Below are 115,343 nucleotides of genomic sequence, written 5' to 3'. Positions count from 1 at the left end.
TGGCGACGATACGCCTCAGTATTGACCTTGATTTTGCGTGTTTGCAGGATAGCGTCGTACAAAAACTCATCCAGCTCGATTTTATCTAGCTGAGTCTTGCTCAGTGAAACAAGCTCCATACCGACTTTTTGCACGGCTTCGCTATCACGCTTGTCCGATGTTTTGCTGCTGACATAATCTTCATCAATGTCGTAGGGCTGTTTAAAATGCTCTGAATCACCAACTATCTTCATATAGATAAAACCTCAAGTAAAAATCTTGCTAATAATAACATCTCCAGCCAAAAATCGCCTAGGTGAATGTGCTTATAGTGCGGGTCATCAGTCTCATTTTGCTACTGATATGACGTTAATAATTAATGTGAATGGGTTTTGTGTTTGTTATGCTAGCGCCATTGCCGACAACGAAAGAGTAGCTTTGTGTCTTTGAACAGAATTGATAGTGAATTGGGCGCGCTGAAAGATGCGGTTGCCGTGGCACTCGAATATGCCAACAAACTAGGAACGAACGCGGCCGAAGTGGCGATCAGCAAACAACAGGGATTGTCGGTTTCTACCCGTTTAAAAGAAGTTGAAACCGTTGAATTTAATAAAGATGGTGCCTTAGGAATTACGGTTTACCGCGATGGTTGCAAGGGCAGTTCATCAACGTCGGATTTAAGCCCTGAGGCCATTGCCTTAGCGGTGAAAGCGGCCGACGATATCGCCCGTTATACTTCTCCCGATCCCTTCAGTGGCCTTGCCGATAAAGCCTTGATGGCAAATCAGATCCGCGATCTTAAGCTCTATTATCCTGAAGATATTTCCCCCGAGGAATTAGCGAAGCTTGCCATCCGCGCCGAAACTGCGGCACTCGATGCCGATCCTCGTATCAATAATTCTGATGGCGCTAGTGCCAATGCGCACACCGCGGTTAAAGTGTATGGCAACAGCCATGGCTTTTTAAACGGTTATTGCAGCTCACGGTATAGTTTGAGTTGCAGCGTGATCGGTGAAGATAGCGAAGGCAATATGCAACGGGATTACGATTACACTATCGCCCGTAAATTCAGTGAGATGCTTGCGCCAGAAACCGTAGGGTTAAAGACCGCCGAGAAGACGGTGAGCCGTTTAGGTGCGCGCAAGATTGCCACGACACGTTTACCTATTTTATTGGCTCCTGAGATAGCAACTGGCTTAATTGGTCACTTAATTGGTGCCATCAGTGGCGGCAGTTTATACCGTAAATCCAGCTTCTTATTGGATGCAATCCACACACAAATCTTCCCCGATTGGTTCAGTATCGAAGAGCAGCCGCATTTACTGGGCGCATTGGCGAGTGCGAACTACGATAGCGAAGGTGTGGCGACCCAAGACAGACGCATTATCGACCGCGGCATGTTAGAAACCTATTTGTTGACTAGCTACTCGGCGCGAAAATTAGGTTTGCCGAACACGGGTCATGCGGGCGGTATCTACAATTGGACGCTCGGCCACACGGGCCAAACTTTCGACCAACTAGTTAAAGACATGGGCACAGGTTTGATTGTGACCGAAGTCATGGGCCAAGGCGTGAACATGGTCACGGGGGATTATTCCCGTGGTGCGGCGGGCTTCTATGTTGAAAACGGCGAGATCCAATATCCAGTGGAAGAGATCACTATCGCGGGCAACTTGAAAGAGATGTTCCGTGGCGTACAAGCCGTGAGTAAGGATTTTGATTTGCGCTCATCGATTCGTACCGGCGGTATCTTGTTATCTGAAATGAAGATTGCAGGTAACTAATGCGCACAGATGCGCATCTGTGCGCAGTGAGTTGGGCACTGAGTGCTTTAGGTTTTAATATCCATATTTAAGTTACTGAATTAAAATAACAAAGGGCAAGCGATTAACTATTTAATCTGCTTGCCCTTTTTGTATAACGCGCTGATTACGGCTATTCGTCTAATGAACCGCTAAGGTTAAAACGCATAGCTTGCGCTGAGTTCAAATGAGCGTCCCGCGCCAGCCACCTGATTAAAGCCATTGGTATTATCGGCCTTAAATTCAGCCACACTCACGCCGCCCAGTGGCAGCTCATAGTAGCTGTCGAACAGATTATTCACGGCGAAGGTAACAGTCAGATCCTGCCATTTCATGCTGCTGTTCAAATTGAGCAAGGAGTAGCTGTCAGTTTCATTTTCAAGGCGGCGGTCATCGACGTGATCTTTGGTCGCAACCCATTGCCATGAAAGACTGTTTTCCCAGTCACCTAACTGATGTTGCAGTGCCAGTTCCGTTTGTAGCGGCTTGATTTGATATAAAGGCTCATTGCCGTTATCTCGCTCGCCACGGGTGACATTCACTTTGCCTAACACTTGCCACTTACCTGTGCTGGTTTCGGCAAACTGATAGAGCGCATTAAAACGTGCGCCATAGAGATTGGCATCGAGGTTAGTAAATTGGAGAATATTGCGTTTGCCATCAGGTGAGCTAGTGCGATTGAAGCTACCAATGACTTCGGCATCGACATAGTCAGTCACAGCTGTGTACCAAGCCGTGGTCGAGACTTGCCAGCTATCACCGTTATATTTGTAGGCAGCGCTTAAGGTATGGGCGGTTTCTGGTTTAAGATCCGGATTACCCACATAACCATTACCATCACCATACCAACCTATCATAGTGGTCGCCATAGTGCCGCGGCCCCAGCTATAACGCTCATAAAGGTTTGGAGCACGATTTTTACGGGCGAGTCCAAATTCCAGTTGTTGATTGGTCGATAATTGATAGCGCGCCAGTAAGGTGGCATCGATCAGATTATCATCACGTTTTCTGTCCATCGCATTAAAGGCTTTTGCCGCTTCGGCGTCGACATTGGGCATGCCCATCATAGGCATGTTGCTATAGGCTTGGACTTCACCTGTATTGGTGGTGACATACTCAAAGCGAACGCCCGCCGATAACCACCAGCTTTGACTTAAATCTTGCTGCCATTCGCCATAAACGGCGGCGCGGCGGCGTTCACCATCGTTGATGTTGATGTAGTCATTGGGCGCCATCATAGTGCCAGGCACCGCAGGCCAAACATCGTCGAGCTGGTAGCTATAGTATTCTTGGCCGACCAGTAAGGTGCTGTCATCACCCATTGGCAAGCGCCAGTGTAGTTGATAGCTGTAGTCATCACCTTCAGTGTTCATTGGCATCTTGCCGGTTTTTTCTGGGGTGAAAAAGCCCATCTCGTGTTTCACGCCGTGCCAGTTTACTTGGGCACTGAATTCACCGTCATCGTCGAGTTTAAGTTGATAACGGGCGAGGGCACCGTAACTCTTGTTATCCGTCATATCCATGTATTGGTTAGCAAAACCTTGGAATGGAATATTTTGGTGGGTCAATTTGATGGCAACTTCTTGAGTCTCATCGCGCCATGCGGCGGTCAGTGCATGGTTTTGTGCGCGGTACAGGGTATCGATGACTTTATCGCCATTGCCATCTTTATAGCTGTTGGCATCTTCATAGGCGCCTTCATAGCTAAGACTGACATTTTTGCTGGCGACTGTGGCGTTGGTGCCGAGTAATAAAGTGTCACTTACACTACGGTATCCAGTTGAAATATCGCCACTATTCCACTTGATAGCCTCGCTTTCACCAAATTTAGGGTTAAGGCTGCTAACCTTGATCACACCCGCAATATTGTCGCCACCGGCACTGACTGGCGATACGCCCGCAATGACTTCGGCCGTGGTGATTTGATTGGCGGAGATATAGGACAGCGGTGGATTCATTTGGTTAGCGCAGGAGGCGGTAATGTCTGCGCCATCGACCAGCACTTTGATGCGATCGCCCATCATGCCATTGAGGATAGGTAGGGCCGATACGCCGCCCGCTTCAGAAAAATCAACACCTTGTTCTTTAAGTCTATTTTCTGCTGAGCCTAGGATGTTTCGGGGCTCACTTTGCTGACCATGGACTTGGATATGTTCAATATTAGCGACTTCGCTATCATCTGCCATTGCCTGTGTTATAGGGGCAATTCCTAGCGCAATCGCAAGGGATGAATAGAGTATTGAGGTGTTAAAGGCGTGAGATAAATACGCAGAATTTGCAGCCATTTTATTGTCTTCCATTCACTTGGATAATTGCGCTGCATTATAAAGATTATCTCATTGTGGTAGGTGCGGCATATTGTCGCATACCTTATAAAATAAAGACTTAAGTAAAGTAGGCCCCACTTATCATTTTACCTAGATATGCAAATAGCTTGTTTGGGTATAGAGGTCTGTCTTGAACTATTAGCCAAAGTAGTGGAAGTAAATTTGCTCTATTTCTCCACCCGAGTCCATAGCTGCCAGTGCTTTGGCAAATTCATAGGCTTTAGACTGAGGTGATAACAATATGGGGCTGTTATCAGGGCTTAGCGGTTTATCGCTGCGATAGTGGGGATTGGGTTCGCTGCGAAAATATTGACTGTTTTTTGAGAAACCTAAATACATTTCTTGTGGGATTTCACAGCAGGTATAGTGCAGTTTAAACCGAGTTTTATCACGATTTCGCAAGTAGTAGCTGATAGTGGCTTGATCATAGATAAATATATCCCCATGATTTGATAATAAATAATCCAGTGCTCTCGATACATCTAGCTCTGGAGGCTTACGTACCTGCATATTGTTTGCTAAACCACCAAAATCATAACTGCCTGGAGCAATTAAGAGGGTTAGGCCGCTTTGGGATAACTGCTCTTTAGAGCGAATATCTGCGGCTCCCGCACGACTAATGCCTATGGCACGTTCCGACAGACCATTAGGGATAAAAAGCGCATATTCTGCACGTTCTTCAGTAAAATTAAGGCCGGGGTAAAAGTCGATATTGCCAAGTTTTATATCCCGTAAAATACGTAATTTAGGCGCACGAACAATATTAAGCTTGCAACCTATTTTTTCTGCGGCAGCTTGGTAGATATCCTGATATAGCCCGTTATTACTGGGTTCTCCTTCAATAAAGGGAAGGCGTTCGCTGGTGCGATATCCCATAGTGAGTACGCAGGATTCGGCGCTGGAAAAGGCATAGCTTAATATCGGTTGTAGGGCAATAAATAAGCAAAAAGCGGTAAGTCCTATTTTGTATATGGATCCGGATTTCAAATTGATCTCCTTATCTAGCGATTACATTAGTAATCTATTTGCCAAAACATGGTGGCTAAATTCAACGGTGACTGTTTATGCTTTGTTGGGCTAATGTGTTATTTTTGTTGAGGTAATCTATCATACTTTCAGGTGGGTAAAAGCCATTTTTTAGGGTAGATAGCACAAACTCTGTACATCTGATTAGATTGCGCTATAGTTTGCGCCGTTAGGCCATGGGCTTAACTTTCATTAAGCAGTGAGGAATAAAATGACTAAGCAAAAACCGCAAAATATAACTTTAGAACACGAAAGTGGTCGAGGCACCATTACCGATAATGCACTCAAAGCCTTAGTGACGAGTCCCTTGTTTAGGACCCGCACCGAGAAAGCGAAAAAGGGCAAAGGGTCATATGACCGTAAAGCAGCAAACCGAAAGGGGCATCAGCATAAGGGCGATGCCCCTTTCGACTTTTTAGGTCTGCGCTTTTGTTAATCTGCTTTTTTACGGCCTCAGTTCGCTGTTTTAGTTTGTTGTTTTAGTGCTCGTTAATCCAGTCTATTCATGCTCTTCCATCTGTCCTTACGCCAATCTTTACGCTTAAATCATCCTTCTTGTTGATACTCCTTGTTGGAGGTTAATTGTACTTTCGCCCTGAGCGAGTATGGTGAACGCTTAGAGGGTTTTAGCGAAGGAGATGCACATGGCACAGCAATATCGAGTTGAACACGACACTATGGGTGAGGTGAAAGTCCCCGCCGATTGTTATTGGGGCGCACAAACCGAGCGTTCGCAGCAGCACTTTCGTATTGGTGCTGAGGCATCTATGCCTGTCGAAGTGATCCACGCTTTTGGCTATTTAAAGAAAGCTGCCGCCATTACCAATCAACAGCTTGGCATCTTGCACCAAGATAAAGCTCAACTGATTGCCCAAGTGTGCGATGAGCTGATTGCAGGTGAACTCGATGCGCAATTTCCTTTAGTGATTTGGCAAACGGGTTCGGGCACGCAAACCAATATGAACGTCAATGAGGTGATTGCCTATCGCGGCCATGTGCTCTCGGGTGGGCAACTAAGTGATGCAGTCAAGTGTTTGCATCCCAATGACGATGTTAATCGCTCGCAATCCTCTAACGATACTTTTCCCACCGCCATGCATATCGCTGCCTATCGCCAAGCAGTGGAACTCGTTTTACCTAACATGAAATGCTTGCAGCAGAGCTTACAGAAGAAGGCCGAGGAGTTTGCGCACCTAGTCAAAATCGGTCGCACACATTTTATGGATGCAACACCGTTAACTTTAGGCCAAGAGTTTTCGGGTTACGCCGCGCAGTTAAGTCATGCCATCGAAGGCATTGAGCACAGTCTCAAGCGGGTGGCCGAGTTAGCTTTAGGTGCGACCGCCGTCGGCACAGGGCTGAATACACACAAAGATTATGCCGTTAAGGTGGCGGGCAATATCGCAAAACTCACGGGTTTGCCCTTTGTGACGGCGCCGAATAAGTTTGCATCTCTTGCTGCCCACGATGAGTTAGTCGCCCTGTCGGCGGCCTATAAAGTGGCGGCGGTCAGTTTAATGAAGATCGCAAATGATATTAGGATGTTAGGTTCGGGCCCGCGTTGCGGTATTGGTGAGTTATTACTGCCTGAAAATGAACCGGGTTCGTCCATTATGCCGGGAAAAGTGAACCCGACTCAGGTCGAGGCCATGACCATGGTGTGCGCGCAAATCATGGGTAATGATGTCGCCGTTGGGATTGGCGGCAGCAATGGTCAGTTTGAGCTCAATGTGTTTAAGCCGATGATTATCGCCAATGTGCTGCAATCGGGGCGCTTATTGGGGGACACTTGTCAGTCGTTTAATGACCATTGCGTAGTCGGCATAGTGGCGAATGAGCCACAAATCGCGCTGCATGTGGAAAATTCACTTATGTTAGTCACGGCGCTAAATCAACATATCGGTTATGAAAAGGCCGCTAAGATAGCCAAAAAAGCCCATAGCGAGCATAAGACACTGCGCCAAGCGGCATTAGAACTTGAGTTTGTGACAGCAGAAGAGTTCGAGCTGTGGGTCGATGCCAATAAGATGTTGGGGCCAGATGTCTAGTGAAGGTAGAAAGCAGGGCGGGCTTCGCCCTGCTAGGACGCTGCAAAGAGCGCAGCTGCTAGAATCTAGAATCTAGAATCTAGAATCTAGAATCTAGAATCTAGAATCTAGCTTAATCTTGGGTGTCAGCATCTACCACTTCAGCCCATAGATCATGCTCATCTGAATGGGTGATGCGGGCACGAACTAACATACCTGGCTCAAGCTCAGTTTCACCATTGATAAACACCATGCCGTCGATTTCAGGTGCATCGGCGAAGCTGCGGCCAATGGCGCCTTCTTCGTCTACATCGTCAATCAGAATATCTAAAGTACGGCCAACGAAACGGGCTAAACGCTCGGCGCTGATCTCGGCTTGGAGTTCCATAAATCTGTGGTATCTGTCTTCTTTCACTTCTTCGCTGATAAGCTCAGCTATGGTGTTGGCGACAGCGCCATCCACTTCAGAATACTTAAAGCAACCTACGCGGTCGAGACGAGCTTCTTTTAAGAAATCGAGCAGGATTTGGAAATCCTCTTCGGTTTCACCAGGGAAGCCGACGATGAAGGTCGAGCGGATCACTAGATCTGGGCAGATTTCACGCCAGCGTTGAATCGCTTCTAACTGACGGTCAACACGGCCTGGACGCTTCATCATCTTCAGGATACGTGGGCTTGCATGCTGCATTGGAATATCCAAATACGGCAGGATTAAACCTTCGGCCATTAGCGGGATCAAATCGTCAACCCATGGGTAGGGATAGATGTAATGCAGACGCACCCAAGCGCCCATTTTACCCAGTTGGCGCGCTAGGCTAGTAATGTCTTGCTTGACTGGCATGCCGTCCCAAAAATCGGTACGACCGCCTTTGTCTTTGCCGTATGCCGAGGTGTCTTGGCTGACGACTAAAATTTCTTGTACGCCTGATTCCACTAAACGCTTAGCTTCATCTAGGATGCTGCCCGCTGGGCGGCTGTCGAGATCGCCACGTAGTGAAGGAATAATGCAGAAAGTACAACGGTTGTCGCAACCTTCTGAAATCTTTAAATAAGCGTAATGCTTAGGCGTTAACTTAACCCCAGTTTGTGGGATTAACGAGGTGAAAGGGTTGTGCTCTGGCTTAGGCACGTATTTGTGAACGTGCTTTAACACTGCTTCATAGCTGTGTGGGCCAGTGATTTCTAATACATCTGGATGTACTTCGCGGATTTGGTTCTCTTTGGCGCCAAGGCAGCCAGTGACGATCACTTTGCCGTTTTCTTCTAAGGCTTCACGCACAGCGTCCAGAGATTCTTCCACCGCAGCATCGATAAAGCCGCAGGTATTGACGATAACTAAGTCGGCATTGTCGTAGCTGTTAGTCACTTCGTAGCCGTCGATGCGTAACTGAGTCAGAATACGCTCTGAATCCACGAGGTTTTTTGGGCAGCCCAAAGACACGAAACCGATGCGATTCCCAGTGGTCACAGCATTAGTGCTTGCTGCTTCTAATGTTTTTGCTGGGGTATCAAGCGTGGTTGTTTGCTTGGGTTTAAACGTTTCAACTGTCATGGTTTCTCGCTGAGATATAAGCTGCCTTAAAAAAGTTGGCGGATTATACCTGAAGTGATTAAAAGGTACAGTAGCTTTGGCTGAAAAATGTACAACCAAGGCGTTGAATATGCCAGTTAACCCAAAGGCCTATTCTGGGTGTGGACATAGGAAGATAAGCCAAAGATCTGTGGTAAAACTCATCGGGATAAAAAGATCTAAACATTTTTCAGAAAAATTAACCCTTTTTAAATTTCAGCGCGTTTATCAGTGCAAGGTTCTAGCTTCTAGCAGGGTTACATATTGACACAGGTATTTGTCTCTTTAAGTGATAGCTTAGATAGTCAGTTTAGATAGTCGAGAATATTCAGTTTTATTTATCTTAAATTTTTGGAGTAAGTTATGAAAAATTCTCTTTTAGCGGTATTAGTGGCGGGTGGTCTTTTTTCTAGCGCGTTTATGGCGCCAGCAGTGCTCGCCGCTGAGGTCGATTTTCCGCATATTGAAACCATGGGAGTGAGCCAAATTCAAGTCGAACCCGATATGGCGGATGTGAATGTGGAAGTGGCCGTGACAGAAAAAAACGCTAAAGCCGCTAAAGATAATTCCGATGCGGCAGTGGCTAAGTTTATTGCTCGCTTAACGGCTGCGGGTGTAGCTAAAGATCAAATCCAGAGCGCGAATTTAAATCTGCAGCCGCAATATGTGTATGTGCAGGATAAAGCGCCAGAATTGACGGGTTATACTGCCAGTCGTCAAATTACGGTGACGGTAACAGACTTAAGCCGCTTAAATGCTATCTTAGATTCAGCCTTAGAAGAGGGCATGAATCGGGTGAATAACATTGCCCTTAAGTCGAGCAAAGAAGCTGAATATGTTGCAAAAGCACGTCAAGAGGCGATAGCGGATGCTAAGCAAAAAGCCGAATCTTTGGCTAAAGGCTTTGGTGAAAACCTAGGTAAGATCTGGCAGATCCGTTATTACGATCAACGTCCAGTGCAACCCGTGATGTTACGCATGAGCGCCAAAGCCGATGCCATAGGCGCCGCCGAGAGCTATCAATACGGCCAAGTAAGCATCGAAGATAGAGTCGAAGTGATTTATAAACTGAAGTAAATCAGTCAGAGGCATATGGTGATGGATGAAGCTCCTATTGGGATTCATCCATTTTTTATGCCGTTTACAATCGTTTTATATTTTTGGAAATAGCATTCTTCACTCTATATGTGATGGATTTTATTAGGATGATGAACAGTAAAAACTGGCAAATTTAAGCATTTATCCTCACACTAGTAAGGTTAATGTTTAGGAGGCCGTTTATGGATTTTCCCGCTCGAATAAAGCAACAAACTTGCATGGATTGCTTAAGTGGTAAGTCATTAGGCTTTGAAATCCGAATGGCATTTCAACCTATTATCCATTGGCCTAGTCGTGAAATTAGCGGTTATGAAGCCCTTGTTCGAGGCCCAAATGGAGAAGGTGCTGCGTGGGTGTTTGAGCGGATTAATGAAGATAATAAATACTATTTTGATCAGGCTTGCCGTGTTAAAGCGATAGAAACCGCTTCAAAGCTGGGACTCGATAAAATGCTCAGCATCAACTTTTTACCTAATGCCGTATATAACCCTGAGACCTGTATCCGCGCGACGATTGAAGCTGCAGATCTTTATGGTTTTGATATTCATAAAATCATGTTTGAAATGACTGAGGGCGAGCAAATTGTCGATCGGGCAAAATTAATGCGTATTTTCGAGAGCTATGCTAAGCGTGGCTTTATCACGGCAATCGATGATTTTGGCAGTGGCTTTGCCGATTTAAGCTGGCTCGAAGCTCTTCTTCCAAAAGTATTAAAACTCGATATGACCTTGATCCGAGATATCGATCTAGACAAAGAAAAGCAGTTAGCCGTGGATGAAATACTGCGTATTTGTTTAGAGCTTAATACAAGAGTTTTGGCTGAAGGCATTGAGACTGAAGCCGAACTTAATTATCTCGCTGGAATAGGGATTGAGTATTTTCAAGGTTATTATTTTGCCAAACCACAACTCGAATATTTGAGTTCCTATGAAGAGCTGAGCTTTCACGCCCCAAAGTAAATGGTTAGGTGGATTGATATCGTTGCACGATTAGAGTGATAACACGTGCTGAGACTCGATGGATAATTCTTTGTTTCTGATATCGGCTAACTGATATATCATGCGCCACCTAAAATTGCCCTTGTTACCTATTCGCTACTATGTCTTCCAACGCGCTCTATACCGATTTATCCGGTTATTACGATTTAATGTGTTCCGATATCAACTACCAGCAACAGAGCGCGAGTATCCATCGTCTGCATCAGTTCCTCGGCAATAATGGTAAGCAACATCTTGATTTAGCCTGTGGTACTGGTCCACATGTGCGGCATTTTATCGACCTTGGTTATCAGTGCAGTGGCCTTGATATTAATCAGCCTATGCTAGACATGGCCATGCGTCGTTGCCCTGAAGCTCAGTTTAACCTCCAAGATATGACGGCTTTTTACTTAGAAGAGCGCGTCGATTTGATTACCTGTTTTTTATATTCCATTCATTACAGTGCTTGTATCGAACGCCTTAAGAGCTGTATCGCCAGTGTGCATAGCGCACTTAATGATGGTGGGCTGTTTTGTTTTAATACGGTTGATAAGCACAGAATCGATAACACAAGCTCGATTAAGCATTTTGCCGAGTTTGAGGGCAACCACTTCGCCTTTGAATCAGGTTGGCATTACAGCGGACAAGGTGAGAAGCAGTCGCTAACGCTCAGTATTGAGAAGAGTAATCAACCTTTCAGTCGGTTCACTGATGTAGAGTTTAATGCCGAGGAGAGCCCGCGCCAAACAGAATTATGGCAGGATCAACATGCCATGGTTGCCACCAGTTTTGCTGAGCTACAGGAACTGTTAGCCCCCTATTTTGAAGTGCATATTTTTGAACATGACTATGAAAAAATTATTCCATGGGATTTAAATTCGGGTAATGCCTTATTTGTCTGTGTGAAGATTTGACCTTGGGCTGCTTGATATGAGCAGCCCACTTTGATGACATGTATTACAGCTTCCAGCTTAAGGTTGCGCTGTAGTTGGCTGGTGCGCCGTAAAACCCTTGCGCCCAGTACAAACTGTTAATGTATTTCTCATCGGTCACGTTATTGGCATTGAAGGTGAGGCTGATGTTTTCGCTAAAGGCATAGCGCGCCATCAGGTCGACGATGGCATAAGCGTCTTGACGGGTGATAATGGTGTCGCCCGCATTAGCAAAACCTGCACCGACCGTGCCTTGCTCGCGAGAAATATCATCCTGCCAGCGCATATTGACCCCCAAGCTTAAGCCCTCTAGTTGGGCAACATCGTAGGTTGCCGCTAATTTGAATAGCTTGCTTGGGGTGTAGTTGGCCACTAACTCATCGCCCTTAATATTGAAGTCAGTAAATCCAACACTCACTTGCAAACCATCATAGATTTCGCCTGCAATATCTATTTCATAGCCATCACTGCTGATACCGTCAGCCGCAATGTATTTTTGCTGGTTAGGCGGTAAGTTGATGGTGGCAGGATCTAACTTCGCGAGGTTGACCTGATCGATTTGGAAATAAGCTAAGCTGGCAATCAACTTACCCTCAAATAACTCGCTTTTGAGGCCGATTTCTTTGCTTTCACCCGTCACTGGATCGAGTGGTTGCTCATTGATATCGACTTCAGTTTGCGCCAAGAAGGTTTCGGTATAGCTGGCATAGGCGACCAATTCTGGCATAAAGCGGTAAACGGCGCCGATGTAGGGAATAAACTCCTCGGCTTCGGCGTCACGAGACTTACCATAGGATTCACCTTTGGTATCCCAACGGTTAAAACGGCCCCCAGCGATAAGGTGCATATCCTCAAACAGATTAAAGCGTCCGGTAAAGTAGGCGGCTTTTTGAGTCGATTCGATATCGCTCCCCGATGGTCTGTCAGCAAAGGTGGGGTACGGGGTATTACCATCCCAAGTGTTGAGATCGGGCATTTTCGGGAAACCATTGCCCGTGGTGTCATCGTAGAGGGAGTGTTCTTGTTTATCGGCGGTGGAATAGTTAGCACCAAAGACTAACTGATGATCACGGCCAAACAGACTAAAATCACCTTTTACATAAATATCCGCAAGATCGGTGGTTTCTTTCGCATCATAGGCGCTGCCGTAACCCGTTAACCCTAAGCCAGTGGTTTTATCAGGTGTACCGAAAACATAAAAGAGTTCAGTGTCTTCATCGGCGGATTTATGGGAATAAGTCGCCCGTAAGTGCCAATCATCATTAAAGTAATGACTCAGTTCAACTACGGTATTGTTTTTCTCTACCACCCAAGCCGACCAATTGGCCGATGTGCTGGTGGAGCGGTCGTAGTTTGTGGCGCTGCCATCGGTAAAATACAGTGGCAATGCGCCCCACAGGCCGCCGTTGGCGTCGTTATTGATATAACTGTGGCTGATGGAAAAGCTGGTGCTATCGGATAAATTGGCCTCAATAAAGGCATAGAGCACGGTTTTGTCTTGCTCATAACGGTCAAGGTACGAGTCTTGAGTTTGTTTTACCGCCACGGCGCGGGCGGCAATATTCTCACTCAGCTTGGTGGAACCGTCGAGTTCGAGTCGGGTGTTATTAAAGCTGCCATAACTGCCATTGATATTCAGTTGAGTGTCGGCCGTTGGGCGTTTACGGATAAAGTTAATGGTCGCCGAAGGATTACCCACGCCCGTCATCAAACCGTTAGCACCACGGATCACTTCGATACGATCATAAATCGCGGTATCTTCATCGGCATGATTACTACCCGAGCTTAAGGGTAAACCAATGCCATCCACTTGGAAGTTGGTAATATCGAAACCACGGGCGGTGTAATAGGTACGGTCGGTTTCAATGCGCTCAACATTCACACCCGTTGCCGAGTCGAGGGCGGTATTAATGTTAGTGAGTTGGAAATCACTCATCTGGGCATTGGTGATCACCGATACCGATTGGGGAATATCGCTTATTGCTAAATCAAGGCGAGAGGCTCCGCTGGCAGTGCTGGCATTGTAGCCAGCGATATAACTGCCTTTCACTTCAATTTTTTCAATATTATCAGTGGTTTTATTGTTGGTGGCACTGTCATCCGCATGGCTTAGGCCCGCGGTGCCTAGCGCCAGCAACATAGCTGAATAGAGTAGGGATAAGCGTGGTGAGTTCATCAATAGGCCCAATGTTGTGAAGAATCAAATGCAAAAGTGGGCATAATATAGCGCAATAGCACTTTAGTGTTAATGATAGTTATTGTTATTTACATTTGTTAATTGTTGCGCAAAGCAGCACATTTACTCCGCATTTTGCCTATGGTGTACTGGAGCATCAAAACTATCTGGTCGCCCATGTGATGTATATCCGCCAGCATTTATAGCAAATTCAGGCTATTTGATCCCGTTATCCCGATAAGACATCGCTGTATTTTACATTGGCGCGGCACTATATAAGATAAGCTCATATTTTATGGAATGGCTTATGAAATAGTTACAAATGCATCGGAAATAAATACATTAAAATAGAATGAGTGTGAATTTTGTCATCATTACATAAGCATCTTGAACACTTTTAAAAAGCTGTATTATTTAGAATTAATTATATTAAATATGGCATAGCATTGATAATCAAGGTAAGTTTTGATTTATTTAAGTTGTCCAATGCTACTTATTAAAAGCTGGCATCAAATTTGTAATGTACTTTAGTGTATTTAAATTAATTAACTAGGAGTACTTTATGAAAAATAACATTATTACTTTGGCAGCCATTATTTCCTTAGTGTCTTTTAGTACATATTCTCATGCCAATAGTTCTAACAACATCGATGTTGCACAAAATGGCATCTATGTAGGCGCTAACTATGGGTATTTAAAGGTCGATGGAGCCGACGATTTTGATGATAACAGCGATGTTTTTCAAGGTCTTGTTGGTTATCGTTTCAACCAGTACTTAGCCCTTGAAGGTGGATACATTAACTTTGGCAAGTATGGCAACAACTTAGCTAAGGCCGAAACGGATGGTTATACTGCAGGCCTTAAAGTCATGTTTCCAATTGTAGACAGAGTCGAGTTATACGCTAAAGCTGGGCAGCTATGGTATTCCACCGATTATAAAGTCGTAGGCTTTTCTGGAAATAAAGATGATGAAGGTGTATTTGCGGGTGCAGGTGTCGCGTTTAAAGTCACAGACCGATTTTTAATTAATGCTGAGTACACTTGGTATGATGCAGAGATTAATGCAGATAATGTAGCTAATGGTGCAAATACAGAAACGGACTTTAAACAAGCAAGTTTAGGTGTTGAATATCGATTCTAGATATTTTTAATTCCTTAAAATTAAAGTACTAATCATCGAGGTGTAACACGCTAAGTGTTATACCTTTTTTACTTTAATATTATCTTGATGGTAGATGTTATTAGATTTAATAAGAAATGTTGAGAGCTATTTACAAACAACAATATAATGCACTTTCCATTTTTGCCTACAATCTGTTATGACGAAAATTGCTTGAACGAGTACCATTAGAAATGATGGGACGATATAGGGGACAAAAATCAAACTAATTCATTAAAAAAGGCGTTTTTAAACATGCAAACCCCCACCGATTTTAGGCATGGGAGGATTGCCTATCGTCACTAGGACGATGACAATCAGTACATTTATATCGAAAGCCTTGTTCTAAAAGAACAGAAATCTGGTATCGTCTTACTATGGTCAAATACAGATAATTCATGGTGATAGTCTCTTATATCTATGGTTAACATAAGTATGCTTTTGAGTAAACTATGGTTGAAAATAGAACTGATAGATTGAGATTGGCACTCTTGGGCGTTAATCTTGCTTCGATTAGAGTATCGCACTTCGGAGTTGAATTTGGGTTATCTTAATTATGGTATAGCAAAATGAGTAAAAAAATATTTACAGGAAAAGTAACAGGTCATTATAAAAATGGTCAACTAAGGATTGAGGAAAATTATGAAGATGGAAAGTTAGATGGTATTCGTAATAGTTATTATGAAAACGGTCAGCTAGAAAAAGAAGAGAATTATAAAGATGGAGTGTTAGATGGTATTTGTAATAGTTATTATAAAGACGGTCAGTTAGAAAAAGAGGGAACTTATAGAAAAGGCAATAGAGAAGGCATTTATAAGCATTATTGGTCTAATGGAAAACTAATGGAGGAAAAGTTTTATGTAAATGGGAAAGAAGAGGGTATTTGTAAAAGCTATTATAGAAACGGTCAGTTAGAGTCGGAATTGACTTATGAAAATGGGACTTTAGAAGGTGTTTGGAAATATTATAATGAAAATGGTCAAGTAACAGTGCAAATTTTTAAAAATGGGAAAGAAGACGGTTTTTATCGAACTTATCATTGTAATGGTGAACTAGAGAATGAAGCGTTGTATATAAATGGAAAATTAGAAGGTGTTTGGAGGTGTTATAATGAAAATGGTAGGTTAACAGTGGAGAAAACCTATGTTAATGGTATTAGAAATGGTCTGTTTAAATATTATAATGAATACGGTAAATTAGAGGCGGAAGGCGTTTATAAAAATGATCAATTAGATGGTCTTTATAAAGCCTATGATGAGGAAGGAATATTGCAAGCTGAGGAATATTATAAAAATGGAGAGCGAGAGGGGATTTTTAAGAGTTATCATAAAAATGGTATAATAGAAGCAGAAGGAACTTATAAAAATGGTAAGAAAGAAGGTATTTGGAAAAGCTATAATGAAGATGGTCATTTAATTCAAGAAACGACTTATAATAATGATTAGTTAGATGGAATCTTTAAAAAAATTGCAGCAATTGACAATTAGTGTTGGAAGAAATAAATCTTGTCCTCCATTTGTAGCGGGCTTAGAAAACCATATCGACCTATTTAGCTAAGCAATGTCCATTCGAATAGTGCTTTCTAGTGCTTTTAGCGCGGAAGTCGCCTATGGCGGCTTGCCGTTACTCTACCCCATATCAAAAATGCATTATATTATTGTTTTACAATGGGTGGTAGGATTTATTGGCTCTCTGAATGATACATAATTTGATAATACGAAGAACTGCAACCATTGTTAATCTTAATTTTTTTTGAAACGATATTATCACCTTTTATTATCATTGAGTCATATTTTTGACACATTGGTCTCTTTGGCAATATTTCTTGCTAGTTATTTGTTGGTAGTTTAATAATTTACTACAAATATAGAAATATTATGGAGAGAATTGATGTTTAGGTTGCTGAAAGATACTCTTTGCAAACGTTGTGTTTTTTTTGGATTAAATTGTGAAAAAAAGGTTGTGAGCACTATTATATTTTTCAGCATATTATTGATAGATATGGAAAGTTATATGCGGTAGAAATATTATCAAGGCCACATTATAACCCGAGTAACAATATTGAAGAGTATTTTGATACCATGAGTGTTGATAAGGGTAAAAGGTTAATAAAACATCAACTTCTTAATCTGACTAAAAACTGGGGAATACTTAATCTTAGTGGCTATAAATACTTTTTAAATATAGACCGTTATTTACTTGTTGACCCTAAAGTAGTTGATATACTAACTATTGCAAATAAAGAACTAAAGATGAAGGGAGTAAAGCTTGTTTACGAAGTTACAGAAAGGCAGTATGAAACAGATGTAAATATAAAAAATGTATTCTACAAAATGTTGGTTGACGATATTGATTTTGCGGCAGATGATTATTCTTTTGAAAAGAAAACACACATTTTTGTAGATGACTATCAATATATAAAAATCGATATGGATATTGTTTATAAAAGTATAAAGAATGATATCAATGGATTTACTGATCACTTATATAGATTAAAGTATAATAATGCCAAGCTTATCGCAGAAAAGGTTCAATCAAAGCAGGATTTTTTGACTGTTTATTATTTGCCATTCGACTATTTTCAGGGTTTTTATTTTGATACACATAACGAGTTAAATAAAGATATATAGATTTTTAATTAATTTTTAGATAGGAGTTGTGTTTTTATGAAAGGAGAGGAGCTTGCCGTGATCTGGATGTTAATTGCTTTTCAACTGTTTTTGAGCTTTCCCATTAAAACATATAAACATGATTCTTATTAAACCTTAGTTTACAATGAAGTTGTTAATGACAGATATGAGTTGAAATATGTGGGGTTAATAGTAGAATAATTATTGACGGAATTGAAATCATAATATAAAAGATGAGCATGTTTTAAATAGTATTATAGGAGTGAAGCACTTTAGTGGTTTTTTTAGGTTTAAATACAGGTATATAATTATATTTTCTTTCAAAAATTAAGATCTAGAAATTTACTGCATTAAAAATAGATACTTTAATACTAAACTATTAATTTACAGAATAACATTTTAAAATGTAGCCAGCTTACTCTCAGTAAAGAACTCGCCTTTTTAGAAGGCGGCTTTGACTTTTCCCTGGAAGGAGCTATTCCAAGAGCCTACATCGTCTGCCACGATAATTTAGCCTCGTGTTCCAGATCTTATTTACCTTGATGGCGCACATATCGTCTAATGATTTCTTCATTAACCCCTGCTATATCGACAAAATAACCTCTGTCCCAAAACTATTACCCCATGGCTTTTTAAGACAAAGATAGGGCAGGCTGCACTCTTTTGAGATTAACAGCTAACAATTTAACGAGCCACCCATTGTTAAATTTGCAAAGTGTATGCTTGTAAAAAGGCATGCAGATTACTGGGGAGTTGGTTGAATTAAGCATTGGCATGTAAGTGACCGTTGACGGCATGGATGCCGTCGTCGAGCCCTCATGGATGAGTTTATGGCGTGTCACTGGAATGACAGTGCTTAATCATCAGCGATGTATTGGTTTAGTTTATGAATAACTTAAAGAAAAAGGCGCCATGTGCCTGTCTCTTATACACAAATCCCCCGATAAATTCGGGGATTTTTTTGAACTCGCGCTGATGTTGTTGATCTGATCTACAAAACAACTTTAGGCGCACGCTATGAATTTTATTTCCAACCCAGCACAATGGGCCCAACATCTCTTCCAACATGCCAGTTTAGGTGATGCTCGGCGCGTCAAACGCTTGATAGCATTATCGGCAACGCTGGCTGCTCATATGGGAAAATCTGTGCCGCAAGCCAGTCAAACTACCGCTGATATTGAAGCCGCTTACCGTTTTATCCGCAATGAGGCCATTTCGGCCGATGCCATCGCCGAAGCAGGCTTTATGGCAACGAAGCAAGAAGCCTTAGCATTTGACACCTTACTGGCACTGGAAGACACCAGCTCGCTAAATTTTTCTCACAAAGGGGTCCGTGATGAACTGGGACATATTACATCTCATCTATCGAGCCGCGGATTTCAAGCACATTCAGTATTGCTGTACGCACCATCACATAACCAAGTGATTGGTTTAATTGAACAACATTTATGGACCCGCGACATAGCTACGATGGGAAAGCACAAAAACGCAACCAAAAGACCTTACTGGGAAAAAGAGAGTTTTAAATGGCAGCAGGCCTCACAAAATGTCGCTAACCGTTTGGGTCAACACATGGCACATGCGGTCAGCGTCTGTGACCGCGAAGCGGATTTAATTGAGTACCTGCAATATAAACTCGAACATCAGCAACGGTTTGTGGTGCGTTCGATGATAAGTCGGCATATAGAAGAAGCCGAAGGTAAGTTACATCTGTACGGCCATTCGTTGCAAAGTGCTGGGGAGCGAATGGTAGAGGTGGTACAAAAAGGTGGCCGCAAAGCCAGAGTCGCGACCTGTGAAGTCCGTTTTGCACCGGTAACCCTGAAAATGCCCAGCAATAAAGTTGGCGAAAGTACGCCGTTGTTTTATGTCAGTTGTATTGAAAAAGGCAATGACGATGGATTGTGCTGGCACCTGCTGACGTCGGAGCCCGTCACCAGGACGGAACAAGCACTGACGATCTTGTGCTGGTATGAAAAGCGCTGGCTGATAGAGGACTTTCATAAATCCTGGAAAAGCGGTGGGACTCAGGTTGAAGATTTGCGCTTACAAAGCAAAGGTAATTTGGAGCGTATGATTACGATCCTAGCGTTTATAGCGGTGCGAGTTCAGCAGTTGCGCCATCTTGGGTTACAAGAAGAACAGGCAAAGCAACAAAGTTGTGAGACATTGTTGGGTTGCAAAGCGTGGAAATTACTGTGGCTGAAAGTTGAACAATGCAAACCACCCAAGCAAGCACCCAGTGTGCATTGGGCTTACCTAAGTTTAGGAAAATTAGCGGGTTGGCACGATAGTAAAGGAACGGGTGTAGTAGGTTGGGAGCGGTTATGGGAAGGATGGTTCAAACTGCAAACCATCCTTGAAGGCTACGAATTGGCTCTATCTCTTGAACACGAGATGTGATCAAGAGATAGGCCTAGGCGCCTTTTTTACTATTCAGCTATGGGTAAACCACCCAAAACCTCAGATTTGCTTACAACTCTCTACTAGAGAATCAGATCATACTCTTCCCGTAGGATCTTAATAATATCTGCCTTTGGATTCGCTGGAAGCGGAATCGCCGCGCCAGTCACTTTCTCGGCAACGCCGGTGTAAGTGCGTGACACTTGCATCATGGCCTCAAGTGGGAGGTCATTGTCGCGGGCGAGGGCTTCACGCTCTGGCATTCTGTCTTTGTTGAGCAGCACATCAGGATCAGGGAAATGATTTAGCAGGAACTGGCGGAAACCCTCTTTGGAGTTTTCCAAAATCTTACCATCGCGGTAGGCGGCGCCGTCCCAAATACGTGATGAGTCTGGGGTGCCGACTTCATCCATATAAATCAGCTTTGAGTTGCCATCTTTGTCGGTCACATAGCCAAACTCGAACTTGGTATCGACAAACACTTGGTCAATGTCGGCCAGTGCTTTTGAAATCACCTTAAAGCCATCTTTTAATAGTTTTTCGTACAGGTCGATATCTTCTAATTTTTCAAAACCAAAGGCTTGGTAATTAGCTTCGATATCGCTGCGGCTGATGTTAATGTCATCTTGTGCTGGCACGCCTGGGATGCCGGTTAAAATGCCCTTAGTTGAAGGGGTGATCAGTAAGTCAGGCAGCTTTTGATCTTTCTCTAAGCCTTCTGGCAGTGTGATGCCACAGAATACGCGCTCGCCTTTTGAGTAAGCGCGCCACATGGAGCCTGTGATATATTGGCGGCAAATGGCTTCGACTTTAATGGGACGGGCTTTTTGGACTATCCATACGAAGGGATGCGGGATATCCAAAATATGGCTGTCGGCTAGGCCGTTTTCGGCGAACAGCTTAAACCAATGATTAGAAATGGCATTTAATGCAGCGCCTTTACCTGGGATGCCTTTTAAACCGCCTTCACCGTGGAAGATACAGTCGAAGGCGGAGATACGGTCGCTTATCACCATGATGGCGAGCGGGGTATCTTCGGGGACGTTATAACCTTTGGTTTTGATTAAACGGCGGCTGTCGGCGTCGGTTAGCCAGTAAACGCTACGTACCTTGCCGCTGTGGACTGGGCTGTCGGTACGGATGGGTAAATCGTTGTTCACGGCTAATACGGAATCAGCAAGACTCATGACGAGTATTCCTTTGGATTAAGAGTGTAGGGATAAGGTTTTTATAGGTGTCGGTTTGCACTAGGGCCATGCTTCGAGCGAGCGCCTTGTTTAGTACAATATTTTTATTATTTACCAAAGGATTATAATTTAATTGGAGAAGTCCATTGGTGGGATTTGATGTTAAATCTTGAACAGCAAAAATGTTGTTTTCGGGCGGTGTTTGAATTGTGTTTGTTGGAGATAAGGCAAGGAATGGAACAAACGCAGGGCAAGGTTGGCACCACAGTGAAAGTGGTCTGCTAAAGCGGGCTGGGCCCGTGTCATTTTGCTCGAAAATGCTAACCATTAATCCGAGAGAACCTTGTTCTAGACTGCCGCGAAAAAGTGCCGACATTCTACCGTTTTTGACAAAATTTACCATGGCTATTTGTGCGACGCAGTGGACAAAATCCTAAGGTTTATTGATGATGGCGCAATTGGCCGTTGAACAATGTCTGTGGAATTATGGCATTGGAATCATTTTATAAAGGGGTAGGTGATGGCATTTAAGATTGGCCAAAGGGCGGCACCACAGGGTAGCCATTTTTTATCTGAGCAGTTTAGTGGCTTATCCGAGAATGTGCAGGAGTGGCAGGAGGTTGAATTTGAGGATTGCGAGTTTTTGGATTGCCATTTTAGCGAGAGTACCTTCCGTAAATGTAAGTTTATCGAGTGCCGCTTTGTGCGCTGTAACTTGAGTTTAGTCAAAGTGCCCCAATGCCAGTTCAATGCCGTTGTATTTGAAGAATGTAAGCTCGTCGGTATAGATTGGACCCGCGCTGCATGGCCACGTTTATCCTTTGCTGCGCCATTTTCCTTTAAACAATGCATCCTCAACGATAGTTCTTTTCTTGGTTTATCCCTCGACGAAATAGTGATTGAGGAGTGTAAAGCCCACGATGTGGATTTTCGAGAAGGCAGCTTCAATCGAGCCAATTTCACCTACACGGATTTTAGCCATAGCCTGTTTGGCCGCACCCAATTAGCTGATGCGGATTTCTCTGAAGCGACAAATTACGATATTGATATTTTTAATAATAAAATCAAAGGGGCTAAATTTAGTTGTGATGAGGCGATTCGTTTGCTCAATTGTCTCGATATCGAACTTGTCGATTAAAATGCGGTTTAATCAGTATTAACTAATTATTTTTAAAGTATTTTCATAAATTTTTATGTTTATCGAAGATGATTTTTTTATAAAAAAACATCATCTTTTTCCTCTAAAAGTCCTCAGCAAGTCTATTGATCTTATTCACGATTTTTTAGATTGATTTTAGCTTTTCGTTGCCTTAGATCACACCGCTCTCCCCTATGTGGTTTACCACAATATCCGCTTACCTCTTTAGGGTTAACAATTGCCTTGGATTAGAAGAAGTGCATTAAACGAACTTTAATGCGCTGATAACGATAAAAGCAAAACAAAATCAGTGAGCACACTTTAACTCGATATGGCCAAAAGGCATTAAACGGGTTGGATGAGCGTGATGGAGGTAACCATGATAGAGCTTAATAGGCGAACCTTTTTAAAGGGTGCTGGGGCGAGCGGTGCAACCTGTGCCTTAGCCAGTCTGCTGCCGGGCAGCTTAGCGGCATTAGAGAATAAACAGCTAAAGGGTATGGGCAAGGATATTGCCAGTATTTGTGAAATGTGCTCAACCCGTTGCCCTATTTCTGCGCGGGTGATTGAGGGCAAAAATGTCTTCATTAGCGGCAATAAAGCGGCTAAATCCTTTGGTGGTAAAGTCTGTGCCCGTGGTGGTGCAGGTCACAGCTTGCTGTACGATCCACAACGTATTGTTAAACCACTTAAACGTGTGGGTGAGCGTGGCGAAGGCAAATGGGCTGAGATCAGTTGGGACGAAGCTTATAAACTGATTGCGGATAATCTGAATAAAATTAAAAAGGAACATGGTCCTGAAGCCGTAGCATTCTCGTCAAAATCTGGATCACTCGAACAGCATTTGTTCCATTTAGCCACGGCTTATGGCAGTCCAAATACCTTTACCCACGCATCAACTTGCCCCGGTGGTTATGAAATTGCCGCCAAAGCCATCTTTGGGACTAAGTTAAAACGTGATTTAGGCAATTCAAAATACATTATCAACTTCGGCCATAACCTGTACGAAGGCATTAACATGTCCGAAACCCGCGGCATGATGGCAGCACAGATGGATAAAGGCGCCAAGTTGGTGGTGTTCGAGCCAAGATTCTCGATTGTGGCCGACAAGGCCGATGAATGGTATGCCATTCGCCCCGGCACCGATGTCGCGGTCGCCTTAGCGTTATGCCATGTATTAATTGAAGATAATCTATACGATAAAGCTTTTGTTGAGCGTTATGTTGAAGGCTTCGAAGCCTTTGCCGACGAAGTGAAAGCCTATACCCCTGAATGGGCAGAAACGGTTTCCGATGTGCCCGCCAAGGACATTCGCCGTATCGCCCATGAATATGCCGCTAAAGCCCCCATGCTGTAGTCGATTTTGGTCATAGAGCGACATTCACTACGGAAGAGTTTGATATGCGCCGCGCCCTTTATGCTGCCAACGTCTTGATTGGTAACATTGAGCGTAAGGGGGGGATTTATATCGGCCAAAAGCCGGGTGATTACAACAAGCTCGCCGGTGAAGCGGTTGCGCCAGTGTTGGCCAAACCCGGCATAAAAGATATGCCAAAACCAGCCGCAAAACGCATTGACCAAGTGGAAGAACAATACGCCATGATGTGGTCATCGGGGGGGATTTACCAAACCATTCTCGATGCGACCTTAAGTGCAGTGCCATATCAGTTACACGGCTGGGTGATGTCCCGCACTAACCCAATGCAAACCATGACAGACAGAGCGCGCGTTGTTGAAGCCATGAAAAAGCTCGACTTTATCGCCGTGTGTGATGTGTATATCAGTGAAACTGCGGCCTATGCTGATGTGATTTTACCTGAATCAACCTACCTTGAGCGCGATGAAGAAATTGCCGATAGGTCGGGGAAAAATCCTGCTTACTATGTGCGTCAACGAGTGGTTGAAACACTCGGTGATACAAGACCCTCTTGGCAAATCTTTAAAGACATTGGCAATGAACTGGGCCTCGGTGAGTTTTATCCATGGGACAACATTGAAACCCTGCAATTAATGCAAGTGAACCGCGATACCGCGCTGTTACGCCGAATTAAGGATGAAGGTTTTGTCAGCTTTGGTAAGCCTATTATGTTGCGCGAACCTAAGATGGTTGCCGAGTTTATTAAGGCATACCCCAATGCGCGACCCGCCGATGAAGACGGCACTTACGCCAGTGCACTGACCTTTAAAACCCCAAGCGGCAAAATTGAACTCACCTCCGCTAAAGTTGAAGCGATGGCTCCGGGGCGTGGAGTGATTAAGTTCCGCGAAGTGGCTCTGAAAAAACCAGACGAGCTCTACTTTATCCAAGGCAAAGTGGCTGTACACACCAATGGCGCCACCCACAATATTCCTATGTTGGCGAACCTGATGCCTGATAACGCTATCTGGGTTCACCCAGTGACAGCGGGCAAGTTAGGGATCAGTAATGGCGATCCAATTCGTCTCACCAGTAGCGTAGGTACCGAAGAAGGTCATGCCTTAGTCACACTAGGTATTCGCCCAGATACTGTATTTGCTTATATGGGTTTCGGCTCTAAAAACAAAGAGTTGGTCAGAGCAACGGGCAAAGGTATCCACTGCGGAAACTTACTTCCCCACGTGACAGCACCTGTGTGCGGCATGAATGTGCACACTACGGGTGTCACGCTGGCAAAGCGCTAATCGGAGGCTTAAATGAATAAACGATATGTAATGGTGCACGACGAGAATAAGTGCATCGGCTGCCAAGCTTGTAACGTGGCGTGTCGCAGTGAAAATGGTGTACCTGAAGGTGTTACCCGCCTACAGGTACGTGTCGAAGGCCCCTATGGTGAAATGCCCAATCTGCATTTCAAATACCACAGGGTATCCTGCCAACAGTGTGAAGATGCACCCTGCGTTAAGGTGTGCCCAACGGGGGCTGCCTATGTGGGTGAAGACGGCATTGTTTCTATTCATGCAGATAAGTGTGTGGGTTGTATGTACTGTGTGGCGGCGTGCCCCTACAAAGTACGTTTTATGAACCCAGAAACTAAAGTCGCGGATAAGTGCAACTTCTGTAAAGACACGCGTTTAGCGCGGGGTGAAGAGCCTGCTTGTGTGACTGTGTGTCCAACCGATGCGCTTGTGTTTGGTGATGCCAATGATCCTAAGAGTGAAGTGGCCATCATGCTCAATACCAAAATCACTTACCAAGATAAAACCCATTTGGGCACTAAGCCTAGGGTGTATCGCGTTCCTACCAAAAGAGGGGGGATTTGATTATGAACAATACTTGGGGCGATATGACGCAATATGATCCAGTGACTTGGCATTGGGTTATCGCCGTCTACCTATTTATGGCGGGGTTATCCGCGGGCAGTTTACTGATTGGTATCGGTCTACGTTGGGCGAATAAGGAGCTTAACACAGGGGTTGAAAGCAGTATTCTTAAGGCGGCGGCCATTATTGGGCCTGTAGCGATCAGTTTAGGTTTGGCGTGCTTAGTGTTTGATTTAACCAAGCCATTCCATTTCTGGTTAATCTTGATTAACTACAACTTCCAGTCAGTGATGGCTATTGGGGTGTTGGCGCTGCTGGCTTATTCACCCTTGGCATTTGCCTATGCGATTCTCGTATTGCGTGACGATTTGCCAAAGTGGGGCTTAGGTTTCTTAGTGCCTATTGCTAAGTTACTTATGCCCTTTAGAAAGGTGATTGAAGTATTGCTGTTTGTCCTCGCTATTGGCGTAGGGGCTTACACTGGCTTCTTAATTTCGGCCATGAATGCCTATCCTATGCTCAATACTGCGGTACTGCCTGCACTGTTTTTAGTGTCAGGCTTATCGGCGGGCGCTGCGGCTAACGCGGTACTGGCGTTGCTGATGTTTAAGACAGACAGTCACGATAAAACGCTTGTCAAAATGCACGGTTTAGAATTGCCTGTGATGGCGATTGAAGTCATGTTCCTGTTTATGTTGTTCTGCGCCTTGTACTTTAAAGGTGGTGCTGCGGCTGCAGCACTGGCTTCATTGACAACAGGTGTTTGGGCAAGCGTATTCTGGATTGGCGTAGTGGGTATCGGCTTTGGTATTCCATTGCTGTTTATGCTGCTACCCGCTGCGACTCGCCATACTAAGGGCGCAATGATCATGGTTGCCTGCGCTAGCTTAACGGGCGTGCTCGCACTGAGACACTTTATTGTGTACGCAGGACAAAGCTACTTAAGCTGAGTGTAGATAGGCTTTACATATTGAGAGATAAAGAAAAAGCACTGGCAATGTCAGTGCTTTTTATTGTTTGAATCTTGAGAAGGTTTGCCTGTACAAGCAGGGCACTTATTGGGGTAATAGCTCGATAACCGACTTTACCGTTAACACTAAGGCGCTGATGGCACAGAGGGCTAATGTCGCCATTTTGGTTTTATGTTTATCGATGCGTCCCACGAGTTTACCTGCGACTAAATAACCCAAAATGACTGAGGGTAATAGCATTAAGGAGAGCCATAGGTGTTTGATCTCTAGCAAGCCTGTTACAGCTAAAATACACAGCGCAATCATAGAGCTAAAAATAAAGAAGGCCGATAAAGCTGCGCGGAACTGCGAGGCATCTTTGCCCGCCAATAAAATCGCCATTGGCGGGCCACCAATTGCGGCAATATTGCCGAAAATCCCTGAAACCACACCCGCACTGAAGAGGGTTGCTTTATTAACGGGGAGACTGAATTTATACAGGCTGAGAATAACCGCGATTGTCACAATGGCGGCGATGGATAAACCGAGTATGGGTTGAGGCGCAAACAGCAACAGGCTGGCACCGATAAAACCGCCGGGTACGCGACCGATAAGAGCATATTGCAAGCCATTGAATTCTAAATGACCGCGCTCACGCACTAAGGTAAGTAGCGCGATAGAGAATCCCATCGCAATAACGGGTGCAGGGACAAGCTGCGGATCGACGATATACAACAAGGGGCTAGCAACAACCGCAAGCCCAAATCCAATCAGGCTTTGGGTTAAGGCGCCCATAAACACGATTAGCGAGGCTAAGGCAAGTGTCTGGGGATCTATCATAGAAAACATAGGGTTCCTACATACCCAAAAATCTCAAGATAAACTCATCGCTTGAGATTATGTAGGCATAAACAAAAAGGGATCGTTAACGATCCCTATTGATGAGCAATGTGATCTTGAAAATAACAGCAATCTTGGAAGCGACGAGTCGCTATTCCATGTCTTCCCACTCGATCCCCATTTCGTCCATCAACAACTTGGCTTCGGCGGGAATACTATCTGGGTTGTCTTTTGACAGATCGTCATCGTTAGGCAATGGCTGGCCAGTGTAGGCGTGCAAAAATGCCTCACACAACAGCTCGCTGTTGGTGGCGTGACGTAAATTATTGACCTGACGACGAGTACGTTCGTCCGTAAGGATCTTAAGCACTTTGAGCGGAATCGACACAGTAATTTTCTTTACTTGCTCATTCTTCTTGCCATGTTCAGCATAGGGGCTGATATATTCCCCATTCCATTCAGTCATTGACTCACCTGTTATAACGCTAAATTCGGGGCAGATTTTAAACCCTTACAAACAACAGTCAAATTATTGCTACTATTTCTTAGGGATTGCAAACAGATTTCTTTATGTTTAGACGTCTAAACGTCTTAACGCCTATTGACGATGTGGTTGGGCTTAGGTACATTTAGACGTCCAGACATCTCTATCAGTCTACCGAATTTAGGAGTCCACCCATGGCAGAGCGTCAATTAGCCACACTGGCAGTGCGTCAGGGTATCGAAAGCGATACTCAATATGGTGCCGTTGTGCCACCGATTTATTTGTCGACTAATTACGCCTTCGATGGTCATAACAATCCCCGCGAATTCGATTACAGTCGTTCAGGCAACCCAACGCGCTGCATTTTAGGCGAAGCATTAGCCCAATTAGAAAAGGGCGCCACTGGCATAGTGACGTGCACTGGCATGGCAGCCATCACCTTAGTGACCACCTTACTCGGCCCAGATGATCTCTTGGTTGTGCCCCACGATTGTTACGGCGGTTCCTACCGTTTATTTACCAACTTGGCGAAGAAAGGCCAGTTTAAGCTGATTGTGGTGGACCAAACTGACAGTCAAGCGTTAGCCGCAGCCATAGCGCAGAATCCTAAGATGGTGTGGCTCGAAACCCCATCGAACCCGTTATTGCGTGTGGTGGATATCGAAGCCATTGCTAAGGCGAGCCATGATGTCGGCGCGCTGGTGGTGGTCGATAACACCTTTTTATCGCCGATATTGCAACAACCCCTATTGTTAGGTGCGGATATCGTTATCCATTCCACCACTAAATATATCAATGGTCACAGCGATGTGGTCGGCGGCGCTGTGGTCGCCAAAGATGCGCAAATCGGCGAAAGCTTACATTGGTGGTCGAACACTCTAGGCTTAACGGGGTCAGCCTTCGACAGTTATCTGACCCTGCGCGGCCTACGTACTCTAGCGGTACGCATTCGCGAACATCAAGCCAATGCCCTGCGCATTGTTGAGGTATTAACCCAAAGCCCTGTGGTGAGCAAAGTCTATTACCCTGGTCTTGCGGATCACCCTGGTCACGCCATTGCAGCCAAGCAGCAAAAAGGCTTTGGCGCTATGCTGAGTTTTGAGCTTAAGGGCGACGAGGCCGAAGTGGTGGCCTTTTTAGGTGCATTAAGTTTATTTAGCGTGGCAGAAAGTTTAGGTGGCGTCGAAAGTTTGGTGGCAGTGCCCGCTACTATGACCCACAGAGCCATGGAGCCGCAGGCGCGCTTCGAGGCTGGTATTAAAGACACCCTATTGCGTCTATCGGTGGGTATTGAAGATGCCGCCGATTTAGTTGCAGATATTCAAGCAGGATTAGCCGCCGTTGCGGCTTGTCAGTAGAGGAATAATAGATGGCACGTTGTCACTTACATAAATTTGGTGGCTCCAGTTTAGCGGATGCCGATTGTTATCGTCGAGTCGCCCATATCCTGTTAACCCACGGTCATAGTGATGATCTCGTGGTGGTCTCTGCGGCGGGTAAAAGCACGAATTTCCTGTATAAATTATTAGCGCTGCGTGATGCGGCTCAGCTATGGCAAGAAGAATTACAAGTGCTGATCAGTTACCAACAGGGGTTGATTGAGCAGTTGTTGTCGAATGAACAAGCCCGCGATCTGCGTGAGCGTTTGGCTACTGATAAAGCGCAACTTATCAGCTTGTTATCCTTGGATGCGCGCAATGATTACCAAATCAACCATGTGGTGAGCTTTGGCGAACGTTGGTCGGCACGTTTAATGGCGGCGCTACTGCGCGAATCTGGCGTGGCGGCAAGCCATGTGGATGCCTGTTCAATTTTAGTGGCCGATGAAGCCGCTGTGCCACAAATTCGGGTACAGGAATCCCGCGCTAAAGTACAAGCCCTATTAGCCGCGCATCCCAATGAACGCTTGGTGATCACAGGCTTTATCTGCGCTAACGAGCGTGGCGATACCTTATTACTTGGTCGTAATGGTTCAGATTTTAGCGCTAGCCTGATTGCTAGTCTTGCCGATATCGAGCGCGTGACGATTTGGACCGATGTGGAAGGGGTGTTCAACGCCGATCCTAATAAAATCAACGATGCCAAGTTACTAAAAAGTATGTCACTTGCCGAAGCCGATCGCCTAGCGCGTTTAGGCTCGCCAGTATTGCATTCGCGCACTTTGCAGCCGTTATTCAATACCGAAGTGAGCTTAGCGGTGCGTTCAAGTTATGCGTCCCACACCGACTTTACCTTAATCGCGCCCCACAGTTCGTCAGCGAGTGCGCCTGTGGTGACGAACCTCAATGCTGTTGTCCTGTTCGGCTTTAAACTCACAGGGGAGTTAACTCGTTTATTAGATTTATTGATTGCCGCGGGTTTAACGCCATTGGCCCATTGGACATCTGCCCATCAAAGGGTTGAACTTGCCTATACCGCTGAGAATCAAAAACAAGTTCAAAGATTACTCGATGCTGAGGCAGAAGCATTAGGGATCAGCGATCAGCAGATCAACACAGATTATGGTTTAGTCGCATTAGTGAGTGCCGACGCCGAACATTATCGCCGCAGCTTCGCCCGTTTACTGAGCCGTGATGCTAAACCTTTGTTCAGTGGCGATTTAAGTTTAGTGACGTTAGTGCCCCAGTCACAGGTGAATCTGTTAACCCAAAAAGTCCACCGCCGCTGCGCTGGCCCGCGTAAACGCATTGGCGTCTTACTGCTCGGTGTGGGCAATATTGGTGAGGCTTGGGTCAATCTCTTTAAGTCGGTTTCGCCATCACTGGACCATGAACTTGAGGCTAAGGTTGAGTTAGTGGGATTAGTTAGCTCCAGTAAGGCGTTGATCAAATCCGCTGGCATTAACTTAGCCAATTGGCAGACCGAATTCGAGGCAGATGCTACGCCTTGGCAATATGAGCATTTATTTGAGCAGTTAGAGCAAGTTAACTGCGATGAGCTGGTGGCCTTAGATATCAGTGCCAGCGCCAGTTTGACGCTGCAATATCCAGAACTGTTCGAGCGCGGTATCCATGTGGTGAGCGCGAACAAACTCGCTGGCTCGGGTCCACTACCTTTCTACCGTGAGTTAAAGCAGCAACTAGGTAATCGTCGCTTATTTTGGCGCTACAATGCTAGTTGCGGCGCCGGCTTGCCTATCCAGCATGCGCTGAATGATCTGCGTAACAGCGGTGATAGCGTTGAGGCCGTGGGGGGGATTTTCTCCGGCACCCTGTGTTGGTTATTTGAGAAATACGATACCAGCAAGCCATTTTCAGAATTAGTGATTGAAGCCAGAGGCTTAGGTATTACTGAACCCGATCCCCGCGACGATCTATCCGGCCGTGATATGCAGCGTAAGTTGCTTATTTTAGCTCGTGAAATTGGCCTTGAAATAGAGCTTGAAGATATTGAGCTGCGTTCATTAGTGCCCGCACATTTAGCGGATATTCCCTTAGAGCAGTTTCTTGCTCGCATTGCCGAGTTAGATGCCGATTTGCTGCAACAATATGGTGCGGCGGCTGAGCAAAATAAGGTGCTCAGATACGTGGCATCCTTAGACAACAGCGGCCCAGAGCTTAAGGCTGAAGTGGGCTTGCAGTGGATTGATACCGATCATCCCTATGCCAATTTAACCCCGGGGGATAACGTGTTTGTGATCCGCAGCGCCTTCTATCAAGGTAATCCGCTGATCATCCGTGGACCGGGCGCAGGCCGCGAAGTGACAGCGGCAGCAGTGCAGTCAGACTTGACCCAGATTTGTCGCGATCTATTGCAGGAATAGATTTAAATTCAAAAGCTTAAAGGACTCATTCGAGTCCTTTTTTATTGACTAAAATTAAGCTGGTCTACAAGCGATAAGAAAATGCAACAAATGGAGATTTTTTGGCTTGACTTGCATCTCAGTTTCTCTAGTATATGGACATGTAGACGTCCAAACGTCCATTTGATTTGAACCACTGAACTATAGAGTCGTGCCATGGGCGGTTAGTCGTGCCAAGGGCGGTTGAGGAAATACACATGGCTTTTCATCACGCACAACATTCACATTCGCTAAACCAGAGCTTGTCTGAGCTTAATGGCGATATTAATGTTTCTTTTGAGTTTTTTCCGCCATCTACCCCCGAAATGGAACAGATCCTGTGGAATTCTATCCGTCGTTTAGAGCCACTGAATCCTAAGTTTGTGTCTGTGACTTATGGTGCTAACTCTGGCGTACGTGACCGTACCCATGGCGTGATTGAGCGTATCCAACAGGAAACTGACCTTGTTGCCGCGCCGCACTTAACCTTAGTGGACGCCAGCGATGAAGAGTTATTAGAACTGGCTAAGCATTACTGGAAATCGGGCATTCGTGACATAGTGGCCCTACGGGGTGATTTACCCGCAGGCAGCCCAAAGCCAACCCGTTTTGCGGCCGATTTAGTGCGTTTGCTGCGCTCTGTGGCTGACTTTGATATTTCCGTTGCGGCCTATCCAGAAGTGCACCCCGATGCGAGCAATGCACAGGCGGATTTGATCAACCTTAAGCGTAAGATTGATGCGGGTGCCAGCCGTGCCATTACCCAGTTTTTCTTCGATGTGGAATCTTATCTGCGTTTTCGTGATCGCTGCGTTGCCGCTGGTATCGATGTTGAAATCGTGCCTGGCATCTTACCTGTGACTAACTTTACCCAGCTAAAACGTTTCGCGGGCATGACCAATGTGTCGTTACCGAATTGGTTACATAAGCAATTTGATGGCCTAGAAAACGATGCGGGTACACGCCAATTGGTGGGGGCAAACGTGGCAATCGATATGGTAAAAGTATTGTCCCGCGAAGGCGTGAAGGATTTCCATTTCTACACCTTAAATCGCGCCGAATTGACCTACGCGATTTGCCACACTTTAGGCGTGCGTCCTAAATAACATCTTATAAAATAAGCTAATAAAAACGCCGCAGAGAATGCGGCGTTTTGTTTTTCTGTGCTTTAAATTTTGAATTGAGCCAATAACGTTGTTAAACGGGCTGCGAGTTGGGCAAGTTCATCGCCAGCGCGTGCAGTTTGTACCGCACTATCTGTGGCATTGGTCGCAATATCATTGATGTTATTGACATTTTTATTAATTTCTGCCGAAACTGCGCATTGCTCATTTGCGGCGCTGGCAATTTGAATGTTCATTTGGCTAATAGTGGATACTGCTTGGGTAATGGCTTCGAGTGCTTCACCCGCTTGGTGGACTTGGGATACGCAGCTTTGGGTGGTACGGGTGCTGGTTTCCATCGCATTAACCGTGGATTTGGCTTTATGTTGAAGCGCTTCGATCATCTGCTGAATTTCTGTGGTAGATGCTTGGGTGCGGCTAGCAAGGGTGCGCACTTCATCGGCAACCACCGCAAATCCTCGACCTTGTTCACCCGCCCTTGCGGCCTCAATTGCCGCATTGAGTGCGAGTAAGTTAGTCTGGTCGGCAATATTACGGATAACCACAAGCACAGAATCAATTTCAGCGGTATTACGCTCTAATTCATTGATTGCGCTCGCTGCTGTGGCTATCTCCTCAGCTAGAATCGCTATCGTTGATACCACTTTTTGTACGACCAATTTGCCTTGTTCGGTTGAGTCATTGGCGTGATTGGCGGCATCGGCCGCATCGGTGGCGTTATGGGCAACTTCTTGTACCGTTGCGGCCATTTCATTCATTGCGGTAGCAACTTGCTCGGTTTCGAGGTGTTGGCGATTCGCCATTTGCTGGGTTTCTCGCGTAATGCTCGACATTTCCTCTGCGGAGGTGGCGAGCAGGCTGGTAGAGTCGGCAACTTGGGAAACTGTGTTGTGAATTTTTTCAACAAAGCGGTTGAATGCCATGGATAATTCTGCGATCTCATCCTTACCATTTACCGCGATTCGGCGGGTTAAGTCACCTTCACCTTCGGCGATATCATTCATGGCTTGGGTGGTTTCTGCGATAGGACGCGTAATGCCCTTGGCAATAAACCAAGCAATGGCGGTTCCAATGAATAGCGCTGCTAAACCGATAAGGATCAGCTTAAGACGAATATCTGCCATCGTCTGCTCTGAATGGGTTCTATCCATCGCGATATCGAGTACCCCAAATACATTCCCTGAATAATCTTTTATGGCGTGGCGATACAGGGCGTAGGTTGTGTTATTTAAGGTGAGAGTGCGGATCACTTCATGGCCTTGCATAACCGTATTTAGCTCATTTATTGCTTGGGTATCAGGCGTGAAGGTGGCACCAAATAACTTATATTTTGGACCATCAGGTAATATGAGGGCGATTTCCGCTTGATAGGCTTGTTTAAAATTATCAAAAAAAGGTTGACCGAAGGACATGCCAAATTCCACCGAACCTGTGTGTTGTCCGTTGTAACTCATTGGTACTAAGCCGCGAATACCCAATCCTTCCACTCCATATTCTAAGCCATAGAGGGGGCGTTTTTGGCTATTTGTCTCAACGATGGTTTTACGTATGCTGGTGAGATCATCGCCAAATTTTTCAGGGCGATGTAAACGCAGGAAAGATGTGGCGGGTGGTGTGTGAAATTGGAATTGCTGAACGGCAAAATCACGCTTGAGTTGGGTAAAGATAGGCAAGGTGCGTGTGGTGAGTTCATCACGATCACCCATTGCAAAGGTGCTTTGCACTTCAGGTGTGAGCGAGATAATGGTAGCCATTGCTTCGGCTAATTTGCCCGAAGAGGCGATTTCGGCCACTGCGGTTTCATAGAGCTTATGGAGTTCTCTTTGTTCGGATTCAGCAACTTGGCGACTGAATTCGGAGAGCACGAGCGGCATGATAAAGCTCATTGCTGTTAACAGTAATAGACAGATCCCGATAACGATCCTCGTACTAATTTTTAGATTTATCAAAGCAGCCTCCAGTTCATGTGCGCATCCATCTAAATTATCTGTTTAATATTATAGAGATACAACATGACAATATTTGAGAGGGGACGAACCTTTTTAGGTTATTTTTCCTTCTTTACGTTGGTTTCGTGGTCTTGAACACAGATCTTTTTTATCCTCAATTATTTACTTAGCCTGCTAACTAAGTATAATGCTTAGCAGGCTAAGTAAACTGGTAAGCATGATGCAAACAGAATTAGAGCGTTTAAAGGAATTATCCCTCGCGGAACATTTAGGCCGTCTACATCGGTTGTGGCGCACTGTCGCCGATGTTGAATTGGCACCTTTAGGATTAACTCATCCACGCTGGACTGCCCTATGGAAACTGCTGCGTTTAGGCGACAACCTGAGTCAAAAAGTATTGGCCGATGCGCTAGAGATTGAATTGGCTTCGCTTATGCGTACTTTAGGGCAATTAGAGGAGCAGGGCTTAGTCGAGCGTCATTGCTGTGACAAAGATAAGCGGGCAAGGATTGTGAGTTTGACGCCTGCGGGATTAGAGGTTTTAAAGCAAATGGAAGCGCGGATTATTCAAGTTCGCCGTGAGTTACTCGATGGGATCAGTGCCAGCGAGCTCAGCGAATTTGAACGCATTATTAGCCTGATCAGTGACAACGCCAGCGCCAAATTAGCCAAGGTAACAGACACCATTTTGTGAGAAAAAAGATGACACCAGATCAACAATTTGCCCGTTTAGTAAAATTTGCCATGTTTGGCTTTGTGATGATTTTTGGCTATTTCATGCTTGCCGATACAGTGATGCCATTGACACCTCAAGCCATGGCTACCCGTGTGGTGACTAAAGTGACACCACAGATCAGCGGTAAAATTCAGACGATAGCGGTGACGAACAATCAAGCCGTCACTAAAGGTGATTTATTGTTTCAAGTCGATCCCGCGCCCTATGAGCTCGCAGTATCACAAGCTAAATTGGCACTAGAACAAGCTCGCCAAGACAATGCCGAATTAGATGCTTCACTTATCGCAGCTAAAGCGGATGTGAATGCGAGTAAAGCAACTGCATTACAAAAACGCAGCGAAGCTAAACGTCTGGATGCCCTATATGCCACCCACGGCGTATCGCAGCAACAGCGCGATCAGGCCGATAGTGATGCTGACGCCGCGGAAGCTAATTTACTCGCCGCCAATGCGCGCTTAGATAAACTTAAAGTGAGCCGTGGTGCTTATGGTGAGGCAAATCTTAAAGTTCGCCAAGCACTTAATAGCCTTGAACAGGCAGAACTGAATCTATCTTACACGCAGATTCGAGCCGATCAGGATGGTGTCGTCACTAACTTGCAACTTGAGGTCGGCAGTTTTGCCACTGTTGGTCAGCCACTGTTGGCCTTGGTCTCGGATAAAGTGGATATTATTGCCGATTTTCGCGAGAAAAGTCTGCGTGGGGTTAATGCCTCTTCAACTGCTTTGATTGCGTTTGATGGCGAACCCGGTCGTTTATATCGCGCTCAAGTCAGCAGCGTCGATGCGGGAGTGAGCGCAGGGCAATTCGATGCCAATGGGCGTTTAGCCGCGCCGCAGGAGTCTGACCGCTGGGTGCGTGATGCTCAAAGGCTCAGATTGCACTTAATTTTGGATGGCGATGGAATGAAAGACCTACCCTCAGGTGCGCGCGCTACGGTGCAGTTACTTCCGGATAATAGCCTGTTTGGTTTACTCGCTAAAGTGCAAATTAAAGTGATAAGCCTGTTGCACTATATTTACTAGCCATTTACTAGCCTATCTACTCGCGCTTCTCGCTGTTGAGGTCTAAGTGACTCGTGGTTGATTTGTATTTACCGCGAGTCGTAAAAGAGTTCACAACATAAGCATGAACGCAGCATAAGTCAGCTAAACATCCTCATTTAATGTATCGATAGAACAAGGCGACGAGCATGTTACTACGCCATAGCCCATTGACGGCCAACGATTTACGCCAGTGTTTACGGATTGCGACTGGCGCGACCTTAGGTTTTACCCTGTGTAAAATTTTTGGTTGGAGCAACGGGGTATTTTTCACTGTGACACCTATGCTACTCCTCGGATTAGTGCCCGTAATGAATGGTCATGCGATGCGCCAATTATTGGCCTCATCTGCCATAGCTGGGTTAGAGGTTGGGTTGCTCGGTGGTTTCTTTGGTAGCCATCCCGGCATGATGACTCCTATCGTGTTTTTGCTGTTTTTATACCGCTTTGCAGCCATGTCCCGTGGCAGTTTGTTTCTCTTTGGTGCTAACGGTGTGTTGAGTCTGAGTATCATGCTGCACTTTGCTAGTTATCCCGGCGTTGATTTAAACGATTTAATTTTCAGTAACTTTTGGGCAACAGCCCTTTCAGTTGTTATCGCCTACGCTATGATGGCACTCTGGCCCGATGTTGAACCAAGAGCGGCTTACAAGCCTGGGCCTAAGGCGCCGCATCGAATGCGCCACGAAGCCTTGCTTGGTGCGACCATAGCGACGGCATCGTTTCTGGTGTTCCAAATATTTGATCTGCGGGATTCGATGTCGGCTCAAGCAACCACTCTTTTACTGCTGTTTCCTATGCATTGGAATGGCGCACTCGACTATGCCCGTAAGCGCGCCATCGGTACTTTGTTGGGGGTGTCGTTTGGGATACTCGTGCAGTTACTGCTCTATGATTGGTCTGGGTTATTGGTGTTAGTTGTTCCTTTATTGTGGATTGGACTGATGATTTTTAGCCAAGCTCATGTGCGCGAGGCGAGTGGCTCTGGTGTCGGTTTTGGGGCTATGACCACCTTAGGGATTTTGTTTGGCCAGTATCTGACCCCAGGTAACGATTTAATCTTCAGTGCCTTATACCGAGTGAGCAGTATTTTAATCGCTATCGTTGGTACGCTACTTTTATGTTACCTGATACATAAGTTATTGAATCGTTTCGAATCGACGCGATTTGGTTATTGATTGTAATTAGATATATTAGATTTTTTTTATGCTTGTCGTTTTTAGGTTTGCGGAGTAAGGTAACAAGCATTATGTGTGAGCAAACCCACATAAATAACCTTATCCCTATGCTTTAGAGCTTACCTCTCTTTCAGGATAGAAAATGAATATTAGAACATTCGTCATAGGTCTAACCCTATGCAGCGGTTATGCAGCCGCCTCTGATGCGCCTTCTGGCAAACAATCGATGGACATTATCCCACCTGCAGCGCAACTCTGTGTGTCTTGTCATGGGGCAAAGGGTGAGGGTATTGACCCACTCGGCCCTCGATTAGCGGGATTATCTAAAGAATATATCTCGACACAATTGCAGCATTTCCAAGCGGGCGTTCGCCAAAACGCGACCATGATGCCGATGGCAATGACGCTCCAAGGTGACGGTATTGAGCAAGTCGCCCGTTATTTCGCCGCTAAGCCAGCCAATCACGTCAAGCCCGTTATCCGCGGTGAACAAGTTGTTTTTAATGACGACACCGCCCGTTTAGCCTATCAAGGTGATTGGTCCCGTGGTTTACCCGCCTGCGTGACCTGCCATGGTCCTTCTGCATTAGGTGGCGGCTTATTTCCCCGCTTAGCAGGCCAACAGGCGAGTTATATCAAAACGCAATTATTGGCATGGCAGTCGGGAACACGTAAAGGTGACGTCGATGGCATGATGGGGAGCGTCGCGAATAAGCTCACCGTCGCCGAGATTGATGCGTTAGCCAACTACTTTGCGAATTTAAAATAAGGAGCCGGCCATGAAATATTCCGCAATGTTATTACTGGCCGCGATGGGGTCGTTAACTGTGCAGGCACAAGCTGAAACTGAGCCAGTGCAAGAGCGCCCAGATAAGCAAGCTCCGCTGCCTTCTTTCCCTAAGGTAGCGGATCAAACCTATCTTACCCCTAGACCTTTGAGTGCGATTCCCGAAGGCGCTTTTGGTGACAAAGTGCGTTTAGGTTATCAACTGTTTGTGAATACCCAACAGCTGCGTGATAAGTATGTAGGTAATGAGCTTAACTGCACCAATTGCCATATGGATGCAGGCCGTAAAGCCAATGCATCCCCCCTCTGGGGCGCGTATTTTGCTTATCCGGCGTATCGTAAAAAAGATGATAAAGTCAGTAGCTTTGAAGAACGCATTCAAGGTTGTTTTAACTATTCGATGAATGGTAAAGCCCCGGCATCAGGTAGCCCTGAGTTAGTGGCGCTTTCTGCCTACGCTTATTGGTTAGGCATGGGCGGCTTGATGGATGAGGCTAATATCAGTGGCCCTGTTCCTGAGATCAGTGATGCTGAGTTAGTCAAAGGTGCTAAGCGGGATGACTTCCCATTACCAGAGGCATTAGCTAAGACGATGACAGTTGAGCAACGTGCTAACTTGCCGGGTCGAGCTTATCCTGAGATCCCAAAACCCGAAAAAGCCTATTCACCTGAACGAGGTAAAGCCGTGTATGTCGCCCATTGCCAAGCGTGCCATGGCGCCGATGGGCAAGGTCAAGCTATTGCGGGCGTGTATGCACTGCCGCCGCTGTGGGGACCTCAAAGTTATAACTGGGGAGCGGGAATGCACAGGGTCAATACTGCCGCATTTTTCATTTATGAAAACATGCCCTTTGGTAAGAGTATGCAGTTGACGAACCAACAAGCTTGGGATGTTGCCGCTTACATCAACTCCCACGAGCGTCCGCAGGACCCACGTAACAAGGGTGATGTGAAGCAAGCGCAGGAGAAATACCATAATGACAGTGATTACTATGGTCTCACAGTCGATGGCAAAGTGTTAGGCACTGAGGCCTATCCGATTTTTCCTAAGAAGTCGTAGTTGAGCCGCTGAGATTAAGTGCTCGTGATGAAGTAAAGTGAGTTAATGGATTAGACAAAAAAGCCAGTAAGCATTTAGCTTTGCTGGCTTTTTTATTGGTCAAATATGTGTTGGTCAATTCTACTGAGCGCTCTGTGATTTCAGGGTATTAATACTTAGTGGTTTAGCCCGCTAGTATCGGCTTGTCATGGTATTCGCTCACCGACACGCAGCCAGTCCATCTGTGGATGCTCGACCGCCCCGTCCATGGGGCGGACGGTCGTCTCGCAAATCACCATGACTCACCTTTCGAGCATTAGTGTTATCTGTCGCTTTAAAAGCATACGAAGATTTTCGCTATAAGTGGCTTATTCACTATCTCGAATGTGCAAAACGTATTGAGGGAGTCGAACCCTCTCTATGTTTTCTAAGAAGCTGATTTACTTTGGTTTTTGGTCAAAGGAAACAAACTCTTGTTACACCTTACTGTATTTCTTCAAGAATTGGAAAGACCACGTGATGTTTACATCATCTACAAAAGAGCTCTAGACATACAGTTATAATCGGGAATTAATCAAACAGCTTCAAAAGCGAGCCTAAAAGCTATCGATTCTGGCATGAACATTTATGCTTTTAAGAGAAAAGATTAATCTTTACCTCCACTGTACTGGTCAACCAAAACTGGACACCTTACTTGTTTAGTACGTTAAATACTTCTCGTTAAACAAAGTCTCTATTTTTTAAATAGAAATATTGATGGAATGCCGAAAATTATGCTAACCCATTGGTATTATTTACTATTTACCAGTACCATATCACTCGCATCCTCAATGCAGCTTAGCTTTTATTCGAAGTGTAGGTAATAAACTGTTAGGTTAAAGGAAATATATGATCACAGGAAAAGATGTTGTTTTAGCGTCTCAAAAAGACTTAGAGAGCCTCTTTATTCCTGAGGCTAATTTTGAGTTAAAAATTGAGTTAGATTCAAGTTCTCGTCATCATGCTAGTGTTGTAGGTACAGGGAAGAATTTACGAATCAGATTTTCTAAGGACTTCTGTTCAGCTGAAGTAGCAGATATTGATGCATTTCACTTTTTTGCCCTAATAATTGGTCATGAAATTGCACACTATATGCATGCGCATAATGAGCACAATGATCAAACTGAGTTCGATAGTAAAAGTATCGAAGCTTTTACCGATTTCTTTGGTACGCGAGTGATGATGACTCTCATTACTTATGGTCAGAACTATATCGGGCTTTATGAAAAACTTGGCTTCAAGTTTCACAGTGGAAAAGTGTTAGATAGTATTGGTACTGCTATAGCAAAGCTTTCAGACTCATTGTTCAAGACTGATTCTAAAAATTATCCAAATTGTATTTCTAGAGTAGGTTTTTGTGCTGCTGGAGTTACTTCATTTTTAGATAAAAAATTTGGAAACATCAATATTCAGCGCTCAATGGATGCATTAACACGCATTTACACTGCGGGAAACCTTCCTCAACTTTTTAAACTTCAATCTGACGAGTTTGATATGGATCCTGACTTGATTGTACGTTCAGATGAGGTACATAAAGTGATTCAAGGTATAAAACTAAGTATTTCTCAAGGGGTAAAACCACAGTATTTTAAGTATATTGGTACATCCTATCACTCTACTGAGCAGTCTAGAGAAGTGTATATTGAGACTTTAATAAGCCTTGCCAAAGGACAAGGTTTTGACCTTCCTAAATTAACCAAAAAAACAATTTAGGAGCGACTCACCATTCTTGGAATTTGTACTTTTGATCTAATTTAGTGAATGCAGCATTCACATAAAATTGTGTGGTAGTGTGCAGCACACCTTAATTGAGTGTCATGTTTAACGAGGTAAGCTTGAGCGGAATTAAAATTACTTTTGCATATGATCGCAATGGCGTCAGGGTAAATGCTGATACCTACGGTGTATTCCCTATTGCATATCCTTTAACCTGTCCAGACAAAAATTGTGATGCTTTTGTGGAACACGTAAATGGCTATAAGCGTGAAAGTTATGGCAAACAACAATTTGTTCCCGCATTTTTCCGTCTTGAAAAAGGTTTCGACCATAGTAAACATTGTACTTATAAAGCATCGGGAAGGGATACGATTGTTGCTGGTGAGTCAGATCATGAAGTAACTGATGCTTTAGCAAAAGGAGAATTTTTGTTTCGTATTCATGTTATGGATGCGGAAGAATTCAGAAGGCTCAAAGATAAATCTGACTCTTTTATTCAATTCCCTCCAAACAACACTACAGAACGAAAATATCGCACAAAAGGTCGAAAATCTACCTATGTCCGTACAATGAATAGCTTATTAGATATATACAATCATGGTCGCCTTAACCCAGATGACCGAGAAAAAATAAAGTTAATCATTGGTGGCAAGCTTGTAAAATGGGTAGATTTTTTTTATTCAACAAATCATTTAGGTAGCCTAAAAACAAGGCTGCATAGTGAGGGGATCGTTCAAGCAGCGGTTATTGTAAAAGTCAGTGTTATAGGTTTGCCTAATAAGAGAAAAGGCGGCTTTTGCTTCATTGAATGCAGGCCTAAAACAACAGGAAAAGGTAAGCCAATATATACAACACTTAAGCTAGCAAAACGGTTACCCAGTGAAGTTTTTAGGCTTAATAAAAGCATAATGGTTTTAGGGAAGTTTACTATTCCTAGTCCGTCTGACCGCGTAACTCCTTCATACTTGGGTAACGAAATTCGCACACTGGTTTCTCATGAACAACAAGTTGTCGTAATATAAACATAATTAAGCATTTAAGAATGATTGCTAACGATTAGCATTTTTGGTTCAAGGTGGGGTTTCGTTTTCATGGCGCAAAGCTTTAAGTGAGGTCGAATAGTTGCTTACCTTTGTATGGCGTTATATCTGTTGACGCTTCATTCCAAAGACTTCATTGGTAACATATAAGTCTTATACAGACTTAATATTAGCACCATAAAAACAGGTCACCATGTATGCATCTGTGAACACACTTGCTATAACACAGGAATGCGGTTCACTGAGCCAAATGAATACATCAAAATATCATTTAAGTTAGATAACTTGATGAATACAACCAATTGAACTTTATTGAAACATCCATTGTTAAATTTAGTGACAGGTATACTCGGGAATTAACGAGATTAAGTACTTGCATGGAAGTGACCGTTGGCGGCATGGCCGCTCATTCACATCCATGTGATCGCGGCATTCGCACATCCATATGCAGCAGATGTCGCCGTCGAGCCCTCAGGGATGACCCATTTCTAAATCAAAGTTGGCGTGTCACTGGAGTGCAAGTGCTTAATCTTTTGGCAAATCAGGAAAGGACGCTTTACAGTATCTGACCGATAGGGGCATAGAGAATATCACTATAATGCCTAGGACATTATTAACACTTCTTTTTAAATCATAAGCAGGCGTGTCACTGGGAAAACAATGGCAATTAATACTGCATAACTCAGCAGCTTTGCCTTGGTGGGAAACAACTCAGCCTGAGTTGCAAAAATCTATTATGATCTCCGCGCTATAAAAACTTATCTTGCTATAAGGATTACCGTGTCTCAGCCATCGGAACAACCTAAGTTCGAAACTGCGAAAATTTGCCCTTTGTGCCAAGGCGCGAATCAATGTGCTGTGATTTTAGGTAAGGGCATTAAGGACTGTTGGTGCGCTCAGCAAACATTTCCATCTTTGGCCGTCTTGCAAGCACAAGCATCTGATTCGCTGCAAGGGGCATTAAGCCCTATTTTACCGCCTAGCGATGCGTGTATTTGCCAAGCTTGTTTAGTCCAACTCAAGCTGGGTTTAAGTCTGGACCAGCTTAAAGCGCAGGATGAAAAAAGCCCATCGAGTGTGAGCGATGGGCTAGGTTATGAGGCGAAGTAACGGCTATTTCTTTATTACAGGCTATTCATAGGTATTGGGTTACTTATCTATGGTGTAATCCAGTTGCACGCTAGTTTGTGCCTCAACGGCTTTACCATTTTCAAACTTAGGTGCGTAACGCCATTTATCTAGGGTTTTAATACTTTCTTTTTCAAATAAAGCGCCGCCCTTAGAGGCAATAATTTCAGGATTTTTCACAAAACCATGTTCATCGACGGTAAATTTAAGCTGAACCCAGCCACTTTTCCTTTGTTGTACGTAGGACATTGGGTAGTTTGGTACGATACGGAAAATCGGTTGTTGCTCTTGTTCGTCGGTCCATGGGCGCATTTTGCCGATAGCAATACAATGGGCGGTGGATTCGTCACGCTTTCCTTGGCGCTCATAGAGTTCAACTAAATAAGCGTGGGCACTTAAGGCATAGGGATGACTGTAATTAAGTACATCGAACTGTTTAACCACTTCTTTTAGTAAAGGTTCGGCTTTTTTATCATGTTTTTCCGCAAATTCAACGGCGCCCACAATATAGGTTGCCTTGACTCTATCTAATGCATTTTCGGGAAGAATTTCTTTATAAATATCATAGGCATCGAAGGCATAGTTTCTTATGCTTTTGGTGTATAGCTCAGTATTGGATAAGCGATTGAAGGCGGCCATTTTTACATCGGCTATGAGTTTTTTATTATCCGATTTTTCTGCGATATCAATTGCTGCTTGCAGGTAATCTTTTGCAACCTTAGCTTTGCTCTCGGTTATAGCAGATCCTAGCAAGGGATCGATAAGCTCCAGTGCCTCTTTGCCGTAATGGACTTTATAGTTTGCTAATGCGATTTGATATAGCTCATTCGCCTTGGCAGTTTGTGCTAGGTTTTTTTCTGCAAATGGGTAGGGTGCAACTTGCTTTTCTATTGCGCTGGCCCAGTTTATGGCGAGATTCGCTAAGTCGATACTGTCCTTGGCATATTGAGCTTCGCCGAGTTGATAAGCGGTTTTAGCACTCGCTTCAATATTCGCGGCATCGCCCTTTTCAACGGCGGCTTGATAGTCACTATAGGCTTTGGCAAAGCTATTTTCTGAGGCATGCACGCTAAGAGAAGTGCCTAAAGTGAGGGCAAGAAGACAGGCGATTGGCAGCATTTTTCCGTGTGACATTCTATATATCCTTATTATTAATGAAGTTGGATGATACATAGATGTGGATTATGGGACAAGTCAGTTTGGTTTTTGTTAATTTGCGGTAGAGGTGCTGAGCACTTAGATTGAAAATAGGCGAGCCCAGTTGTCACTGGGTCGCTTACTTTATTTGTTGTTATGACTAAATGACTACCGGATTATTTGGCAATAAAAGTCACGGCGAACTGCCCAAGCGCGCCGTATTCAAATTTGCAGACCTGTGCCAATGGCAGATCGAGCACGCCAGCGTAGGAGCCTGTGATCACATATTGCCCTTGCGTTAAGCCAATGCCTTTGGCGGATAAAAAGTTAACTAACCAGTAGAGTCCCGCCTTAGGGAAACCGTTAGGGTGAATGGCGGATTTTTGCAGAGTATCGCCATCCTGAATATCAACACGGAGTTCAAAACGGCTCGTCTCTAAACCTTCTTGCGGATTAAGTACTGGCCCTAACCACAGCCCTTGATTGACTAAGCCATCGGCGAGGGCATCAAAATGTGTCGCTTCACTGGGTGTGTGGTAGCGGCTTTTGATCAATTCCAAGGCTAAGCGTGTATGGCCTAAGGCCGCATCGATTTCAGCCTCAGTGTAAGGAGTGCTTCTTGGCGGTAAATCAACGCCAATCTCGAAGGCGAGTTCAGGTTCGACTCGGGCAAGCCCTTTAGTCGATGGATAGAGTGGGCAAGTGGTCGATTGTTGGTACACATCAACTTGATAAATAGGCGCCACCACGGTTTTTTCCGCTGTGGGTAAGAGGCATTTCCACGCCGCGATAGGATTGTTATCGCTTGCCTTATATAGTTCTGCTACGGCTTGTTGAATAGCGAAGGCCTGTTCGAAGCTGGTTGGCCTTAGTTCTGGGATCAGTAAATCGCCGCTCGTGCCTGCGGCGCGGCGCTCGGCTAATTCTTTGGCTGCAGTATTAATATGCGTTTTAACTTGTTCGAGTGTGGCGGTAGATAACATTAACTTTCCTATTTAAAGCGTTAGCTTAAAAAGACGTGGCCTAGGGAGTGTGTGGCAGAAGCCATTTTTATGGGCCAAATATACTCGGTTATTGGCAACGCGGGAAATGCCAATGTTGGCTTTCGGGGTAAATCTGCTGTCGTTGATTCAAACGTAGGGCCAATATTTCAGCCATCGTAAGATGCTGATACTTGCCTCACATAAGTGTCAGCTAAAGTATCCAATCTAACGCGAATGTTTCCATGATGATCCGCTAGATATTGTGTTAGCTCAGTGCCAGAATGGCTGTCCATTTTGCGGTTTCTACTGGACTCCTTCGTGAATCTTAGCCATAACGCCCCTCAGGCAAATAATCATGCTCAACTCGGGCTCCTATTCATCTCAGTTGCGGTTTTATTTTGGGGTATTTTACCCATAGCATTGAAACTGTCGGGTGCGTTTATCGATCCCATTACCTTGACTTGGTTTCGTTTTTTAGTCGCATGGCTAGTGAGCTTAGTCATCCAGTGGAGTGCGGGCAGTTTAAAACAATTTGCGGGACTGACGGGAACGGCCTGGTTAAGGTTGGTGCTTGCTGGCATCTTTTTGATGCTTAACTACGTTTCATTTGTGTATTCCCTCGATTTTCTTGCACCGGGTGCCGCCCAGCTTAACTTCCAAACCTCACCCTTTTTCCTCGCCTTTGGTGGTGTGTTGTTTTTTAAGGAACGGCTTAATGCGGTGCAGCTCAGCTGTTTTGCGACTTTAGCATTAGGTATGTTGATGTTTTTCCATCCGTATTTAGATTTTTCTGCATCGGATAATCATCAGGTTTGGCTTGGGGTGATGATTATTCAGTTCTCTGCCTTATCGTGGACGACCTATGCGTTATTACAAAAATCCTTATTGAACCGTTTATCGCCCGCGAACGTACTATTAGTGCTCTATGGTTTAGGCATTGTGGTTATGGCACCCTTTAGTGACTTTAGTCAGTTCGCCAACATGGACAGTTTCGATTGGCAGGTTGCCCTGTTTTGCGCTGCCAATACACTGATCGCCTATGGTTGTTTTGGTCAGTCGATAAAATATTGGCCGACGGCACAGGTGAGCGCCATGTTGGCCCTAACACCCGTATTTAGCTTTAGTGCCACGGCGTTAGTGGTGAGCCTTGGCTGGTGGCCAGAAGTATTCCGTGCTGATGAATTAGATGGTCTATCTCTGCTGGGGATTGGCGTGATTATTGTGTCTGTGATGGTGGTGCAATTGCTGCCTATGTACCGTAATCGTCAGGCGAAGCGTTTACAGGCTGCCTAACGCATACATTTTATTTATGGGAAAGGCCAGTGATCACTAGACTCAGCGAATTAAAACTTCAGGATATCCGTGGCGTCATCTTCGATCTCGACGGTACGCTTGCGCATTCTAATCCCGATTTTGCTGGGCTGCGGCGTGAATTGGGGAGTCATTCTGGCACGGATATCTTGGCCCATGTTGAGAGTCTGAGTGCGGGTGAAGCACGGGCTAAGGCGTTAGACATTGTCCATGAGTACGAAAGGCAAAGTTCACTCAATGCTCGTTGGATTGATGGCGCGAGGGAGCTTATCGAATGCCTACGGGCCAAGTCACTGCCCTTGGCTATTTTGACTCGCAATATGCCAGAAGCGGCGCAAATTACTATCGAAAAACTGGGTATTGATATCCCTTTAGTGCTGACCCGTTACGATGCAGAGCCTAAGCCGCATCCCGAAGGTATTCACCTTATTTGCCAGCAGTGGCAACTCGCGCCCGCTGATATTTTATATATAGGCGATTATCTGTTTGATCTGCAAACTGCGCGTAATGCAGGTAGCCGCTGCGCCCTCTATTGTCCTGAAACCATTCCCGATTATGCCAAGGGCGCCGATATGCTCGTTACTTGCTACCATAGCTTTATTGAAGCATGGACAGTTGGCGACTAGGCATTGTTTTGGGCCGTGACTGCATCTTGCTTATCTTGTTTCAGTCCCAAGCGCACACTATCTAGTAAGGCAATTAGCCAGCAGAGGATAAAGCCATACATTAACTTGTCTGCACCATCCCGAATAGTTGCGGTGGTTTGTTTGGTCACTTCGGCCGCAATCACGCCTATATCCAACGGCAAAACGCCAGTTTGAATATCAAGCGAGATAAGCTGTGCGACTTGCATGACTTGTTGCAGCATCAGGCCGAGACTCAGTATTGCCAGTACAAAAAACACTAGGCCAGTGCGTTTATGCTTAAGATAGAAATGGCCGCTGCCGGGGGCGACGAAGGCGGATAATAGTCCAGCGGTAAGGGCTTTTTTCATGGGAGTCGATTACTTATGCCATTAAACTCTTTGGATATTAGACACTAAGCTTTATCTTTGCTAAAGGCAAACTAAGACAAAATCAAGCCAACAAAAAAGGAGCCTAAGCTCCTTTTTTAGTCTCTAGCTTAAGCTAGATTAGTCTTCACGTGGTTTACGTGGCTTACGCTCACCGGCAGGTTTGTCTGCACGTGGTTTGCGATCAGCAAATGGTTTGTCACCCGTAGACGCAGCGCGAGGCTTACGATCACCCGCTGGGCGGTCACCCGTTGGACGATCGCCACGTGGTTTACGGTCACCAGCAGGACGGTCTGAACGAGCACTGCGGCCTGAATCAACAAATACTTGATCGCCAGCTTCGCGGATGTTCAATGGCTTGCCACAAACACGTACTTTACGTAGGTGCTGTAACACGTCTTTTGGCATGCCGTCTGGCAGGTCAACGGTAGTCACTGCATCGTAAAGTTGGATTGCGCCAATGTAACGGCTGTCAATGTTGGCTTCGTTCGCGATAGCGCCAACGATGTTACCCACACCCACACCATTCTCACGACCTACGTCGATAACGTAACGACACATTTTTAAATCTGGGTTGTCTTTCAACGCTTCAGCTGAGCCTAAGCTGGCTGGCATTGGACGCGGTTCGCGACTTCTGCGTTCACCACGCTCACCACCACGGTCATTACGATCACTTCCGCGGTCGCTACGTTCACTGCGCTCATTACGTTCATCACGAACGCGTTCTTGAATGGCTGGCAATTGCAGAGGACGTTCTTGTTGAACTTGCTGTAACAAGGCTGCGGCTAGCAGATCGGTATCGACTTCTAACTGTTGGCATAATTGAGCAACAGCTTCTTTCATAAAATCTAAATCGCCGTTGATGGTTTCAGCCAATTGCTCACCTAAGCGAGACAGACGACGTTCTGCAACTGTCTCTGGACTTGGGATTTTCATTGGTGAAATACGACTGTTAGTTGAACGCTCGATAGTGCGCAGCATGCGCATTTCACGGCTTGTCACAAACAGGATCGCCATACCAGTACGGCCAGCACGGCCTGTACGGCCAATACGGTGCACATAAGCTTCGGCATCATACGGAATATCGTAGTTCACAACGTGACCAATACGCTCAACGTCAAGACCACGGGCCGCAACGTCAGTCGCAATTAGAATGTCTAACTTGCCACGTTTCAGTTGGTCAACTGCACGCTCACGGGCTTGCTGGTTCATGTCACCGTGTAGTGGTGATGAAGCATAACCGCGGGCTTCTAACTTTTCAGCTAACTCAACACATGAGTTACGAGTACGCACGAATATGATCACACCTTCAGTGTTTTCAACTTCTAATACACGTACTAAAGCTTCAAGTTTGTTGTGTTGTGACACTTGCACAAAACGCTGTTCGATTGATTCAACCGTCGTTTGGCTTGATTCGATACGAACATGCACAGGGCTGCGTAAATGTTGGTTAGCAACACGCTTAATTTGCTCTGGCATAGTGGCAGAGAATAACGCCAATTGGCGCTCGCTTGGCGTGTGCTCAAGGATCCATTCGATATCGTCGATGAAGCCCATTTTTAACATTTCATCGGCTTCATCAAGCACGAGTGCTTTTAATGAATCAAGTTTCAAGGTACCGCGACGCATATGGTCCATAACACGACCTGGCGTACCCACGATAACCTGTGGACCACGTTTCAGGGCATTCAACTGTTGTTGCATGCTTTGACCGCCGTAAATTGGCAGAACGTGGAAATTCTTCATAAATTTGGCATAGCTACTAAATGCTTCAGCAACCTGAACCGCTAATTCACGCGTTGGCGCTAATACTAAAATTTGCGGTGTAGTTTGGCTGGTGACTTTGTTAAGTAGCGGCAGCGCGAAGGCGCCAGTTTTACCTGTACCTGTTTGAGCTTGACCTAAAATATCTTTGCCAGCCATAAGTGGATCAATACTGGCTGATTGGATTGGCGTGGGTTTTTCATAACCTAGCTCGTCAAGAGCACGCAACAAATTCTCGGACAGGCCGAGTTCACGGAAAGTTCTTTCATCGGATGACATTGGGTTGTAGCCTTGTGGATGCGCGCGCGAAATGGCGCTAATAGTTTCACAGACAGAAAATCAACCCCGTGTCGATTTCCCGCGAACGACGGATTATAGCAGCATAGCAGCCACTTTACCAATCAGAGTCACACTATTTAACCTGTTTTCTGCATTTTTTTCGCTAAAACTGAGCAAGAAACGCGCCACTTCCCATTAATTCTTTAAATATTCAACATTTAATTGAAGTAATTCAAATGCAGACTCAGTTAAAGAAGCGCAGTCCCTAAACGACTGCGCTTCTAAATATAATCGCGGTTGGTTTTTACGCCTTGGCTTTTTTAGCCTTTGCCAGTTCAACATCCCGTTTTAACAGTGGCTTTAAGAAGCGTGCCGTATGGGAGGTTGGATGTTCGGCGACGTCTTCTGGCGTGCCTGTGGCTAAGATCATGCCGCCACCACCGCCGCCTTCTGGGCCTAAGTCGATAATCCAGTCCGCGGTTTTGATCACGTCCAGATTATGCTCAATCACCACAATGGTATTGCCGTGGGATTTAAGGCGATGCAGTACATCGAGCAGTAGTTGGATATCGGCAAAGTGTAAGCCTGTGGTCGGTTCGTCCAAGATATACAAGGTTTTACCTGTGTCACGTTTGGACAGCTCCTTGGCGAGTTTCACCCTTTGGGCTTCACCGCCCGAAAGCGTGGTCGCGCTCTGGCCGAGGCGCACATAGGACAAACCCACATCCATCAAGGTTTGCAGTTTACGGGCAATGGCAGGTACGGCATCGAAGAACTGACGCGCATCTTCCACTGTCATCTGCAGTACTTCGTGAATATTCTTGCCTTTATAGCGTACTTCTAAGGTTTCGCGGTTATAGCGCTTACCTTTACAGGAATCGCAGGGCACATACACATCGGGTAGGAAGTGCATTTCGACCTTGATCAAGCCGTCGCCTTGGCAAGCCTCACAGCGTCCACCTTTGACGTTAAAGGAGAAACGGCCGACTTGATAACCTCGAGTACGTGACTCTTGGGTGCCGGCAAAAATCTCGCGGATCGGGGTGAAGATGCCCGTATAAGTGGCAGGATTCGAGCGCGGTGTACGGCCAATCGGACTTTGGTCGATATCGACCACTTTGTCGCACAGTTCCATCCCTTCGATACGATCATAGGGTGATGGCTCATCCACAGTCGCTCCGTTGAGCATCCTATGGGCGATTTTGAAGAAGGTATCGTTGATTAAGGTCGACTTACCTGATCCAGACACACCTGTCACACAAGTGAACAATCCCACAGGAATGGTTAAATCGACATTGCGCAGGTTGTTACCGCGAGCGCCAAATAATTGGATGACTTGGTTTTTGTCAAACGGAATGCGCGGCGTATCGATATGAATGCTGCGCTTACCGGAAATATATTGGCCGGTGACCGATTCTTCACAGGCGATGATCTTCTCTATCGGACCGTCGCAAATCACTTCGCCGCCGTGCACTCCTGCGCCTGGACCGATATCGATCACATGATCCGCCATACGGATTGCATCTTCGTCATGCTCAACCACAATCACAGTGTTACCCAAATCCCGCAGATGGATCAGGGTTTGCAACAGGCGTTCGTTATCCCTTTGATGCAGACCAATTGAGGGTTCGTCGAGCACATACATCACGCCAACAAGCCCTGCACCGATTTGGCTGGCGAGTCGAATACGCTGGGCTTCACCGCCGGAAAGGGTTTCAGCCGAGCGTGACAGGCTCAAATAATTGAGACCTACGTTGACAAGAAAGCCTAAGCGATCGCGGATTTCCTTTAAAATCTTCTCGGCAATCTGCGCCTTTTGGCCGCTAAATTCGACTTTCTCGAAGTAGTCCAAGGCTTCACCAATTGACCAAGTGGTGAGTTTGGGTAGGTTGAGATCGCCAATAAACACATGACGGGCCTCTTCACGTAGACGCGAGCCACCACAGCTTTGACAGGCTTGAGTATTGATAAACTTGGCTAATTCATCACGTACCGAGTTACTTTCGGTTTCGCGATAGCGCCTGTCCATATTGTTTAGAATGCCTTCGAAGGGGTGATTACGCACCACTACATCGCCACGGTCATTAATGTATTTAAAGGCAATGCTTTCTTTGCCTGAACCATAGAGTACGATTTTGCGGACTTTTTCACTCAGTTGTTCGAAGGGGGCTTCCACATCAAACTTATAATGCTCGGCAAGTGAACTGAGCATTTGGAAATAATAGAAGTTGCGTCTATCCCAGCCACGAATCGCACCGCCTGCCAGTGAAAGCTCGGTATTAGTGATCACGCGCTCTGGGTCGAAAAATTGCTGCACGCCTAAACCGTCACAGGTTGGGCACGCCCCCGCAGGATTATTAAAGGAGAAAATCCGTGGCTCTAATTCTGCCATTGAATAACCGCAATGCGGGCAGGCAAAGTTAGCGGAAAAGATGAGCTCGTCACTCTTGGTCTTACCGTCACCTTCATTCATGCTGGCAACGATGGCAATGCCGCCGGAGAGTTCTAGCGCAGTTTCAAAGGACTCAGCTAAGCGTTGCTGGATATCGTCACGTACTTTAAAACGGTCAACGACCACTTCAATGGTGTGTTTTACGTGTAAATCCAGTGTTGGTGGATCGGTTAAATCGCATACTTCACCGTCGATACGGGCACGGATATATCCCTGAGCGGCTAAGCCTTCCAGCAGTTTAACGTGTTCACCCTTACGGGCGTTGACCACAGGGGCTAATAGCATTAAGCGGCTATCTTGGGGCATTTCCAAGACTTTATCGACCATCTGACTGACGGTTTGCGCTGCCAAAGGTTGATTATGCGTTGGACAGCGTGGCTCGCCTACACGAGCAAATAGTAGACGTAGGTAATCGTAAATCTCGGTAATGGTCCCCACCGTAGAGCGCGGGTTATGGGATGTCGATTTTTGCTCGATAGAGATGGCTGGGCTTAAACCTTCAATATGGTCTACATCGGGTTTTTCCATCAAACTTAAGAACTGACGAGCGTAGGCTGATAGGGACTCAACGTAACGTCGTTGGCCTTCGGCATATAAAGTATCAAATGCAAGGGAGGATTTGCCGGACCCAGATAAACCTGTGATGACAATCAGTTTATCCCTTGGGATAGTCAGGTTGATATTTTTGAGATTGTGGGTGCGGGCGCCGCGTATTTCAATCTTATCCATCTATCACTCAAGTCATATGCGTTTAAAAAAATGAGCATAAGTATCGCACAGTTCTGCCGCTGAGTTTAGTTGATTCTGTGATCTAAACCTATTCCATACCTTGTCGCTTTTAAGCCTTTATAGAGGAGTGTTGTACTTCCTTTGGGATATAAGTCTATGAGGATTAACTAAGATTAATGCGATATGTTATATGGCCTTCATTATATTCGTGACCGCTTGGTTAGCATATTGTAATGGTAGCGTAATGGCATTATTGACCTATGAAGGTGTAATGCTCGTTTTTCAAGGACAAATAGGGCGTGCAAACACTGTGGACTAGGCCACGATTTCCTTTTGAGCAAACCCTTTTGGGTGTGATAACATGCGCCCCCTAAAAGACTTCATATTAGGGCATAATCATGGGTAACAACGGGCTTTCAGGTACTGAGAAAAAAGTCGCGTTTTCTTTAGCCAGTGTATTTGGTTTACGCATGATGGGCTTATTTATGATCATGCCCGTCTTTGCGCTTTATGGTCAGCACCTCGAAGGTTTTTCGCCTCTGTGGGTGGGTATTGCTATCGGCGCCTATGGTCTGACTCAAGCCGTGCTGCAAATCCCTATGGGGATTTTATCTGACAAGTATGGTCGCAAGCCGATTATTCTTGGTGGCTTAGTGTTGTTTGCTGTCGGTAGTGTTATCGCAGCTAATGCAGATACAATTTATGGCGTTGTGTTTGGCCGAGCAGTGCAGGGGATGGGCGCGATTGCAGCCGCAGTACTGGCGCTTGCAGCAGATTTAACCCGTGATGAACAACGTACAAAGGTGATGGCGATCATCGGCATGTGCATCGGGCTATCCTTTGCCCTGTCTTTGCTAATGGGGCCGATAGTCGCGCAGCATCTTGGGTTGACAGGATTATTTTGGTTAACGGCTGTATTGGCGATTGTGGGTATGTTGTTGATCCAATTTTTAGTGCCTAATCCCATCACTCAGGCGCCGAAAGGTGACACGTTAGCCACTCCCGCTAAGCTCAAACGTATGTTCCTTGAGCCGCAATTATTTAGGCTTAACGCTGGGATTTTTATCCTGCATTTAGTGCTTACCGCTGTATTTGTGGCCTTACCGCTAGATCTGGTTGATGCGGGGCTGGTTAAAGAAAAACATTGGATGCTGTATTTTCCCGCTTTCGTGGGCGCATTTATTTTAATGGTGCCGTTAATCATCATTGGGGTTAAGCGTAAGAATACTAAAGCCATGTTCCAAATTGCGCTGGTGATCATGATATGTTCATTGGCTGGTATGGCAATATTTGCCAGTAATCTATGGGCTTTGAGTGCGGCGGTATTATTGTTTTTTACTGGTTTTAACTATCTCGAGGCATCATTACCGAGCTTAATTGCTAAATTCTGTCCCGTAGGGGAGAAAGGTTCTGCCATGGGGGTATATTCCACAAGCCAATTCTTAGGGGCATTTTGTGGTGGTATGCTCGGTGGCGGTGCTTTTCAGCTCGTGGGCGCCGTCGGGGTCTTTATTGTTGCTGTGATCTTAATGTCTATATGGTTATTCCTGACATTAGGTATGCAAAATCCTGTACTGTTAAAGAGTTACACCTTAGAAGCCGAAGTAAAAGATAAGGCGCAAGCGCGCGATATGGCAACCCAGTTATCGCAATTAATGGGTGTTGTTGAAGCTATAGTTGTACTGGACGAGAAGGTGGCTTATCTCAAGGTAGACGAGCATTTCGATTTAAGAGAAGCCCGAGCTGTGTTAGGCTCTGCTCAATAATATGTGTGATAGCCAAAGTATTTTGGGACCTAGATTTCCCCTTATGGCAACACTGATAAACAACATACTGAATTAATAGATTATTTAAAGAATCGCAGGAGATTTCAATGGCCAGTCGTGGTGTTAACAAGGTAATTTTGGTTGGCAATTTGGGACAAGATCCAGAAGTGCGTTATATGCCAAACGGTAATGCAGTCGCAAACATTACAGTAGCGACTAGCGAATCGTGGAAAGACCAACAGGGTCAACAGCAAGAGCGCACCGAATGGCACCGTGTGGTTCTGTTCGGCAAATTAGCTGAAATTACAGGTGAATATTTACGTAAAGGTTCACAGGTTTATCTTGAAGGTAAACTGCAAACCCGTAAGTGGAAAGACCAAAGCGGTCAAGATCGCTACAGCACTGAAGTGGTTATCGATCAAAGCGGTAGCATGCAAATGCTAGGTAGCCGTGGTCAAGGTGGTCAAGCACAAGGTGCGCCAATGGGCGGCGGCATGCCACAAAATGCAGGCTATCAATCAGCGCCTCAGCAAGCCGCTCCTGCACAAAATCAGTATGCGCCAGCGCCTCAAGCTGCACCTGCTTACCAAGCCCCTGCGCAGCAACAATATGCTCCGCCAGCACCTGCTCAGCAGCAAGGTTATGGTCAGCCACAGGCTCAACAACCACAACAAGGTGGTTATGCGCCTAAGCCACAAGCCGCTCCTGCGCCAGCTTATCAAGCGCCAGCAGCACCTGCACAGCGTCCTGCACCACAACCACAGCAAAACTTCACTCCAGATTTGGATGATGGCTGGGATGACGATATTCCGTTCTAGAGCGGTACTGATTGAAGCGATAAGAATAAATGCTTTTAATCGCTAATATTAAAACTAACCCAGCTAATAGCTGGGTTATTCTTTAATTGCCTTTTAAAATTAACCTATTGGTATTTTAATGCTGTTAATGATCGATAATTACGACTCTTTTACCTTTAACTTAGTGCAGTATTTTCAGCAACTAGGGCAAAAGATTGTGGTAAAACGTAATGATGAAATTAGCTTAGATGAGATTGAAGCCCTTGCACCCTCTCATCTGGTGATCTCTCCTGGCCCATGCTCTCCAAATGAAGCGGGAATTTCCCTCGCGGCGATTAAGCATTTTTCGACACACTTACCTATTTTAGGTGTGTGTTTAGGCCATCAAGCCATGGCTCAGGTTTTTGGGGCGAATGTCGTTCGTGCCGAGCGAGTGATGCATGGCAAAGTAAGTGAAATTGAGCACAGTGGTGAGCGATTATTTACAGGGCTAAATCACCCTTTGACGGTGACAAGATATCATTCATTACTTGTGGACGCCGTGCCAGAGGGGTTTGTGCTCGACGCTTGGTTTGATGATCCTATCTATGGACGTGAGATTATGGCAATGAGTCATCAACATTTACCGCTTTATGGGGTGCAATTCCACCCGGAATCAATTTTAACTGAGCAAGGGCTTGATCTTTTAGCAAACTTTTTATCTTTATCCCCAAGTTAAAGTCGTTTTTATTCACTCTTTTATCATTCTCTGTTACAAGATTTATCCCTCCTTTTGCGTCAATTTAGTCGCTAAATATGATATAAGTGCCGCAAAACTACGCTAAACAGACAAGATAGACAGATCATACTTTGGCTGTTGCGATAACAATAAAAAGGAAGGATAAATGAAAAGCGTAATCCGAAGTTTGGGATTTAGTGCACTTACCGTTGCGGTGTTAGCGGGTTGTGCCGCAACATCGACAGAAACGTCAATCCCTACATCATTGCCGCAGGTGTTCCAAGTCCCATTGGCGCAACCTCCGCAGGTTTCAGAGGCCCTTACGCTTAATCAAATTATGGCGAATCCCGATTGGATGGGGATTTTCGCTAAAGAAGCTTATTGGAGTGATGATAGTCAAAGTGTATTTTTTGCCCGTCAAGCCAGTGGTGCACCTTTGCGGAGTTATTATCAGCAAGGTATTGATGATACTGGTGCGCTTGAGTTAGCTATCGATAAGCTGCATACCGCTGATCAGCAATTTGGGGTCATAGATCCCACGCAGTCTTATAAAGCCTACCTCTATCAAGGCAATATTTTTGTTAAGCAGTTAAGTACAGGGAAGATCACCCAATTGACTCGCCAACGTACTGCGATTGATGGTGTACGTTATTTGAATAATGGCGACATTGCATACTGGCAGGGGGATAATGTTTTCCAAATTCATCAAGAGACAGGGTTAATTGAGCAGCTTGCCGAAATCAAAATGGCAAAAGCGCCAGAAGGGGTAAAAGAGCCTAATACTTATTTGGCTAAACAGCAGCACAGATTAATTCAATATGTGGCACTGCAACAGGAAAACGCCAAAGCTAAGGCGAAGTTCAATGATGATTTGCAGAAAAACGATCCGACGCTTGCGGCCAGTACTTGGTATTTAGGCGATAGTGAGGTGGTTTCTGAGCTTAGCCTGTCTCCTGATGGCCGTTATATTTTAGTGGCGTTAACCGATAAAAATCATAACGGCCGTAATGAGCATGACATCATGCCTAATTATCTTGGTGCCAAAGGATATATCGATCCTGTGCCTGTGCGCGCTCGTGTAGCTGAAGACGCTCCACCTGGGCAACGCTTTGTATTACTTGACCTAACCCTGCACAAACAAATGAATATCACCATTGAAGGCCTAACAGGATTCGATGAGGATGTACTGGCAAAGGTTAAAACTGAGAATGCCAAGGCTAAAGGCGAAACTTATCAAAGCACTCTCGCACCACGTAAAATTCAGTTAATGCAGGATTGGGGTTGGACACAAAGTGCGATTCAGTGGCATGAGTCCGGCGCTAAAGTCGCCCTCATGTTGGAAGCCACAGATAATAAAGATCGCTGGATAGCCAGTGTTGACCTCTCAAAGGGGAAGTTTATTACTGAACATCGCCTCCATGATGATGCTTGGGTGAACTATGACTATAACCAGTTCGGTTGGGTGCCAGGGACAGATACGCTTTACTATCTGTCGGAAGAAACAGGTTATTCGCAACTTTACATTAAATCATTAGGCGAAAAGCCACGTGCGTTAACCCAAGGTAAGTTTGTGGTAAGCGATATCACGCTATCACCGGATGCAAGTTTTATTTATTACAAAGCAAATCAAAATCATCCAGGTATTTATAATGTTCACCGCGTGAATATATCCACGGGTAAAAATGAGCAATTAACTCAGTGGGATGGTAATTTAGATTACAGCTTAAGCCCTGATGGAACTAAGCTGTTGCTCAATGCCTCACGCCGTACACAACCGAATGAGCTCTATATTCAATCTATTGGCGGCGAGTTAAAGCAACTAACTTCTTATACGAGTGATGCCTTTAAAAACTACCCATGGCAAGCGCCTGAAGTGGTGGCGGTGCCGTCAAATTACGGTGCAGGTGATATTTATGCTCGAGTCTATTTACCCCAAGGCTATGATAAATCCCGCGCTGAAAAGTACCCAGCGGTGATTTTTAACCATGGTGCAGGTTATTTGCAAAATGCTGACTATGGCTTTAGCGGTTATTTCCGCGAGTTTATGTTCCATAACCTATTAACTCAACAAGGTTATGTGGTGATGGATATGGATTACCGCGGCTCTAAGGGTTACGGCCGTGATTGGCGTACTGCGATTTATCGCAATATGGGGCATCCCGAAGTAGAGGACTTAAAGGATGGTGTGACTTGGATGGGGAACCATGCCAATGTCGATACTCAACGTGTCGGTACTTACGGTGGCTCCTACGGTGGATTCTTAACCTTTATGTCGCTGTTTACCGCGCCAGATCTATTCCAAGCGGGCGCCGCACTGCGCCCTGTGGCAGATTGGGCACACTATAATGCCCCTTATACCTCGAACATTTTAAACACGCCTGATGTGGATCCTATTGCCTATGAGCGCAGTTCACCGATTGAACATGCCCAAGGATTAACTAAGCCATTGTTAATTATGAGTGGTGTGATGGACGATAACGTCTTCTTCCAAGACAGTGTTCGCATGGTGCAGCGCCTGATTGAACTGGAAAAGCCGATGTTTGAAATGGCAATTTATCCTGTTGAGCCACACGGTTTTCGTCAGCCATCGAGTTGGTTAGATGAATATCGTCGTATCTATAAGTTATTTGAAAAAGAACTCAAATAAGCGCGTTTAGCGTTTTGCCAAGGCCTCTTTAAGAGGCCTTTTTTATGTTTAAGTTAGTAAATTTGAGAGGTACTAAGCAGCAGGGTTTGTTTATTGCTAAGATTGATTGTATGTGCTGAAATTATAATGTTTTTTAGGATTTTAGAATATTGACGTCACAGGCATGGCTTAATAGGACAGATGAATAGTGGCGATTTCGGTAGCGGGTGGCGTAAGGCCTGGCAAAATTATAGAGATAGAACATAGGCTCTATCAGCAATTAATCCTCGGCAAACAAAAGGCGAGTCCAACACTATTGGATGAACTTGATAGGGAGCTTGAGGCCGATGCGAATAAGTTGGATATTGAACGCGAAGCCATTTTGGCGCGTATGATGAAACAGCTCCAAGCCCGAGAAGTTTTTGAAGCGGTGTCGAAACAATTAACCGCAACCGTTAATAACGCCATTGAGCATCAATTGGCCTCCCCTGAATTGGTTTTGGTGCAGGCTGATATCAATGAGTCCCAAATTTTATTGTTAGAACTCCTACTTGCAAAAAACCTTGATGCCACTCGATTACGACCACTTATCAGTAATCTAAGTTGGTTATGTCGCGATTTAACCAATATGGTCAACAGTCCCGCCTTTCGTGCCCATCGACCTCAGGGGGCTGATGTGCATGTCACTGATATCAAATTAGTGATGAGTTACATTGGAATAGAGAACCTTCGCACCATAATTCCCTATTTTTGTTTACGTAACTGGTTACCTAGCGGCAATGCTAAATTGCTGTGGACTACCCGTAAACTTTGGCGCTACAGCATTATCAGCGGTATTGCAGCCAATGCACTGGCTAAGCTTCACAATACTGACTCAGCACTGGTTTATAGTAGTGCTCTGTTAAACCAGTTAGGTACGTCGGTTGTATTGAGTTTAAGTGCTCGCTTATTCGATAAAACATGGGGAACTTGGATACGGGAAGCCAGTAGTAGCCGCGATAAAGAAGTATATGATGCTGTGATAGCAACAGAATTCCCAGCTAAAGTGGTTTTTGAACAAGTGTTAAATCATGGGCTGAAACTTAATTGGCAATTATTAACACTACTTGAGTTTGAACATAGTCCATTAACTTTGTTATTAAAGGAGCTTGATCAAACCTTAAGCTATCGTGAGCTCTCATCTCAAGCCGCGATTGTCGCACGGGCTAATTGTTATGCTAAGGTGGTGTTACTTGAAGAGATGCGCCATATTGAGCCGCAAGAAAAGCGTTTAATGTTTGATTATTACGAGTTAACAGAGCAAGAAGTGCTGCGTTTAAAAGCACAAAATTATCGAAAGTTAGATTTGCTATAATCGATGCCCTTTTATCAGTGTCGATATGGCGCTGATGTGGAGGGAAGATGTCAAGCTGGCAATCATCTGTATTAAACACTATTTTATCCTACGTTGCCCGCCCATCCATCAGCCGAGGCAAGGCAAAAGTCCCCTTAGCACAAGTGCGTGAAAAGCTTATTGAGCTGGATAAGCGCTGGATCCCCTGGCCCGATAAATTAGTCAGTGCCACCATTCCGCTTAGGCATTCAAATCTATTGCACTATGTGCATCTGACTAAATCACCTCTATTAGGAAATCTCTTTTATGTTCGTGGTGGCGGTTTTTGCTTTAAAACCCCCCATGCCCATGCAAGGCTTGTTGCAGATATCGGTCGGCGTTGTCAGTTAGATATCTATATTCCCGATTATCGTCTTGCTCCCGAATATCCTTTTCCCGCGCCCTGTGATGATGTGATGGAGGCGTATTTACGCTTAATCGACTTGAAAGGTGCAAATAATTTGGTACTGATGGGGGATTCTGCGGGAGGTAATTTAGCCTTAAGTTTATTGCTCGAACTTAAGCGTCTTCATTTACCGCTTCCCCAAGCCTGCGTACTCTTATCGCCAGCATTAGATTTGGCGATAACGGGGGACACTGAGCTTATTCTTGGTGCAGATGATCCTTTTTTTACCATAGAGTCATTGCTGCGTTTACGGGGAGCTTATCTTGCAGGCGCAGATCCTATGTCTGCAAGAGTTTCTCCTTTACAAGGGAACTTGGTAGGCCTGCCGCCGCTCTTAGTGATCGCGGGTACTCGGGAGTTGCTATTACAGGATTCAGAACGGTTAGTGACTCAAATTAAAGCGAGTGGTGGGGAGATCCAAGGCATATTCTATCCCAATATGCCTCACGTATTTCCTATGTTTGACTTGTTACCTGAGGCCCTCGAGGCGAGGGAGAAAATCAGTCACTTTGTGCTTTCACATTTGATTCGTTAAAATTGTGTAGTTATTCATATTCAGTGAATAGCTAGCAAAAATAGAGGTAAATAACTTTTTTTCTGACTAAATATGCTACAAGCCTTAGGGATAAACGCTTGTATAGCTCTTAAACTGCAATCTTTATGCACTTTGTGTCAAAGCATAGCGATTGATGTTTGTGAAAAACTGGTATTTTGATCACATTTTCGCTAATAATGGCTATTAACAGACACAAGCATTCCCTGTATCACTAACTCTAGATAAAGATACACAGGGTATTCTGACGGCGCCCTATGCCGCTAAACAAAAACAAAGGATGAAGAAGAATGAGCGTTGATATGAAGTTAAACCGTGCCCAATTTGACGCAGTGATGGTGCCTAATTATGCGCCAGCGGCAGTGATCCCCGTTCGTGGCGAAGGAAGCCGAGTATGGGATCAAGAAGGTAACGAGTTTATCGATTTTGCTGGCGGTATTGCGGTAAATTGCTTAGGTCACTGTCATCCTGCTCTTGTGAATGCACTAAAAACTCAAGGCGAAAAACTGTGGCATTTATCCAATGTGATGACAAACGAACCTGCCTTAGCCTTAGCGACTAAATTAGTGAACAGCACCTTTGCCGACAAAGTGTATTTTGCTAATTCAGGTGCTGAGGCAAACGAAGCCGCATTAAAATTAGCCCGTCGTTATGCCTTAGAAAAATACGGTGTTGAAAAAGACGAAATCATCGCATTCGATAAAGCCTTCCATGGTCGTACTTTCTTTACTGTAAGTGTTGGTGGGCAAGCCGCCTATTCCGATGGTTTTGGTCCTAAACCACAGAGCATTACACATTTACCTTATAACGATATCGCAGCATTAGAAGCCGCAGTATCGGATAAAACCTGTGCCATTATGCTTGAGCCACTACAAGGTGAGGGCGGTATTATCAGTGGCGAGCCCGCCTTCCTCAAAGCGGTACGTGAACTTGCGAATAAGCACAATGCCCTCGTAATTTTTGATGAAGTCCAAACCGGTGTTGGCCGTACTGGCGAGCTTTACGCTTATATGGGAACGGACATAGTGCCAGATATTCTCACCACGGCTAAGGCTTTGGGTGGTGGTTTTCCGATTGCTGCTATGCTGACTACGGCTGAAATTGCTGAGCATTTAAAAGTGGGCACCCATGGTTCTACCTATGGTGGCAACCCATTGGCCTGTGCTATCGGTAATGCAGTATTAGATGTTGTGAACACGCAAGAAGTGCTAGATGGCGTGAAACATCGCGAGCAATTACTGCGTGATGGTTTGAATAAAATCAATGAAAAATATCATGTTTTTTCAGAAGTTCGCGGTAAAGGTTTACTCTTAGGGGCCGTTCTTAATGAACAGTACCAAGGTCGTTCACGCGACTTTTTGGTCGCCTCTGTCGCCGAAGGCTTAATGAGTCTGATGGCGGGTGCTAACGTGGTGCGTTTTGCTCCTTCTCTGGTGATCCCCGAGGCAGATATTGCTGAAGGTCTAGCTCGTTTTGAACGTGCTGTGGCGAGCATAGCTGCCGCCTAAATGACCTAAGGAGTGCTGAATTTATTCGCACTCCTTTTTTGTCAGGGAATGCTTGTGTGCATCACTACCTGTCTTATTTAGATAGGAGCCTTGGTGCGCTGCAAGCCAAAGTGAGGAGACACTAAGATGTTAATCATACGTCCTATTCAGGCTGGTGATTTTGAGGCTTTATATCAAATTGCCGAAGAGTCTGGCCATGGTTTTACGTCATTACCTGTGAATGCCGATTTGCTCAAACATAAAATTGCGAGAGCAGAAGCCTCATTCGTCAAACCTGTAGAGACTCCCTTCGATGAAGGCTATCTGATGGTATTGGAAGATACCGATACCCGCGCAGTGGTCGGCACTTGTGCCATTGAGGCTGCTGTCGGAATGGAAGACGCCTTTTACCATTATCGCCTCGGCACCGAAGTTTATCATTCTGAACAAATCGACGTGCGTAATGAGGTTGAAACCTTAACCCTTTGCCACGATTACACTGGCGCCGCCGAATTATGTACATTGTTTTTACGTGAAGCCTATCGTAAAGGCAATAATGGCCGCATGTTATCCCGTAGTCGCTTTTTGTTTTTGGCCCAACATGCGAAACGTTTTGGTGAAACAGTGATCGCCGAAATGCGTGGTGTGAGCGATGCTAATGGTCATTCTCCCTTTTATGGTTGGCTACAAAAGCATTTCTTAGGCATTGATTTTGTTCAGGCAGATTATCTTTCTGGTTTGGGTAAAAAGGCATTTATGGCCGAAATGATGCCACGAAATCCGGTTTATGTGTGTTTACTACCGGAAGAAGCACAAAAGGTGATAGGCGAAGTGCATACCAACACCCGTCCCGCATTGAGTCTGCTACAAGCAGAAGGTTTTAGATGCCGCGGTTATGTGGATATTTTCGATGGTGGTCCAACGGTTGAGTGTCGCTTATCCGATATTCGCGCAGTCCGAGAAAGTCGGCTATTGACCATAGATATAGGTGATATGGTCGAGGCGAGTAGCCAATTCATTATCTCCAATACCCAATTAGCCAACTACCGTGCAACAGCGGCATATTTAGCGGTGGATGATAAATCCGAACACATAGTAATTAGCCCTGAACTCGCAGCGGGTTTGTTGCTCGCTAAAGGCGATCAAATCCGTATTTTGGCAATGTAGGAATAAACACATGACACATTATATTCAAGGCCAATGGCATACTGGTAACGGTCATGACGTGACCTCAATCAATCCTGCCAATGGTGAAACTATTTGGTGCGGAAAAACAGCTACCGCAGAGCAGGTTAATGCCGCGGTTGAGGCTGCTCGCGCAGCACAATTTGATTGGTTTATGTTAGGTTTTGACGCGCGTTTAGCCATAGTTGAAGCGTATCGCAGCCAACTCGAAGCCAATAAAGCTGAACTGGCTGAAACCATAGCCCAAGAAACCGGTAAACCTCAGTGGGAAACGGCAACCGAAGTCGGCGCCATGATAGGTAAAATTGCGCTATCGGCCGCGGCTTACCATAAGCGCACGGGCACAGAAGCCAATGATACGCCAGCCGGACGCGCTGTTATTCGCCATAAACCCCACGGTGTTGTAGCTGTCTTCGGTCCTTACAACTTCCCCGGTCATTTGCCTAATGGTCATATAGTGCCTGCTTTACTCGCGGGTAATACTGTGATTTTTAAACCCTCTGAATTGACGCCTAAAGTGGCCGAGTTGATGGTCACGCTTTGGGATAAAGCGGGTTTACCTGCGGGGGTTATCAACTTGGTTCAAGGCGAGGTGGATACAGGTAAAGCGTTAGCCTCACATCCTCAGATCGATGGTTTGTTTTTTACGGGCAGTTCACGTACAGGACACCTATTACACCAACAATATGCGGGTCATCCTGGCAAAATTTTAGCACTTGAGATGGGTGGCAATAATCCACTGATCATCAAAGGGGTACAGGATATTAAGGCTGCAGTGCACGATATTCTGCAGTCGGCTTATATCTCATCTGGCCAACGCTGCACTTGTGCACGCCGTTTATACGTTGAGCAAGGCGAGCAGGGTGATGCCCTGATTGCCCTGTTAGTCGATGCGGTTAAACAGATTAAAGTCGGCCCTTGGAATGCGCAGCCACAGCCATTTATGGGCTCAATGATTTCAGAAACTGCCGCCAAAGGTATGGTTGCGGCGCAAGCCAATCTACTCGATTTAGGCGGTAAAGTGCTCGTTGAATTAACGCATTTACAAGCAGGAACGGGCTTAGTCTCTCCTGGCCTTATCGATGTAACGGCAATTGATGTATTGCCGGATGAAGAATACTTTGGGCCTCTATTGCAGTTGGTGCGCTATGGCGATTTCGATCAGGCGATCAAATTGGCTAACCAAACGCGTTATGGTTTGTCTGCGGGATTACTTGCGGATAGCCGTGAAGATTATGATTATTTCCTCGCGCGTATTCGTGCAGGCATTGTTAACTGGAACAAACAAATCACTGGCGCATCGGGCGCGGCGCCTTTTGGTGGCGTAGGGGCATCGGGTAACCACAGAGCGAGTGCTTTCTATGCCGCCGATTACTGTGCTTACCCCGTTGCTTCGGTCGAGGCTGATGCCGTGAGTTTACCCGCGACACTAAGCCCAGGTTTGAGCTTGTAAGCGGGTAGAGATTTGACTTTTATGTGGTAAAGAGGAGGAAGGACGAATGTTCTTCCTTTTTAATAACAAGCAGTAACGTGACTTGAGTTTCTACTGTGGGTATGTGTGACGCTGCAACAGTGGCATCTAGGTCGTTACATTTAGTGTTTGCGGCACAATAACAGCAATAACCGCAGCACAATAAAAGGAGTTTTTATGCATACTGACATCAACGCCTTATTTGCCGCCCTGTGGCAAGACTATATTCAAATGACCCCTTCTGCGGCAAAAGTGCACGCGTTGTTGGGTCATGGTAAGCCGATCATCAACGACCATATCGCCCTACGTACTTTTAACATCGCTAAAGTGAATTTGGATGTGCTGGCTAAGCATTTCACATCACTAGGCTATGTTGCTTGTGGTGATTATAAGTTCGAGCAGAAAAAACTGGTGGCTAAGCATTTTGAACATCCAGACTCGACTCAGCCTAAAGTGTTTATCTCTGAGTTGTTGGTTGAAGAATTTAGCCCAGCGCTACAAGCGACCATTCAAGGTTTAATCGCCCAAGTGGATGTCGCCGCGACAACGGCGGATAATTTTATTTACTCAGGCCGCCATTGGTCATTGGATTCTCAAACCTATGAGGATTTATTAGCCGAGAGTGAATATGCTGCTTGGGTAGCCGCTTTTGGTTATCGTGCAAACCATTTTACTGTGTCTATCAATCACCTCCATGGTTTTGATACCTTAGAGTCAGTGAATAATGCATTGAAACAAGCGGGCTTTGTGCTCAATAGTTCTGGTGGTGAGATTAAAGGTTCGCCAGAGGTGTTGTTAGAGCAATCCTCGACCATGGCCGATAAAATTGGCGTTGAATTTACTAATGCGACAGTAGAAATCCCAAGTTGTTTCTACGAGTTTGCCCTGCGTTATCCTATGGCAAATGGCGAGCTTTACACGGGCTTTGTAGCGGCGTCTGCCGACAAGATTTTTGAAAGTACCAACGTGAATAAAGCTTAACTTCATCAGGGCCTCATCTCGCTTTGAGTATAAAAAAACGCCATCGATTCGATGGCGTTTTTTATGAATAGCTCAAATAAGACATCTAGCTAAAGGTCAGTTCGATCCTCAATCCACCTAAGCGAGTGCTGTGATCAAATTTAAGTTCAATCTCATATTGCTCGGCAATTTCTTTCACTATCGATAAACCTAAGCCGTGACCCATTACAGCTTCATCTAATCTTGTTCCTCGCTGTGTGAGTTTATCTAGCTCATCATCAGCAACCCCAGGGCCATCATCATCGATACAAAGGCAGAGACGCTCTTGCTGACGTGATAGCTGAATACTCACTTGGTGCTTAGCCCACTTAAAGGCGTTGTCTAATAGGTTGCCTAGGAGCTCCATGCCATCCTCTCTGTGGATCGGCAGCCGTAGGATATTGGGATCGAGTTCAAAATTGCATTCGATGGACTTGTTGCGGTGGACCTTATTAAGGGTATTGGCTAGGCTGTGTAAATCCCTTGGGATCACTAATTGCGCCGCAGGAAGCATGTCGCCTGTGATCCTTGCCGCCGCCAGTTTACGCTCGACCATCTTGTGAATCGAATCAAGTTGTTGCTGCAGGGCTATGGCGGTTTCAGGATCTTTAAGCCCAAGTGCTTCAACTTGTTGCTGCATCACCGCCAGTGGCGTTTTGAGCCCATGGCTCAAGTTACCTAAGTTATTGCGACTACGTTCAATTTGCTTGGCGGTGTATTCGAGTAGTTCATTATAGGTTTTTGCTAGTGGCCTTACTTCCGGGGGGATATTACTCAGTTCGAGAGCGTTGATCTCCCCTTGCTGTAAACGGGATAGCGCATCTTGGATTTGCCTAACGGGTTTAAAAGACTGACGTAGAATTAAAAAGATCCCCATGATCATCGCCACTAGCATCGCTAGATTGACCCCAAGTTTAGTGCCATAAACCTCACTAAATACGCGTCTACCAATACTGAGATCCTGCGCCACTGTCAGGGTGGCTGTGACATTGGCGCTACTCGAATTTAATCCCAAGGATAACAGTTGCATATCATTGTTTTTTGGTCCTTTAGCTTGCCAAACTCGGGTTTGATTTGGGGCTAATGGTTCAATATCTAATTGCATGTCCCATAATGAACGTGAGCGAATCACTTCATTTGGCAGATTAAGCTGGAAATAGCGGCCCGAATAGGCAGGTTTATAAAAACTGGAAAGCTGGCTTTGATCTATGCTGATATCACCATCATTGATATGGGTCGCCAGCATGATATGTTCAAGATCTTCTTCTAAACGATTGATAATCGAATCGTGAAAAGCTTGGCGCAACATGGACTCAAATAAGATGAGTCCAATCACTGTGCCCAGCACTATTAAGCCCGTTAACCATAAACTGAGCTTAGTGCGAATGGATATCATTGAATTGCGCCGTGGAAAATATAACCTTGACCGCGGCGGGTTTCGATAGCGGTTTTACCGAGTTTTTTACGTAGATGTGTCACATAAACTTCTACGACATTACTCTCTTTTTCATCATCAAATTGATAGAGTTTATCGGTTAGCTGTGCTTTAGATAACAGCTTTTTAGGCGACATAAGAAAAATCTTAAGCAATCTAAATTCCATGGCTGTTAACTCGTATAGGTGATCGGCTACTTTTACTGTTTGCTCCGTTTCATCTAAGGTAACGCCACCATAGGTGAGTTGTTTACTGGGAGTATTTAAGCGTCCATGGGCTCGGTGAATCAGTGCTTGTATGCGAGCAAGCAGCTCTTGAGCATGGAAAGGTTTTCCTAGGTAATCATCAGCACCCGCATTAAAACCTTCGACTTTTTCATGCCATTGGCTACGAGCCGTTAACATGATCACTGGCGTACTAATACCTTGATTTCGCCAGCCTTCGAGCAATTCGAGTCCATTACCATCGGGTAGGCCAATATCTAAGATCACACAATCATATTGAGTTTCTTTGATGAGGTAATCGGCTTCCAGAGCTTTGTCTGTGATATCGGTAACGTAGCCAGCAAGTTTGAGTTGCTTTGCCAGTTCATTGACCAGCATTGGGTTATCTTCAACGAGTAGCAGTTTCATTTTTTTGGCATTCGCTCGGTAGTGCAATGGATTGATCGGGTTGGCCATTGGTTGCATCAATGCTCAGATTAACGATTTGGCCGCGCTGAACTTTAATTTGTAAATCATAGCGCCATTTATGCGCTTCTTGATAGAGATGGGCATCAATTAGTTCACCTTGGCAAAATTGATCCACAACCGCAAGGGTACCATTGAGCGACAGAATTTGTCCTGAGTTAACGAGATCTTTGACTTGATAGTGTTCTAATTCAATCGGTTCAGCATTGATTATTGTTGGATACACCAGTGCGAACAGACTGAAAAAACAGATAAAAAACAGCCGTTTCATTTGTGTACCCCAATAAAAAATGGCCTAGAATTTATGCTAGGCCACTTTAATGAAACAGGCTTAAATCAAGCTGAAGACTAACTTAACGGGTACCGTATACCACTATCGTTTTGCCGTGTGCTTGAATTAAATTTTGCTCTTCAAGCATTTTCAAGATTCGACCGACAGTCTCACGTGAACAGCCTACAATCTGGCCAATCTCTTGACGAGTAATCTTGATTTGCATCCCATCAGGATGAGTCATTGCATCAGGCTGTTTAGCTAAGTGCAATAATGTTTGTGCTATACGACCTGCGACATCAAGAAACGCTAAATTGCCGACTTTCTGACTCGTGCTTTGTAGGCGATAAGCCATTTGAGCAGACAGTTTCATCAGAATTTCAGGGTTAACTTGGATCAGTTGCTTAAACTTTTTATATGAAATTTCTGCAATTTCACATGCTTGTTTAGCTCGAACCCAAGCGGTACGTTCTGCTTGTTCTTCAAATAATCCTAACTCACCAATAAAGTCGCCTTGATTAAGATAAGAAAGGATCATCTCTTTACCTTCTTCATCTTTAATCAATACGGCAACAGAACCTTTTACGATGTAATAAAGGGTATCTGAATCTTCACCAGCATGGATAAGAGTGCTCTTTGCAGGGTACTTATGAATGTGACAGTGTGATAAAAACCATTCCAAAGTTGGGTCCGGTTTTGGCTTACCAATCAGAGCCATGTTGATGTTCCTCGATTGATTAAAACGAAAGTAAGGATATTCTAAATAAGCATTTTACGTCAATTAGACTCACAAAAACTTGATAGAAGTCTTAGTTTAGAATAAGTGAATAAATGCAATTAACCATCTAAAATTAGAGCTTATTTTGCTACTTTAGTGATATTAGTCAACTAAATCGGTACGAAACTCATCGGATTCAGTTAACTCTGTCGAGTTAATCACATCTTATAAGGCATTTTAAGAATTTTTTGAGCCAAAAATAAAAAAAATGCCACTGTACGAGGTAATTACTTTTGCTATTTCGAGAAAATATCCCTTTATTATCCCATTTTAGTCTTGGTTTTAGTGCGATTTAGGCTCGACTTATCCAAAAAATTCAGGCTAACTTTATGGTGTGGTCGCTTTGAGGTGAGGTAAGTAAGGTGAAATACAGACAATGGGTTTTGAGCATAGGCTTAACTTTAGGCGTAGGGCTAAGTTCTGTTGCGCACGCATTTTCTATTCCACAACCTGCAGCTGAAATTGCAGCGAGTAAATTTGCGCTAATCCAAGTTCAGGCGGCGCATGGCAGTGCTGATGCTCAATTTTTATTGGGGCTGATGTATCTCTCTGGGCGCTATGTGGAACAAGAGGTGCCATCTGGCATGTATTGGATATCCCTGGCGGCTGAACAACAGCATGAGAAAGCACAGCAAACGCTGGCTGATTTATCCTTTGAGGGCAAAATTATTGCCAGAGATCTCTCGGTAGCAGAGCATTGGTATAAAGTGATGAGTGAACGAGGTAATCGTTGGGCTCAGTTCCGTTTAGGTTTTATTTATGCCTCTGGCGGTGATGGCGTTGTACGTAATTGTGGTAAAGCGGTCGAGCAATTTACCCAAGTGGGTGATGATATTGCGCTGGGTAATGTGGCGTGGATCCTTGCGACTTGCCCTGAGGCTGAATATCGCGATGGCAATAAAGCGGTTGAGTTATCCTTAAAGTTACTTAAAGTAAATGAAAACGATCCCACTAATTTAGATAACCTCGCTGCTGCCTATGCAGAAATTGGTGATTTTAGTGCTGCAATATTGACCCAGCAAAAAGCGATTGAAGCTTTAAAGATGAGTGCTGAACTGACTAAGACGGATGAGTTCATTCAGCGGTTACAAACCTATGAACAAAAACGAGCCTATCGCGAAACCTTACGTCTGGTTGAATAAATTATTAGACTTTCTCGTGTTTGTTGCCCCTACTTTCTATCTGACTTTCCTTATCAGTCCTGCTTATTGAGTGCAGGATTTAATCTATTTCAGGCTAAATCTTGACCAATCATAAAGAAGTGTGTTTTTCTGAATAAGCTATACTTTTTTCCGTAGCGGTTAATGTCATTTTATTATTTTATAGCTATTCATTAGCTCATTAGCCGTTTTTGATTATTCAAATTTCTATGCTCAACGCATGTTGATAACACCTTAAATGGAATGTTAGGTAAGGAAATACCTTGAAATGTCAGATGGTTTAGCCAATCCACTCCAACAGGCACTCGTCACTATTTTTAGCGAAACCCCGCTAGAAACCTTAGAGCAGAATGTTGACCGAGCCCTAGAGACTATTACCTTACAACTCCACTGTGATGGAGTGTTTGTGTTGACAGGAAGCCAGTCTCTTGACCATTTACGCACTCGAAATCTTTATTTAAAACCGCAATTTACTAAGGGACAACAGATCCGAGTTTGGCCTTTAGCACGTATGCCTTTTTTTCGTTCGTTGGTACGTTCACCAAGATTATTAAATGTGCCTGATGTTAATCGGTTGCCCGATGAGGCATTGGCTGAAAGAGCCCTACTAAAAGATTGGAATGTAAAAAGTTTATTGGTTTTACCTCCCGTCATTTTTGGCGAAACACGGATAGCTCTAGGGGCGGTTAACTGCTCTGAATGTTGTGATTGGAGTAATGCGTTTATTGATGAGTTTAGTCATGCCGCAGTGATGATTGGCTCTGCAATGGAATTGACTCGAATTGCCCAAAATATGCTGGCAAGTGAATATAAATACCGTCAAGTATTTAATCAGTTACCTTTAGCCTGTGCGTTACTCGATAAACATAATCAACTGGCAATGTTAAATAAAGTGGCGTTGCAAACTTTACCTGTGCAGCACGGATATGATTTATTCCAGATGGTACGAGAAGAAGAACACGCCATGCTCAACGATACCTTGCATATGGTACGTGAGGGCGTCTTAGGTCAAGCTTGGTGTGAGTTACCGTTAAAATCGGTGCATCAACTCGATTGGTTAAGGTTAAGTTTCAGCCAGATCCATGGTGATAAAAATACGCTGGTGATGATAGCTGAAGATGTGAGTGAAAAGTATCGCTTAGCCGATGAACTCTCTTTCCATGCTAATTACGATGCACTGACTGGCTTACCCAACCGACTACATTTTGAAGCATTGCTTGAGAATCTTCTACAAGTAAGGGATGACATGCCGACCTGCGTTGCTTTTATTGATGTCGACCAATTTCAAGTCATCAATAATGTGAGCGGCCATCAAGCGGGAGATAAACTCCTGTGTCAGTTGGCTTTGCGTCTAAAACAGCTTGTCCGCAAAGGCGATATTGTCGCGCGCCTCGGTGGTGATGAATTTGGTATTTTGATGCATTACAGCAACGTGGATTCGGCGCAGCATATTGCTAATCGCATTTGTACCCAGCTTGCAACCCACGAGTTTATTTGGGAGAACCGTTGCCATAATGTCAGTGTGAGTATGGGCATTGCCAAGCTCGATAAATCGGCTGCTGATATTTACACTGTGATGAGTCAAGCGGATGCGGCATGTCGCCTTGCTAAAGATAAAGGGCGCAATGGTTGGCATTTATACAGCGCCAAAGATCCTAAGATGACTCGACTTTATACTGAGATGATGGCCTCAGTTGATATTGTCAGCGCCCTCGCATTGAATCAGTTTGAGCTTTATTTTCAAATTATTACACCATTAAATCGCCGTGAGTCAGGTCTGCATTTAGAAATCCTACTGCGTATGGTTCAGCCGAACGGCACTATTGTTTCTCCTGCGATTTTCTTGCCCGCGGCTGAGCGTTATAACTTAGCTTCTAAAGTCGATCTTTGGGTAATAGATAATTTACTTAAATGGGGTAGTAGTCATTTAGCGATTTGGCAGCAGTTGGATCTTGTTTCTGTTAATTTATCGGCCACGTCTTTAGGAGACAGTGAGTTTATGAACTGGCTTGAAATGCGCTTAATGACCGAGCCGGAGTTGGTGGACAAACTTTGTATTGAGATTACAGAAACGGCAGCGGTGAGTCAGCTAGAACAGGCGACAAAATTGATTGAAGTATTACGTCCCCTTAATTGTCAGTTGGCTCTAGATGATTTTGGAGCTGGTTTTTCAAGCTTTGCCTATCTCAAGCGTCTTAATGTGGATTTTGTCAAAATTGATGGTCAGTTTGTCCTTAATATTTGTGAGGATCCCGCGGATCAAGCTATTGTTAAGGCTATCTGTCAGTTGGGGCAAGACATGGGATTTGATATTATTGCTGAGTTTGTGGAGTCCCCCGAAATTGGCCTTAAATTACAGATGCTCGGGGTCGACTACGCCCAAGGTTACGCGATTAACAAACCCACTCGTTTATCTGATTTAACTTCAGGGCTAAGTCGGCCTTGGCTTGATATGAACAGTGGTTTACAGCCTTAAATCCACAACCTGCACGGTTGGTATTAAAGCCGATTATGAGTACACTGACGACCTGTTTTGAACTTTGATATCAGATCCTTGAACTCTCTACCCATTTATTCTCTACTTGCTCCGCTGCGTGAGGCATTTTCTACCCATGCCCAAGTCATCCTTGAGGCGCCTACTGGGGCGGGTAAATCTACCGCTTTGCCTCTGGCTATGTTGGATTGGCCTGAAGTCACTGGGCGTATTCTGATGCTTGAGCCTCGTCGAGTCGCCGCCCGTAGTGTGGCACATTATATTGCCCGCTGCCGACAACAGAACGTAGGGCAAGAGATTGGGTATCGGGTGCGTGGAGAGTCTAAGGTCAGCGCCAATACACGCTTAGAGATAGTTACCGAAGGGATTTTAACGCGGATGATCCAGCAAGATCCTGAATTAAAAGGGATTGAAGTGATCATTTTTGATGAGATCCACGAGCGGCATCTTACAACGGATCTTGGCCTTGCCTTAGCGCTCGAAGTACAAGCTTCCCTGCGTGATGATTTAAAAATATTGGCTATGTCGGCGACGTTATCGGGCTTAGCCTTGGGTGAATTAATGCCCTCGGCGGCGATTTTACACAGCGAAGGTCGCAGTTTCCCCGTTGAAGTTGAATATTGCCCCGTGCCAAGTCAGCAGCATTGGTTGGAGCATCTTGGTCGCTGTATTGTCGAGCTTGTCAGTGCAAATACGGTTACTGAAAAAAATACCGTTCACAATGATGTATTAGTCTTTTTACCCGGCAAAGCTGAAATCCTGCGATTAGTGCAGTATTTGGGTGAGCGTCTCGACAGTGATACTTTCTTGATATGTCCATTATACGGTGAGCTTTCTGGTGCTGAGCAAGATCGCGCCATAGCGGTATCGACACAGGGAAAGCGTAAAATTGTATTGGCAACCAACGTGGCAGAATCGAGCTTAACAATTGATAATATTGGTTTTGTTATCGACAGTGGCTATAAACGTCAAGCCAGTTTTAATCCTAAAACTGGCGTTACTCGCCTCAGTTTAAAACGTATTAGTCAAGCCTCGGCAACTCAACGTGCAGGGCGTGCGGGGCGTTTAGCGGCAGGTCGATGTATTCGATTATGGAGTCAAGAAGAACAAGGGCGAATGCTAAAGGCTGATGAGCCTGAAATTTGCCAAGCGGATCTTGTCTCAATGGCCCACGATTGTGCCTATTGGGGAGCAAAATCCTTTAGTGATCTAATGTTACTGACTTCACCCCCCAAGGTAAATGAAGCACTAGCTTGGCGGCTGTTACAGCATTTAGGGATGGTTGATCCCCAAAATAAGTTAACTCCCCATGGCAAAGCTGCCTATGAGTTAGGTTGCCACCCTCGGCTTGCCCATATGTTACTGAGTGCTAAAACCTTAGCTGAGCAGTTATCTCAACCAGAATTATCTAGCTTAGCCTGTTTGCTTGCGGGGATTTTAGAGGCCAGAGGCTTACCCAAAAAGGGTGCAGATATGATGAATTACCTGTACTTTGCGACTCAGGGACAAGTGGGGCAGCAGGTAAAACAATGGCAAAGAAAGTTAGCCGTGTCTGGTGATTTAAGCGTGATAGCCTCCCATGCTCATCATAAAGATGTCGGGTTATTATTGGCATTTGCCTATCCTGATCGTATCGCTAGGGCGCGGGGCGTAGAGGGATATCAATTGGCTAATGGCACGGGTGTTGTGCTCGCCGCGGAGGATGGACTTGCGCAAACACCATGGCTTGTTGTCGCTGATCTTCAAGAAACAGAAGGTAAAAGTGCAGGTCGGATCTATTTGGCAAGTCAGTTGCACCCCAATCTATTCGATGAGGCACTAAAGCCCCTGCTAAATATCACAGAGCAATGCGGTTGGGATGAGATAAAAGGGCGAGTAGTGGCAGAACGCCAATATAAGATTGGCCAAATATTGTTCAGGTCTGAATCAATATCTAAGCCTGAACGCCCACAAATAGTGGCCGCATTACTGAACTATATCCGTTTGCAGGGATTAAAAATTCTCAATTGGAACGACAACTTAGAACAACTCCAATATCGACTCCAGTTGGCTAAAGCACTGGATGCGAGTACTGATTGGCCTGATATCAGTGACACTGCATTATTGGCAAACCTTGAAACTTGGCTGGCGCCTTACCTTGAAAATGTGAATAATCTGCCGCAGTTACAGAAACTCGATTGTTTTAGCTTTGTCGCAAACCAATTAAGTTGGCAGCAGCAACAAATGCTCGAGACATGTTTGCCAACCTCTTGGGCGTTAGTCACTGGAACGCATGCCCCGATAGTGTATGACGCCTCTGGGCGAGCTTTGCTTAGGGTAAGATTACAAGAAACCTTTGGTATGGCACAAAGCCCAATATTGGCACAGGGCAAACTTAAGGTGACGATGGAGTTGCTCTCGCCAGCACAGCGACCATTAGCACTTACAGCCGATTTAGCCAGCTTTTGGCAGGGCCCTTATGTTGAAGTCAAAAAAGAAATGCGTGGTCGTTATCCAAAACATTTGTGGCCGGACGATCCTGTGAATACTTTACCTACAAAATATACCAAGAAGAAAACCTTGGGTTTATCTCAGTCATAGCTTTTAGGCTGCTTTGATTTACAACATTTAGGTGTTGTGCCCGTGACTGATGTCTTTAAATGTGTGAATGATGAAGTAGATATGACAACTAAGACGACAAAAAAAACACCCGCTCAGCGCAAGGCAAAAAGGAGTCGTGGACTCTTTGGGCACATCTGGTCGCTCACTTGGAAGTTGACTTTAGTAGTGCTTGCCGTAGTCACTTTTTACAGTATTTATCTTGATCAAATTATTGCCAAAAAATTTGAAGGGCAAAAATGGCATCTACCCGCCCAAGTATTTAGCCGGTCCATGGCCTTGTACCCCGGTGCCGCCGTCAGTCATCCTCAGTTAATGGCTGAACTTAAATTGCTCGGTTATCGTAAGGTCGCTAATCCTCGCCAAGTCGGTGAATTTTCAGCTTCAAGTACGCGTATAGAGTTATGGCGTAGACCCTTTTTACATCCTGAGGGCGATCAAGCAGAACAAAGAGTAATGATAAGCTTCGACAGTGACGGTGTAAGTTCCGTCGCGCGGATAGAAGATAAGCGTCAATTAGCGGTGTTTCACTTAGAACCCGTATTACTTGATCGTATTATTGCTGGCGACGGTGAAGACAGGTTATTTGTGCCAACCGAAGATATGCCTAAATTGATTATTCAGGCATTACTTCTAGTGGAAGATCGCAGTTTCTATGAACATCATGGCGTTAATCCTTTTGCGATTTTGCGTGCTGCGTTTGTCAACTTAAGTGCGGGACGAACAGTACAAGGCGGCTCAACGCTGACACAGCAGCTTGCAAAAAACTTTTTCTTGTCCAGTGAGCGTTCTTTGCTGCGTAAAGTGCGGGAAGCGCTAATGGCGGTGATTATTGATTTTCGCTACAGCAAAGAAGAAATCCTCGAAGCCTATTTAAATGAAGTTTATATGGGGCAGGATAAATCCCGTGCTATACACGGCATGGGGCTGGCCTCGCAATTTTATTTTGGACGTCCGATTAGCGAACTGACTGCGCCTCAGCAGGCATTTCTTGTGGCAGCAATTAAAGGTCCGTCTTACTACAATCCGTGGAAATATCCAGATCGTAGTCAAGAAAGACGCGATCTCGTATTGCGTTTATTGATGGATGCGGGTGAATTAAATACAGAACAGTATAAGGCGGCGGTAGAGTCTCCATTGGGCTTACGTAGTCAAAATAAGCCTGTTCATCAGAAGTTACCTGCTTTCTATGCTTTGGTGAAGCAAGAACTAAATCAACGTTATGGTGATGCTTTACTGAAACAATCTGGTGTGAAAATTTATACTACCCTAGACCCAATGGCCCAAGAAGCGGCCGAAAATGCGGTGATGAAAACCTTTAAAAGTTTAGATAAAGGCAATAAATCATTGCAGATTGGCATGGTGGTGACCGACAAATACACTGGCGGTATTGCCGCAATGGTAGGCGATAAAACGCCAGGGTTTGATGGATTTAACCGCGCCGTTGAAATTCGCCGTCCTATTGGCTCGTTAATTAAGCCCTTTGTGTACGCGACGGCATTGGCGCCTAATAGCAAATTCACTTTGGCGACACCGCTAAAAGATCAGCCTATTACCTTAAAAAATGAACAAGGTAAAACTTGGTCTCCCCAAAACTTCGATAAAAAGTTTAGTGGTCAAGTATCCCTGTTAACGGCGTTGAAAAAATCGATGAACGTGCCCACGGTAAACTTGGGGATTGCGGTTGGTGTGGACGCAGTAGCAACCACCCTAGCCAAATCTGGCTGGGAAGAGCCCTTAAACGAATATCCATCGATGTTATTAGGGGCAGTGAATGGCTCTCCTCTGATGGTCGCGCAGGTGTACCAGACCCTAGCGGATAATGGGGCTTATCGTAAGCTCACAACCGTTACTGCAGTATTGGATAGCCATAATGAACCTTTGCCAGTGACCCGTTCACCTAAAGAGCAAGCCATTACGCCCGAAACAGATTTTCTCGTGCAATATGCGATGCAGCAGGTGGTGCGTTCTGGTACGGCAACACGGTTAGGTAATGCTTTCCCTGGGGTGGCGCTAGCGGGTAAAACGGGAACGAGTAACGATAGCCGTGACTCTTGGTTTGCGGGGTTTGATGAGCGTAATGTTGCAGCAATTTGGGTCGGACGGGACGATAATGGCAAAACTAGCCTCTATGGTAGTAGTGGCGCCATGGCGGTATATCAATCCTTCTTAAGTGAGCGCCCACCAATTGGTTTACGCTCAATCCCGGTTCCAGGTGTTGTGCGAGGCTATTTTGACCGTGATACCGGCGTCGCTAAAGAAGCGGGTTGTGGCAATGTCGAAGCTCTACCCGCATTAAAGGGAACCTATAATCCTGCACAAAATTGCGGTGAACCTTTGCAATGGTGGCAGAAGATTTTCTAGGTTAATCGGGGCGATTATTGGCCAATAACGCACTGATGTGTTGAATATAAAACCAGTAGAACCTGTGTCGATGGAAGTGATGTTATCGAGAGCAAACTCGGGATGTCACTCTTCCTTTTGCTCGGGACGTTAACTCAAGTGAGAAATGACATGTTTAAAACCGCTGCCGCCGTGCATATTTTAGTGAAACACAAAGAGCAGGCTGAGGATATTGTTAAGCAGCTAAATAATGGTGCTAATTTTGCTGTGCTCGCTAAGCGTTTTTCCTCTTGTCCTTCAGCCAAAAAAGGCGGCGACTTAGGTGAGTTTAAAAAAGGCCAAATGGTGCCACAGTTCGATAAAGTCGCATTTTCGGGCGAGTTATTGGTGCCACATATAGTAAAAACGAAGTTTGGCTGGCATGTCGTTAAAGTGCTTTATCGCACTTAATACCTCAGTAATAAGCGCATCTTCACCGAACGTTATTTTCGACTAATCAAATAGATTGGAAGATTAGGGAGCGATCAGCATGAAATTTAGTTTTAACACCGAAGATGCGAGCCAAGTATGTGTAGGCGCTTTTGCCCTTGCGGTTCCCATCGCATTTTCTGAGGAAGCGTGGCAACTTGGCGAAACGTTGCCTTTATTAAATATTGCTATGCTCTTTAGTTTATCGTTGTTATTTCTCGGAGTATTTACTTACCACAGCGTGTTCCAGCAGAATATTCGAACACGGATCCCTGTGTTTATTTTTCGGATAGTGGTGGCGTATTTGCTCACTGCACTTGTTGTTTTTCTGGTGCTGTTTTGCCTCGATAAAGTGCCATTTTTTGAGGATCCTCTGACCTCGATTAAACGGATCATAGTGATTACTATGCCGGCCTCTATGGGCGCTATCGTTGTGGATAGTTTTGATAAGGAATGATTTTGCAGTCAAATCTCATGACTTTTGTCACTGGTGTATTTGGCGTATCTTGAACATACTGATTGTTACTGCGTTTCGAGATTAAATTTCACTGCAAAAATAACCCTGAAACGTCAACACACCCTAAAACGAAAGGAATGGATTATGAACAATGGTGCTCTTGCTTTACTTATTCCCATACTTGCGATTGTGGGAGGATATGTTGTGGCAATTATGAAGATCCGTGAAAAGCAAAGATTGGCGAGTCATGAGCAAGCACAGGAGAACCAAGTGCTGCGCACCGAGTTAGAAACGCTGCGTCGTCGTATTGAGGTGCTAGAGCAGTTAGTGACTGACGATGGTTTTCAATTAAAACGTGAGTTTAATAAAGTCTAAAAGATGCATGTTGCGATGGAAATGCGCTAGCAATGTGAAATGCAACAACGAGGTTATTCGCTTTACAAATATTATCACGGTGTTACTTTTACGGCTTCGTTGGATTCAAGTCATCGGGTGAGTGAAATACCTAAATTAAGGTAGACTCGTGAGAATTTTGTTATCCATCCCTACTTGAGTCATTACTAATAGAGTTTATATGTTTCTAGCGCCTTATTTTTCAAAGCAAAATCAAGCAATTTCAGTTTCGGCACAGCAGGCTAGCGATTTCGCTAAGAAAGTTGCACAGGATTTTAATCCTATACATGATGTCGGCGCCAAGCGTTTTTGTGTCCCTGGAGATCTGCTGTTTGCTTTAGTGTTAACCCAGTATGGTTTGAGTCAGAGCATGAAATTTAGCTTTGCGGGCATGGTGGGGGATGGCGTCGAATTGCAATTTCCAGAGCAGGTTAATGATAGTTTTTCGATTTGCGATAGTCGTGAAAAAGCCTATCTTAATGTCAGCCGTCAGGGTGATGTAAGTTGTTGTGATGCGCAGACAGAATCCTTTATTCGTCAATATGTTGCTTTCTCTGGACATAATTTCATCGATATCTTAGTGCCGTTAATGAAACAGCATCAAGTGATGATAAATCCAGAACGCCCATTAGTGATTTACGAAAGCATGTCTTTCGATCTCACTACACTTGATTTTATTGAGGTCACTTTATCCCTCGTTGGACAAGATCTTAAAATTGATGGCAAACGCGGCGATGTGACTTTGCATTTTGAGTTACACAGTGGTGATACCTTAGTCGGAACAGGTATAAAGACCTTAGTGATGAGTGGATTACGTGCTTACGATGAGGTTTTTGTGCAGCAAATGTGCGCAACCTATGAAGGCCGTAAAATAGATTATTGATAGACGCTTAGGTCATCGCGTAGTTTTGGTCTGTAGGCAAAGCGCTATGCATCCATAAATAGCGCTAATGAATGATGTAATATGCGGATTAATGTTGATCGTCGATGGAAAGCTTTGACACCGTTGATGAGACATTTTCCGCCCCATTACGAATTTCCCCCATAACCAATGTCACCTCTGCTAACTGCAGTTTCCCTTCCTGAGCGATACGCTCAACCTCATTCATCATGTGTGTTGCGCTAGCGGTTAATTGAGTATTTTTACTGACTACGGCGGCAATTTCACTGGTTGATTTACTGGTTCGGGCTGCAAGTTGTCTCACTTCATCGGCAACAACGGCAAAGCCACGCCCTTGATCACCTGCACGCGCAGCTTCAATGGCAGCGTTAAGCGCCAGAAGATTCGTTTGATCTGCAATCGAGCTGATGGTTGCAACAATGGCTTGAATACTCTGAGACTGCTCATTGAGTTTTGCCATTGAATCCGTCGTCCTATGGGTTTGCTCGGCAATGGCATTTGAGGTACTTACTGTTGCATCCAGCAATTTCACACCTTGTTGGGCTTGTGTAAGCGTTTGTTGTGAGGTGATCAGCGCAATATTGGCGGCTTCTTGAACGGCTTGATTTTGTTGGATTCGCGCGCTGACATCGCTGGCGAATTTGATGATTTTTCTGACATGACCGTTTTCATCAATAATGGGATTATAGGCAGCCTCTAACCAGATGGATTGACCATAGGCATTTTTTCGTTCAAAGAGTCCGCTCTTAAATTGCCCATTTTTAAGATCGTCCCAAAAATGAGGTTGTTGCTGATAGAAATTATCAAAGCAAAAAATACGGTGGTGCTTGCCGATGACTTGTTCTTTGCTGTACGCCATTACCCGTAAGAAATTATGATTGGCGTTGAGTATGGTACCCTCTGACGTAAATTCAATAATGGCCTGTGACTTATTTAATGCATCGAAAATAGCCGCTTGATCATCGAGTTGAAGCTTTTCTTTCGTGATATCAGCGGCAATCTTCATCACTTTTATCACTTTCCCATCTAATTTAATGGGAAAATAAGTCGCTTTAAGCCATATCTCGTGTCCATTTTTATGGATACGGCAAAAATTACCTTCTTGCAGATGGCCTGCTTTCAAGTTGTCCCAAAACTGACGATAGGTAGAGGCGTTTGCATATTCTGGCTTACAAAATATCCTATGGCTTCGGCCTATAATTTCTACCAGAGAATAACCCATCGTATTTAAAAACAGAGGATTAGCATCTAGGATTTCACCATCTGGTGAAAACGTGATAGTGGCGACGCTGTTATCGATGGAATCAACTAAAGATTCTGATTCCAGTAGTTTCGCTTCACTCTCTTCAAGGCTTTTACGTAACGATGAATTAAACACTGAGATACTCCTTAATTCAAAAACGAACTCTTTTTTATTGGATGATATGGCGCCAAATACACTGATAAATATAGCTATGATTGGGATGATTTGTGGTTTTTATTAACATGGTACGCCGAACTGTATACTGCAATATTGGCAAGTAAGATCACTAAAATCAGATGTGGATAAAGTGCAGACATCGAGCTTACATGAGCAAATGTTGCCAAGTAACGGAGTTTGGCAGGCGTTTTTGCTAGATTATCGCCGTTTGTATAGATTCACTATACGGGCTTTGCTTTGCATAAAAGCCTGCCAACTTGAGGTGAGAATAAACCTTATACGACTTTCTCTATTTTTGCGGGCAGCCCTTGTCTGGCCGAAGCGCCACTTGCCCAATCTACCAGCGGGTAGCGGCCGTGGCGACTCGGATCAAACAGATTCAAGTCGTTCATATTGATGCCGACTCGGATCAGCGGATTGGCGGCGATTTTAAGGTTGTCGATCACTACGTCCCGCGCGCCGAGTTCCTTATGGCCATAACCGTGTTCGATGGCGATGCAGTCAGGGTGCACTCCGGCAACACATTCCACTAAGGCAATCACGCTGCCGTTGGGCGTGCTGATTTTTACTGTGTCACCAGTGCTTATTCCAAGGCGACTGGCGGTCTTCTCGTTCAGCCGCACCGGATTATTAGGGTGCACTTGGCGCAAACGATCCGAGCCAATACTCATAGAGCTCATGGTGTGGGATTTGTAACTACTGATCAGCAAAGGCCACTGTGATTTATTAAACGCCTTATCGAGCGGTGTGCCATCGGCTAAGGCGGGTTGATATAAGCGCGGACAGCCACTCATAAATTCCCCAGTGAGACTGTTACGCCGACTGCCCACTTCGGGATTCCACAGCATCATAGGTTTTGGCCAAACCTTGGTTGGATTCCCCACTTCATCCCGTGCACCGCTCATATTCTCAAAGCGGCCGCCGCGGGCAAATAAGTAGCTGACTTTTTTGACTTCATCTGGCTTGAGTCTGGCGTTGAGCTCACTTTGAATACGACTCACACCGCTAAGGTACATGTCCTCAGCGTTAATATCGGCAACGGCTTTACCCAAATAGGCCACGTTGGCGGCACCGTAGAGTGAGTAATCCGCTGCGCGCGTTAACGGATGTAAGCTGCCATCGGCGGCCTTAACGGCATTTTCGCCAAAACCAGGTAATTGCAGTTTTATTGCCACTTGGCTTAAGAAAGACTCCATGCACACCACATCGCCACTGGCCATTTTTGTGACCCTTGGTTCGACAATCGGCCAGCGACCTGTCGTTTCCTTCGTCAGAGTCCCATGCCACGAAGGGCTCCAACCCCATGACTCGTAAGTTAATGTGTCGGGCACGATATAATCCGATAGCGCCGAGGTTTCGTTAATAAAGCTGTCGATACTGATAAACAGTGGCAGTACTTTGGGATCTTTCAGTTGTTCACCAATGGCTTCACCTAGGCCCGCTTGACCATAAATCGGATTGCCCATGTGGTTAATCCATGCTTTGAGTCGATAGGGATAGCCGTGCACCGCCGCCGTTAAATGTTCGCCAAGCAAGGGTGATGAAATCGGAAACCAAGGCTCCTTTGCAGGATAAGGCGATTCGCCCGCTTCGACTTTACGGCGATACTCTGAGGTTTTCTCGTAGGGGAATTTAGATCGCGATAGGAATACGCCCTTAGGCTCGACCATGCCGTCAAACTCCTGCAGATTATACCTTGGGCCTTTACCAAAGGCCGGGAATGAACCGCCGGAGGCTAATGCGCCGCCCTTGAGATTGATGTTACCTATCATGGCGTTGAGCATCATGATCGCCCACGCGCTATAGAAACCATTGGCGCTCATCGTGCCGCCGTGGGAGATCACCGCAGCCTTAGTGCCATGGCTGGTAAATTTATCCGCGAGGGCGATAATTTGCGCCTCGCTAATATCGCACTCCTTGGCATAGTGTGCCATCTCGAAGCTCTGCGCCGCTTCACTTAACAGTTGGAAGCTAGATTTAACCGCAATCACCCCCTTAGGTGTGTCGACGTTTTGGTCAACGTCGAGCTTGGCTTTCTGACTTTGGCTCGCCAAAACTATCTTGCCACTCGCGGCATCGACAACCAACTGCGAGTCTTGCTCGCCGTAGGCTTTGCCGTCGAAGGGTAAGCCAAGATCGCTGGCAAAGAGATATTGGCCATATCTTGGATGGGTAGGTTCGCTGACGATCAAGAAGCCCGCATTGCTGAAGCCACGGTAACCCGAAACCTTAGCAGCATCGACATTGGGCGCACTCAAAAAATCGGCGGCGTAGCGCTGGTTATCAATAATCCAGCGCAACATGCCCATGGCGAGGGCCGAGTCGGTGGCGGGGCGGATCGGCAGCCAAGTATTGTTACCCGCACAAGGTTGATTCGAGGTATTGGGTAGCATGGGCGACACCACCACATAACTGAAATTTGTTTTATTCACCCGCGCGTTAGCCAATTGTCTTGCTTGGCGTTTAAAGGGATTGCCCGATTGCTGCGGTGAAGTGCCGATAAAGAGTAAAAATTCGCTATGGTCCCAATCGGGTTTCAAGTGGGCGTATTTTTTCAAATCATCCAATAAAGCGCCTGCTCCGGCGCGGTAGGTAAATCCACAGTAAGCGCCGTGGTTGGCAAAGTTTCGGGTGCCAAAGCTGTTGAAGGTAAAACGTTTGATAATGGCATCGCGGCCTTCATCGGAGGCGTTTGAGACCAGTAACTGGTTAGCCTTAGGGCCGTATTCTGGATTATTGGTATCGAGCGGCGTGGTGATATCACGAATTGCTCTTAAGCCTTCGACTTGGCCCTCACCAAATAAATCACCACCTTCGACGACTTCATTCAGCAATTGCTCAAAGCTAATGCTCTGCCATTGGCCGCTGCCGCGCTTACCCACGCGTTTAAGGCATTGGGTGACACGATGTGGGCTATCTAATTGTTCTAGCATGGCATTACCGCGGGCGCAGGCGGTGGAACGTCCCTGCAGACCCTGTTCTTGAAAGGCGCTAAGCCCAACAAAGGCGGTTTTGATCGGCGTATCAAAATCGATATGTTCCCGCGATGACAACGGATGATAAGGATTACCGCTGATACGGATGATTTTATCGGTTTTTTGATCGATACGAGCGCGCACGCCGCATTTGGTCCAGCAACCTAAGCACATAGTATTGGCGATGCGTTGATCGTCATTGCTGATTAACTGGCCTGACTGTAAATCGACTTTGTATTCAGGTGCTAAGGAATTGCCATGCAGTGGATCTTGGGTCGGTTTTCCTGAAGTGCCATTGACGACACCTTTACCTATTTGCGCTAATGTATGGCTATAACCCGCGGCAAACAATCCCACACCACCCGTTACAGCGGCCCCTTTGATAAAACGACGTTTACTCTTATCCATGATGGACTCCTTAATTCTGTAAACTAATTGGGTGCTCAGCGAGCAAGTTTTGCCGCAGGCGTGTGGCGAATAAGTTCGGAGACCAGCGCCATTAATGCTAACCAGAGGCCGAAAGTCCCAGCTATTCCTAATAGCCCTTCAGGTCCCCAAGGCAGTTGATAGAGATAAGTCCCCGCGCCGTATTTAGGATCGGTTTGCGCTTGAATTAGCACTATCCAGCGAAATCCCCACGCAAGGTGAATGGCCGTGAGGCTGACGATTAGCATTGCCATATTGGGTAAGTGACGAATGGCGAGCATCAGTGCCAGCACGGCGAGTGTGACCAGTACCCAAATCGCAGCAAGTTGCCAGCTTGGGCTGGTTTCAAGCAATAATGCGGCTTCAGGGGCCGAGCCCTTATCGAATAACGCCCAGCCGATAAGGCATAGGGCGAATAGACCAAAACTCGCTCTTACCCAGAGTAATAGGCTGTCTTGGGTGCGCTGTTGGTAGCCCTTTAATAGTCGATTCAATACCACCAAAGTGCCGCAGGCGGCGAGTAGGGCGCTCATTGCCATCAAAGGTGGCAGCCAATAGGTATGCCACAGTGGCCGCGCCTTAATGGCCATGGTTTCCATGCCAGTGTAGAGGGCGATACTGCAGGCACTCAGGGCCGTGATCAGTGCGATCGGCTTGATGAATTTGTCACTGTTCCAATCACCGAATCTCAGTAATTGGCCTATTTTATTCACCCAATCTGAGTCTTGATTCGTGGTGTGCTTAGGCAGATATTGACGCAGTAGCAGCCAAGCAAACAACGCGCTGGTGCCCGAGAATACGGGCAGTAAAAAGGCGCCATACCACATCCAAGAATCAGGGCGAACTTGCGCATAAAAATGCCAAGCCCGCAGCGGTTGGTGTAAATCGGCGAGTAAGGCGATAGGGGCGACTATGCCTGCGGTTAACATTAAACAGGCGCAGAGCTTCAGCAATCTGTCATCGGGTTTGGGTTGGCTGAACAAGTGTATTGTCGCTACCCATACGCTGGCGTAGGCGAGCCCCATCATAAAAAAGTATTGTACTGCCCAAGGTAGCCAAGTAATGGCGATATCTGGGGTAAAGATTTCTTTAATGACCATGGTGGATCTCCTCGCCAGTATCGGTAAGTAAGGTTCTAACGGGGGCTTGGCCGCTGATCTTGTCCTCAAAAGCGCTGCTCATGCCGATGTAGAATACCCGCGGCGCAGTGTTTGCTGTTGGTTTTAGCACCTTGATATCGGTTTTGTTGGCGGCGAGCAGTTGGCTTATCTGGCTGTTGGGATTATTCAGATCGCCAATCACACGGGCTTCTCCTACGCAGGTTTCGACACAGGCGGGCAGTAACCCTGCATCTAACCTATGGGCGCAGAAGGTACATTTGTCGGCGGTATTGGTATCGTGGTTGATAAAGCGCGCATCATAGGGGCAGGCTTGCACGCAATAGCCACAACCAACACACCATTCATTGTTGACGACCACTATGCCGTCCTTGCGCTGGAAGGTCGCGCCCGTAGGACAAACGGGGATGCAGGGCGGGTTTTCACAGTGATTACAAAGTCTTGGCAGCATTAAAAACGCAGGAGGAGTAGTATCTTCCTGCTGCGAGACTTCATACTGCTGCACTGTGGTGCGAAATTGGCCGAGGGGCGGTTGATTCTCGATAGTGCAAGCGACGGTACAGGCTTGGCAGCCCACACAGCGGCGTAGATCGATCACCATACCGTAACGTTTACCCACTTGGCCTTCGCTGGCACTGTGCATTTGAGGGCTGCGCTTATCATCCTGTGCATACACTTGCACGACAGGGATGAGTGCGGCGCCAACACTGACGCTGGCCATTTTGCCGAGAAACTGACGTTTACTCTTGTCCATACAGATTTCCTTCACTACTTGCAGATGGCGAATAAACTGGCTCATAGACCTAGAGTTAAGGTTTATGGCGAGGTTTACAGGCATTCTGTAAAAGGGGAGGCGGCATAACTATAGTGGTTTTCCACATATCGGGTGTGGACTTGATCTAGCGCAACAAATATCCGTTAGAATAGCCTTCAAAATGCTAGGGTTTTATTTTTTGTGGCTTGGGTTTGCCCTGTTCTTAGCTTAAGTTGGACTTGATTTTAGTGTGAGCGACTGGGGATAAAGTATTGCACTTCATGTTATTGAGGATGATGAAAACGGTGTTTCGCTTAGCAGTATCGGTCAAGTGGCCGTTATCGATTCTGAGCACTCCACATTCCGTGGCAATACCGAGGAAAAAGCCAAGGAACGCAGTGTTATTCCTATGCTTGCTCGCTTCGGCTGAGGTGTTTGCTGCGGAGCCATTGAATCAAAGTTCGGGGTTAACTGACCCTGAGATTGTCGCTCAAGTTGCTATCGAAGAGCCCAGTTATCAAGTGGTCGATGTTGGCGTGTTAGCCATCCGCGGTTATAAGGCGACCATCAACCGCTGGCAACCTTTGATGGGGTGGCTCGAAACTCAAATCCCCAACAGTTACTTTAGGTTACATCCTCTCACCCTCGATGAGCTAGCTAAGGGCGTTGAAACCCAAGGGCTCGATTTTGTGATCACCAACCCAGGGCAATCCGTGTTGCTGGCGCGACAATATTCCCTCACTTGGTTGGCGACCCTGCGCAGTCCGTTAAATAATGGCGCGGCAATGCAAGTGGGCTCGGCGCTGGTGGTGCGCGCCGATTCACCCTATCACACCCTAAGTGATCTTAAGGGACGTCGACTCGGGATCGTATCGAAAAATGCCTTTGGTGGTTACTTGACCTTAGTGTACGAAGCGCAGCTAAAGGGCATAGATTTACCTCGCTTTGTGGGAGAGATCATTCCGCTGGGGTTCCCGCTAGATAACTTGATTTATCAGTTAGATGACAAAAAAACTTCCACAGAGCGACATCAACCGTTAGACGCTACGGTCGTGCCTGTGTGTCAGCTTGAGCAGATGCAAACGGAAGGTCTTATTAACATCGCCCATTATCGAGTGCTCGATAATCAAGCGCCTGCGGGGTTTAATTGCCAAGTCTCGACTCACCTTTATCCCAACTGGTCTATGGCAAAGACCAATCGCGCCTCCCAGTCTCTGGCTAAAAGTGTGACTCAAGCTTTGCTGGCGCTGCCCGAAGATCATCTCGCCGCTAAGTCTGCTGATTCTGCGGGCTGGACCACGGCCGTGAGTCAGCTTGCGATCGATCAACTGCTTAAAGATCTCGATATGCATCCTTTGCAGGCACCATGGTGGCAAAGGGCGTGGCAGTGGATCAAGTTACATCAACAATGGGCTTGGCTTGTTTTGGGGATTTTGGTTTTACTCAATGTGTATCATTTTTGGCTTGAATACCGCTTTAGTCGTCGTGGCCGTGAGTTGATTAACACTCAGCGCCAGCTCAATGAAAACCGTGCGTTACTGGAACATGCCCAACGTATTGCTATCGCGGGCGAGCTTGGCGCGAGTCTCTCCCATGAACTCAATCAACCTTTGGCGGCGATTGGCCATTATTGTCATGGCGCTGAAGTGCGATTACAGAGGGGGACGAGCCCTGAGGAGTTGCAATCTGTATTGGCGCTGATCCAGCAGGAAGTCACGCGCGCCGACAGTATTATCAGTCGCTTACGTAATTTACTGAAGAAGCGACCAGTGTCGAAACAGCCTTTGTATCTGCATGAGTTGGTCAATGATACTGTGCCACTGCTTGCCTATGAGTTTGAACAACATCAGATAAACCTTGCTGTCAATGTGAATGGTGAGCCCTATTTACAGTCCCTCGATGAAGTCGGCATGCAGCAGTTGTTGCTCAACCTACTAAAAAACGCCTTTGACGCCTGCGTTCAGCGGTTAGAGCTTGAATCCAGTGGCACCGAACAGAGCATCACGCAAAAGCCATACACACCCACGATCGATATCGATCTTCGCTATCAAGAATGTACGCTCTTGCTGACGGTCACAGATAATGGCACTGGGTTAACCGAAGAGACCAGTCTGCTGATGCAAGCATTTTATTCCACTAAATCAGAGGGGTTAGGTTTAGGCTTAGTGATTTGCCGTGATATTGCCGAGAGCCATGGTGGTACGTTTAGCCTAGAAAGCGCTATGGGTGGCGGTTGCCAAGCGCAGGTGGCTATACCGCGTAAACCTGAACCCAATGGAGCACAATAATGAGTCTTGCCTTACCTGTGTATTTAATCGATGACGATGACTCAGTGCGTCGTTCTTTGCGTTTTATGCTTGAAAGTTATGGCCTTAAGATCACCGACTTTGATAGCGCTGAAGCCTTTTTTACCGCCGTAGACTTAACACTACCGGGTTGTGCGCTAGTCGATGTGCGTATGCCGGGTTTGAGTGGTCAGCAGTTGCATCTTGAATTAGTGGCAAAAAATAGTCCGCTAGCGGTGATTTATCTCACTGGCCATGGCGATGTGCCAATGGCGGTAGATGCGCTTAAATTAGGTGCGGTGGATTTTTTCCAAAAGCCCGCCGATGGCGCTAAGTTAGCCGAGGCGGTTGTCAAAGCGTTGGAACATACCAAGGCGCATCATCAAGACAATCAGTATCTTGAGACTTATCAAGCGCTCACGCCAAGGGAGCGGGAAATACTCAACCTGATTGCCCAAGGCCTGAAGAACCAAGAGATCGCCGATAGTCTCTGTATTGCCATGCGCACGGTTGAGATCCACCGCGCCAATTTGATGAAAGGCATGCAAGTGGGATCGCTGGCGGAAATGATGCTGATTTACAGTCGGATCGCCGAACGCCTGCGTCTCGAATAAATCCGTTGGAATTTACCTTTTATCGCGCTAATTGCCGCTTTGTTAGCCGTCCATTTGGGCTAAGTTGTCGTATCATTGGCCGCTTAACATTGGCCTAGCTATGGGGTTAGGTTTTTGCTGAGCAATGGGCTGAGATGTGAGCTAAGGCATTAGTGCATCGCCGCTTAATTGCCAATACACTGTGATTGCCTTATTTTAGGGGCACTATTTTTAGGCCACGATTTTAACGTCAGTGGCCCTCTTGGATTGTTTTCTCTTATTTGTGTAGAAACTTCTGCAGCTTAGATAAGACTCTCCTGTTTGCATAAGGAATGAAATGGCAAGCTTGATTCGTATTGTGCTGATTGACACGCACCTTCCGGGCGTGGTGGAACTCGCCCTCAATGGCCATACCAACATTTGTGGTACTAACGCCTCGGGTAAAACGACATTACAACGTTTAGTCCCTGTTTTTTATGGTGAATACCCAAGCCGCGTGGTGCCTTCGACCCGCGACAGTTTCGAGCGTTGGTACTTGCCACACGATTCAAGCTACATCATTTACGAATATCAAAAGGCCGATGGCTTACTGTACCAAGCTGTACTGGCCTCGGCGGGCGATGGTAAGGGCGTTAACTATCGTTTTATCGCCAAAGGTTTTGAGTTAAGTGATTATATTAAATCGCAAAATGGCGACACTATTCTGTGCCACACCATGGCGGAATTAGGCCGTGATTTAAAACGTGCCGGCATCGCCACCACTAATTTGCTTAATACCCGTGAATATCGCGCCATTATTCAAAACGATCGCACCCTATTAAGCACGGGCAGTAATCGCAGCGAACTACGCGGTTATGCACGCCAATTTGCCCTGTGTGAGGGTGAGCATTCCCTGCGCCACATCGAAAAACTCGCTAAAGCGGTGCACTCCAAAGAAGGCAAGATGGAGACGGTCAAATCCATGATCGCCGCCATTTTAGAGGAAGATGGGGTTAATCCGCCCAGCTCACGTTTGAATCCGCAGCGCGTTGAAGCGTGGATCCGTGAAAGCCAACTTATCCAAGGCTTTGAAGTCATTCGTCCTGAGTTTGAGAAACTTGAACAAGAATTTAACCAACTGCTCAGCGCCGAACTGCGTTTATCAAGTCTGTCTCGCGGTTATCGAAACGATGAAACCTTAGAAGCCGATCGCCAAGATAGGGAGCAAACCCTAGCTAAGGAATTGAATTTAAAGCTTCGCTTATTAGATGAAGAATGGAAAGAGCAGCGCGATGAGCTAAACCTCGACTTATCTGCCGCTAAGGGCGATGTGGCAAAGTGCGAGTATGAACTCGATGCGATTGAAAATCAGCATGCCGCCTTTTTAGATGCCAACATCGAAGAGGCTAAAGCTGATTTAGAGATGCTACCAAACTGGCGCAACGATGTTGAAAACTTAAGTGAACGTCATAAGCTGCAAACCGAGAAACACCAAGATATTGAGGCGGCCTACAATGCCCGTCGTAGCAAGATTGGCGAGCAGTTAAACCGTGAATTAGAAAGTCTGCACAGCGACCAAGACAAGCAGCGCGAAGCCCGCGATAAACAGCGCGAGGTGGCGCGCGCCGATATTGATGCCTTAGAAGCGCAATGGCGCAACCAAATCGATGCGGGTAAGGCCAGCTTTAGCGAGCAGGAATACCAATTTAAACTCACAGCCGCCGAGCTTAAATTACGTGTCGATGGTGTGACTTACACCGAAGAAGAAAAGTTAAGCCTCGCGATTTTCGACGAACGTATTCACCGCGCCGATGAAGAGCAAGAAAGCTGCAATGTTAAGGTCGAGCGTCTTGCCAGCGATGAGCGCAAACTCAGATCTAAGCGCGATCAAGCCAATGAAGCCTTGCGTATCGCCAGTTTAAGGGTGAATGAGCGCCAAGCCGAACTGGATGAACTGCACCATATGCTGTTCCCCGAGTCCCACACCCTATTGGAATTCTTACGTAAAGAAGCCCAAGGTTGGGAGCAAAGTTTAGGGAAAGTGATTGCGCCAGAACTGTTGCATCGTACCGATTTACACCCGAGTGTAACAGGCTCTGGTGACACCCTGTTTGGGGTGCATTTAGATCTTAAAGCCATCGATGTGCCTGAATATGCCGCCTCTGAGCAAGAGCTGCGTATTCGCTTAAGCAAAGCCGAAGAAGCGTTACAAAGTGCTCAGGAACTACAAACCGAGGCGGAATCACAATTAATTTCGATTAATGGCGAGCTGGATAATCTCAGCCGTGAACTGACCTTTGCCCGCACGGCGTACAAAAATAGCCGTGACGATCTGCGTCGACTATTCGATGAAAAGCGCAGCGAGCAAGACAAAATCAACAAAGCATTGAGTGAGCGCAAAGCCCATGCTGGGCAAAGACTGACTCAACTTGATGGTGAGCTAAAACAGCTTAAACATCAGCACGAACTCTGGCTCGAAGATCAAAAAGAGCAAGCGCTAGAAGCGCGCATGGAAAAGAATGCCTATTGGCAGGAAGTCATCGGTGCGCTCGACAATCAACTCGGCCAAATTAAAGCGACCATTGAAGGACGTCGTGAAAGTGCCAAAATCGAGCAGAAGGCCTGCGAGACTTGGTACAAAAACGAGCTTAAATCCCGCGGTGTGGATGAGGATAATATCCTCAAACTTAAGCAACAAATTCGCGAGTTAGAAACCAAAATCAGCCGCGCCGAGCAGCGCCGCAGCGACGTACTGCGCTTCGACGATTGGTATCAGCACACTTGGCTGATACGTAAACCTAAACTGCAAACTCAGCTTAGTGATGTAAAGCGCGCCGTATCGGAAATCGATCAACAGCTTAAGGCTAAAACCTTAGAGGTGAAGACCCGTAGGCAAAAATTGGATACCGAGCTTAAGGCATCCAATGCGGCGCAGGTGGAAGCCTCTGAAAACTTAACAAAGTTACGTGCTGTGATGCGTAAACTCGCCGAGCTTAAGTTACCAACCAATAACGAAGAAGCCCAAGGCAGCCTAGGCGAGCGTCTGCGCCAAGGTGAAGATTTGCTGCTAAAACGCGATTACTTGATGGGTTCGGTGAAGCAATATGTGGAGCATTTTGACTCAGTGATCGCCAGCAAGTCAGGTTCAGGTCTTGCCGAAACTTGGGAGCGTGCCCGTGAAGAATCGAGCTTTATCAACGACAAAGGTATTCGTCTGCTGGATTACCGCAAGTTAGTGCCACAACTTGAACAATTGCTAAACGTAATAGTGCCGCAATCGATTATGGCGCTGCGTGAGCAGGGACGGATTTTTGGTGTCGACTTGACCGCCTTCTACGATGTACTCGCCGATATCGACCGCCGCATTGCCTCCCAAAGTGCGCGCATTACCCGCGAAGTGGGCGAAGAGTTATTCCTCGATGGCGTGTCTGAATCGGCGGTACGTATTCGCTCGCGCATCAGTGAGTTAGAGTTCTGGCCTGAGCTTGAGCAGTTCGTCAAAGCCTTTAAACATTGGAAAGCCGATGGCTTTAATGGCTTGCCCGATGAGGATTATACCAACAGTATGCGCCGCGCCTTAGACATTATCGGCCGCGCTGCATTAACGGGGGGGATCTCTAAGTTGCTGGAAATCGAGCTGCGCCTTAAAGAAGGTAACAGCGACTTAATCATCCGCACCGATAGACAACTTAATGAATCCTCAAGCCACGGTATGGCATATCTGATTTTGTGTAAGTTCTTGTTGGCATTCACGCGCTTGCTGCGTGGCCGCGCCGATGTGACCATTCATTGGCCAATCGATGAGCTGGGCACTTTGCACCATACCAACGTGAAGAAGATTTTCGATGCCTGTGAAAACAACAATATTTCTGTGCTGGGCGCCTTCCCTAATCCTGAGTCTGAGGTGCTGAACTTGTTCGCCAACCGTTACATTATCAACAAACAAACCAAGAAGTTGCAGGTGGTTAAGCCTAAGGTCAACCCAATTGCAGACATGTTGAATAAGCGTTTGTCGAAGGAGGCCATCTAATCATGCTTGAATTAAAACAAACCAAGATGTTGCAGCTGGTAAAACCTAAGGCTAACGTGAAAAGCGCAATTGCCGACATGTTGAATAAGCGTTTGTCGAAGGAGGCCATCTAATGAGCGATGCAACCCAAACCGTATTAGTTGGCACTGGCGCTTTGATTGAACTGTTACTCAAGGGCGAGTTTATTTGCCGCACCACCAATGAAGAAGGCTGGCGCGCCCTTAAAAATAGCAGCACCCGCGAGCGGGTCGAGGCCTATCTCAATCAAATCAACCGTACCGTGGCGTCCGCCGCCGAAGGCGATGTGTTCTTCTGCGGTTACTTACAGTTAGGCGATGCCGAACGCAAAGTGATTTCATCGCAGTTTAAAGATATCTGTCAGGCATTGATCCCGCTGGTGGAATGGTTGGTATTAGTGCAAGAAGCCAGTGGTCAAGATGCGCCGCTGAGCGAAGGTGCGCCCGTGCGGTTAACCGAGCTGCAAAGCCGTATCGAAGACACGCCGGCGTTCCGTGAGCAGCTAGCCAAACTCAGTCAATATCGTTTATTTGGCTCGACCAGTACCAATAGCGATGCACAAATCAAATTAGTCTTCAAACGCTTAGTCGAACTCGGCTATTTAGTACGCCCCAATGCGGAGAAGCAAATCTATATCGCCACGGGTAAGCTGGATTATCTGTATGAAGTCATTCGTTTTATCGATGAAACCGAAGGTTTAAGCCTAGAAGCGCAGGCGGAAACAGCGACCCAGCGGGACTTAATCTAATGTTGGCACTGTTAAACCTAGGTAAAAGCTGTGACCAAGGAGGCCATGATGAGCAGTAACTTACATCAGGCGGGTGTGAAACTGCTCAAGCAGTTAGGTCGCCATGCTGACATTATTATGGACACCTATTTGGCAGGCTCTCTTAACGAGGATGCGCACGATCCAAGCGTGGTCGAAAAGCTTAAACAGGCAGGGATTTTATGGCGGCCAGAGCCAGATCAGGAGCTGCGGCTTAAGCGTTCTGTGCGTGCCTTACTCGAAGAAGGTTTAAGTGACGAGCGCAATCGCCAAATCGACTCTAATGTCGGTTCGGCCTTAGCGACCATTAAAACCTTGGCCGATCATTATAAAGAGGCGCGTCATAGCTCAGACTACAGCGCCGCCGAGGCCTATTTATCAGATTTAAGCGAGCATGTTTATAGCTTCGCTGATAGTCTGCGTTATTCGATTCGTGTGCTCTGGGGCCGCATTAATAACGAGTTCGGTTACGTCGGTACGATCAACGCTAAGATCCGCGAAAACGAATTAGCTCAAAGCCAAGTGTCTGAATTGCTTAATGGCTTAGAGATGTTTCAGTTTAGTGAGCTCGGCGAAATCGCAGGCGATATCCGTGAACTGCGCAAACTCTTAGTGACGACTTTGCAAGAAACCATGAGCGACTGCGCCCAGGAACTGAGCGTAGTGCAGGGGCGTTTACTCGAACTCTTAGGCCGCTTTAGGCAAATCCGTGGGCGTACCCGTTTGCTCAAGGGCTGGTTGCTCTACACTGATTTGCATCCGGATTATCGGCCTGCGGACCATGTGTCCCACAAGGAAATCCCGAGTCTATTTAATCGCGCTGAAATCTTGCTCGCGCCTGCATCGGTTGATGTACATAACGCCAGCCAAGAACTGGAGTTGATGGGCATAGTGGCGCACATTAAAGCTATTAGTCGTCATCCCGTGATTGCGGCGGTGCGTGAGCATGATGTATCCGTTTCTATCACCCAAAGTGAAGACTTTGATGTGCCGGATAATCCGCTTAAACAAGCGGTGGATGAGTATTTCGTCGATGTGATTGAGTCTGGCCTGCGCCAATCGGCGCTGGAATATCTGGCGGATAAAGCGCTGCCTTGGGACGCCGAAAGCTGGATTTATCAAGTGATTGGTGGCTACGAAGGTCTGCCCGATGAACACAAGGCTTATTTTGAGCTTGAGCCATTGGGTGAACCGCATCCCATCTATAGCGGCAACTTTATTATTCGCGATGTTGAGTTATGGCTCGCCTAGGCCAGCAACAATTACAACTGTTGGAGAACGCTTTTATTAAGCGTTCTCCCAAGGTTAAGCTCACGGCTAACTGGCGCGCGATTTACCGCGAGTTAGAAGTGGGTGAGTTAGACGAGTCTGAAAAGTATCTATGTTTCGCACCCAAAGATTTTGATCTATTAAGGCAAGGCGTGTTGGCGCTAATGGGGCTTGATTTAAGGCAGCTTGATTTCAATATCGATCGCATGGCGATGTCCGCTAAAAGTCACGATGAAAAGCTCGCTAAGATCCGCCCCGAAGCCGAATACGTTTTGATGAAGTATCTGGGTTTCGGATCTTCACCATTTGGGATTTCAACACGCACATCACTGCGTATTCCATTGGATGAAGCACAAAAGCATTGCCATGAACTCAATGTCGCAACCATCCTAGTGGTTGAAAACTTAGATGTATTTGATGTTATCCATCAAGCGCGTTTACCACAGGATTTAACTCATGTGATGGTTATCTACCGTGGTAGCGGTCATCATTCCCCGATTGGCGTGCGGCATTTTTTGCAAGCGATGGCAGATAAATTGCCGATCATTGCCTTTACCGACTTAGATCCCGCAGGGTTACAAATCGCCCATACCTTAACGGGCGTGACTCATTGGCTTGTGCCACAACTTGCGCTGACAGCACCTGCTGAGTTATTGGCGATAGCACAAATTAATTCTACTGATGATTTTGACAAGCAAGCGAAACAGGCTAAGTATTTGCAAAATGCCGAGTTAAAGCATTGGCAAAAATTAGCCGTTTGGCTAAATCAACATCGTATTAGTATCAAACAGCAGCACCTGCTGCATCATCGGCTTGAGCTAGTACTACTGGCATACAGTTAACCTTTATCCTTCCCCATCTCTCTGTAAAATTCGATATTTGTAGTTTTAAATGCTAATTAAAGTATTTATTCAGTTTTTAAATCTAGTGTTATCCTAATAAAACCCTTGAATCGTGAGTTTTTTGTTTGATTACTGTTATTGTTTTGATTTTAAAATAAAGTGATTAACTGAGTGTTTATTATTCAGTTGTTTTTATTTCATTTAAAATCATATTAATAGAAGTTTTTTGTGATGTGCTTTGCTTAATTTGAAATTAAATAAGTAAATTTATTCATTGAATTTACTACCAGCATGTTTCACTATCCCCGCCTGAGCCAAAAATGGATTGGCAATTGTGCTCATCATGGAAGATGAATAACAAATAAATGACCTTTCTGGGGAAACCACAAGCATGATGAAATCACTTTCGACGCGGATCTTTATTGGTCTGTTTGCCGGCCTTATTTTCGGCACAATAGTGCAATACTTCTTAAACGATATCGGTTTTTTCTCGGGCAATTTAGTGGAGCTTGCCAGTGGCGTTGGCACTATGTTCGTCAATATGATCATGATGTTGGTTGTGCCACTCGTGTTCGTGAGCATCGTTTGCGGTGTCTGTGAGCTGCAAGATCTCAAAAGTTTTGGCCGTTTGGGCGGTAAGACCTTCGGTTTTTATATCATCAATACCTTTGTCGCAATCGCGACGGCATTATTAGTGGCACTGCTACTCGAACCCGGTAAAGGCGTGGATATGAGCAGCACAGACGGTGTAGCCATTACCGCAACAGAGTTGCCAAGTCTGATGGCGCTGGTGATCGACATAGTCCCGCGTAATCCAGTGGCGGCTTTTATGTCGGGCAATATGTTGCAAGTGATCTTTATGGCGTTAATGCTCGGTGGTGTGATCAAATCCCTCGGTGAGCATGTCACTGGCGCGGTGCAAGGGTTTCAAACCGCCAATAAAATTATGATGAAGCTGATTTCTGTGGTGATGAATCTTGCGCCCTATGGTGTATTTGCCCTGATGTTTAAACTCGGCGCGACCTTAGATGCTGGCGTGTTTATGAGTGTGGTTGAGTATATGGTGCTGATCCTCGCGCTGCTGCTACTGTGGATTTTTGTGGTTTATCCTATGGCTGTGGGATTCTTTACTCCCATTTCAGCCAAAACCTTCCGCGAGAAGACCCAAGAGCAAGTGTTATTTTCACTCTCGACCGCAAGCTCAAATGCGACTATTCCTGTGACTATGCGTACTTTAACGGACAAGTTAGGCGTGAACCGTGCTGTTGCTGGTTTTGGTGTGCCGCTGGGTGCGACCATGAACATGGGCGGTGTGGCGATTTATATCACAGTCGCGATTTTCTTTGTCGCCAACGCCTTTGGTATGCCAATAACCACTGAGCAATTGCCTTCGCTGCTGTTTAGTATCTTTTTATTATCCGTTGGGGCGGGCGGTGTGCCCGGTGGCGGTATGGTGATGATAGGTGTGTTAATCCATCAAATGGGTTTACCGATAGAAGCCTTTGCGATTGTGGCAGCGCTGGATCGTATTATCGATATGGTGCTGACATCCTGTAACGTGGTCGGTGATACTGCAGTGTTGACCATAGTGGATCAAACTGAGAAAGTGCATCAGCTTGAGTTAGCGAAGAGCTAACGCCACTCATTTATACGCTATAAAATGATATGCAATAAAGCAAAAAGCCACTGATATCAGTGGCTTTTTTTGTTAGGTGAATTGAAGGTTGTATGGATTTATTTAGCTGTCTTTGGCTTTTATGATGAGGGTGAATCTTGTGCTTAAGGTGAGCTTGTTTGGTTCTAATGTTTCAATACGGCCTTTATCGTGCCTAAAAATCCGATATTTCCAAGCTGAGTCAGATGCATGGAGTATTTTTATCAAATTAAAAGTGGTTAAATAAATGTAACTTAAACCATACTGGTTTATAACCTTGAATCATTTGAAAAATTAGGGGGCACCATGACTGGATTTTGGCAGACAGTAGGGGGGCGATTACTCAGCATTCCGTTACTGGCATTGCTGGGTTTCGTGGTGCTGGGCATCATGGAGCTAAACGCACTTAACCAGAGTTTGACTAAGGGGAGGGAAGATCGCGTTGTGGCGATCATTGATAGCAGCCTGAGTATCGTTAAACATTATCAGACACTGGAGCAAAGCGGTGCATTAAGCACTGAGCAAGCGCAGCAGCAGGCCATGTCGACCATTAAGGCCATTCGTTATGATGGTACTGAATATATTTGGATTAACGATACCGGTCGGCCTATCCCCAAAATGGTTATGCATCCAACCGTATCCACTTTAGACGGCACCGTACTGGACAAACCCAACTTTCATCACGCGACCTTAATGCGTAACCGTGATGGCAGCCAACAACAAACACTGAGCAACGCCAACTTGTTTGTCAGTTTTGTTGACGTTATCGACCGTTATGGCAATGGTTTTGTTGAGTACCAATGGCCTAAACCCTTAAAAGGTGGGGGAGTGACGCAGGAGCGTTATACCAAGTTGTCCTATGTGGCAAAAGATGACAAATGGGGCTGGGTGCTCGGTTCTGGAATTTATATTGATGATGTTAAAGCGGCCTTCTGGGAAGTCGCTATGAGAGTTGGGTTGGTCGTCGTGGTTATTATGGCCCTGACAGTTGGTGTGTCTTTGTATATCCGCCGCTGGTTATTGCAGGCACTAGGTGGGGAACTGGCGACAACCAAAGCACTGGTGCAGCAGGTTGCGGCGGGTGATTTCTCAGTGAACTTTGGGTTAAAGCCGGGTGATAACGACAGCTTGTTGGCGGCATTAAGTGGCCTTATCAGCCAGTTGCGCAGTATTATCGGCCAGCAATCGGCAATGGCTGAGCAATTGGTCAAGCAATCAGAGGTACTTGAGGACACCAGCCAACAGACGCAGCATATTTTACAAAGTGTGATGGACCAAACTGCTCAAGTGGCTACCGCGGTCAATGAAATGACCTCGACTTGTGAGGATATGGCCCGCAGCGCGACTCTGGCCGCTAAAGCGACCAGAGATGCTGACACTGAAGCCAAAAACGGCGTGACATCCGTAGGCCAAACGATAACGGCCATTGATGCGCTTAAAGTAAAACTGGAGCAAGTCTCTGATGTGATAGGGCAGTTGTCTAAACGTGGCGATGAAATTGGTGCGGTCACCGATGTTATCGGTGCGATTGCGGAGCAGACCAATCTATTGGCATTAAATGCGGCGATAGAAGCGGCGCGTGCTGGAGAAATGGGGCGCGGATTTGCTGTTGTGGCCGATGAAGTGCGTACCCTTGCTAGCCGCTCTCAGGCGTCAACTCAGGATATCAATAGGCGTATTCAAGGCATTCAGCAAGACTCTGCCAACGCCGTGCAATCGATGGCGCAAAGTCGAACCGAAACGGAGCAAACGATAGTCTGTTCTCAGCAGGCCAGCGAGGCGCTAACCCGCATTAACACTGCCGTGTCGAGCATTACCGATGTCAACGATCAATTGGCCAGCGCCACAGAACAACTGGCCGTTGTGTCGGGTACGATTAATCAAAATATGGAGAATATTGCGCAGGCGGTGGAAAACACCAATGCAAAATCTTCAGAACTATCGACTGCCAGCCATCAACTACGGAACATGGCTAGTGATATGAAAAAGTCACTGAGTGGCTTTAGGTTATAAGCGGTAGAATAAGCATAGATGTAGATAACCATAGATATTGATGCCGAGCTAAGGCTTGGCATCAATATCTATGCGGGAGTGAGATGATGGCGAGAGTATTCCCGCCTTCGACCCCGGCACCAGACTGATTATGGAATACCCTCTTGTGTTAATTTAGCCGCGGCAGTGGTAAAACCTGCCGAGGCTAAGTCTGAAGGAATCGCTCTGAACGGGGCTCTTACTTAAATGGGATAATGTCTAGATATAACGCGGGGGATTGGAGCTTATATTTTCCCCGCAGTCCGTCTTCTTTCACTCTGAAATTCATAATCTTACAGGTGCACCCATTTAGCGTGCTTATTTACGGGTTATTTTATCTAAATATCCCATAGCAAAGGCAGATAAGACAAAAGTGATATGGATCAGCAAGTACCACATAATCTTGTCATTGGAAATATTCTCAACATTCATAAATATTTTGAGCAAATGAATGGACGAAATAGCCACAATAGAGGCAGCGACTTTGTTTTTCAGCGAGCCGGAATCCAGTTTGCCAAGCCAGCTTAATTTTTCGCTATCTTCACCTACATCTAATTGTGAGACGAAATTCTCATAGCCAGAAAACATCACCATCACAATAAGCCCGCCTACAAGCGTGATATCAATCAGTGACAGCGTGACTAGCACTAAGTCCACTTCGCGCATCTCAAAAATGATAGGCAAAACATGAAAGATTTCTTGAAAGAATTTAATGCCTAAACCTAATAAGACGAGGCTTAATCCCAAATAAATCGGCGCCATAATCCAGCGCGATGCATACATTAGCCTTTCAAATATTTTTTCCATCAAAAATTTAACCCTTTATATAAGATACAGTAGAAGTCAATCGAATCATTTAAGCTAAAACAATAGCATAATGCACTTTCGGTTCGCCATTATACAATAGCAGAGGGGATGAAATGCCATCTATTATGGAGCTCCCATTTGTCGCACGACTACGCTGTACTTACCGCTTACTTAATGTCACCCCATAACTTGGTATGTCTGTCAGCGCACAGAGCCAGAGCTATCGTTATTGCATTATGGTTATTACCCTGCACTTTTTGCAGTGTGAAGGAGCTTATAATGCAAACACTAAAACGTACGTTCGTAACTGCTGGTATAGTGCTAGCTGGTAGTCTGTTGCTTAACGGCTGTGACCGTGGAAATGTTAATGCTCAAAGCGGTTCACCGGATTTAACCGTGACAACCGAGGATGGCACTGGTGATGATGTAAAAATAACCACCGCAGTTAATACCGCGCTGATGGCCGATGCGCAGTTAAAAGATTTTGATATTCAGATAGAAACTCGCAAGGGTGATGTCATGCTTTCCGGTAAGGTAGACACCCAAGCTCAAAAAGACCAGGCTAAACTGGTAACTGCAGCAACCTCAGGTGTGCACTCAGTAAACAATCAACTGAAAGTAAAGTAAACAATGTCAGTAAAGCTGCAGGTTTAATTCGCTGAATAGAAAGGCGACAAACCGGATAGGTAGATCTTTCTGATCTAAATCCACCACTAATGCCACGCAATACCAATCCCCGCCGACCTTGCTGCGGGGCGTTGGCCCTCTTGATTTATAAAATGTGTAAGCCCAGCCATGGTCACTCACGCAGGCCTTGCGGCTGCTGTGGCAGATTTGTGCTTTGGAGTTTGTACCTGTCGTGACTTTCTTTGCGCCACATTTCGCACTTGCTACGTAGCTTTTGGCTTTGTGGTCTTACGACCGAGGTGAATTAAGGGGCTTCACCCCACACCCGATAATAGTGCTGGTTTGTTTGGTGTTGAATTGGCAAGGTTATCGCTGTGAGTATGTTAGCAATTGCGGCCTTACGTCCGAGGTAAGTCAAAGTCGTGGGGCTTCACCCCACACCCGACCAAGGAGGACTGCTCGTCCTATCCTCCTTGGATGCTCCTTGACGCCCCTAACGGAGTTGAAAGCCCCTTGGGCATTAAGCGTCCTTATGCTATCGCGTCAGACGCTCGTCCCTGATTCGACTGACGCTATCTCGGCATCCATGCCTCGCTCACGCAACGAACGCAAATGCCCTGCGGCAACTCCGAGGGGAAGGTGAGCTCTTTTCACTTTGGTGTTGTTTGTAAGCCATCTAAAGCAACCTGAATGATACCTAGCATCTCTTGTAGAAAATTTAACAATGGGTGGCTCGTTAAACTCTCTGATAGGCAGGATGCCTGAATGTCGTGAAGTGCATGGTCAATGACGTTCCATACATCATTCTGACATTTCCCATTTCCCATTTCCCTATGGGTCTGATGCACGAGAACGACCATGCCTCGCTCACGCAACGAACGCAAATGCCCTGCGGCAACTCCGAGGGGAGGGTAAACTTCTGTGATATCGGCGTTTGCTGTTAATCCCAAAAGAGTTATGCCTGTGCCATCTTTCGATGCCAACAACACAATCAATTTACTCTTGCTCGACTTTGTCGTAAGTTTGTTAAAATAGTGTTTTTTATGTGTCTACTCGGTTATTGAAGGACTTAATTCTTAATATGGATACTTATGCACCTGACAGTGAGGTCATTATTGGACTTGTTACACCAGTTGGTGTGAATTATGACGATATAAGTTCTCGTTTTGAAACATTTTTAACTCGGTACAGATACAAGCTAAATTGGCTTCACCTTAGTAAATTGATGGCAGAACTGATTGAGAATGGTGAGGTTGGCTTCGTTTCAGAAGATGAACGACTTCAAAATGCTATGGCTTTAGGTAATCGTTTACGGAAAGACTATAAAAGAGACGACATTATGGCTCTTGTGGCCATTAATTCGATTCTTTCAAAGCGTGAAAGAGAGGCTGATAGAAGTAAACCTCTTTTTCGGACTGCCCATATTATTCGTTCTTTAAAGCATCCTGATGAAGTGGAAACTCTACGGACTGTTTACGGGAAAGGCTTTGTCTTAATAGGCATAACTGCCGATGAAGAGAGCCGTATAAAATATCTTATGGAACAAAAAGGAATTGAAACTAGAGAAAAAGCTCAGGAGCTCATAGAGCGTGACGATAGAGAAAATGATTTATCAACTGAATATGGCGAGCACGGACAGTCAACTCGCGATGTATTCCAACTTTCAGACTTCTTTTTAACTATTGATACTGTAGAGGAGTTCGATGAGCAGCTACAGCGGATTCTTAGTATTTTATTTGCTAAACCTGTTGTATCACCGAATCTAGATGAATATGCAATGTTTCTTGCGTATGCAGCTTCTCTACGTTCTGCAGATTTATCTCGACAAGTAGGTGCTGTAGTTGTGGGAGTCTCTGGTGATATTATTTCAACAGGGGCTAATGATGTCCCTCAAAAAGGGGGCGGACTCTATTGGCCTGGGATTAATGATCAGCGAGATTATGTCAAAGGATGCGATACAAATGAGCAGGAAAAAAAGGCTATTAGTTTAAAAATTTTAAAAGAATTTGATGCTTATAATAATACTGTTTCCGAAGATGAAAATTATAAAATCGCGAAAAAACGCTTAAAGCAGACAGGTATACTGGATATCACAGAGTATGGTCGCGCTGTGCATGCTGAAATGGAAGCGTTGATGTCTGCTGCACGTACGGGGATCTCAGTTTTGGGAGCCACGCTATACACAACCACTTTCCCATGCCACAATTGCGCCAAGCATATTGTTGCTGCAGGCGTTGGTAAAGTTGTGTTTATTGAGCCCTATCCAAAGAGTTTTGCAACAAAGTTGCATAGTGACTCAATAAAAGTTGATAGGTTCAATGGTGACGAAACGAAAGTGCACTTTTATCCGTTTGCAGGGGTTGGACCAAGAAAATTTATTGACCTATTCTCAATGAAGTTAGGTAATGGAAGGAAGCTTATTCGCAAATCTGCGGGTCATCTTGCTGACTGGAAAAGAGAAACAGCAGAACTAAGAATCCCTTTAGTTCCATTATCATACTTAGAGAGTGAATTTATTCTTGATGCAGAGCTTCAAGATATTTTACAAGAACATAAGGACAAGCAAAATGATTAAAAGTAACTCTGCTCAAGTAGTTAGAGGCTTACCTTTATGGATGCAAAACTATCGTCTTACATCAAATTCTCCTCAGAAAAATGTAAATAGTTTGCCCTCTTCCACAGAGAGCTCAAAAAGTCGAAAAAGTTAAGTAGGTAGTATTTTATCCAATTGATTAAATACATTTTTATTTAATTTTAAGAATAATTGGCTTTCTCAACCTAAGTTCATACAATTGTGCAGATGATACTCATTCCCTGCGAAGTTGCCGTGGGGCGTTGGAATAAATTGCGTGAGTCCGGTCATGGATGAAAGGTAAGCGTCCGGGCAACTACACCTATCTTTTAAAATTCCATGGTAACAGGCTGTCTATATCCGGTGCTGGTTGGCACAGTTCATTAAGGCAAGCCATGATGTAATCAAATGGCACTAAGCCATTAACCTTTGCGGTTTCCACAATGCTGTAAAGCGTGGCACTGGCATGAGCCCCATTAGCTGTCTGACTGAATAACCAATTTTTTCGACCAATCACAAACGGTTTTACCGCTCGCTCTGCACGATTATTATCAATACTCAATCTGCCATCATCAACATAACGAATAAGTTTGTGCCATTGATTAGCCAGGTAATTAGCCGCCTCTATCAGTTTGGTATTACCCACTAAATTCGGTTGGTTTTGCTCAAGCCATGCTTTTAGCTTGTCCAGTATAGACACACTGACTGCTTGTCTTGTCGTGTATTTATCATCCGCACTTTTATCTTTAACGCGTGACTCAACGCCGTACAGTTTTTGGATAAGGCTCAATACCACATCCGCTTTGCCGGTTTTATTTTTACCTTGCAGCTTTTTGGCTTCAATAAATTTACGACGCGCATGCGCCCAGCAGCCAGTTAAGGTTGCCTGTGTTTTTTCATAAGCTTGATAACCATCTACGTGCAAGTACCCTTGATATCCATCAAGATAATTAACCACGCACGCGGCCGCGCGACTATTGTGAAAATCGTAAAGCACGATATTAGGGATAGGATTATTCGGGTCTGGTGAATCTCGACCTGAGCAATACACCCACATGTAGCTGTTCACTTTATCGGATTTCACCACCTTTAATGGCGTTTCATCGGCAAACAGCGTGGGCTGCTTTAACAGTTCGGCTTTAAGTCGCTCAACTAGTGGCGCGAAGAGTGCGGCGGATTTGTCTATCCAGCTGCTCATGGTCTGGCGACTGAGCTCAATACCGTATTGCTTGAACATCGCTTCCTGGCGATAAAGCGGTAACCCGTATTGGTATTTACTGGTGATAAGCTGACTGAGCAAACTGCTCGTCGCGATACCTTTATTAATCGGCATTGCAGGCATTGGTGCTTGTTTTATTGGCGTATTCGTCGAGGATTTATCACAGTGACGGCACGCGTATTTAGGCCGAATGTGCTCAATGACTTTTATTTGCGCTGGGATAAACTCAAGCTTTTCTGACTTATCTTCACCCATTTTATGTAGCTCACCGCCACAGCAATCACAGGTTTTATCTTCAATGTCGTGGATAACTTGCTCACGGGGTAAGTCTTTTGGCAGTGGCTTACGCACCGGTTTTTTGCGGGTATAGCTAATGGATTGTTGCTCAGCCTCAACGGCTTCAACAATCTCTTCTACTTCATTGAATAACTCGCCTTGCCCTACAAAGCCTTCAGCACTTTTGCCAAATTGTTTTTGTTGGGCCAGGCGCCAGCGTTCTTCTAGCGCAGCTATTTGCGCATCTTTTTGTAAAGATAATTGCCGCTCATTTTCGAGCAGTTTTTCCAGTTCAGCAATGCGCTGTTGAAGGGCGAGTACATTTTTCATGACGCCTATTTTAAGGCGTCACCAGCGGGTTTCCAGTGCTAAATGAACATCCTTTGATGATCATCAATCGATCGCAAATATTAAAGTAATTGCTTACCTGCTATATCAATTTTACTGTGGCCAATGACATCATAACCCGACAATAACCAGTGTAATTGTTGCTCGGTTAATGTCATGGTGGGTGACATGAGTTTGGGCCATTTGAACTTATGCTTATCTAATCGCTTATACCACAGCGCAAAGCCGGTATTATCCCAATAAAGCAATTTGAGTTTGTCACGGCCTTTATTACAAAAGACAAATAGCGCACCACTGAGCACTGGGAGTTCAAGCTCTGCTTCCACTAAGGCGGCTAACCCATTAATCGATTTTCGAAAATCGACCACATCGGCACATACATAAACGGTGGGCACATCAACAAACATCTTCATGCCATTAGCCCTTTAATAATGGCAACGATATCGGTCGTTGCTAAATCTGCAGGTAGGGTGAGTTGGCCGGTGCGGGTATCAAACTGCAGTGTATTTTGATGAGTGTGCTCGCAGACGTCAGTGGTGGTTTGTTTTAGTTGAATAAAGCGTGATGATGTAGCGCGCGTTGGTAAGGTTATTTTTTGCTGGTTCTCAGCCTGTAAAGCACGTTGTTTATAATAAGTGGTAATCGAGACATTATGATGTTGGCAGAATTCAACATTAGTGCCACTAAACGAGCCGCGTTGTTGAAGTAGCATCTGCCACTGAGTAGTTGTTCTGTATGTTTTCATCACCTGCTCCAAATTTATCATTGAGCAGGTATTTTCAAATAGGCAGATTAATGATGCGAGGTGTGGTTCGCTAGACGGTTACGATGAAAGATCGGACAGGCACAATTCTTTCTGAATTTACAGCCCATACAGTAGCGACAGGTGTTCACCCTCCCCTCGGAGTTGCTGCAGGGCGAATAGACAAATTGCGTGAGTCTTGCCATGGATGGCAAGCTAGCTTTCGCAGGTGCAGGGATGCATGCTTCGGAAGCGGTAGCAAATTTGGCAATGAGCACAAGGGGTTTTCAACTCCGTTGGGGCGTCTTGGAGCATCCAAGGAGGATAGGACGAGCAGTCCTCCTTGGTCGGGTGTGGGGTGAAGCCCCACGACGTTAAACTTTCTCGGCCATAAGGCCGCATTTAAAAATGAATGTTGCATTCAGCGACAACAAAAAAGCCACTATAATCAGTGGCTTTTATCATAAAAATCAGAATGTAAGCGATTCGGCTTAGTCTAAACCAGGTTCTTCGCTGTAGTCTAAACCATGGTAGCTCAAACAAGCGTCAACTTCGTTGGCGCTGCCTAGGATAACCGCAACACGTTGGTGAATGTGTGTTGGCTGAATATCCAAAATGGTTTCATAACCCGTAGAGGCTTTACCGCCAGCTTGTTCGACTAAGAATGCCATTGGGTTGGCTTCGTACATCAAGCGCAGTTTGTACGGTTTTTTCGGATCTTTATTATCGGTTGGGTAAGTGAAAATACCGCCACGGGATAACACGCGGTGTACATCGCCGACCATGGCCGCAATCCAGCGCATGTTGAAGGATTTTTCACGCGGGCCAATTTTACCGAGCAGTAAATCGGCGATATAGGTCTGCATTGGCGCTTCCCAAAAACGCTGGTTTGACATGTTAATGGCGAACTCTTGGGTGTCTGCGCTAATGCTCATGGCGGCATTCGTCAGTAAAAACTCATTGGTTTCTGGGTGCAAAGTAAAGAGTTGCACGCCTTGGCCTGTGGTGAGCGCGAGCATGGTCGATGGGCCGTAGAGCACATAACCTGCGGCTAACTGATTGCGGCCAGATTGTAAAAAGCTAGTTTCAGTTAACTCGCCAGCAGAGGCGGGCAGGATAGAGAAAATCGTGCCGACTAGCGAGTTGATATCGATGTTCGATGAGCCATCTAAGGGATCGAAACACACCAGATATTGACCATTGGTGCTCACTTCCACCACATGATCTTCTTCTTCTGATGCTAAGCCGCGCACTGTTCCGTCGGCTTTGAGCGCATCTTTAAGCATATCGTTGGTGATGATATCCAGTTTTTTCTGAGTTTCACCTTGGACGTTTTCTTGCTCGGTCGCACCTAACACGCCTGCAAGCGCACCGTGGCGTACGGCATGGCTGATGGCTTTTGAGGTGTCGGCTAAGGTCAAAATCAGTTGCGAGAGAGAGTCGTTCACTGCCTGTGAGGTTAAGTGCTGGGCAAGAGTCTGCATGTTAGGTCCTTTAGGGGTTCAACAATGAGGTCAATTTGGTTATTTGCCGCGAATGATAACTCAGTTAGTCGACAATTTCAGCGATGTTACTGTGGGTTTTAATGAATTTAGAGCGTTGCGGTTATCTGTTAATGCGAAACTGTGTTTATCATCTTGATGATTTGGCTGAGTTGTGGGGGTTTTGTTCGCCAGTTAATTTGTATCTGTATATTGCCCGCGCTTTTTATTTAGGCTTTGCCTCTGGCACAATGGCGGCAGTTTTTTAATCGCCGTCTTCAGGCGAATATGCTTCCAAGGAATAATAATGACTAAAAATGGGTTAGCTTCCTCCCTGCGCGCCGTGAAATTGGGCGCCTCATCCCTATTAATAGCGAGTCAAATGGTTATGGTTTCAATATCGCCGAGTTATGCCCTCGAAGGCGGCAAACTGCCCCTCACCATTGAGCGGATGAATGCTTCGCCCGCATTAGCGGGCACCAGTCCCCGAGGTTTAAAATTATCTCCCGATGGTCAACGCGTGACTTATCTTGCAGGCCGTAAGGATAACCAAAACTTTTACGATCTGTGGCAAATGGATGTTAAAACAGGAAAATCTAGCCTGTTGCTGAGCGCCGATAAGCTGGCGAGCAATGAGTTATCCGATGAAGAAAAGGCACGCCGCGAGCGCCAACGTATTTATGGCGAAGGCATTATGGAATATTTCTGGGCTGACGATAGCAAGGCGCTATTGATCCCTGCCTCGGGCAATTTGTATTACTTCTCCTTGGTCGATAATCGTGTGAGTCAACTTTCGATTGGTGAAGGTTTTGCTACCGATGCCCGCTTATCACCTAAGGGCAATTTTGTATCTTTTGTGCGGGATCAAAATTTGTATGTGCTCGATCTTGCAACTAAAAAGCTTGAGGCCATGACCACAGACGGTGGTGGGGCGATTAAAAATGCCATGGCAGAATTTGTGGCTCAAGAAGAAATGGATCGCATGACGGGCTACTGGTGGGCACCCGATGAATCGGCTATCGCTTTTACGCGAATAGATGAATCTGGCGTTGAGTTAGTCACTCGTAATGAAATTTATGCCGATGGCATTAAACTTACCGAACAGCGCTATCCTTATGCGGGCAAAAACAACGTCGACATTGCATTAGGTGTGGTCACGCTAAAAGATAAGGCTATCAATTGGGTGACCTTAAATGATGATAAGAGCAAAGACATTTACCTGCCGCGGGTTAATTGGTTGCCCGACAGTAGACATTTATCGTTTCAGTGGCAGAGCCGCGATCAACATAAGCTTGATTTGCAGTTAGTGGCATTAGATGCGCTGACCAAGCCGAAAACGCTAGTCAAAGAGCGAAGCGATGCATGGGTTAATCTTAACAATGACTTGCACTTTTTAAAGCAGCAATCGGCTTTTATTTGGGCCTCGGAGCGCGATGGCTTTAATCATCTGTACCTTTTTGACTTAAAAGGCAAACTTAAGGCGCAATTGACTAAAGGTGAGTGGGCTGTCGATAAGCTGGAATATGTCGATGAAACCGCAGGTTGGGTGTATTTCACTGGCCGTAAAGATACGCCAATCGAGAAACAACTGTATCGCGTGCCGTTAGCGGGCGGCAAGATTGAACGAGTGAGTACAGCGGCGGGTATGCATGATCCTGTATTTGCCGACAATCAAAGCGTGTATCTCGATTATTTCAATAGCTTATCTCAGCCACCGCAGATTAGTTTACACGGTGACAAGGGCCAACATTTAGCGTGGGTTGAGCAAAACCAAGTCAAAGCGGGTCATCCTTTATATGACTATGTGGGACTTTGGCAACTGCCTGAGTTTAAAGAGCTTAAAGCCGAAGATGGCCAAATCTTGCAAACACGCCTATTTAAACCGGTTCCCTTCGATGCGGGTAAAAAGTATCCCGTGGTTGTGCGGGTTTATGGTGGCCCACATGCGCAATTGGTGACCAATAGCTGGAGTGAGCAGGATTACTTTACCCAGTACTTAGTTCAGCAAGGTTATGTGGTATTTCAACTGGATAACCGCGGCAGCGCCCACAGAGGCACCAAGTTCGAGCAAGTGATTTACCGTCATTTGGGCGAAGCTGAAGTCAAGGATCAAAAAGTGGGAGTGGACTATTTACGGAGTCTGCCCTTTGTCGATGCCGATAATGTGGCAATTTACGGCCACAGTTACGGCGGTTATATGGCCTTGATGAGTCTATTTAAGGCGCCGGATTACTTTAAAGCCGCGATTTCGGGGGCTCCTGTCACCGATTGGCGCTTATATGATACCCATTACACTGAGCGTTACTTAGATCATCCTGAGAATAATGAAACGGGTTATGAAGCCAGTAGCGTATTCCCCTATGTGAAAAACTATCAATCGGGACTCTTGATGTACCACGGCATGGCTGATGATAACGTCTTGTTTGAAAACAGCACTCGCGTCTATAAGGCATTGCAGGATGAAGGTAAATTATTTCAGATGATCGATTATCCGGGATCTAAACACTCAATGCGTGGCGAAAAAGTGCGTAATCACTTATATCGCTCGCTGGCGGATTTCCTCGATAGACAGTTAAAAAGCGGAAAGTAGCATGCATAAAAAAACCAGATCCTATGATCTGGTTTTTATGGCGTTTAAACGGTAAGTCGCAGATTAGTCTTCTAAATTACCGCAAAAACGATAGCCTTCACCGTGAATGGTTGCGATGATTTCTGGCGTATCTGGCAAGCTTTCGAAATGCTTACGGATACGACGGATAGTCACGTCAACAGTACGGTCATGTGGCTTTAACTCACGGCCAGTCATCTTCATCAGCAGATCAGCACGAGTTAAGATTTTGCCTGGGTTTTCAACAAAGTGCAGCATAGCGCGGAATTCGCTACGTGGCAGTTTGTAAGATTCACCCTGTGGGCTTACGAGAGAACGGCTGTTGATCTCTAAGCTCCAATCGTTGAAACGGTAGTATTCGACAGAGCTCTTTTCTTCGACTTCATTGCCAGCGCTATTAACACGAGTCAGAAGGTTACGAGCACGAATCGTCAATTCACGTGGGTTGAACGGCTTGGTAATATAATCATCCGCGCCAATTTCAAGTCCAAGGATTTTGTCGACTTCGTTATCACGACCTGTCAGGAAGATTAGGCCGATGTTGTTGATTTCACGCAGTTCACGTGCCAACAACAGACCATTTTTACCTGGTAGGTTAATGTCCATCACCACCAAGTTAATTTTGTTTTCTTGCATAGCCTTATGCATTTCTGCGCCATCATTGGCCTCAGTTACCACATACCCTTCTGCCTCGAAAATACTTCTCAGCGTGTTACGGGTAACGGCTTCATCTTCAACGATCAGAATGTGCGGATTTTGCATGTTATTTACCTAAATTTTAATCAATTCTATTCTAACCATAAGTGCCTCTTACATCGGGCTCTTATATTCATAAAAATGTTGATACTTCCTTGAACTGCTGTGCTTCTAAAGGAAAGATCTTCACTGCGACATATCAGGATGTATATAAAGTGCACGTTTAAAGTGTAATACGATAAAACGTAACAAGTATCAACTTCGATAAGCAATAGTTAGAAATAGTTCCTTAACTATTGTTTTTTTAAATGTTTAAATGATAAATCAAATGTAGAACACATTTTACACAGATGTCTAGCCGACGTTGTTATCCCCAAAGAACAACATAACAAACAGTATTAAACACTAGGCAATCTTAAGCCGTTGTTCAACTAGGCCAGTGATGTCATTGTACTCGTTTTAGGCATTTGTTAACAAATGAAATGTTAACAAATTTCAAGCTAAGGGCGATATTTACCATGATATTTACTTTACTTATTGATTAGTATAACTAATGTATTTTTAATTCTTGTGAGCCAGTTCACGCCTCTTTGGATTTTACAATCACTCTGCTACACTAACTCGGGTTCATTTTTCGACTAGACTACCAATGGACAATACGACTCAAGACCTGTGGCAGTGTTACCAAACACCATTATTTTTGCTGACTCAAGCATTATCCTGTGATTTTCCCTTTGCCGTAATTACCGCCCATAATCCTGCTTCAAAACGTTTTTCTCCCAGCAAGAACCGCTTACTCGATAGACAACTTCTCCTCGATATTGAATCACTTAGCAGTCCTTATAGGGCATTAGTCGGTGCCGCTCCTGACTTATCCTATATGGAAAAAAGCTGGGCTGTGTTTATCGATAGAACCATGGCACTGCAATTAGGCAAGAAATTTAATCAATATGCCATTTACATGGTTGAGCAGGGTTGTGTGAGTTTAGTGCCTTGCACATTAGCGGGATACGATGAAGTTTGTTTAGGTAAATTTAGTGATTATGTGCAATTAGTGTATGAGCTGCCTGATTTGAACACTTAATCTCACACTTACTCTCAGTTAATTTGTTTATTTGATATGAAATTAGCATTGACTTCATTAGGGGTTTATTGCTACTTTTTTCGTCCCTTTCCGTGGAAAGGAACAGAAGAGGAGCGTTAACTAGGTAGTCGGTCTGAGGAGCACAAACTCCAACGATGACAGATGAGGGAGATTAACGCCGAGGCATAGATATGGTTGCTGCGTGTTTATGTCGGTCGTTCAGGCTGAATCCTGACGATTGTCACCTGTAATTGGTGGAGAGCTTCTGGTGACGATTGCTGTTTCCCTTCTATTGGGGTGCGTTATCATTGAGCACCAGGCTCTTCGAACGTCGTTAGTTCGGAGTGTGATCATGTTAGTTAATCAATATCTTATTCAATCTTTTGCTGTTTACTCTGCTTATTTTGCGGAGGTGAGCTAATGTCCCTTGTTGTCGCAAAATTTGGTGGAACTTCCGTTGCTGACTATGGTGCGATGAACCGCTGTGCCGATATAGTGTTAGCAAATCCTGATTGCCGTTTAGTTGTGGTCAGTGCCTCGAGCGGTGTGACGAATTTATTGGTTGAATTAACGCAAGAATCGATAACCGATGATGCGCGTCTACAACGATTAAAACAAATTGCCCAAATTCAATATGCTATCTTAGATAAACTCGGTCGCCCTAACGATGTGGCCGCCGCATTAGATAAATTATTGAGTCGGATGGCGCTACTCAGTGAAGCTTTAGTTTCCGTTCGCAGCAAAGCGACCATAGATGAGTTGCTATCGCTGGGAGAGCAATGTTCTTCTGCCTTATTTTCAGCGGTATTGCGTGAAAAAGGGGCAAACTCCAGTGCTTTTGATGTACGTAAAGTACTGCGTACTGATAGCCACTTTGGCCGTGCCGAACCTCAGGTTGAACAGATTGCAACCCTATCGCACGACTATTTACAACCGCTACTTGTAGAGCAAGTCATTGTGACCCAAGGTTTTATCGGCGCCGATGAAGCGGGGCAAACAACAACGCTTGGCCGCGGTGGTAGCGATTATTCCGCGGCATTGTTAGCCGAGGCTCTGCGTGCATCGGCGGTGGAGATTTGGACCGATGTCGCAGGCATTTATACGACCGATCCACGCCTTGCGCCAAATGCCCATCCTATTGCCGAGATCAGTTTTAATGAAGCCGCTGAAATGGCGACCTTTGGCGCCAAAGTATTACATCCTGCCACTATTCTTCCAGCCGTTCGTCAGCAAATTCAAGTATTTGTTGGCTCGAGTAAAGAACCCGAGAAAGGCGGGACTTGGATCCGTCATCAAGTGGAAGATGCGCCAGTGTTCCGCGCTGTGGCACTGCGCCGCGACCAAACGCTGTTAAATCTTCACAGCTTGCAAATGCTACATGCCCAAGGCTTTTTGGCAGAAACATTTGCTACGCTGGCAAGGCATAAGATCAGTGTGGACTTAATTACCACTTCGGAAGTGAACGTATCACTAACCCTCGATAAAACGGGCTCAGACTCGAGTGGTCAAGGCTTGTTGAGTGAGGCACTGCTGCAAGAATTATCACAACATTGCCGAGTGCGTGTTGAAGACGGTTTAGCTTTAGTGGCAATTATTGGTAACCGTATTGCGACCACGCCGGGCATTTGTCGCCGTGTGTTTGAAGTGCTAGAACCCCACAATGTGCGCATGATCTGCCAAGGTGCGAGTCCACATAATTTATGCGTGTTAGTGGCAGAATCGGAAGCGGCTCAGGTGGTAAAAGCATTACATGAAAATTTATTCGAAGCTGCTTGATCTGTAGCCAAGGCTTAAAGTGATTTTGCAAACATAAAAACGCCAATCTAAAGGGATTGGCGTTTTTATTTTGCGATGATTATAGCCATTTAAATCGGTAAAAAAGTGCCATTTGCAGAGCAACAAGGGATACCAATATGCCGCAGAAAGTGGCAAAGGCCCAAGTGTCTTCTGCCCCAGGAATACCGCCAATATTGACTCCCAACAAACCCGTTAAAAAGCCTAGCGGTAAGAAGATTGCCGATACTAATGATAGGAAATATAAGCGTTTATTGAGTTGTTCTGATTGCTGACTGAGCAGTTCTTCTTGAGTCACATTGGCCCTATCGCGCAGGGCATCGAGATCTTCAATGGTACGGATTAGTTTATCGTTGATTTCCCTTAGTTTAAGCCGTTCTGGATCGTTAA

At 45.5% G+C, this 115,343-nt stretch carries 88 protein-coding genes, 3 pseudogenes and 1 riboswitch (2 of these 92 cut by a window edge); of the genes and pseudogenes, 59 read left to right on the top strand and 32 right to left on the bottom strand.

What is annotated here, in order from left to right; genetic code table 11:
• A protein-coding gene (yjgA, locus tag SPUTW3181_RS18555; RefSeq protein ID WP_011790819.1) for a ribosome biogenesis factor YjgA crosses the window boundary here: on the bottom strand, window positions 1–233 show its beginning. The gene continues 304 nt to the left of window position 1, outside the view; 233 of the gene's 537 nt are visible here — the first part of the coding sequence; the start codon lies at window positions 231–233; its stop codon lies off the left edge, out of view.
• 186 nt (window positions 234–419) lie between these two features.
• On the opposite strand from yjgA, the gene pmbA reads away from it, so the two are divergent.
• Entirely contained in the window at window positions 420–1,763 is a 1,344-nt protein-coding gene (pmbA, locus tag SPUTW3181_RS18550) for a metalloprotease PmbA (RefSeq protein WP_011790818.1), read from the top strand.
• 176 nt (window positions 1,764–1,939) lie between these two features.
• Here pmbA and SPUTW3181_RS18545 read toward each other — a convergent pair whose 3' ends face one another.
• Window positions 1,940–4,066 carry a TonB-dependent receptor gene (locus tag SPUTW3181_RS18545; RefSeq protein WP_083758276.1) on the bottom strand — a complete coding sequence of 709 codons (2,127 nt, stop codon included), beginning with the start codon at window positions 4,064–4,066 and terminating at the stop codon, window positions 1,940–1,942.
• A gap of 180 nt (window positions 4,067–4,246) precedes the next feature.
• On the bottom strand, window positions 4,247–5,095 hold the full coding sequence (locus tag SPUTW3181_RS18540) for a substrate-binding periplasmic protein (RefSeq protein WP_011790816.1): 849 nt from the start codon (window positions 5,093–5,095) through the stop codon (window positions 4,247–4,249).
• Window positions 5,096–5,345: 250 nt separating this feature from the next.
• Between SPUTW3181_RS18540 and SPUTW3181_RS18535 the strand changes: the two genes are divergently transcribed.
• Together SPUTW3181_RS18535 and fumC are read left to right on the top strand one after the other, a co-directional pair.
• Complete coding sequence (locus SPUTW3181_RS18535; RefSeq protein ID WP_011790815.1) at window positions 5,346–5,570, top strand: ribosome alternative rescue factor ArfA; 225 nt, start codon at window positions 5,346–5,348, stop codon at window positions 5,568–5,570.
• Between the two features lie 208 nt (window positions 5,571–5,778).
• Entirely contained in the window at window positions 5,779–7,182 is a 1,404-nt protein-coding gene (gene fumC / locus SPUTW3181_RS18530; protein ID WP_011790814.1) for a class II fumarate hydratase, read from the top strand.
• Between the two features lie 112 nt (window positions 7,183–7,294).
• Here fumC and rimO read toward each other — a convergent pair whose 3' ends face one another.
• Window positions 7,295–8,713, bottom strand: a complete 1,419-nt coding sequence (gene rimO / locus SPUTW3181_RS18525; RefSeq protein WP_011790813.1) for a 30S ribosomal protein S12 methylthiotransferase RimO — start codon at window positions 8,711–8,713, stop codon at window positions 7,295–7,297.
• Window positions 8,714–9,094: 381 nt separating this feature from the next.
• On the opposite strand from rimO, the gene SPUTW3181_RS18520 reads away from it, so the two are divergent.
• The 3 genes from SPUTW3181_RS18520 (at window position 9,095) to SPUTW3181_RS18510 (ending at window position 11,720) form a co-directional block, all read left to right on the top strand.
• Window positions 9,095–9,808, top strand: a complete 714-nt coding sequence (locus tag SPUTW3181_RS18520; protein WP_011790812.1) for an oxidative stress defense protein — start codon at window positions 9,095–9,097, stop codon at window positions 9,806–9,808.
• A 203-nt stretch (window positions 9,809–10,011) separates the two neighbouring features.
• Complete coding sequence (locus SPUTW3181_RS18515; protein WP_011790811.1) at window positions 10,012–10,788, top strand: EAL domain-containing protein; 777 nt, start codon at window positions 10,012–10,014, stop codon at window positions 10,786–10,788.
• 140 nt (window positions 10,789–10,928) lie between these two features.
• Window positions 10,929–11,720: a class I SAM-dependent DNA methyltransferase gene (locus tag SPUTW3181_RS18510; protein ID WP_011790810.1), complete on the top strand. Its 792-nt coding sequence runs from the start codon at window positions 10,929–10,931 to the stop codon at window positions 11,718–11,720.
• A gap of 43 nt (window positions 11,721–11,763) precedes the next feature.
• Here the strand turns inward: SPUTW3181_RS18510 and SPUTW3181_RS18505 are convergent, their stop codons facing one another.
• Window positions 11,764–13,914, bottom strand: a complete 2,151-nt coding sequence (locus tag SPUTW3181_RS18505) for a TonB-dependent siderophore receptor (RefSeq protein ID WP_011790809.1) — start codon at window positions 13,912–13,914, stop codon at window positions 11,764–11,766.
• Between the two features lie 95 nt (window positions 13,915–14,009).
• Here SPUTW3181_RS18505 and SPUTW3181_RS22365 point away from each other — a divergent pair, with 95 nt between their 5' ends.
• Window positions 14,010–14,120, top strand: a complete 111-nt coding sequence (locus SPUTW3181_RS22365; RefSeq protein ID WP_083758275.1) for a DUF1569 domain-containing protein — start codon at window positions 14,010–14,012, stop codon at window positions 14,118–14,120.
• A gap of 356 nt (window positions 14,121–14,476) precedes the next feature.
• Window positions 14,477–15,055 (top strand): porin family protein, encoded by a 579-nt coding sequence (locus SPUTW3181_RS18500; protein ID WP_011790808.1) that lies wholly within the window; start codon window positions 14,477–14,479, stop codon window positions 15,053–15,055.
• A 307-nt stretch (window positions 15,056–15,362) separates the two neighbouring features.
• Here the strand turns inward: SPUTW3181_RS18500 and SPUTW3181_RS22360 are convergent.
• A pseudogene (locus SPUTW3181_RS22360) lies at window positions 15,363–15,473 on the bottom strand (IS30 family transposase); the annotation flags it as partial.
• A 169-nt stretch (window positions 15,474–15,642) separates the two neighbouring features.
• Here SPUTW3181_RS22360 and SPUTW3181_RS18495 point away from each other — a divergent pair.
• Window positions 15,643–16,518 (top strand): toxin-antitoxin system YwqK family antitoxin, encoded by an 876-nt coding sequence (locus SPUTW3181_RS18495; RefSeq protein WP_011790807.1) that lies wholly within the window; start codon window positions 15,643–15,645, stop codon window positions 16,516–16,518.
• A 531-nt stretch (window positions 16,519–17,049) separates the two neighbouring features.
• Window positions 17,050–17,703, top strand: a complete 654-nt coding sequence (locus SPUTW3181_RS18490) for an EAL domain-containing protein (protein WP_157037400.1) — start codon at window positions 17,050–17,052, stop codon at window positions 17,701–17,703.
• A 530-nt stretch (window positions 17,704–18,233) separates the two neighbouring features.
• On the opposite strand, the pseudogene SPUTW3181_RS21745 reads toward SPUTW3181_RS18490, so the two are convergent.
• A pseudogene (locus SPUTW3181_RS21745) lies at window positions 18,234–18,337 on the bottom strand (transposase); the annotation flags it as partial.
• A 383-nt stretch (window positions 18,338–18,720) separates the two neighbouring features.
• Here SPUTW3181_RS21745 and SPUTW3181_RS18485 point away from each other — a divergent pair.
• Window positions 18,721–20,106 carry an IS4-like element ISSpu12 family transposase gene (locus tag SPUTW3181_RS18485; RefSeq protein ID WP_011790805.1) on the top strand — a complete coding sequence of 462 codons (1,386 nt, stop codon included), beginning with the start codon at window positions 18,721–18,723 and terminating at the stop codon, window positions 20,104–20,106.
• Window positions 20,107–20,189: 83 nt separating this feature from the next.
• On the opposite strand, the gene SPUTW3181_RS18480 is transcribed toward SPUTW3181_RS18485, so the two are convergent.
• Window positions 20,190–21,293 (bottom strand): phosphoribosylaminoimidazolesuccinocarboxamide synthase, encoded by a 1,104-nt coding sequence (locus tag SPUTW3181_RS18480; RefSeq protein ID WP_011790804.1) that lies wholly within the window; start codon window positions 21,291–21,293, stop codon window positions 20,190–20,192.
• 520 nt (window positions 21,294–21,813) lie between these two features.
• Here SPUTW3181_RS18480 and SPUTW3181_RS18470 point away from each other — a divergent pair.
• From SPUTW3181_RS18470 to nrfD (SPUTW3181_RS18455), 4 genes and pseudogenes are all read left to right on the top strand, one after another.
• Window positions 21,814–22,431, top strand: coding sequence for a pentapeptide repeat-containing protein (locus tag SPUTW3181_RS18470; RefSeq protein ID WP_011790802.1), 618 nt, complete (start codon window positions 21,814–21,816; stop codon window positions 22,429–22,431).
• A 379-nt stretch (window positions 22,432–22,810) separates the two neighbouring features.
• A pseudogene (phsA, locus tag SPUTW3181_RS18465) lies at window positions 22,811–25,092 on the top strand (thiosulfate reductase PhsA).
• Window positions 25,093–25,104: 12 nt separating this feature from the next.
• Window positions 25,105–25,671: a 4Fe-4S dicluster domain-containing protein gene (locus SPUTW3181_RS18460; RefSeq protein WP_011790801.1), complete on the top strand. Its 567-nt coding sequence runs from the start codon at window positions 25,105–25,107 to the stop codon at window positions 25,669–25,671.
• 2 nt (window positions 25,672–25,673) lie between these two features.
• Entirely contained in the window at window positions 25,674–26,621 is a 948-nt protein-coding gene (nrfD, locus tag SPUTW3181_RS18455) for an NrfD/PsrC family molybdoenzyme membrane anchor subunit (protein WP_011790800.1), read from the top strand.
• A gap of 105 nt (window positions 26,622–26,726) precedes the next feature.
• Here nrfD (SPUTW3181_RS18455) and SPUTW3181_RS18450 read toward each other — a convergent pair whose 3' ends face one another.
• Both SPUTW3181_RS18450 and metJ read right to left on the bottom strand, forming a co-directional pair.
• Window positions 26,727–27,470, bottom strand: a complete 744-nt coding sequence (locus tag SPUTW3181_RS18450; protein ID WP_011790799.1) for a sulfite exporter TauE/SafE family protein — start codon at window positions 27,468–27,470, stop codon at window positions 26,727–26,729.
• Window positions 27,471–27,612: 142 nt separating this feature from the next.
• Window positions 27,613–27,927, bottom strand: coding sequence for a met regulon transcriptional regulator MetJ (gene metJ / locus SPUTW3181_RS18445; RefSeq protein ID WP_011790798.1), 315 nt, complete (start codon window positions 27,925–27,927; stop codon window positions 27,613–27,615).
• A 212-nt stretch (window positions 27,928–28,139) separates the two neighbouring features.
• On the opposite strand from metJ, the gene metB reads away from it, so the two are divergent.
• From metB to metF, 3 genes are all read left to right on the top strand, one after another.
• The gene (metB, locus tag SPUTW3181_RS18440; RefSeq protein ID WP_011790797.1) at window positions 28,140–29,303 is read left to right on the top strand and encodes a cystathionine gamma-synthase; all 1,164 of its coding nucleotides are present in this window, start codon (window positions 28,140–28,142) and stop codon (window positions 29,301–29,303) included.
• An 11-nt stretch (window positions 29,304–29,314) separates the two neighbouring features.
• Window positions 29,315–31,708 (top strand): bifunctional aspartate kinase/homoserine dehydrogenase II, encoded by a 2,394-nt coding sequence (locus SPUTW3181_RS18435; RefSeq protein WP_011790796.1) that lies wholly within the window; start codon window positions 29,315–29,317, stop codon window positions 31,706–31,708.
• Window positions 31,709–31,944: 236 nt separating this feature from the next.
• On the top strand, window positions 31,945–32,832 hold the full coding sequence (metF, locus tag SPUTW3181_RS18430) for a methylenetetrahydrofolate reductase (protein WP_011790795.1): 888 nt from the start codon (window positions 31,945–31,947) through the stop codon (window positions 32,830–32,832).
• Window positions 32,833–32,894: 62 nt separating this feature from the next.
• Here the strand turns inward: metF and SPUTW3181_RS18425 are convergent, their stop codons facing one another.
• Complete coding sequence (locus SPUTW3181_RS18425; RefSeq protein ID WP_041408467.1) at window positions 32,895–34,796, bottom strand: methyl-accepting chemotaxis protein; 1,902 nt, start codon at window positions 34,794–34,796, stop codon at window positions 32,895–32,897.
• Window positions 34,797–35,019: 223 nt separating this feature from the next.
• Between SPUTW3181_RS18425 and slyA the strand changes: the two genes are divergently transcribed.
• The 8 genes from slyA to SPUTW3181_RS18385 all read left to right on the top strand — a co-directional run bounded on the left by slyA (window position 35,020) and on the right by SPUTW3181_RS18385 (window position 43,487).
• Window positions 35,020–35,493, top strand: coding sequence for a transcriptional regulator SlyA (gene slyA / locus SPUTW3181_RS18420; RefSeq protein ID WP_025008382.1), 474 nt, complete (start codon window positions 35,020–35,022; stop codon window positions 35,491–35,493).
• Window positions 35,494–35,501: 8 nt separating this feature from the next.
• Window positions 35,502–36,560 (top strand): HlyD family secretion protein, encoded by a 1,059-nt coding sequence (locus SPUTW3181_RS18415; RefSeq protein WP_011790792.1) that lies wholly within the window; start codon window positions 35,502–35,504, stop codon window positions 36,558–36,560.
• A gap of 167 nt (window positions 36,561–36,727) precedes the next feature.
• Window positions 36,728–37,756 carry a DUF2955 domain-containing protein gene (locus SPUTW3181_RS18410; protein ID WP_011790791.1) on the top strand — a complete coding sequence of 343 codons (1,029 nt, stop codon included), beginning with the start codon at window positions 36,728–36,730 and terminating at the stop codon, window positions 37,754–37,756.
• 142 nt (window positions 37,757–37,898) lie between these two features.
• Window positions 37,899–38,525 carry a c-type cytochrome gene (locus SPUTW3181_RS18405; protein ID WP_011790790.1) on the top strand — a complete coding sequence of 209 codons (627 nt, stop codon included), beginning with the start codon at window positions 37,899–37,901 and terminating at the stop codon, window positions 38,523–38,525.
• A 10-nt stretch (window positions 38,526–38,535) separates the two neighbouring features.
• A complete protein-coding gene (locus tag SPUTW3181_RS18400; RefSeq protein ID WP_011790789.1) occupies window positions 38,536–39,603 on the top strand; it encodes a c-type cytochrome in 1,068 nt (355 codons plus the stop codon).
• 867 nt (window positions 39,604–40,470) lie between these two features.
• Complete coding sequence (locus SPUTW3181_RS18395) at window positions 40,471–41,334, top strand: hypothetical protein (RefSeq protein WP_011790788.1); 864 nt, start codon at window positions 40,471–40,473, stop codon at window positions 41,332–41,334.
• A gap of 122 nt (window positions 41,335–41,456) precedes the next feature.
• Window positions 41,457–42,359, top strand: a complete 903-nt coding sequence (locus SPUTW3181_RS18390; RefSeq protein WP_041408465.1) for a hypothetical protein — start codon at window positions 41,457–41,459, stop codon at window positions 42,357–42,359.
• A 798-nt stretch (window positions 42,360–43,157) separates the two neighbouring features.
• Window positions 43,158–43,487, top strand: a complete 330-nt coding sequence (locus SPUTW3181_RS18385; RefSeq protein ID WP_011790786.1) for a cysteine-rich CWC family protein — start codon at window positions 43,158–43,160, stop codon at window positions 43,485–43,487.
• A 39-nt stretch (window positions 43,488–43,526) separates the two neighbouring features.
• Here SPUTW3181_RS18385 and SPUTW3181_RS18380 read toward each other — a convergent pair whose 3' ends face one another.
• Window positions 43,527–44,639: an energy transducer TonB gene (locus tag SPUTW3181_RS18380; RefSeq protein WP_011790785.1), complete on the bottom strand. Its 1,113-nt coding sequence runs from the start codon at window positions 44,637–44,639 to the stop codon at window positions 43,527–43,529.
• 179 nt (window positions 44,640–44,818) lie between these two features.
• Window positions 44,819–45,625 carry a hydratase gene (locus SPUTW3181_RS18375; protein ID WP_011790784.1) on the bottom strand — a complete coding sequence of 269 codons (807 nt, stop codon included), beginning with the start codon at window positions 45,623–45,625 and terminating at the stop codon, window positions 44,819–44,821.
• A gap of 318 nt (window positions 45,626–45,943) precedes the next feature.
• On the opposite strand from SPUTW3181_RS18375, the gene SPUTW3181_RS18370 reads away from it, so the two are divergent.
• Window positions 45,944–46,918, top strand: coding sequence for a DMT family transporter (locus tag SPUTW3181_RS18370; protein WP_014609812.1), 975 nt, complete (start codon window positions 45,944–45,946; stop codon window positions 46,916–46,918).
• A 29-nt stretch (window positions 46,919–46,947) separates the two neighbouring features.
• Window positions 46,948–47,562 (top strand): HAD family hydrolase, encoded by a 615-nt coding sequence (locus SPUTW3181_RS18365; RefSeq protein WP_011790782.1) that lies wholly within the window; start codon window positions 46,948–46,950, stop codon window positions 47,560–47,562.
• Here the strand turns inward: SPUTW3181_RS18365 and SPUTW3181_RS18360 are convergent.
• The 3 genes from SPUTW3181_RS18360 to uvrA all read right to left on the bottom strand — a co-directional run bounded on the left by SPUTW3181_RS18360 (window position 47,559) and on the right by uvrA (window position 53,172).
• A complete protein-coding gene (locus SPUTW3181_RS18360) occupies window positions 47,559–47,930 on the bottom strand; it encodes a DUF6677 family protein (RefSeq protein WP_011790781.1) in 372 nt (123 codons plus the stop codon). The genes SPUTW3181_RS18365 and SPUTW3181_RS18360 overlap by 4 nt on opposite strands.
• A gap of 138 nt (window positions 47,931–48,068) precedes the next feature.
• A complete protein-coding gene (locus SPUTW3181_RS18355; protein WP_011790780.1) occupies window positions 48,069–49,991 on the bottom strand; it encodes a DEAD/DEAH box helicase in 1,923 nt (640 codons plus the stop codon).
• A gap of 304 nt (window positions 49,992–50,295) precedes the next feature.
• Window positions 50,296–53,172 (bottom strand): excinuclease ABC subunit UvrA, encoded by a 2,877-nt coding sequence (gene uvrA, locus SPUTW3181_RS18350; protein WP_011790779.1) that lies wholly within the window; start codon window positions 53,170–53,172, stop codon window positions 50,296–50,298.
• A gap of 398 nt (window positions 53,173–53,570) precedes the next feature.
• Here uvrA and SPUTW3181_RS18345 point away from each other — a divergent pair, with 398 nt between their 5' ends.
• The 10 genes from SPUTW3181_RS18345 (at window position 53,571) to SPUTW3181_RS18300 (ending at window position 66,534) form a co-directional block, all read left to right on the top strand.
• Entirely contained in the window at window positions 53,571–54,938 is a 1,368-nt protein-coding gene (locus SPUTW3181_RS18345) for an MFS transporter (protein ID WP_011790778.1), read from the top strand.
• A gap of 107 nt (window positions 54,939–55,045) precedes the next feature.
• Entirely contained in the window at window positions 55,046–55,756 is a 711-nt protein-coding gene (ssb, locus tag SPUTW3181_RS18340) for a single-stranded DNA-binding protein (protein ID WP_011790777.1), read from the top strand.
• Window positions 55,757–55,874: 118 nt separating this feature from the next.
• Window positions 55,875–56,453, top strand: a complete 579-nt coding sequence (locus tag SPUTW3181_RS18335; RefSeq protein ID WP_011790776.1) for an anthranilate synthase component II — start codon at window positions 55,875–55,877, stop codon at window positions 56,451–56,453.
• A gap of 166 nt (window positions 56,454–56,619) precedes the next feature.
• Entirely contained in the window at window positions 56,620–59,100 is a 2,481-nt protein-coding gene (locus SPUTW3181_RS18330; protein ID WP_011790775.1) for a S9 family peptidase, read from the top strand.
• A 187-nt stretch (window positions 59,101–59,287) separates the two neighbouring features.
• Window positions 59,288–60,433, top strand: a complete 1,146-nt coding sequence (locus SPUTW3181_RS18325; protein WP_011790774.1) for an HDOD domain-containing protein — start codon at window positions 59,288–59,290, stop codon at window positions 60,431–60,433.
• A gap of 47 nt (window positions 60,434–60,480) precedes the next feature.
• Window positions 60,481–61,392: an alpha/beta hydrolase gene (locus SPUTW3181_RS18320; RefSeq protein ID WP_011790773.1), complete on the top strand. Its 912-nt coding sequence runs from the start codon at window positions 60,481–60,483 to the stop codon at window positions 61,390–61,392.
• Window positions 61,393–61,700: 308 nt separating this feature from the next.
• Window positions 61,701–62,918, top strand: coding sequence for an aspartate aminotransferase family protein (locus SPUTW3181_RS18315; protein WP_011790772.1), 1,218 nt, complete (start codon window positions 61,701–61,703; stop codon window positions 62,916–62,918).
• 126 nt (window positions 62,919–63,044) lie between these two features.
• Window positions 63,045–64,064, top strand: a complete 1,020-nt coding sequence (astA, locus tag SPUTW3181_RS18310) for an arginine N-succinyltransferase (RefSeq protein WP_011790771.1) — start codon at window positions 63,045–63,047, stop codon at window positions 64,062–64,064.
• Window positions 64,065–64,074: 10 nt separating this feature from the next.
• Window positions 64,075–65,535, top strand: a complete 1,461-nt coding sequence (gene astD, locus SPUTW3181_RS18305) for a succinylglutamate-semialdehyde dehydrogenase (protein ID WP_011790770.1) — start codon at window positions 64,075–64,077, stop codon at window positions 65,533–65,535.
• Between the two features lie 195 nt (window positions 65,536–65,730).
• Window positions 65,731–66,534 (top strand): DUF1338 domain-containing protein, encoded by an 804-nt coding sequence (locus SPUTW3181_RS18300; RefSeq protein ID WP_011790769.1) that lies wholly within the window; start codon window positions 65,731–65,733, stop codon window positions 66,532–66,534.
• Between the two features lie 85 nt (window positions 66,535–66,619).
• Here the strand turns inward: SPUTW3181_RS18300 and SPUTW3181_RS18295 are convergent, their stop codons facing one another.
• The 4 genes from SPUTW3181_RS18295 to crp all read right to left on the bottom strand — a co-directional run bounded on the left by SPUTW3181_RS18295 (window position 66,620) and on the right by crp (window position 69,665).
• On the bottom strand, window positions 66,620–67,948 hold the full coding sequence (locus tag SPUTW3181_RS18295; RefSeq protein ID WP_011790768.1) for an ATP-binding protein: 1,329 nt from the start codon (window positions 67,946–67,948) through the stop codon (window positions 66,620–66,622).
• A complete protein-coding gene (locus SPUTW3181_RS18290) occupies window positions 67,945–68,619 on the bottom strand; it encodes a response regulator transcription factor (protein WP_011790767.1) in 675 nt (224 codons plus the stop codon). Before SPUTW3181_RS18290 ends, SPUTW3181_RS18295 begins: the two co-directional genes overlap by 4 nt.
• Entirely contained in the window at window positions 68,600–68,947 is a 348-nt protein-coding gene (locus tag SPUTW3181_RS18285) for a PepSY domain-containing protein (RefSeq protein WP_011790766.1), read from the bottom strand. The genes SPUTW3181_RS18290 and SPUTW3181_RS18285 overlap by 20 nt, the downstream gene beginning before the upstream one ends.
• Window positions 68,948–69,029: 82 nt before the next feature.
• Window positions 69,030–69,665: a cAMP-activated global transcriptional regulator CRP gene (gene crp / locus SPUTW3181_RS18280; RefSeq protein ID WP_011070954.1), complete on the bottom strand. Its 636-nt coding sequence runs from the start codon at window positions 69,663–69,665 to the stop codon at window positions 69,030–69,032.
• Window positions 69,666–70,087: 422 nt separating this feature from the next.
• Here crp and SPUTW3181_RS18275 point away from each other — a divergent pair, with 422 nt between their 5' ends.
• The 8 genes from SPUTW3181_RS18275 (at window position 70,088) to SPUTW3181_RS18240 (ending at window position 80,521) form a co-directional block, all read left to right on the top strand.
• A complete protein-coding gene (locus tag SPUTW3181_RS18275) occupies window positions 70,088–70,867 on the top strand; it encodes a tetratricopeptide repeat protein (RefSeq protein ID WP_011790765.1) in 780 nt (259 codons plus the stop codon).
• 286 nt (window positions 70,868–71,153) lie between these two features.
• Window positions 71,154–73,361, top strand: coding sequence for a putative bifunctional diguanylate cyclase/phosphodiesterase (locus tag SPUTW3181_RS18270; protein WP_011790764.1), 2,208 nt, complete (start codon window positions 71,154–71,156; stop codon window positions 73,359–73,361).
• Between the two features lie 78 nt (window positions 73,362–73,439).
• On the top strand, window positions 73,440–75,959 hold the full coding sequence (gene hrpB / locus SPUTW3181_RS18265; protein WP_049824091.1) for an ATP-dependent helicase HrpB: 2,520 nt from the start codon (window positions 73,440–73,442) through the stop codon (window positions 75,957–75,959).
• Between the two features lie 81 nt (window positions 75,960–76,040).
• Window positions 76,041–78,341 (top strand): penicillin-binding protein 1B, encoded by a 2,301-nt coding sequence (gene mrcB / locus SPUTW3181_RS18260; RefSeq protein WP_081429817.1) that lies wholly within the window; start codon window positions 76,041–76,043, stop codon window positions 78,339–78,341.
• Between the two features lie 150 nt (window positions 78,342–78,491).
• Window positions 78,492–78,770, top strand: a complete 279-nt coding sequence (locus tag SPUTW3181_RS18255; protein WP_006084190.1) for a peptidylprolyl isomerase — start codon at window positions 78,492–78,494, stop codon at window positions 78,768–78,770.
• 79 nt (window positions 78,771–78,849) lie between these two features.
• Window positions 78,850–79,245, top strand: coding sequence for a DUF2391 family protein (locus SPUTW3181_RS18250; protein WP_011790761.1), 396 nt, complete (start codon window positions 78,850–78,852; stop codon window positions 79,243–79,245).
• Window positions 79,246–79,389: 144 nt separating this feature from the next.
• Complete coding sequence (locus tag SPUTW3181_RS18245; RefSeq protein WP_011790760.1) at window positions 79,390–79,620, top strand: hypothetical protein; 231 nt, start codon at window positions 79,390–79,392, stop codon at window positions 79,618–79,620.
• 199 nt (window positions 79,621–79,819) lie between these two features.
• The gene (locus SPUTW3181_RS18240; RefSeq protein WP_011790759.1) at window positions 79,820–80,521 is read left to right on the top strand and encodes a DUF3581 domain-containing protein; all 702 of its coding nucleotides are present in this window, start codon (window positions 79,820–79,822) and stop codon (window positions 80,519–80,521) included.
• An 88-nt stretch (window positions 80,522–80,609) separates the two neighbouring features.
• On the opposite strand, the gene SPUTW3181_RS18235 is transcribed toward SPUTW3181_RS18240, so the two are convergent.
• The 4 genes from SPUTW3181_RS18235 to dsrO all read right to left on the bottom strand — a co-directional run bounded on the left by SPUTW3181_RS18235 (window position 80,610) and on the right by dsrO (window position 87,232).
• The gene (locus SPUTW3181_RS18235; protein ID WP_011790758.1) at window positions 80,610–81,917 is read right to left on the bottom strand and encodes a methyl-accepting chemotaxis protein; all 1,308 of its coding nucleotides are present in this window, start codon (window positions 81,915–81,917) and stop codon (window positions 80,610–80,612) included.
• 317 nt (window positions 81,918–82,234) lie between these two features.
• On the bottom strand, window positions 82,235–85,342 hold the full coding sequence (locus SPUTW3181_RS18230; protein ID WP_011790757.1) for a tetrathionate reductase subunit A: 3,108 nt from the start codon (window positions 85,340–85,342) through the stop codon (window positions 82,235–82,237).
• Between the two features lie 35 nt (window positions 85,343–85,377).
• Complete coding sequence (nrfD, locus tag SPUTW3181_RS18225) at window positions 85,378–86,460, bottom strand: NrfD/PsrC family molybdoenzyme membrane anchor subunit (protein WP_011790756.1); 1,083 nt, start codon at window positions 86,458–86,460, stop codon at window positions 85,378–85,380.
• Window positions 86,450–87,232, bottom strand: coding sequence for a sulfate reduction electron transfer complex DsrMKJOP subunit DsrO (dsrO, locus tag SPUTW3181_RS18220; protein WP_011790755.1), 783 nt, complete (start codon window positions 87,230–87,232; stop codon window positions 86,450–86,452). Before dsrO ends, nrfD (SPUTW3181_RS18225) begins: the two co-directional genes overlap by 11 nt.
• Window positions 87,233–87,513: 281 nt before the next feature.
• On the opposite strand from dsrO, the gene SPUTW3181_RS18215 reads away from it, so the two are divergent.
• The 8 genes from SPUTW3181_RS18215 to SPUTW3181_RS18180 all read left to right on the top strand — a co-directional run bounded on the left by SPUTW3181_RS18215 (window position 87,514) and on the right by SPUTW3181_RS18180 (window position 100,681).
• Window positions 87,514–89,520, top strand: a complete 2,007-nt coding sequence (locus SPUTW3181_RS18215; protein ID WP_041408253.1) for a PhnD/SsuA/transferrin family substrate-binding protein — start codon at window positions 87,514–87,516, stop codon at window positions 89,518–89,520.
• Window positions 89,520–90,131 (top strand): response regulator transcription factor, encoded by a 612-nt coding sequence (locus tag SPUTW3181_RS18210; RefSeq protein WP_011790753.1) that lies wholly within the window; start codon window positions 89,520–89,522, stop codon window positions 90,129–90,131. The genes SPUTW3181_RS18215 and SPUTW3181_RS18210 overlap by 1 nt, the downstream gene beginning before the upstream one ends.
• A gap of 316 nt (window positions 90,132–90,447) precedes the next feature.
• Entirely contained in the window at window positions 90,448–94,119 is a 3,672-nt protein-coding gene (locus SPUTW3181_RS18205) for an ATP-binding protein (protein ID WP_011790752.1), read from the top strand.
• Between the two features lie 112 nt (window positions 94,120–94,231).
• A complete protein-coding gene (locus tag SPUTW3181_RS18200; protein WP_011790751.1) occupies window positions 94,232–94,885 on the top strand; it encodes a hypothetical protein in 654 nt (217 codons plus the stop codon).
• Between the two features lie 48 nt (window positions 94,886–94,933).
• Window positions 94,934–96,154, top strand: coding sequence for a hypothetical protein (locus SPUTW3181_RS18195; RefSeq protein WP_011790750.1), 1,221 nt, complete (start codon window positions 94,934–94,936; stop codon window positions 96,152–96,154).
• Window positions 96,142–97,014: a Wadjet anti-phage system protein JetD domain-containing protein gene (locus tag SPUTW3181_RS18190; RefSeq protein ID WP_011790749.1), complete on the top strand. Its 873-nt coding sequence runs from the start codon at window positions 96,142–96,144 to the stop codon at window positions 97,012–97,014. Before SPUTW3181_RS18195 ends, SPUTW3181_RS18190 begins: the two co-directional genes overlap by 13 nt.
• Before the next feature lie 391 nt (window positions 97,015–97,405).
• Entirely contained in the window at window positions 97,406–98,650 is a 1,245-nt protein-coding gene (locus tag SPUTW3181_RS18185; RefSeq protein ID WP_011790748.1) for a dicarboxylate/amino acid:cation symporter, read from the top strand.
• 324 nt (window positions 98,651–98,974) lie between these two features.
• Window positions 98,975–100,681 (top strand): methyl-accepting chemotaxis protein, encoded by a 1,707-nt coding sequence (locus SPUTW3181_RS18180; protein WP_011790747.1) that lies wholly within the window; start codon window positions 98,975–98,977, stop codon window positions 100,679–100,681.
• A gap of 336 nt (window positions 100,682–101,017) precedes the next feature.
• Here SPUTW3181_RS18180 and SPUTW3181_RS18175 read toward each other — a convergent pair whose 3' ends face one another.
• Window positions 101,018–101,506 (bottom strand): TIGR00645 family protein, encoded by a 489-nt coding sequence (locus tag SPUTW3181_RS18175; RefSeq protein WP_011790746.1) that lies wholly within the window; start codon window positions 101,504–101,506, stop codon window positions 101,018–101,020.
• A gap of 279 nt (window positions 101,507–101,785) precedes the next feature.
• On the opposite strand from SPUTW3181_RS18175, the gene SPUTW3181_RS18170 reads away from it, so the two are divergent.
• Window positions 101,786–102,133 carry a BON domain-containing protein gene (locus SPUTW3181_RS18170; RefSeq protein ID WP_011790745.1) on the top strand — a complete coding sequence of 116 codons (348 nt, stop codon included), beginning with the start codon at window positions 101,786–101,788 and terminating at the stop codon, window positions 102,131–102,133.
• Window positions 102,134–102,783: 650 nt separating this feature from the next.
• On the opposite strand, the gene SPUTW3181_RS18165 is transcribed toward SPUTW3181_RS18170, so the two are convergent.
• Complete coding sequence (locus SPUTW3181_RS18165) at window positions 102,784–103,122, bottom strand: hypothetical protein (protein ID WP_041408252.1); 339 nt, start codon at window positions 103,120–103,122, stop codon at window positions 102,784–102,786.
• Window positions 103,123–103,214: 92 nt separating this feature from the next.
• On the opposite strand from SPUTW3181_RS18165, the gene SPUTW3181_RS18160 reads away from it, so the two are divergent.
• Complete coding sequence (locus SPUTW3181_RS18160; protein WP_011790744.1) at window positions 103,215–104,708, top strand: anti-phage dCTP deaminase; 1,494 nt, start codon at window positions 103,215–103,217, stop codon at window positions 104,706–104,708.
• A 319-nt stretch (window positions 104,709–105,027) separates the two neighbouring features.
• Here SPUTW3181_RS18160 and SPUTW3181_RS18155 read toward each other — a convergent pair whose 3' ends face one another.
• The 4 genes from SPUTW3181_RS18155 to SPUTW3181_RS18140 all read right to left on the bottom strand — a co-directional run bounded on the left by SPUTW3181_RS18155 (window position 105,028) and on the right by SPUTW3181_RS18140 (window position 108,774).
• A complete protein-coding gene (locus SPUTW3181_RS18155) occupies window positions 105,028–106,530 on the bottom strand; it encodes an IS66-like element ISShes9 family transposase (protein ID WP_011790088.1) in 1,503 nt (500 codons plus the stop codon).
• A gap of 80 nt (window positions 106,531–106,610) precedes the next feature.
• Entirely contained in the window at window positions 106,611–106,961 is a 351-nt protein-coding gene (gene tnpB, locus SPUTW3181_RS18150) for an IS66 family insertion sequence element accessory protein TnpB (protein WP_011790089.1), read from the bottom strand.
• On the bottom strand, window positions 106,958–107,293 hold the full coding sequence (locus tag SPUTW3181_RS18145; protein WP_014611559.1) for a hypothetical protein: 336 nt from the start codon (window positions 107,291–107,293) through the stop codon (window positions 106,958–106,960). Before SPUTW3181_RS18145 ends, tnpB begins: the two co-directional genes overlap by 4 nt.
• A 488-nt stretch (window positions 107,294–107,781) precedes the next feature.
• The gene (locus tag SPUTW3181_RS18140) at window positions 107,782–108,774 is read right to left on the bottom strand and encodes a class 1 fructose-bisphosphatase (protein ID WP_011790743.1); all 993 of its coding nucleotides are present in this window, start codon (window positions 108,772–108,774) and stop codon (window positions 107,782–107,784) included.
• A 304-nt stretch (window positions 108,775–109,078) separates the two neighbouring features.
• On the opposite strand from SPUTW3181_RS18140, the gene SPUTW3181_RS18130 reads away from it, so the two are divergent.
• On the top strand, window positions 109,079–111,361 hold the full coding sequence (locus SPUTW3181_RS18130) for a S9 family peptidase (protein ID WP_011790742.1): 2,283 nt from the start codon (window positions 109,079–109,081) through the stop codon (window positions 111,359–111,361).
• Window positions 111,362–111,424: 63 nt separating this feature from the next.
• Here the strand turns inward: SPUTW3181_RS18130 and arcA are convergent, their stop codons facing one another.
• The gene (gene arcA / locus SPUTW3181_RS18125; protein WP_007644695.1) at window positions 111,425–112,141 is read right to left on the bottom strand and encodes a two-component system response regulator ArcA; all 717 of its coding nucleotides are present in this window, start codon (window positions 112,139–112,141) and stop codon (window positions 111,425–111,427) included.
• 583 nt (window positions 112,142–112,724) lie between these two features.
• On the opposite strand from arcA, the gene SPUTW3181_RS18120 reads away from it, so the two are divergent.
• Together SPUTW3181_RS18120 and lysC are read left to right on the top strand one after the other, a co-directional pair.
• Entirely contained in the window at window positions 112,725–113,159 is a 435-nt protein-coding gene (locus tag SPUTW3181_RS18120) for a DUF3293 domain-containing protein (RefSeq protein ID WP_011790741.1), read from the top strand.
• A gap of 98 nt (window positions 113,160–113,257) precedes the next feature.
• Window positions 113,258–113,432, top strand: a riboswitch (Lysine riboswitch).
• A 147-nt stretch (window positions 113,433–113,579) separates the two neighbouring features.
• Entirely contained in the window at window positions 113,580–114,935 is a 1,356-nt protein-coding gene (lysC, locus tag SPUTW3181_RS18115) for a lysine-sensitive aspartokinase 3 (protein WP_011790740.1), read from the top strand.
• Between the two features lie 79 nt (window positions 114,936–115,014).
• Here lysC and SPUTW3181_RS18110 read toward each other — a convergent pair whose 3' ends face one another.
• Window positions 115,015–115,343, bottom strand: partial view of a zinc transporter ZntB gene (locus tag SPUTW3181_RS18110; protein WP_025008357.1) — the 3' end only. It continues 637 nt past the right edge of the window; the window shows 329 of its 966 coding nt (coding positions 638–966); its start codon lies beyond the right edge, outside the window; it ends in the stop codon at window positions 115,015–115,017.

The sequence above is a fragment of the Shewanella sp. W3-18-1 genome (assembly GCF_000015185.1).
GTDB classification, from domain to species: Bacteria; Pseudomonadota; Gammaproteobacteria; order Enterobacterales; family Shewanellaceae; genus Shewanella; species Shewanella putrefaciens.
Note: the sequence above shows the minus strand (reverse complement) of the source record. Positions and strands in the feature narration are given on the sequence as shown.

Excerpts from the sequence above, each read along its gene's own strand:
- metJ (WP_011790798.1), bottom strand. The coding sequence starts at position 27,927 with ATGACTGAATGGAATGGGGAATATATCAGCCCCTATGCTGAACATGGC.
- ssb (WP_011790777.1), top strand. The coding sequence starts at position 55,046 with ATGGCCAGTCGTGGTGTTAACAAGGTAATTTTGGTTGGCAATTTGGGA.
- fumC (WP_011790814.1), top strand. The coding sequence starts at position 5,779 with ATGGCACAGCAATATCGAGTTGAACACGACACTATGGGTGAGGTGAAA.
- SPUTW3181_RS18270 (WP_011790764.1), top strand. The coding sequence starts at position 71,154 with ATGTCAGATGGTTTAGCCAATCCACTCCAACAGGCACTCGTCACTATT.
- SPUTW3181_RS18375 (WP_011790784.1), bottom strand. The coding sequence starts at position 45,625 with ATGTTATCTACCGCCACACTCGAACAAGTTAAAACGCATATTAATACT.
- SPUTW3181_RS18120 (WP_011790741.1), top strand. The coding sequence starts at position 112,725 with ATGGACAATACGACTCAAGACCTGTGGCAGTGTTACCAAACACCATTA.
- SPUTW3181_RS18335 (WP_011790776.1), top strand. The coding sequence starts at position 55,875 with ATGCTGTTAATGATCGATAATTACGACTCTTTTACCTTTAACTTAGTG.
- slyA (WP_025008382.1), top strand. The coding sequence starts at position 35,020 with ATGCAAACAGAATTAGAGCGTTTAAAGGAATTATCCCTCGCGGAACAT.
- SPUTW3181_RS18400 (WP_011790789.1), top strand. The coding sequence starts at position 38,536 with ATGAAATATTCCGCAATGTTATTACTGGCCGCGATGGGGTCGTTAACT.
- SPUTW3181_RS18460 (WP_011790801.1), top strand. The coding sequence starts at position 25,105 with ATGAATAAACGATATGTAATGGTGCACGACGAGAATAAGTGCATCGGC.
- arcA (WP_007644695.1), bottom strand. The coding sequence starts at position 112,141 with ATGCAAAATCCGCACATTCTGATCGTTGAAGATGAAGCCGTTACCCGT.
- SPUTW3181_RS18495 (WP_011790807.1), top strand. The coding sequence starts at position 15,643 with ATGAGTAAAAAAATATTTACAGGAAAAGTAACAGGTCATTATAAAAAT.
- SPUTW3181_RS18435 (WP_011790796.1), top strand. The coding sequence starts at position 29,315 with ATGGCACGTTGTCACTTACATAAATTTGGTGGCTCCAGTTTAGCGGAT.
- SPUTW3181_RS18410 (WP_011790791.1), top strand. The coding sequence starts at position 36,728 with ATGTTACTACGCCATAGCCCATTGACGGCCAACGATTTACGCCAGTGT.
- dsrO (WP_011790755.1), bottom strand. The coding sequence starts at position 87,232 with ATGGACAAGAGTAAACGTCAGTTTCTCGGCAAAATGGCCAGCGTCAGT.
- SPUTW3181_RS18500 (WP_011790808.1), top strand. The coding sequence starts at position 14,477 with ATGAAAAATAACATTATTACTTTGGCAGCCATTATTTCCTTAGTGTCT.
- SPUTW3181_RS18380 (WP_011790785.1), bottom strand. The coding sequence starts at position 44,639 with ATGTCACACGGAAAAATGCTGCCAATCGCCTGTCTTCTTGCCCTCACT.
- SPUTW3181_RS18300 (WP_011790769.1), top strand. The coding sequence starts at position 65,731 with ATGCATACTGACATCAACGCCTTATTTGCCGCCCTGTGGCAAGACTAT.
- SPUTW3181_RS18285 (WP_011790766.1), bottom strand. The coding sequence starts at position 68,947 with ATGAAACGGCTGTTTTTTATCTGTTTTTTCAGTCTGTTCGCACTGGTG.
- SPUTW3181_RS18360 (WP_011790781.1), bottom strand. The coding sequence starts at position 47,930 with ATGAAAAAAGCCCTTACCGCTGGACTATTATCCGCCTTCGTCGCCCCC.
- SPUTW3181_RS18470 (WP_011790802.1), top strand. The coding sequence starts at position 21,814 with ATGGCATTTAAGATTGGCCAAAGGGCGGCACCACAGGGTAGCCATTTT.
- astD (WP_011790770.1), top strand. The coding sequence starts at position 64,075 with ATGACACATTATATTCAAGGCCAATGGCATACTGGTAACGGTCATGAC.
- metB (WP_011790797.1), top strand. The coding sequence starts at position 28,140 with ATGGCAGAGCGTCAATTAGCCACACTGGCAGTGCGTCAGGGTATCGAA.
- SPUTW3181_RS18205 (WP_011790752.1), top strand. The coding sequence starts at position 90,448 with ATGGCAAGCTTGATTCGTATTGTGCTGATTGACACGCACCTTCCGGGC.
- SPUTW3181_RS18395 (WP_011790788.1), top strand. The coding sequence starts at position 40,471 with ATGATCACAGGAAAAGATGTTGTTTTAGCGTCTCAAAAAGACTTAGAG.
- SPUTW3181_RS18480 (WP_011790804.1), bottom strand. The coding sequence starts at position 21,293 with ATGAGTCTTGCTGATTCCGTATTAGCCGTGAACAACGATTTACCCATC.
- SPUTW3181_RS18155 (WP_011790088.1), bottom strand. The coding sequence starts at position 106,530 with ATGAAAAATGTACTCGCCCTTCAACAGCGCATTGCTGAACTGGAAAAA.
- SPUTW3181_RS18180 (WP_011790747.1), top strand. The coding sequence starts at position 98,975 with ATGACTGGATTTTGGCAGACAGTAGGGGGGCGATTACTCAGCATTCCG.
- SPUTW3181_RS18190 (WP_011790749.1), top strand. The coding sequence starts at position 96,142 with ATGGCTCGCCTAGGCCAGCAACAATTACAACTGTTGGAGAACGCTTTT.
- SPUTW3181_RS18510 (WP_011790810.1), top strand. The coding sequence starts at position 10,929 with ATGTCTTCCAACGCGCTCTATACCGATTTATCCGGTTATTACGATTTA.
- SPUTW3181_RS18415 (WP_011790792.1), top strand. The coding sequence starts at position 35,502 with ATGACACCAGATCAACAATTTGCCCGTTTAGTAAAATTTGCCATGTTT.
- SPUTW3181_RS18200 (WP_011790751.1), top strand. The coding sequence starts at position 94,232 with ATGAGCGATGCAACCCAAACCGTATTAGTTGGCACTGGCGCTTTGATT.
- nrfD (WP_011790756.1), bottom strand. The coding sequence starts at position 86,460 with ATGGTCATTAAAGAAATCTTTACCCCAGATATCGCCATTACTTGGCTA.
- SPUTW3181_RS18320 (WP_011790773.1), top strand. The coding sequence starts at position 60,481 with ATGTCAAGCTGGCAATCATCTGTATTAAACACTATTTTATCCTACGTT.
- SPUTW3181_RS18450 (WP_011790799.1), bottom strand. The coding sequence starts at position 27,470 with ATGTTTTCTATGATAGATCCCCAGACACTTGCCTTAGCCTCGCTAATC.
- SPUTW3181_RS18255 (WP_006084190.1), top strand. The coding sequence starts at position 78,492 with ATGTTTAAAACCGCTGCCGCCGTGCATATTTTAGTGAAACACAAAGAG.
- tnpB (WP_011790089.1), bottom strand. The coding sequence starts at position 106,961 with ATGAAGATGTTTGTTGATGTGCCCACCGTTTATGTATGTGCCGATGTG.
- SPUTW3181_RS18250 (WP_011790761.1), top strand. The coding sequence starts at position 78,850 with ATGAAATTTAGTTTTAACACCGAAGATGCGAGCCAAGTATGTGTAGGC.
- SPUTW3181_RS18145 (WP_014611559.1), bottom strand. The coding sequence starts at position 107,293 with ATGAAAACATACAGAACAACTACTCAGTGGCAGATGCTACTTCAACAA.
- metF (WP_011790795.1), top strand. The coding sequence starts at position 31,945 with ATGGCTTTTCATCACGCACAACATTCACATTCGCTAAACCAGAGCTTG.
- astA (WP_011790771.1), top strand. The coding sequence starts at position 63,045 with ATGTTAATCATACGTCCTATTCAGGCTGGTGATTTTGAGGCTTTATAT.
- SPUTW3181_RS18175 (WP_011790746.1), bottom strand. The coding sequence starts at position 101,506 with ATGGAAAAAATATTTGAAAGGCTAATGTATGCATCGCGCTGGATTATG.
- rimO (WP_011790813.1), bottom strand. The coding sequence starts at position 8,713 with ATGACAGTTGAAACGTTTAAACCCAAGCAAACAACCACGCTTGATACC.
- SPUTW3181_RS18210 (WP_011790753.1), top strand. The coding sequence starts at position 89,520 with ATGAGTCTTGCCTTACCTGTGTATTTAATCGATGACGATGACTCAGTG.
- lysC (WP_011790740.1), top strand. The coding sequence starts at position 113,580 with ATGTCCCTTGTTGTCGCAAAATTTGGTGGAACTTCCGTTGCTGACTAT.
- SPUTW3181_RS18290 (WP_011790767.1), bottom strand. The coding sequence starts at position 68,619 with ATGAAACTGCTACTCGTTGAAGATAACCCAATGCTGGTCAATGAACTG.
- SPUTW3181_RS18515 (WP_011790811.1), top strand. The coding sequence starts at position 10,012 with ATGGATTTTCCCGCTCGAATAAAGCAACAAACTTGCATGGATTGCTTA.
- SPUTW3181_RS18185 (WP_011790748.1), top strand. The coding sequence starts at position 97,406 with ATGATGAAATCACTTTCGACGCGGATCTTTATTGGTCTGTTTGCCGGC.
- SPUTW3181_RS18345 (WP_011790778.1), top strand. The coding sequence starts at position 53,571 with ATGGGTAACAACGGGCTTTCAGGTACTGAGAAAAAAGTCGCGTTTTCT.
- SPUTW3181_RS18485 (WP_011790805.1), top strand. The coding sequence starts at position 18,721 with ATGAATTTTATTTCCAACCCAGCACAATGGGCCCAACATCTCTTCCAA.
- SPUTW3181_RS18505 (WP_011790809.1), bottom strand. The coding sequence starts at position 13,914 with ATGAACTCACCACGCTTATCCCTACTCTATTCAGCTATGTTGCTGGCG.
- mrcB (WP_081429817.1), top strand. The coding sequence starts at position 76,041 with ATGACAACTAAGACGACAAAAAAAACACCCGCTCAGCGCAAGGCAAAA.
- SPUTW3181_RS18330 (WP_011790775.1), top strand. The coding sequence starts at position 56,620 with ATGAAAAGCGTAATCCGAAGTTTGGGATTTAGTGCACTTACCGTTGCG.
- SPUTW3181_RS18535 (WP_011790815.1), top strand. The coding sequence starts at position 5,346 with ATGACTAAGCAAAAACCGCAAAATATAACTTTAGAACACGAAAGTGGT.
- nrfD (WP_011790800.1), top strand. The coding sequence starts at position 25,674 with ATGAACAATACTTGGGGCGATATGACGCAATATGATCCAGTGACTTGG.
- SPUTW3181_RS18245 (WP_011790760.1), top strand. The coding sequence starts at position 79,390 with ATGAACAATGGTGCTCTTGCTTTACTTATTCCCATACTTGCGATTGTG.
- SPUTW3181_RS18160 (WP_011790744.1), top strand. The coding sequence starts at position 103,215 with ATGGATACTTATGCACCTGACAGTGAGGTCATTATTGGACTTGTTACA.
- uvrA (WP_011790779.1), bottom strand. The coding sequence starts at position 53,172 with ATGGATAAGATTGAAATACGCGGCGCCCGCACCCACAATCTCAAAAAT.
- crp (WP_011070954.1), bottom strand. The coding sequence starts at position 69,665 with ATGGCTCTGATTGGTAAGCCAAAACCGGACCCAACTTTGGAATGGTTT.
- SPUTW3181_RS18215 (WP_041408253.1), top strand. The coding sequence starts at position 87,514 with ATGTTATTGAGGATGATGAAAACGGTGTTTCGCTTAGCAGTATCGGTC.
- SPUTW3181_RS18315 (WP_011790772.1), top strand. The coding sequence starts at position 61,701 with ATGAGCGTTGATATGAAGTTAAACCGTGCCCAATTTGACGCAGTGATG.
- SPUTW3181_RS18355 (WP_011790780.1), bottom strand. The coding sequence starts at position 49,991 with ATGTCATCCGATGAAAGAACTTTCCGTGAACTCGGCCTGTCCGAGAAT.
- SPUTW3181_RS18240 (WP_011790759.1), top strand. The coding sequence starts at position 79,820 with ATGTTTCTAGCGCCTTATTTTTCAAAGCAAAATCAAGCAATTTCAGTT.
- SPUTW3181_RS18130 (WP_011790742.1), top strand. The coding sequence starts at position 109,079 with ATGACTAAAAATGGGTTAGCTTCCTCCCTGCGCGCCGTGAAATTGGGC.
- SPUTW3181_RS18170 (WP_011790745.1), top strand. The coding sequence starts at position 101,786 with ATGCAAACACTAAAACGTACGTTCGTAACTGCTGGTATAGTGCTAGCT.
- SPUTW3181_RS18405 (WP_011790790.1), top strand. The coding sequence starts at position 37,899 with ATGAATATTAGAACATTCGTCATAGGTCTAACCCTATGCAGCGGTTAT.
- SPUTW3181_RS18295 (WP_011790768.1), bottom strand. The coding sequence starts at position 67,948 with ATGATATCCATTCGCACTAAGCTCAGTTTATGGTTAACGGGCTTAATA.
- SPUTW3181_RS18230 (WP_011790757.1), bottom strand. The coding sequence starts at position 85,342 with ATGGATAAGAGTAAACGTCGTTTTATCAAAGGGGCCGCTGTAACGGGT.
- SPUTW3181_RS18545 (WP_083758276.1), bottom strand. The coding sequence starts at position 4,066 with ATGGCTGCAAATTCTGCGTATTTATCTCACGCCTTTAACACCTCAATA.
- SPUTW3181_RS18140 (WP_011790743.1), bottom strand. The coding sequence starts at position 108,774 with ATGCAGACTCTTGCCCAGCACTTAACCTCACAGGCAGTGAACGACTCT.
- SPUTW3181_RS18520 (WP_011790812.1), top strand. The coding sequence starts at position 9,095 with ATGAAAAATTCTCTTTTAGCGGTATTAGTGGCGGGTGGTCTTTTTTCT.
- SPUTW3181_RS18195 (WP_011790750.1), top strand. The coding sequence starts at position 94,934 with ATGAGCAGTAACTTACATCAGGCGGGTGTGAAACTGCTCAAGCAGTTA.